We start from the raw sequence: 108,938 nt of genomic DNA, 5'->3' as shown, positions 1-108,938 counted from the left end.
AACGGACTTCCGGCGGGGGACACTAGATTCTTCCGGACGAACGAAATGGGCGACGCCCCCGGTGAGGAGCGCCGCCCATCTGCGCGGGAAGTCCGAGATCCAGGCGTGCACTACGTGTCGTGGTTGTGGCCTCGGCGTCCAGCGTCCCGGTACGCAGGCCCACGACGACATGCCTCCCGCGGCGTGCTGTGCGTGGAGCGCCCGGCCTTCCCGCACGGAGCCCTGCTCGGGGTGGACGGGTGCTTCTCTGCCGCACCGCCCCTGGCCGGTCAGGGGTCCGTAAGGCCCTTTGTAGTCGGTGACTCGGACCACAGCAAGGGGCGCCGCGAGGTGCACCGGTTCAGGCACGCACGGTGGCGATCAGTCGCCGCGCTGCCACCCTCAGGAACCCCACCGGAACCAGTAGCGGGCCGGGCGCCGCCACGCGTACCAGCCGACTGCGGCCAGAGCAGCGGCCGCTCCGATGCCTGCCGCGGTGAGCGTGGTGCGCAGGGGCGGCGGCCGGAAGCGCAACGCGACCGGGTCGGCGAACGTCAGCACCGGCCAGCCCCGCAGCTCGGCCTCCCGGCGCAGCGCGCGGTCCGGGTTGACCACCGTGGGATGCCCGACGGCCTCGAGCAGCGGCAGGTCGGTGATCGAGTCGGAGTAGGCGCGGCAGTCCTCCAGCCGGTACCCCTGCTCCTCCGCGACCTGGCGCGCAGCCTGGGCCTTCTCCTCGCCGTAGCAGTAGTAGTCGATCACTCCCGTGTACCTGCCGTCGGCCACGCCCATTCGGGTGGCGAAGCAGCGGTCGGCCCCGACGAGCACGGCGATCGGCTCGACGACCTCCAGTCCCGACGCCGACAGCACCACGACCTCGTCACCGTTCGCGCGGTGCTCGGCGATCAGGTCGGTGGCCTCGGCGTAGACCATCGGCTCCACGATGTCGTGCAGCGTCTCGGCCACGATGCTGCGGATCTGCGCCACCTCCCATCCGGTGCACAGCGCCGTGATCCGCCTGCGCAGCAGGTCCATCGTGTCGGCGTCCGCACCGGACAGCACCAGGAGCAACTGCGCGTAACCGCTCCGCAGGGCGGCCCGCCTGCTGATGAGCCCCTGCCGGCGGAACGGCCGGCTGAACGCGAGCGCGCTCGACCCGGCGATGATGGTCTTGTCGAGGTCGAAGAACGCGGCGGCACCGGAGCGAGCCGGAGCCCGGGTGGGCAACTGCTGGGGGAGCGCACCGGACACGCGGGCGAGCTTGCCAGACACGCACGGAGACCGAGGTGCCTGCCGCGTCGGTGCCGCGCGACACCACCCCACTCGCTTCGCTGAGAAACGCGCGGATGCGCTCGTCAAGGGCTACGATGGGGCTGTCCGGCTGTGTCCGGACGCGGTTCAGCTCGACCCCCCGGAGCTGAACCAACGACGGCCCCCGCCAATCCCCCCTGGCGGGGGCCGTCCCATGTGCCGGTGGTGTGAGATCAGTAACCGGCGCGCTTGTCGACGACGTTGCGCAGCGGCTCGCCCGCCACGAAGCGGGCCAGGTTGGCGACGAAGACGTCCACCCCGCGCCGCCCGGTCTGCGCCGTGGTCGCGCCGTTGTGCGGGGTGACGATGACGTTCGGCAACGACCAGAACGGGCTGTCGGGCGGCAGCGGCTCGACGGTGTGCGCGTCCAGGCCCGCCCCGGCGATCCATCCTTCCCGCAGCGCGGTGAGCAGCGCGTCGTCGTCGGCGATCCCACCGCGGGACACGCAGACGTAGTGCGCGGTGGGCTTCATGGCGCGGAACGCGGCGCGTCCGAGCAGCCCGCGGCTCTGCGCGGTCAGGGCCGCGGTGACGACCACGAAGTCCGCCTCGGCGACGAACGCCTCGACGTCCCCCGGCCCGTACATCCGTTCCACGCAGGGCGCCGGCTCGTCGGGACGGCGCCGCAGCCCCAGCACCCGCATGTCGAACGCCGCGGCCCGGCGGGCGAGCGCCGCGCCCGCGCCGCCCATCCCGACGATGCTGCAGGTGGCGCCGGCGAGCTCGCCGTGCCGGAACCGGTCCCAGCTGCGCGAAGCCTGCCCGCGCAGCCAGCGCGGCGCGTCCCGGTCGAGCATCAGCATGAGCATCAGGGCGTGCTCGGCGAGCGGGACGGCCCCGTTGCCCTTCGAGGACGTCAGGACCACCGGGCTCGCCACCATCTCGGGGTACAACGCGCCGTCCACGCCGGCGGCCCAGCTGTGCACCCACCGCAGCCGGGCCGCCGCCGCGAGGCCGTCCGCGTCGAGGTTCCCGGCCACCACGTGCGCCTCCGGGAGCCGGTCGGCGACATCGGCTACGCGGGCGGCGAACACGATCTCGGCGTCCGGCGCGGCCGCTCCGATCCGCTCCTCCTCCTGCCCCGACACGCCACAGACCAGCACGAGAAGCGGTTCGTTCATCACATCTCCCCGTCGATGACCAACACCTCGAACAGCTCGAGCGGCGGAAGGTCCACACCCCGCTCGGTCACGGTCAGATCGACGCCCGCACGCAGCGCGCGCACCCTCGCGCAGCGGTCCGCCCAGGGGATCCGCAAGTGGCTGCCGTGCACGGTGACGGGCGGCCCGAAGCGCTGCGGCCCGGCGCCGGTGAGGTTCACCAGGTGCACCACGAGCCCGGCCCGCGACCGGCCGAGCACCACCTCCACCTGGTCCGGGAGGTCGGTCTCCACGGCGACCGGCGCGGGTGCGGCGGCGAGCACGGCGTCGACGAAGAGGTCGCGGTGGGCGGACAGGCCGACCTCCCGGTACGCCCGGCCGACGGTCCACGGCAGCACCGTGACCCGCTCCGACCTCAGCAGCCCGGGCTGCGCGAGCTCCACGTGCCCGTGGCACTTCTCCGGCGGCCCGTAGGGCGCCCGGGAGAGCACCCGCATCGCGGTGAGCGCACCGTCGGCGGGCGCGACGACGTGGTACGCGCCGACAACCGGCACCGGGAACGCACCGGCACCGTCGGGGAGCAGGTGCATCGACCGGACGGCCTCGACGCCGTCGCGCACGGCGAGCCGCTCGTGCACCGGTGACCCGGCGAGCTGGGCGGCGCTGCCGTCGAAGCCGCTGGAGCCGGTGGTGACGACCGCACCGGCGAACGCGTCGAGCGCGGCCACCGCGCCCGGCGCGAGCGCGCCCAGATCGGGAAGCACGACGACCGTGTGGTCGCCGAGCCCCCCGCAGTCGGCCAGCCGTTCCTCCCCCAGCACGTCGAACGGGACGTGCCGTTCCAGCAGTGCCCGGTAGAGGCCCTGGAACTCCGGGATCGCAGGATCGGGGGCCAGCAGGTCGGGCCGCACGAGCAGCGCACGGGCCGCCGGGACGAGATCGGTGTACACGTGCTGGTGGTCGCGGTGGTGGCGCGTGATCCGACCGGCCACGTCGAGGCACTCGTACCGCGCGTCGTCCGGCGTCCCCATCACGTACGTCGACGGGTTCGCGCCCCGTGAGATCGCCTGCACGAGGTACTGCGCCACGTGCTCGGGCTCCTCGCCCGCGAGCCGGTAGGGCATGTCGACGAAGCCGACCGCGTTGGTGAACACCGGGACGTGCGGGCGGTAGGTGCGGGCGGTGCTGACGTGCTCGCTCGTGCGGTGGTGCCACAGCGGGCGGCCGACCGCGTTGTTCGCCTCGTGAAAGACGATGTCGGCGGTGTCACCCATGATCAGCGGCGCCTCCGGCCTGCGCGCCGCGATCCGCTCCCGCATCCGGGCGCAGAAGCCGTCGATCATGTCCTTGGCGAACCGGCGCCACCGCGGGTATCCGGGATCGTCGGGTCCGGCCGGCAGCGGCCCGCCGAACGCCCGAGCGCAGGACAGGCACTGGCACACGCCGCGGTAGCGGCCGCTGTAGTCGCGCTCGTTGTAGGAGGCCCAGTTGAAGAAGAAGCCGTCGACGTCGTAGCGCGAGAGCACCTCGTCGACCACGGCGAAGGTCTCCCGCTGGTAGTACGGCGCGCTCGGGCAGACGCTGGTCAGCCCGTTGTAGACCTGCCACTCCCCGTCCGGCCCGACGAAGCACCACTCCGGGTGCTCCTCGGCGCGGCGCCGGTCGACCTTCGAGAAGTCCATCCGGGCGAGCAGCCGGATCCCCCGCGCGTGCGCCGCGCTCACCGCATCCCCGACGAGGTCGCCGCTCTCCCGCTGGGCGAGCGCCGGGTTTCGGGTCTGCGCGGCCAGGTCGGTCGGGTAGTTCGACACGATCCCGCCGACGGACAGCAGCCACGCGTTCGCGCCGAACTCCTCGATCCGGTCGAGGACCCGGTCCACGTCGAGCCCGGCGTCGATCTCGCGGAGGTTCGTCTGGAACGTGCGGAACGGCTCGTGCCACCAGAGCCGCATCAGCGTTCCCGCGTGAGGTGCAGCACCTCGAGCAGCTCCACCGAGTCGACGACCACCGAGACCCGGCCGCCTGCGACCGTGACGTCCGGCGCCGAGGCCCCGATGAGCAGCCGCACGCCCGCCCCCGTCCACCCGTCCGGCAGTGCCACCGAGACGGTGAGCGGCCCCACCGGGAGCAGCTCGCGCACGGGACCGCGCATCGCGCCCGGGTTGGTCAGGTTGACCAGGCAGACCGCGAGCTCGCCGTCGCCCTCGTGCACCGCGACGTCGTGCAGGCCCGGGCCGCGGACGTCCACCCGCGGCGGGCCGCCGAGGGCCCACGTCACCGCGTTCGCGATCAGCCGACCGTGGTCCGGCTGCAGCGTCTCCCAGAACAGCGCACCGATGTCGAACGCGATGTGGACCGTGCGTCCCGCGCCCTGCCGCGCCACGACAGCCGGGTCCTCGGGCGGCCGGCGGGCGTAGAGCTCCTCCATCGGCAGGTCGGGGTAGTCCGGCACGAACCGGAAGGGCACATCGGCGTCCGGTGCGGCGGCGACGCGCAGCAGGTGCGTACCGCCGATGATCCGGCGGGCGCCGCCGTACCCGTCCGACACCGGGTGCTCCCCGGTCAGGGCGATGTAGTTGTTCTTCACCGGGCCGCGCGCGTCCTGCTCCAGGTGCACGCCGAGCACGTCGGCGAGCCCGAAGTCGGCCCGCGGCGCGCCGTCCGCGGCTCGCAGCGACGTCCGGTGGCCCGCGACGACGCCGCCGCCCGCCCGCACGAACTCGCGGACGGCGGCGCACGCCTCGTCGCTCATCCGCTCGGCGTTGGGCAGCACGAGCACCCGGAAGCGCCCGAGCTCCTCGGGGGTGCACCTGGTGGCGGACACGAGCTCGAACGGGATCCGCGCCTCCACGAGCGCGTGGTGGAAGCCGTCCTCGTGCGCGTCGCTTCCCGGCTCGGCCGCGTCGAACACCGCCACGTCGGCCGTCACCCGCATCCGGGAGAGCACCGGCTCCACCGCCGCGTGCAGGCCGAACGCGTCGACGACCGGCGCGACCCACCGGTCATCGGGAACGGTGCCGTTGAACTTGGTGAACCACGGGAAGCCGCCATGGGCGAACCCGTCCACGATCCACGTCCGGATCTCCGCCGGGCTCGCCACCGAGTCCTTCCACCGGTGCGCGTGGTGCTCGGGACCCACCGACGAGATCAGCCCCACCGGGCGGTCGCGGAACGCCGCGCGGCTGCGCTTGGCGTTGCGACCCGCGGTCCACGGCGGTTCGATGCCGGCGCGGCTCTGCCGGTCGAGCACGAAGAAGGGGTAGTGCCGCTCGATCAGGTCGCGGTCGAGCTCGTGCACGGCGAGCGCGCCGAGGTTCGGGATGAACCGCGCGTGCGGGCGGATGTCCTTCACCGCGGTGTCCCACAGCGCCACGAGCTCGCTGAGCTGCTGGCGCCGCCACGGGACGTAGGCCTTCCACGCGAGGTCGTCCGGGTCGTAGGGCTCGATCGGCAGCTCGTGACCGGTGGCGTCGAAGAACGACCGGCGCGCGTGCTCGCTGTAGGAGACGTCGTGGCCCTGCCACCGGTTCGCGAAGATCGCGTCGATGTCGTACTCCCGCACCAGCTCGCGGGCCACCTCCGTGATGAACTCCCGGTTGTACGGCCCGAACGGGCAGGTCACGTACGTGCCGGTGAAGGCCCAGTGCTCGCGCGGCTCGCCGTCGGGGGTGCGGTCCACCCACTCCGGGTGGGCGGCGAGCGCGTCCGCGTGCACGGCGTGCGGGTCGACGCGCGCCATCACGTGCATGCCCAGCCCGCGGGCGCCCGCGACGAGCGCACCGAACGGGTCGGTGTCCCCGAGGTGGCGGCTGCGGTAGTGGTACGGGATCCGCGTCGGGTAGAAGGCCATGTAGCCCCCCGCGCTGATGCACGCGGCGTTGGACCGGGTCCGGCGCATGACGTCGATCCAGAACCCGGGGTCGAACTCGGCCGGGTCGTTCTCGGTGAGGGTGAGCTGCGTCCAGCGCGTGGCCGTCCGGTGCCAATCGGGGGTACGCAGGTTCATTTCAGTCCCGTCGTCGAGATGCCGCGGATCAGGTACTTCTGGGCCGTCACGAAGAACACGAGCACCGGCAGGAGCGACAGCAGCGACATCGCGAACAGCGCGCCCACCCCGCTCGACGTCTCCGAGCTCATCATCGAGTTCAGCGCCACCGGCACCGTGAACATCTCGGTGGAGGTGAGGTAGATCAGCGGCGTGAAGAAGTCGTTCCAGGTCCAGATGAAGGTGAAGATCGCCGACGTCACCAGCGCCGGGGTCATGAGCGGCAGGATGATCGACCAGAAGATCCGGAACGACCCGGCCCCGTCGACCCAGGCCGCCGCGTCCAGCTCGCGCGGGATCGTGCGGATGAACTGGACCATGAGGAACGTGAAGAACGCGTCGGTGGCGAGGAACTTCGGCAGCAGCAGCGGGAAGTAGGTGTTCACCATCCCCAGCTGCGAGAAGAAGATGTACTGCGGCACCACCAGCACGTGCAGCGGCAGCATCACCGACACCAGCGTGATCGCGAAGTACAGCCGCCTGCCCCGGAACTCCAGCCGGGCGAGCGCGTAGGCCGCGAGCGAGCAGGAGACCAGGTTCCCGACGATCGACCCGACGCTCACGAACAGGGAGTTCGCGAAGAACAGCGAGAACGGCTCGTCGAGCGCGTCCCAGCCGTCGCGGTAGTTCTGGAACGTCACCTCGGACGGCACCAGGCCGGGCTCGGACAGCACGAGGTTGCCCGGCTTGAACGAGCTGACCACCATCCAGATCAGCGGGTAGATCATCAGCAGCACGAGCGCGCACATCACCGCGTGCCGGACGCCCGCCCTCATCGCTCGTCCCCGTAGAACACCCAGTACCTCGACAGCAGGAAGTGCCCGGCGGTCACGACCCCGATGACGAGCAGCAGCACCCACGCCATCGCGGACGCGTAGCCCATGTTGAAGCTCTGAAAGCCCTGTTGGTACAGGTAGAGCGTGTAGAACAGCGTGGAGTCCAGCGGCCCGCCCTGGCCGCCGCTGATGATGTGCGCCTGCGTGAACGCCTGGAACGCGCCGATCGTCTGCAGCACCAGGTTGAAGAACACGATCGGCGTGAGCAGCGGCACCGTGACGCTCCAGAACTGCCGCACCCGGCCCGCCCCGTCCACGCGCGCCGCCTCGTAGAGCTCCTCCGGGATCTGCCGCAGCCCCGCCAGGAAGATGATCATCGGGGAGCCGAACGTCCAGACGTTGAGCACCACGAGCGTCGACAGCGCGGTGTCCGGGTTCTGCAGCCAGCTCTCGCCCACGACGCCGAACCAGGCGAGCACGCCGTTGACCAGCCCCTCGTGGCCGAAGAGCTGCCGCCACAGGATCGCGACGGCCACGCTGGAACCGAGCAGCGACGGCAGGTAGAACGCGCTGCGGTACAGGGCGAGGCCGCGCATGCCCTTGTCGAGCACCACCGCGAGCAGCAGCGCGAACGCCAGCTGCAACGGCACCGAGACCAGCACGTACCTGAGCGTGACACCGACCGAGGCCCAGAACCGCTCGTCGGAGACCATCCGGCGGAAGTTCTCCGGCCCGATCAGCTCGGGGTCGTGGAGCAGGTCGTAGTCGGTGAACGACAGGTACAGCGACGCCAGCAGCGGCACGGCCGTGATGAGCACGAGGCCCAGCAGGAACGGCAGCAGGAACACGTGCGCCGCACGGCCCTGCCGGCGGAAGGACGGTGTCCTGCGGCGCGCCGGCCGTGGCGGCGGGGTCTCCGCGGCCGGCCGCACGAGGGTGCCCTGGGTCATGACGCCCGGCCGAGCTCGTGGTCGATGTCGGCGATCACCCGGGCGGCGGCGTCGGCGACGCCTGCCCGTTCCAGCGCGACCTCCTCCACCCCGCGCGCCATGATCGTGCGCCACGTGCCCGACCCGGGCGGCGCCTCGTAGCGCGGCTTCTGCTCCTGCGCCATCTCCTGCTCGACGACGGCGAGCATCTTCTTCTCGTCCTCGTTCGCCACCTCGTAGGCCTCCTTCAGCATCCGCGGGTTCGCGGGGGCACCCACCGAGAGCCCCACGATGCGCAGGAAGGCCGGATCGTTCAGGTTGAAGTGCACGAGCCGGCCGGCGGCGTCGAGCTTGTCGTCGTCGATGCCCTGGTAGACGGCGATTCGGCTCAGATAGCCGAATCGGTGGCCGGGGGCCGCGTCGGGGAGCACCGGCACCGCCCGCAGGCCGAACTCGTAGTCGGGGAACATCGGCGCCTCGTCGGCGATGTGGTTGGAGTTGCCGAAGGTCATCAGCACCTTGTCGCCGACCACCTCCCACTCCGGGGACGCGCCCTCCTGCTCGGACAGGCTCGTCGTCGCGCCTGCGCGGCGCAGCACCTCCCACCACTCGAACCACTCCGCGAGCGTGGCCGCGTCGAAGCCCATGCGCCCGTCGGCGGTCCACAGGTCCCGCCCGTGCTGGCGCAGCCACGCCTCGAAGCACAGGTCGGCCTGCGCGTTGTAGTGGATGGCCTTGCGACCCGCCGGCGCGTTGCGCGCGTAGTCGATCAGGAACTCCGAGAGCCCGTCCCACGTCCAGCCCTGCGGGTCGTCAGCCGGCAATTGGGCGCCGGCCTCGTCGAGGAAGGTCTGGTTGTAGCGCACGGCGGCGGTGAGGACGGAGCGCGGCAGCGTGTTCAGCTCACCGTCGATCTTGTACGAGTCGAGCTGCTGAGCGCTGAACGCCGAGAGGTCGAGCGAGGGGATGTCGTCCAGTCGCCGGTAGAGGCCCGCGTCCTGGTAGCTCAGGACCTGCGGTGACGGGATCCAGAAGACGTCCGGGACGTCGCGGCCCGCGGTCTGCACCGTGATCCGTTCCTGGAACGCGTCGTAGTCGGCGAACTCCGGGCGGACCTCGACGCCCGGGTTCTGCTCGATGAACGCGTCGAGCGCCGCCCCGTACTTCTGCTGGCGGATCGTGTCGCCCCACCACGCGTAGCGGATCTCGGTGCCGTCCGAGGCTCCGCCGCAGGCGGCGAGCGCCGTCGTCCCGGCCGCACCGAGGGCTCCCACCCCCACCAGCTGCAGGAATCGTCGTCGGTTCACGGGGTTCATCCGAAGCTCCTCAGCCCTGAGGTGGACGCGGGCGCTCCGACGCTACGAACCTGCACACTTGTCAGTCAAGTTATCCGACATACTTGTCTAACAATTTGTGCGGGCAGTAGCGTGGGCGCATGTCCGCCGGCCCGTCGAGGTTCACGCTCGCGCCCTCGTCGATGATCGATGCGCTCTACGAGTCGATGCGGCAGCGGATCATCAACGGTGAGATCACCCCCGGGGAGAAGGTCACCGAAGCGAGGGTCGTCGGCGAGTACGCGGTGGCCCGGCCCACCGCCAAGGCCTGCCTCGAGCGCCTCACCGCGGCCGGGCTGCTGCACCGCACGGCCCACCGCACCGCCGTCGTGCCCGAGCTCGACGTGGCCGAGATCCTGGACCTCTACTTCGCCCGCGACTCGATCGAACGCCGGGCCGTGCAGCGGCTCGCCGAGCTCGGCACGGTCCCAGCCGCGGCCCGCAACGCACAGGAACGCATCGAGCGCGCCGTGGCCGAGAAGGACTTCCCGCACCAGGTGGAGGCCGACATCGAGTTCCACACCGCGCTCGTCGACGCCGTGGGCAGCAAGCGGCTCTCCCGCATGCACGAGCTGATCATGGGCGAGGTGCACCTCACGATGGGCCAGTTCCAGGCCCATCGCACCACCGAGCCCCGCACCGTGGCCGCGGAGCACGGCGCCATCCTCGCCGCCATCGAGGCGGGCGACCCGGCGGCGGCGGCCAACCACCTCTCCCGGCACCTGCGCGCCGCCCAGGACCGCCTCGTCGCCCGGTCGACCGGCGACGAGCAGGCGCAGGAGCCGCGCGTCGGCGCCTGAACCCACGGCCACCTCGGGTCCGGCCGACGAGGCGGCCGTATCGCCGTCGTGATCGAGCGGCGATCACGTACCCGTGATCGGTCCGAGCAGTACGCCGGTGTCGTGGCGGCGACGGTGGGCGCACCGACCCCGGGCCCGGTGCCGAATGCCGGGCCTCGCCGCGACGTCACCGGCTGTGGATCGATCGCCCGTGACGAACCGCCCCCGATCCATCCTTCCCCATGGGCCGGACGAGAAGCGGCTGGTCAGCGACGCGGCGCGCGAGTTGTCCACATCAACCACAGGTTGTCCACAGGTTCGTCGATCGCCCACCACACGGCCCCTCGACCGGCAACGCTGGCCGTGCCCGGCTCGCCCGGCCGGGGTCCACGAGGAGGCTGCCGTGCGATCGAGAGAGATGACGGAGCGGGCAGGTCCGCCGCCGCGAGGCCTGGTCATGGTCTCCGACCCCGACCTGCTCGACACGCTCCTGCGGCTCGCGGCGGCCGCGGGATGCGAGCTGCAACGCGCGGTCGACCCCCCGCAGGCCCGCGCGTTCTGGAGCGAGGCGCCGCTGGTGTTGCTCGACGCCGCCGCGGCCGCGCAGTGCGCCCGCGCCGGGATGCCGCGGCGGGGCGACGTCGTCCTCGCGGTGCGCGGCGCGCCACCGCCTGCGGTGTGGCGCCACGCGGTGGCCGTCGGCGCCGAGCACGTCATCACGCTGCCGGAGGCCGAGCAGTGGCTCGTCGCAGCGCTCACCGACGCCGCAGAGGGCCCGCGCCCCGGCGGCACCGTGCTCGCGGTCGTCGGCGGCCGCGGTGGCGCCGGGGCGTCGGTACTCGCCGCGGCCGTCGCCGTCACCGCGGTCCGGGAGGGCGCCCGCTCCCTGCTCGTCGACTGCGATCCGCTCGGCGGCGGGCTCGACCTCGTGCTCGGCGCGGAGGACCTCGGCGGGCTGCGTTGGCCCGGCGTCGGGGTCGAGGGCGGCCGGGTCCCGGCCGCGGCGCTGCACGCGGCCCTCCCGTCACCCCGGGTCGGGCGACGCGACGGCGGGCTCGGTGTCCTCTCCTGCGACCGCAGCACCCACGGGCCCACACCCGCGGCGGTGCGGGCCGTGGTCGAGGCGGGCCGCCGGGCAGGCGACATCGTGGTGTGCGATCTCCCGCGCTACCCCACCGACGCGGCCGCGGCCGCCCTGGCCGTCGCCGACCTCGTGGCGCTCGTCGTCCCGGCCGACGTCCGCTCGTCCGCCGCAGGCGCCCGGGTCGCCGCGCTGCTCGCCCGGCACGGCCGGCCGGTGCACGCCGTCGTCCGCGGTCCGGCGCCGGGCGGTGTCGACGCCGAGGAGGTGGCCCGGGCGGTGGGAGTCCCGCTGCTCGCCGCCATGCGCCCGGAGCCGGGCCTGGCGCGGGCCCTCGAACGCGGCGAGGCGCCACCCCGCCCGCACGGCCCGCTCGCCGAGGCAGCGCGGTCCGTGCTCGCCGCGATGCAGTCCGCCGCGGGAACGCGATCATGATCCCGCAGGCAGCCACGGCGCCTCCGTTCGACGCCACCCCGCTCGTCGACCGCGTGCGCTCCCGGCTCGCCGCCAGCGGTGGTGAGCTCACCCAGGCCGCCGTGGCCGCGGCCGTACGTGCGGAGTCCGGCGGGGTGGTCTCCGACCTGGACGTCCTGTCCGCGCTGCGGATCCTGCGCCAGGAGTTCGTCGGGGCAGGCCCGCTCGACCAGCTGCTGCGCGACCCGCGCACCACCGACGTCCTCGTCTGCGGGCCGGCATCGGTGTGGGTCGACCGCGGCGCAGGACTCGAGCGCACCGGGGTGCGCTTCGCCGACGACGCCGCGGTGCGCCGGCTCGCGCAGCGCCTCGCGATCGCCGCGGGGCGGCGCCTCGACGACGCCAGCCCCTACGTCGACGGCTGGGTCGCCGACGCGGGTGTGCGGCTGCACGCCGTGTTGCCGCCGGTCGCCGCCGACGGCACCTGCCTGTCGCTGCGCGTCCTGCGCCCGGCGGCCCACGACCTCGCGGCGCTGCGCGCCTCGGGCACCCTCGACGCCACGGGCGAGGCGCTGCTGCGCGCGGTGCTCGCCGCCCGGCTCGCGTTCGTCGTGTCGGGGGGCACCGGCAGCGGCAAGACCACGATCCTCGCGGCGCTGCTCGCGGCCGTCGACCCGCGGGAGCGGGTGGTCTGCGTCGAGGACGCCGAGGAGCTCCGGCCGCGCCACCCGCACGTCGTACGCCTCGTCGCGCGCCCCGCCAACATCGAGGGAGCGGGCGGCGTCACGCTGCGCGACCTCGTGCGACAGGCCCTGCGGATGCGCCCGGACCGGCTCGTCGTCGGCGAAGTGCGCGGCGCCGAGGTGTGCGACCTGCTCGCCGCGCTCAACACGGGCCACGACGGCGGCGCAGGCACCGTCCACGCCAACTCCGCGCGCGAGGTTCCGGCGCGGATGGAGGCGCTCGCCGCCACCGGTGGGCTGCCCCGCGACGCCCTGCACAGCCAGCTCGCCGCGGCCGTGCAGGTCGTGCTCCACATGCACCGGTCGCCCTCCGGCGCGCGGGTGCTCGACACCGTCGCCGTCCTGGGCCGCGACCACACCGGGGGGCAGCACGCGGTCACCGTCCGACCGGTGTGGACCCGTGCCCACGGTTGGACCGAGGAGCGCCCCACGCTCGGCGCCCTCCTCGAGGAGCGGGAGGTGGGCCTCCCGTGGTGAACACCGCCGCCGCGTGTGCCGCCCTCGCCGCTGCGGTCGCCTGCGCACCACCGCCGCCCGCCGTGGCCCGGTTCGTCGCGCTGTGGCCGGTCCCCCGCGCCCGGCGCGCCCACCGGCCCAACCTCGTGGGGCCCGTCCTCGTCGGCGGGCTCGGCGGTGCCGTGCTCGCCGGGGTGGGCGGCGCGCTCGCCGGCGCGCTGGTCGCCCTCGTGTTCCGGCACCGACGGGCCGCGCGCCGCGCAGCGATCGACAAGGCGACGGCAGCCGAGCAGCTGGCCGCCGCCATCGCACGCATCACCGACGAGCTGCGCGCAGGCAGCCATCCGGCCGCGGCGCTCGCCGGCACCGATGCCGACGGGCCACACGCCCGAGCCGTGCTCACCCCGGCCGCGGTGGCGGCAGGCCTCGGCGACGGGATCGTGCCCGCACTGCGCCGCGGCGGCGCAGGCCACCCGGAGATCAGCGCCGACGTCGAGCGCATCGCCACGGCATGGGCGCTCGCCGAGCGGCACGGTATCCCGCTCGCCGACCTGCTCGGCCGCGCCCACGAGGACATCCGCTGGCGGGTGCGGTTCGCGGCCACCGTGCGAGCGCAGCTCGCCGGACCGCGCGCCACCGCGGCCGTGCTCACCACGCTGCCGGTTCTCGGGATCGGCCTCGGCGAGCTGATCGGGGCCGGGCCCCTCGGGGTCCTGCGGGGCAGCCCGCTCGGCCAGGGCCTGCTGGTCATCGGCGTCGCGCTGCTGGCCGCGGGCAGCGCATGGTCGGAGCGGATCCTCGGTTCGGCGGTCCCGAGATGATGCCCGGTCCGCCCGTTTCGTCCGGCCAGGTGGTGGGGCTCGCACTGCTCGCAGGCGCGCTCGTCGTCGGCCCCAACCGGCACGGCCGCCACCGGCTCCGCGCGCTGCAGGACCCGCCCGCGGCTGCCGCGTCGGAAGGCCCGCCGCTGCGTCCGGTGTGGATCGCGGTCGGTGGGGCGGCGGCGGGCGCGCTGGGCTGGGCTGTCGCGGGTGCCGCAGCCGGCTTGCTGTTCGCCACCGCCGCGGCGGCCGCAGGCCTCCTCGCAGCGCGCCGCAGCCGATCCGGCCGGCCGATCGCCGCGGAACCCGACACCGAGCTCGCGGCGGGCTGGGAGCTCCTCGCGGTGTGCCTGGAGGCAGGCCTACCCGTCGCCCTCGCCGTCACCGCGGCCGCCGAGCCGCTGCACGGCGCCGTCGGGGCGCGCCTGCGCCGCACCGCGGGCCTCCTGGAACTCGGAGCCGACGCCGCGGCCGCGTGGCTCGCGGCGGAGCGGATGCCCGCACTCGCGACGTTCGCCCGGGCGGCCGGTCGATCCGCGGGTACGGGCTCGGCCCTCGCACAGGTCGCCCGAGCCGAGGCCGAGCGGATCCGGGCCGGCCTGCTCGACACCGCCCAGGCGAAGGCCCAGCGCGCCGCCGTGCTCATCACCGCACCGCTCGGCGTCTGCTTCCTGCCGGCCTTCCTCGTCCTCGGCATCGCCCCCGTCGTCGTCGGCCTCGCCGGCGAGGTGTTCGCCAACCTGTGAGCGCCCAACCCACCAGAAGAAGGAGAAACCGATGATCCAGTCCTCCCGCACCAGGCCGTTCGCGGCGGAACTTCCCCTGCGGCTCCGCAAGCTCCGCCGGGACGACCACGGGATGTCCACGGTCGAATACGCGATAGGCACCGTGGCCGCCGCGGCCTTCGGGGCCCTGCTCTACACAGTCGTCACCGGCGAGTCGATCCTCACCGCGCTCACCGGGATCGTCGAGCGCGCCCTGACGGTCACGTTCTGATGGGCGCACGAGCCCCGGCCGGGTGTCGTCCGGCCAGAGCACCGACCAGCCCGGTGCACCACCGGGATCGGGGTGCGGTCACCGTCGAGGCGGCGCTGGCCCTGTGCAGCCTCGCGGTGTTCCTCACCGTTGCGGTCGGAGCCATCGCGGCAGCGGGCGGGTCGATCCGATGTGTCGACGCGGCCCGCGAGCTCGCCCGGCTGGCGGCTCGCGGAGAAGCCGATCGCGGGCGCACCGTCGCCACCAAGCTGGCGCCGTCCGGCGCCAGCTTGGCGCTGCGCCTCGAAGGCGAACTCGTCGTCGCCGAGGTGTCGGCCGAGGTCCTGCACCCCCTGCCGGTGCGGATCGGCAGCCGCGCGGTGGCCGCGCTCGAGCCGCGGGCCACCGGGCCGTGAGAGCGCACGCGCAGCGACCGCCCGACCGGGGCAGCGCCACCGTGTGGGCGGCGTTCGGCATCGCGGTGATCATGACCGTGTTCGTCGTCGGGTTGCACCTGGGCGCCGCGGTGATCGCCCGGCACCGGGCCGAAGCGGCCGCTGACCTGGCGGCGCTCGCGGCGGCGGGCCTGGCCGTCGAGGGGGCGCAGGCGGCGTGCCGGCGGGCCGGCGAGGTGGCCGGCGCGATGGGCGGCACCGTCACGTCGTGCCGGCTCGCCGGGTGGGACGCGCTGCTGGAGGTCCGCGTACCGATCAGCGTCGCCCTTCCCGGCATCGACACCGCAACCGGCCGGGCGCGGGCCGGCCCGGTGCCCACAGCCGGCGAATCGCCTCCCGCACCACCCGGCGTCGGGCCCCGCCGCCGAACGAACCAGCCGTGCCTCGCCCGACCGGTGCCACCTCCCCCGGCCGCGCGCCGAATCCCACGACGAGCGGTCGCCCGACGTGGACAGGCGGGACCGGCCGACCTGCCCCGGGCCGGCCCCCGGCGTTCCCGGGCCGCCTGACGACTCGGCGCACCACCGGAACGCTCGTCGTCACACCGGTACCGATCAGCGACAGGCACTGGAAACCGTTCGCTCCGGCGCGCCTACTGGATGCAGTCCCCGGTGGGGTTCTCCCTGCCAGACCCCGGAAGTCGCTCCCCAGACTGCGGTGGGGCCGGAACGTCGGAACCGACGCCCACCCCATATCCGGCCCACCGCGCGCCGACCGTCGCCGGCCGGCCCGGCCCCCGACGCGGCCGGCCGGCGGCGGTCTATCCCGGGGCAACTATCCCGGGGCAGTGGGCACGGACGGAGTGGTCGGTCGGCCCGGCCTTCCGGGCGCCGCGGGCCGTTCACCCAGCGCGTCGAGCACCACGTCGAGCACGACCAGGGCGCCCGCCTTGTCCAGTGGGGCGTTGCCGTTCCCGCATTTCGGCGACTGCACACAGGACGGGCAGCCGGTGCGGCACTCGCAGTCGGCGATGGCGGCGCGGGTGGCGGCCAGCCAACGGCCGAGCACCGCGTGCCCGCGCTCGGCGAAGCCCGCACCACCGGGGTGACCGTCGTGCACGAACACGGTGGGCCGGCCGGTGTGCGGGTGCAGCGCGGTGGACATCCCCCCGACGTCCCAGCGGTCGCAGATCGCGAAGAGCGGCAGGAGACCGATCGCGGCGTGCTCGGCGGCGTGCAGCGCGCCGGGGATCCGTCGCGGCGGCACCCCGGCCGCCACGAGTGCCTCCTCGTCCACGTCGTACCAGACACCGCGCGTGCGCAGCACCTGCTCGGGCAGGTCGAGCGGCGTGGTCGCCAGCACGGTGCCGTCCGGTGCGCGTCGCAGGTACTCCACCACCTGCGAGGTCACCGTCACCTCGCCGAACGACACCCGCACCGGCCCGAGGTCGCGGTGGGCCAGCACGTGAGCCACCTCGACGTCGGCTGTGGAACGCGCGTCCGTGCGATACCCGGGGTCGCCCGTCGCCACCACGGCGATCCCGGACTCGAGGTCCAGCTGCCGCACGAGGTAGGTCTCGCCGCGATGCAGGTACACCGCCCCGGAGTGCACCGTCGCCGGCGCGGACGCACCGTCCACCGTGCCGAGCATGCGGCCGGTGTCCGCCTCCACCACGGCCACCTGGCCGAGCCCGGATCCCCTGATGTCCACCGTGCCGGCCGGGCGTTCCCGGGTGGACGGCCAGTACCAACCGGTCGGCCTGCGGCGCAGCACCCCGTCGGCCACGAGCTCGTCGAGCACCGCGGCGGCGGGGGCACCACCGAAGACGTCGCGCACGTCGTCCTCGGTCAGCGGCAGCTCGGCGGCGGCGCAGACGAGTTGCGGGCCCAGCACGTAGGGGTTCGTCGGGTCGAGCACGCAGCCCTCCACCGGCGCACCGAGGAGGGCCTCCGGGTGGTGCACGAGATAGGTGTCCATCGGGTCGTCCCGCGCCACGAGCACCACGAACGCCTCGTCACGGGCCCGACCGGCGCGTCCGGACTGCTGCCAGAACGAGGCACGGGTGCCGGGGAAGCCCGCCACCACCACCGCGTCGAGACCGGCGATGTCCACGCCGAGCTCGAGCGCGTTCGTGGTCGCCATCCCGAGGAGCTCACCGCGGGCCAGCGCGGCCTCGAGCGCACGCCGTTCCTCGGGCAGGTAGCCGCCGCGGTAGGCGGCCACCCGGTCCGCCAGGCCGGGGTCGACGTCGGTGAGCAGCCGCTGCGCGGTGAGCGCGGCCACCTCGGCGCCGCGCCGGGAGCGCACGAACACGAGCGTGCGTGCCCCCTCCACCACCAGGTCGGCGAGCATCCGCGCCGCCTCGGTGCCGGCGGGGCGGCGCACGGGTGCCCCGTTCTCGCCGGTCAGCTCCGGGAGCAGGGGTGGCTCCCACAGCGCGACGGTGCGTCCCGCGGCGGGCGACCCGTCCTCGGTCACCGCCACCACGTCCCGGCCGGTGAGCCGCGCGGCGAACGCCGCGGGCTCGGCCACCGTGGCCGAGGCGAGCACGAGCGTGGGGCGCGAGCCGTAGCGCGCACACACCCGCAGCAACCTGCGCAGCAGGAGGGCCACGTGCGAGCCGAACACGCCGCGGTAGGTGTGGCACTCGTCCACCACCACGAACTGCAGCCTGCGCAGGAACATCGCCCACTGCCCGTGCCTCGGCAGCAGGGCGCGGTGCACCATGTCCGGGTTGCTGAACACCCAGCGGCCGTGCCGACGCGCCCAGTCACGGGCATCGGCCGGGGTGTCGCCATCGAACGGTGCGGGACGCACGTCGGGCACGGCGAGCGCGTCGAGCGCACGCAACTGATCGGCCGCGAGGGCCTTGGTCGGCGAGAGGTAGAGCGCGGTGGCCTTGGGATCCTGCGCGAACCGCGAGAGCACGGGCAGCTGGTAGGCCAGCGACTTCCCCGACGCCGTCCCGGTGGCCACCACCACGTCCCGGCCCGCCCAGGCCAGTTCGGCCGCGTCGGCCTGGTGCGTCCACGGCACCGGCACCCCCTGGCGGGCCAGGGCCTCGCGCAGCGGTGGCGGCACCCAACCCGGCCAGTCCGCGGTCCGCCCGGGGCGCGCCGGGAGCCGCACGGCGTGCCGCAGCGGACCGGTCGCGTCGCCGTCGGGGGCCTCGCACCCGGCGAGCACGCGGCGCAGCAGGACCTCGCCCCGGCCCGCCGACTCGCACCCGTCGCCCACGGTGCCCGAGGTTGGCACACCACACCGACGCCGAACCCTTCCGGCCCCGCGCCCGGTGCAGTCGATCACGTGCGTGAGGGGGCTCACTGCGCGGTGTCGAAAGCCACACACTTACACTGCACGCGCCTGTAGCACGCCCAACTGGGGCGACGGGCTTCTCAAGACGCCAGGGTTGCCGTCCGTGTTCCCTGGCCCGTTTCGTAGTGACCAGGAGGACGGATGTCCGTGTCCACCCTCGCCGCGAGCGAACTGACGCTCGCGGGGGGCGACTACGCCATCGTCGGCGTGGTCGCGGTGGTCGCGCTCGCCGCACTGGCCATCGGCTTCGTCCTGCTCCGGGAGGTTCTCGCTGCCGGCGAGGGCACCTCGAAGATGCAGGACATCGGTCGAGCGGTCCAGGAAGGCGCCGCGGCGTACCTCAACCGCCAGTTCCGCACGCTCGGCATCTTCGTCGTCGTCGTGTTCGTACTGCTGTTCGCGTTGCCGGGCGACATCGGCGAGCGCGTGGGGCGGTCGATCTTCTTCGTGATCGGCGCGGTGTTCTCCGCGACGATCGGCTACCTCGGCATGTGGCTCGCCACCCGGGCCAACATCCGGGTCGCCGCCGCCGCCCGCGAGAGCGGCGGCCGGGAGAAGGCCATGCGCATCGCGTTCCGCACCGGCGGCGTGGTCGGCATGTTCACGGTCGGCCTCGGCCTGTTCGGCGCCGCGGTCGTGGTGATGGTCTACACCGGCCAGGCCCCGAAGGTGCTCGAGGGCTTCGGCTTCGGCGCCGCGCTGCTCGCGATGTTCATGCGTGTCGGCGGCGGCATCTTCACCAAGGCCGCCGACGTCGGCGCCGACCTCGTCGGCAAGGTCGAGCAGGGCATCCCCGAGGACGACCCGCGCAACGCGGCCACCATCGCCGACAACGTCGGCGACAACGTCGGCGACTGCGCCGGCATGGCCGCCGACCTGTTCGAGTCGTACGCGGTCACGCTCGTCGCCGCCCTGATCCTGGGCACCGCGGCGTTCGGCCAGCAGGGCCTGCTGTTCCCGCTGATCGTGCCGGCCATCGGGGTGCTCACCGCGGTCGTCGGTGTCTACATCACGCGCGCCCGGGAGGGCGAGGGTGGCCTCAAGGCCATCAACCGCAGCTTCTACATCTCGGCGGTCATCTCGGCCGTGCTGTGCGTGATCGCCGCGTTCGTGTACCTGCCGTCGAGCTTCGCCGACCTCACCAACCCCGGCGACGCCGGCGTCGTGGACGACATGGGCGGGGCCAACCCGCAGCTGATCGCATCGGCCGCGGTGCTCATCGGCATCGTGCTCGCCGGCGTGATCCTCTGGCTCACCGGCTACTTCACCGGCACCGAGCACAAGCCGGTGAAGACGGTGGGCGAGTCCTCGCTCACCGGAGCGGCCACCGTCATCCTCGCGGGCATCTCGATCGGCTTCGAGTCGGCGGTCTACACCGCGCTCGTCATCGGTGCCGCGGTGTTCGGCGCGTTCGCGCTGGCCACAGGATCCATCACGGTGGCGCTGTTCGCCGTCGCGCTGGCCGGCACCGGCCTGCTCACCACGGTCGGCGTGATCGTCGCGATGGACACCTTCGGCCCGGTGTCGGACAACGCGCAGGGCATCGCCGAGATGTCCGGCGACGTCGAGGGCGACGGCGTCGGCATCCTCACCGAGCTCGACGCGGTGGGCAACACCACCAAGGCGATCACCAAGGGCATCGCGATCTCCACGGCGGTGCTGGCGGCCACGGCCCTGTTCGGCTCGTACCGCGACGCCATCTCCCAGGCACTCAGCGAGGCCGGCGTCGCGGCGCAGGACGCGGGCAGGGCGTTCGTCTACGAGGTGTTCTCCCCGAACACGCTCGTCGGCGTGATCATCGGCGCATCGGTCGTGTTCATGTTCTCCGGACTCGCGATCAACGCCGTCACGCGGGCGGCGGGCGCGATCGTGTTCGAGGTCCGCAGGCAGTTCCGGGAGGAGCCCGGGATCATGGAGGGCACCGTCCGTCCGGAGTACGGCCGCGTCGTGGACATCTGCACCCGCGACTCGCTGCGGGAGCTGGCCACCCCCGGCCTGCTCGCGATCCTCGCCCCGATCGCCGTGGGCTTCGGCCTCGGCGTCGGCCCGCTCGCCGGCTACCTGGCGGGCGCCATCGCCACCGGCACGCTGATGGCCATCTTCCTGGCCAACTCCGGCGGCGCGTGGGACAACGGCAAGAAGCTGGTCGAGGACGGCAACCACGGCGGGAAGGGCTCGCCGGCACACGAGGCCACCGTCATCGGCGACACGGTCGGCGACCCGTTCAAGGACACCGCTGGCCCGGCCATCAACCCGCTGATCAAGGTGATGAACCTGGTCTCGGTGCTGATCGCCCCGGCGATCGTGACGTTCTCGGTGGGCGACTCGGCCTCGGCGCCGCTGCGCATCGTGATCGCGATCGTCGCGGCCGCGATCATCGTCGCCGCGGTCGTGGTGTCCAAGCGGCGCAGCACCGCCATCGCCGACACCCCGGCGGAGAGCACGGTCGGCTGACCGGCGATTCCGCCATCTCCACAACACGGAGGCCGTTCACCCGTACGGGTGGACGGCCTCCGTCGTTGAAGGGGATGTCACCGGCCAGGCGCCAGCCCGGGAGGAACCCATGAGGACGCGCAGTCTCAGCTGCACCGTCGCCGCGCTCGCGGCGCTCGTCGCGGGGTGCGGCGGATCCGCCACGCCGGACGCGGACGCCGTGGCCTGGACGGACCAGGTGTGCGGGGCGCTCTCCGGCTTCACGCGAACCGCCACGACGAGCCCCGAGTTCAACCGGTCCGACCCGGTGGCCGCTGTGCAGGAACTGGACCGGTACCTCGGGGCGACCACCGAGGAGCTGCAGCGTTCGCTCACCGCGCTGGACGTCGTCGGCCCGTCCCCCGTGGACGGCGGTGACGCCTACGTCGGGCGCCTGGAGGAGGCGCTGCGCGGTATCCGGAGCGGCTTCGACTCGGCGCGCACGCAGCTCGCCGCCGTCGACGTGTCCGATCCGGCGCAGCTGGCCACCGCGGTCCCGGTGGCCCTGGCCCCCTTGCAGGAGCTGCGGAACCTGCCCGCGCCCACCGAGGGCATGCGCGACAGCCAGGAGCTCGGAGCGGCGAGCGAGGAGGCGGACAGCTGCCGCCGGCTGCGATCGACGGGCGCGCCTGCGGGCTGAGCCTGCCCTCGTCGGCGCTGGTCGGACCGGCCGGGCGAGGGCCCGGTGCGGGGCGCGTCCGACCGGCGGGCACACTGTCGGGTGACCGAGTCCCCAGCGCGTCGGGAGCAGCCGCATGCCCCGTACCACCCCGCCCGCCCTCCTCCTTCCGGCGGTCGCCGCCCTGGTGCTGAGCGGTGGGTGCACCACCTCGGTGTCGGGGGCGGCCTCGGCCAACGGTGCGGCGGTTGAGCAGGGCGCCGTCGCGTGGGTCGACCAGATCTGCGGGTCACTCCTCCCCTACGTGAAGGCGGCGGGTTCGCCGCCGAAGCCTGCCGAGGCCCCGGATGCGGCGACCCTCGTCAAGAACATCAACGACTACCTCAGCAAGTCCGAGGAGAGCGCCGGATCGGCGATCAGTGGGATGGCCGCGGCCGGCCCGGCGCCGGTCGCCGGCGGCGACGAGGTCGTCGGGCGGCTGACCAGCACGCTGGAGACCATGCGGGCGTCCCTGCGCGACGCGCGCACCCGGATCGAGCGGGTCGACATCAACGACCGGAAGGCGCTGCAGCGCGAGGTACCCGCCGCGATCGAGTCGGTCGAGCGGCTCGCGAGCACGCCGAGCCCGATGGCCGACCTGCAGGGCAACCCCGAGCTCGCGCAGGCGGGCAGCCAGGCGGCCGGTTGCCAGCAGATCGCACGTGAGGTCGGGAGGTGACCGCATGACCCGGTCTCCCGGGCCCCGCTCGGCCCTGATCGGGGTCCTCGCCACCGCAGCGCTCGTCGTCACGGCGCTGCTCACCGCGGGCTGCACCACCACGGTCGGGGGCACACCGACCCCCAACACCGGTCCCGTGCCCAGCGAAGGCCCGGGGAGCGACCCCGTCGCATGGTCCGACCGGCTCTGCGAGGCGGTGCTGAGCTTCGCCGTGCCCGCGACGTCCGCACCCGACTTCTCGACGTCGGCTGATCTGCCCGCCGTCCAGCGGACGGTCAGCTCCTACCTGAGCAGCGTCGTCACCGGGGCCCAGCAGGGCCAGGCCCAGCTCGCCGAGGTGGGCGCCGCCCCCGAACCGGGAGGGGACGACGCCACTCGCCGCGCGCAGGACGCCCTGAAAGCGCTCGAGGACGACTTCGGCGGGTTCAAGACCACCGTGGACGGAATGGACCCCGAGGATCCCGAGGCCTTCGTGGGGACGCTGGCCCAGGTCCAGTCGAAGGTCTCGGCGACCACGCCGCCGAACCCGCTCGGCGACCTCGCCGCCGCCCCCCGCCTGTACCGGGCTGCGGAGCGATCGGCGCAGTGCCAGCGCCTGTCCGCGCTGGCGTCGGTTGCGCCCCGCTAGGAGGCTTCCCTGGGCCCCATCGAGCATCACGGATCGGCGTGCCCGGTACCGCGGATCGAACGGGTGTTCTACTCTCCGCTTCGTGTCGCAGCTGTCGATGTTCTCCGCGGAGGCGCGGCCGCCACGGGTGAGCGACCTGGCGGGGCTGCTCTGCGGTCCGGGGCAGATCGCCCGGTTCGGCGCCGGGGACCAGGCCCGGCTCTCGATCGTCCTGCCCGACCCCGCCCGTGCGCCTGCGGTCGCCACGGCGTGCGCGGCCACCGGTATCCCGGTGACAACCGTCCACACCGAGTCCGGGGGGCTCGCCGTGCGCACGGCGTTCCGATGTGATCTGGTCGGGCTGGCGAAGGCGTGGATGCGCGGGTCGGTCAAATGCGTCCCGGAGGGATGGCAACTGGATGGTCCGGCGTTACGCATGTGGGCATTGGCGGCGGGCCGACCCGATGAGCGGGGCGGGTACCTGCTGGCACTCGACCCACACGCCCCCGAGACGCACCTCCCGCTCATCGCAGCGGCCACGCGGGCCGGTCTTCCGCCTGCTCGGGTCGCACGAGGTACGGCCCTGCGGATCAGCGGAACGCGGCGCGTCGCGCGCCTCGTCGAACTGGTCGGCCCGGTTCCACCGGGGGCCGCGATCACCGAGTGGCCGCGGTACTGGGGTAGAACTGCGTCTTGACGGGGTGGTTACGCTCTCGCGGCGCAGTTCGGCAGCACGTCGGGCCTTCCCGGTTCCGCAGCTGAATGTGACGAGCGTGACACAGCGGGGTGGGTGTGCGAGGGCACGGTTCCGGCGATGCCGGCTCCGCGGCAACGCATACTCGGTGTCCTGGCCTCCGTGCAGCCGGCGGTGGTACGGGGGACGGCCGGTGCGTGTGCCGACGAGAGGCGCTCGGCGGTACGTCCGTAGACGATGGAGTAGGACCAGGTGGCAACCGGAACGACGAGTGCGAAGCCCGCGACCGGCAAGGGCGCGGGCGGCGGCCGCGCGGCGGGGGGCGGCCGGCGTACCGGCACGTCCACCGGCGCGGCCAACGGGCGGCCGACCCGACGGTTGGTGATCGTCGAGTCCGGCACGAAGGCCAAGAAGATCCAGCAGTTCCTCGGGCGCGACTACATCGTGGAGGCCTCGGTCGGGCACATCCGCGACCTGCCGCGCGGAGCGGCGGACGTGCCGGCCAAGTACAAGGGTGAGTCGTGGGCCCGGCTGGGCGTCGACGTCGACAACCAGTTCGCGCCGCTCTACATCATCACGCCCGAGAAGAAGGGCAAGGTCGCCGAGCTCAAGGACGCGGTGAAGTCCGTGGACGAGATCCTGCTCGCCACCGACCCCGACCGCGAGGGCGAGGCCATCGCCTGGCACCTGCTCGACACGCTCAAGCCGAAGATCCCGGTGCGCCGGATGGTCTTCCACGAGATCAGCGAGCCGGCCATCCGCGCGGCCGTGGAGAACCTGCGCGACCTCGACCACGACCTCGTCGACGCGCAGGAGACCCGCCGCATCCTCGACCGGCTCTACGGCTACGAGGTGTCCCCCGTGCTGTGGAAGAAGGTCATGCCGAGGCTCTCGGCCGGCCGGGTGCAGTCGGTGGCCACGCGGATCATCGTGCAGCGCGAGCGCGAGCGCATGGCGTTCGTGCCGGCGTCGTACTGGGACATCGCCGCCCTGCTGGACGCGGGCGCGGAGGCGAGCCCGCGCCAGTTCCCGGCCCGGCTGGTCGGGGTGGACGGCACCCGGGTGGCCACCGGCCGCGACTTCGGCCCCGACGGGCAGCTCAAGTCGGCACGCGGCAAGGATGCGGCGCGGGCGCTGGACGAGGCGAGCGCCCGTCGCCTGGCGGAAGCCCTGGAGGGCCGCGACCTCGCCGTCGAGTCGGTCGAGTCGAAGCCGTACACCCGCAGGCCGTACCCGCCGTTCATGACGTCCACGCTGCAGCAGGAGGCGGGGCGGAAGCTGCGCTTCTCGGCCGACCGCACGATGCGCAGCGCGCAGCGGCTCTACGAGAACGGCTACATCACCTACCTGCGCACCGACTCCACCACGCTGTCGGACACGGCCATCCAGGCGGCCCGCACGCAGGCCCGCGAGCTGTACGGCGCGGAGTACGTCTCGCCGCAGCCGCGGCAGTACACGCGCAAGGTCAAGAACGCGCAGGAGGCGCACGAGGCGATCCGGCCGGCGGGCGAGACCTTCCGCACCCCGGGCGAGATCGCGGGCGAGGTCGACGGCGACGACTTCCGCCTCTACGAGCTGATCTGGCAGCGCACGGTGGCCTCCCAGATGGCCGACGCCCGCGGCACCACCGTCAGCGTCCGGATCGCGGGCACGGCGGCCACCGGCGAGGACGTCACGTTCGCCGCGTCGGGCCGCACGATCACGTTCCCCGGCTTCCTCAAGGCCTACGTCGAGACCCTCGACGAGGGCAGCGACGGCCAGGCCGACGACGCCGAGTCCCGGCTGCCCGAGCTCGTGAAGGGGCAGCCGCTCACGGCGGCCGAGCTCACCCCGGAGGGCCACACCACCAACCCGCCCGCGCGCTACACGGAGCCGAGCCTGGTGAAGGCGCTCGAGGATCTCGGCATCGGGCGGCCGTCGACCTACGCGTCGATCATCAAGACCATCCAGGACCGCGGCTACGTGTGGAAGAAGGGACAGGCACTCGTGCCGTCCTGGATCGCGTTCGCCGTGGTGGGGCTGCTGGAGCACCACTTCGGTCGGCTCATCGACTACAACTTCACCGCGGCGATGGAGGACGAGCTCGACGCGATCGCCCAGGGCACCCAGCACCGCACCGACTGGCTCTCGGGCTTCTACTTCGGCGCCGACACCGGCAGCGAGGGGTCCGTCGCGCGCTCGGGCGGGCTGAAGAAGCTCGTGGGGGTCAACCTCGAGGAGATCGACGCTCGCGAGATCAACTCGGTGCCGGTGTTCGACGACGTCGTGGTGCGCGTCGGCCGCTACGGGCCCTACCTGGAGCGCGTGCGCGACGGGGTGTCGCAGCGGGCGAACCTGCCCGACGACCTGCCCCCCGACGAACTCACCCCGGAGGTGGCCGAGCAGCTGTTCTCGGTGCCGCAGGAGGGCCGCTCGCTCGGCGTCGACCCAGTCACCGGGCACGAGATCGTCGCCAAGGAGGGCCGCTACGGGCCGTACGTCACCGAGATCCTCCCGGACACCGAGACACCGGCGGAGACCAACGGCAACGGCCGGAAGAAGGCCCCCGCGAAGCCCAAGCCCCGCACGGGCTCACTGTTCAAGTCGATGACCACCGAGTCCGTCACGCTCGAGGACGCGCTGAAGCTGCTGTCGCTGCCGCGGCTGGTGGGCGTCGACCCGGAGAGCGGCGAGGAGATCACCGCCCAGAACGGCCGCTACGGGCCTTACCTGAAGAAGGGCAGCGACTCGCGCTCCCTCGCCAACGAGGAGCAGCTGTTCACCGTCACGCTCGACGAGGCGCTGGAGATCTACAAGCAGCCCAAGCAGCGCGGGCGCCGCACGGCGGCCGCCACGCCGCCGCTGCGTGAGCTCGGCAAGGACTCGGCCACCGGCAAGCCGATGGTGATCAAGGACGGCCGGTTCGGCCCGTACGTCACCGACGGCGAGACCAACGCCTCCCTCCGCAAGGGCGACGACGTCGAGAAGATCACCGACGAGCGGGCGAGCGAGCTGCTGGCCGAGCGCCGTGCGAAGGCCGGCACCACCACCAAGAAGGCCCCCGCACGCAAGAAGGCCGCTCCGCGCAAGAAGGCGGACTCGAAGAGCTGAGAACCCGCACCGCGGGGCCGCGGCTCTGCCCCCAGCAGCACGACGGCCCCATGGTGCGCTCTCGGGTCAGGCGAGGAGCGACCGCACCGCCGTCGCCAGGCGCTTGCCGTCGGCCCGGCCGGCGGCCGCAGCGGTGGCGTGCCTCATCACCTGGCCCATCTGTCGCTGGCCGGGCCGCTCGCCGAGTTCGGCAGCGGTCTGCTCCACGGCGGCGCGGGCGATCTCGGACAGCTCGTCGTCGGACAGCTGTGCCGGCAGGTAACGGGCCAGCACCTCCCCCTCAGCGCGCTCCTGTGCGGCGAGCTCGTCGCGGCCCGCCCCGGCGAACGCCTCGGCCGACTCGGCGCGCTTCTTGGCCTCCTTGCGGATGATCGCGAGCACCTCGTCGTCACCGAGCTCCCGGGCCTCGGCACCCGCGACCTCCGCGTTGCCGATCGCCGTCAACGTCATCCGCAGAGTGGCTTTCACCAGCTCGTCCCTGGACTTCATCGCCGCGGTCAGGTCGGACCGCAGCCGCTCCTTGAGGGTGCTCACGGGAGCGCACGCTAATGCACTCCCCGTCGGACGTACCCTGCAGACGTGAACAGCTGGGCTCGGGTCGCGCTCGGCGCGACCACCACCGGTGCGGCCACCCTCGCCTACGCGGCCGGCATCGAGCGCCGCAGGTGGACCCTCCGGCAGCGCACGCTCCCGGTGCTGGCGGCGAACGCACGGGCGCTGCGCGTGCTGCACATCTCGGACCTGCACCTCACGCCCCGCCAGCACAGCAAGCAAAGGTGGGTGGCCCGGCTGGCCGAGCTGGAGCCCGACCTGGTCGTCAACACCGGCGACAACCTCGCCCACCCGCGCGCCGTCCCGGCCGCCATCGCCGCGCTCGGCCCGCTGCTCGACCTGCCCGGGCTGTTCGTGTTCGGCAGCAACGACTACTTCGGCCCGACCCCGAAGAACCCCGCCCGCTACCTGGTGAAGAGCACCCGCCGCAGCCACGGCGAGCCGCTGCCGTGGCGCGACCTGAGGGCGGCACTGCTGGAGCGCGGGTGGCACGACGCCACGCACGCCCGGGTCGACCTCACCGTGAACGGCCTCGACATCGCCGCGGCCGGGGTGGACGACCCCCACCTCGGCCTGGACCGCTACGACCGCGTCGCAGGCCACCGCGAGGCCGCCCTGCGCCTCGGCCTCACCCACTCCCCCGAACCGCGGGTGCTCGACCGGTTCGCCGCTGACGGCTACGACCTCGTCGTCGCGGGCCACACGCACGGCGGGCAGCTGCGCGTCCCCGGCGTCGGCGCGCTCGTCACGAACTGCGGGCTGGACCGCTCCCGCGCCCGCGGCGCGTCCCGCTGGGGGGTCCACACGTGGCTGCACGTCTCGGCCGGGCTCGGCACATCGCCCTTCGCCCCGGTCCGCTTCGCCTGCCCTCCGGAGGCCACGCTGCTCACCCTCGTGCCCCGGCCGTCGGTGGCCTCCGCGGCCCGGACCACCCCTGCGTCGGCGCCTGCGGACGTCGGCTAGACTCGACCGCGGCCCACGGGCCATCGGGGTGTGGCGCAGCTTGGTAGCGCGCTTCGTTCGGGACGAAGAGGTCGCAGGTTCAAATCCTGTCACCCCGACATCACGAGGACCCTGGTCGGAAACCTTGCTCAAGGCGTCTGGCCAGGGTCTTCTTCCTGCTCGGCCCAGAAGGGGGTGCCGGGCTCCTCATCGGCACCACGGTCGCCGCATGGCGGGCGCACCCGGACTGACGCGGACCCCGGTGGGGCCTCTTTCGTCGGTGCTGATCGCGGTCGGCCCAGCCAGCGGGCCGCGGCGTCGAAGGTGTCCGATGGCGTGCTGTTGAAGGCGATGGCGGCGCCGGGTGCGAGCCGGTGCACGAGGTTGATGACGCGTTCGAACAGGTCGAGCTGGTCCTCCGGCTCGCGGACGCCGCCGCCGACGACGACCACCTCCCACGGCCGGCGCTCGAGCGCCTCGGTGACGACCGCCTCGATGTCGTCGCTCCCGTCGAGTCCGAAGAAGCAGCTCTCCACCTCGACGCCTGCGTCGGCGAAACGCGCCATGCCGACCGCGACCGCGTCGGCCACCGGGGTGGGGTCCCACGGCCCGGGCACCCGGAACGGGTCGAGCCCGATCACGAGGACCCGCGGCACGGGAACGGCAGTGGTGTCCACGGGACAAAGGTAGCGGCGACCGGGTCAGCCGTGGGTACGCCGGAGCACCAGCACCGCGAGGAGCACCATCAGCACCGCGCTGACGAGCGACGTCACGTGGAACCCCGATGTGAACCCGGCACGCGCCGCACCCAGCAGCGGATCGGCGAGCGACGCGGGAAGCTGCCGGACGGCCGCGGCGGCGGTGCCGAGGTTGTCGCGCGCCGCGTGGGCCGCGGTGTCGGGTACCCCGGCCGGGACGTCGGTGGCCATCGCATCGCGGTAGACGGCCGTGATGATGCTGCCGAGCACGGCCACACCGAACGCGCCGCCGATCTGGGGGGCCGTCGACGAGATCGCCGCGGCCGCGCCGGCTCGCTCCACCGGTGCGGACCCGACGACCATGTCCGTGGCGAGCGCCATCATCGGCCCGAGGCCCGCGGACACGACGATCGCGCCGAGCACGAGGTGCGCGAGGTCGCCGGACGGCGCGACCGCGGCCAGCACCAGGTACCCGACCGCGGAGACGATCAGCCCGACCCCGATCACGACGACCGCGGGGACGCGCCGGGCGATCCGCGGGGCCAGCAGCGAGCCGGCGATCACGCCCGCGGCCGACGGGGCCGTCCACAGGCCCGCGTGCAGCGGGGACAGTCCCGCCACGAGCTGCAGGTACTGGGCGATGGCGTAGTTCGAGCCCCACAGCACGAAGATCCCGAACGTCAGGGTGGCGGCCGCAGTGCGGAACGCGCGGTCGGCGAACAGCCCGAGGTCGACGAGCGGGTCGGCCAGTCGGCGCTGGCGGCGCACGAACAGCACGGCCATCGCTGCCCCGACGACCACCGCCCCGACCGGCACCACGTCGAGCCCGTCGGCCGCGACCTGCTTGAGCCCGTAGACGACCGGGAGGACGGCGAGCAACACCAGCACGGCGCCCGCGACATCCAGCCGGCCGCGCCGGGGTGCGCGGTGCTCGGGGAGCAGCAGCGGGCCCGCCACCAGCAGCACCGCCATCACGGGCGTGGCCAGGAGGAACGCCGATCCCCACCAGAAGCGCTCGAGCAGCCAGCCACCCACCAGCGGCCCGATGGCGGTCCCGCCGGAGACGCTGGCGACGATCACACCGATCGCCACGGCGCGCTGGTGCGCGTCGCGGAACATCGCGGCGGTGAGCGACAGCGTCGACGGCATGAGCGTCGCCCCGGTGACCCCCATCAGGGCCCGGGCGGCGATCAGCAGCGCGGGGTCCGGTGCGTACGCGGCGAGCACGGAGGCAACGCCGTAGCCGAGCGAGCCGATCAGCAGGACCCGGCGCCGGCCGACGCGGTCGCCGACCGCGCCGACGGGGATCAGGACCGCGGCGAGCAGGAACGCGTAGACGTCGACGATCCAGAGCAGCTGCGTGCTGCTGGCGGCCAGATCGGCCGCGATCGCGGGCAGGGCGAGATGCGTCACGGTCAGTTCGAGGGAGGCGAGCAGGGCCGGGAGGGCGAGCACGGCCAGGCCGGTCCACTCGCGCACGCCGGCCCGCTCGCCGCGCATGGCGGCAGAATCGGTCACCGCCCGAGCGTGAAACCTCAGGCATGGTTGAGGTCAAGGAGCTATTCTCGCGCTGTGACCAGCACCCCACCCGCCGAGCTCACCGTCGGCCAGGTCGCGGCCCGCTCGGGTGTCGCGGTGAGCGCGCTGCACTTCTACGAGGAGAAGGGGCTCATCTCGAGCCGCCGCACGAGCGGCAACCAGCGCCGCTACCCGCGGGAGACGCTGCGTCGCGTCGCCGTGATCCGCGTGGCCCAGCGCGTGGGCATCCCGTTGCGGATGGTCAAGGACGCGTTCGGCACGCTGCCGGACGGGCGCACGCCGGACCGGGACGACTGGGCCCGCCTGTCCGCCGCGTGGTGCGCCGAGCTCGACACGCGCATCGACCAGCTCACGAGGCTGCGCAACAGCCTGGCCGACTGCATCGGCTGCGGCTGCCTCTCCCTGGACCGGTGCCTCCTGCGCAACCGCGACGACCGGCTCGGCGAGCAGGGTAGCGGCCCGCGCCGCCTGCTCACGCCGGCCCTCAGGAAGGAACAGCGGGCGAGCACATCACGGACACGAAGCTCCCCCGGCCCGGCCGACGGGCAGATCGACGGGTACCGTCGGGAGTGACCGGCTGGTTGCCTCGCGGAGGAATGGCAGATGGACACGCCCTACGACTGGATCCTCGACTACTGGACGGTCACGATCTTCCTCCCCTCGGTCCTGCTGCTCATCGCGATCCTGGCGATCATCACGCGCATCGCGGACCGGAAGTGACACCGGCCGCGTGGCCGAGGTCGTCCTGTTCCACCACGCACTGGGCCTGACCCCCGGCTGCGTCGCGTTCGCCGACACCCTGCGCGCTGCCGGCCACGTCGTGCACACGCCCGACCTGTTCGAGGGCCGCACCTTCACCTCGGTGGTCGCCGGCGTCAGGCACGCGGAGGAGGTCGGCTTCGACACGATCGTCGAACGCGGCCGGCGCGCGGTCGATGCGCTGCCCGCCACGGTCGTCCCCGCCGGGATGTCCCTCGGGGCGATGCCCGCACAGATGATCGTCCAGACCCGGCCGGGCGCGAAGGGCGCACTGCTCCTGCACGGGTGCGTTCCCCTCTCCTTCTACGGTGGCTCGTGGCCGGCGGGCGTGCCGCTCCAGATCCACACGATGGCCCTCGACGAGCTCGGCGACGTGCACGTGGCCCAGGAGCTCGTCGGGGCCGTCGAGGCGGCGGAGCTGTTCCTCTACCCGGGCGACGGGCACCTGTTCACCGACCCCGCATCGCCCGACTACGACGAGGCCGCCGCGGCACTGGTCACGCGACGGGCGCTCGAGTTCCTGCGGAGAACCGGCTGACGCGCGGGGTGAGCACGTTCCCTGCGCGAGGGCGGGTCGTTCGAGCAGACTGCGCGGCATGGAGCGACCCGCCCTCACGCTGTCCGCCACCGTGCTCGATACCCCGGATCCCCGCGCACTCGCGGCGTTCTACCAGCAGCTCTTCGGCTGGCCCGCGGTGCAGGACGACCCGGAATGGGTCACGCTCCGCCCGCCCGGCGGCGGGCCGGGGCTGTCGTTCCAGCTCGAGGAGCTCTACGCCCGCCCGGCCTGGCCGGCGGAACGAGAGCGGCAGCAGATGCAGCTGCACCTGGACATCGAGGTCCAGGACCTCGAAGGCGCGGTCGCCTACGCGCTCGACGCGGGCGCCACGCTCGCCGAGTTCCAGCCCCAGGAGAACGTGCGGGTGCTCCTCGACCCGGCGGGGCACCCGTTCTGCTTCTTCGTGAACGAGTGAGCGGGCGACGCGACGCTCAGCCGCTGCGGGGCGGGCGGCCGATCCCGGCGACGTAGAGCACCGCGAGCGCGACACCCGGTGGCACCGCCACCCAGATCCACCACGGGTAGAGGAAGTGGCCGGTGCTCACCGCGATCAGCCCCCACACCACGAAGTTGACGGCGGCGAGGCTGCCCCAGACGATCGTGAGGACGCGCATCGTGACCCCACCGCCGGTGTCGGAGAAGACCGTCCGGTGCCCGCGCTCGGGCGGGGGCACCGGGAGATCGGCGGTGATGCGGGCGAGCTCGCCGCGCGTGCGGGCCGCCCAGACGGACCTGACCCGCTCGTCGAACTCACCGAGGTCCAGCTGGCCCACGTCGTGGGCCCGCCGCAGCCGGTCCTGCACCTCGTTCCGCTCTGCGTCCGAGATGCGCATGTCTTCGGGTCGCACCGGCTCGCTCACGCCCCCTCCTCGCTGACGCTCGTCGGCCGCGCTCGCGACGCTGCTGTGTCTTCCGGTGAGCTCGCAAGCTCTGTCTTCTGGTGAGCTCCCAAGCTCGCTCACCTACGAATCATCGCAGAGAAGTCACCCGATCGAGTGTCACCGAACTCGGCGGGTAGCTGGGGCATGATCCGGGGGGTGACCGAGCACCCCGTCGCCCCCGTCCCGGACCGACTCTTCGATGACGAGCGCGAGGAGCGCTGGCGCGCCCGGTTCACGGCGCCGCGGATGTCGCGGCCGGCCTGGGCACGCGACGCGCCGGACCGCTGCGTCTACACCTCGAACGCCAGCGGGACCACGGAGGTGTACGTGTGGGACCGTGCCACGGACCAGCACCGACGGGTCACCGACCGGCGCAGCGGCACCCACATCGCGACGCTGCCGCCCGACGGCGGGTCGGTCTGGTGGTTCGCCGACACCGACGGCGACGAGTTCGGGCACTGGGTGCGTGAACCGTTCGCCGGCCTGCCGGTCGACACGGCGCCGGAGGTCGCCCTCCCCGCCGTGGAGGACGGCTACCCGGCGGGGCTGGAGGTGGGGCGCGCGGTGGTGGCCGCCGGAACGTCCACCGACGACGGCACGAAGATCTGGCTGCGGCGCGGCGACGGCCCCGCCGAGGTCGTCTACCAGCACGCGGAGGACGCCGGGGTCGGCGCGCTCTCGGAGGACGAGACGCTGCTCGCGATCAGCCACTCCGAGCACGGCGACTCGCGGCACCCCGCGGTGCGGGTCGTGCGCGTGTCCGACGGCGGCCTCGTCGCCGAGAAGTCGGACGGGCCGGGAAAGGGCCTGACCCCGTTGGTGTTCGCCCCGATCCGCGGGGACGGCACGCTCCTGCTGCTGCACGAGCGGCACGGCCGCGAGGAGCTGCTGCTGTGGGACGTGCTCGCCGACACCGAGCGCGAGATCTCCCTCGACCTGCCCGGCGAGGTCCACGCCGACTTCCACCCGCACGGGCGGCGGCTGCTCGTCTGGCACACGGCCGCCGCCCGCACCCGGCTGTACCGCTACGACCTGGGGTCCGGCGAGCTGACCGAGCTGCCGGTGGCGCCCGGGTGCGTGGGCTCGGCCGAGGTGCGGCCCGACGGCACTGTCGAGTACACCTGCTCGTCGGCCGCCGAACCGTCGGCGGTGCGGGCGCTGCACCCGGACGGCACCGACCGCGTGCTCGTCGCGCCGCCGGGAGAGCGCGCCCCGGGCTCGGTGCCGGTGCAGGACCTGTGGGTGGACGGCCCGGGTGGGCGGGTGCACGCCCTCGTCGCGCGGCCCACCGGCGTCGAGGGCCCGGCCCCGGCCGTGTTCGCGCTGCACGGCGGCCCGCACGCCGCCGACGAGGACCGGTTCAGCCCGGCCCGGGCGGCCTGGGTGGACGCCGGGTTCGTCGTCGTCGAGATCAACTACCGCGGCTCGACGGGCTACGGCTCCGGATGGCGGGACGCGATCGAGGGCCGGCCCGGGCTGACCGAGCTGGAGGACGTCGCCGCGGTGCACGACCGCTGTGTGGCCGACGGCCTGGTGGACCCGGGGCGCTGCGTGGTGGAGGGCTGGTCGTGGGGTGGCTACCTCACGCTGCTCGCCGTCGGCACCCAGCCGGATCGGTGGGCCGCAGCGCTCGCCGGAGTGCCGGTGGCCGACTACCTCACCGCCTACGCCGACGAGATGGAGCAGCTGCGGGCGTTCGACCGCGCGCTCTTCGGCGGATCTCCCGCCGAGCGGCCGGAGGCGTACCGGGACGCGTCGCCGCTCACCTACGTCGACCGCGTGCGCGTGCCGGTGCTCGTGCTCGCGGGCGAGAACGACCCGCGCTGCCCCATCCGGCAGGTGGACAACTACCTGGACGCCCTCGCCGCCCGCGGCGACGTCCGGTACGAGGTGAGCCGCTTCGACGCCGGCCACGGGAGCCTCGTGGTGGAGGAGACGCTCCGGCACGTGGCCACGGAGATCGACTTCGCGCGGCGGGCCCTCGCCTGATCACCCGGCCGGCGCCGAGCCGTCACGCAGCGGTAGCGGGTCGGAAACAACGCAGGGGCAAGCTGGGGGTCGTGGCACTGTGGCGGATGCACGTCGAGCTCGCGGACCAGCCCGGCCGGCTCGGCGGGCTGGCCACCGCCGTCGGCGGGGCCGGCTGCAACATCCTGTCCCTGCACGTGGTCGGGGAGCCTGCCGACGACGGCTCGGTCACCGACGAGCTGATCGTGCAGGTGCCCGACCACGTGGAACCCGCCGGGCTGGTCGACGCGGTCGAGGCCGCCGCCATCCCCTGCACGCTGCTGGTGCGGGCCGACGCCACGGAGCTGTCCGACCCGGCCACCACCGCGCTGGCGCTCGCGCGGATGGTGGCGGCCGACCCGGGCAGCGCACCGAGCGCGGTGGCCACGATGCTGCGGGCCCGCCTGGTCGACCCGGCCGCGCCGCCGTCCGGGCACGTCCACACGCTGCGCGGCGGCACCCAGCAGATCCAGGTCGGGCGGCCCTGGCCGTTCACCGCCACCGAGCTCTCCCGGGCCGCTGCACTGCTGGAGCTGGCCACGCAGCTGGCGATGCGGGCCCCGGTGCGCAGCACGGGCGTGGACCGCGGGCTGCTGCTGCGCGACGGCTCGGAGGTGCGGCTACGGGCGGCGGAACCCGCCGACGGCCCGCTGGTGGCCGCGCTGCACGCCCGCTGCTCCCCGGCGTCGCGGCGCTCCCGCTACCTCGACCCCGCGCCCCGGCTGCAGCCCGAGGAGCTGGCCGCGTTGCTCGGCCCGTCCGCCTCCCCCACCGCCCTGCACGCCGCGCTGGCCGTCACCGCCGACGGCGGCAGCGCGGTCGGCATCGCCAACCTCGACCCGGAGCCGGACGTCCCCGGAGCGGCCAGGGCCGCCGTGCTGGTGGAGGACGGGTGGCAGGGCCGCGGGCTCGGCACGGCGCTGCTGCGGCGCCTCGCGGAGGTGGCCGCGGAGCTGGGGCTCGCCGAGCTCGTCGGCTGCGCCCGCCCGGACGACGTCGGCATCACGCGGCTGCTGCGCCGGGCGGGATTGCGCCCGGCGGCCGAGATCCTCGGAACCGAGGTGCGGTTGCGGGCCCCGCTGCCCACTCCCGTCGGCTGAGACACCGCAGCCCCGGGATCCTCTCCCGGGGCTGCGGCCGTCGTACTACGAGCGATCAGGCCTCGATGCGCTCACCGGTGTCGCCCGCGAACAGGTGCAGGTGACCCTGGCGCGGCGCGAAGTGCAGCACCGAGCCCTTGTCGGGCGGGGTGCGGCCGTCAACGCGCGCGATGACCGAGTGCCGCTCGCCGCCGACCTCGGTGGAGCCGTAGACGTAGGCGTCGGCGCCGAGCTCCTCGACGACGTCCACCTCGGTGGCCAGCCCGGCCCCGGCGCTGACGAGCTCCATGTCCTCCGGGCGCACGCCGACGGTGATGGTGCGGGTGGAGCCGACCTCCTCGACCGCCGAGCGCGGGATGTTCACGTCGGCTCCGCCGAAGTGCAGGGTGTCCCCGTCGAGGTCGACCTGGAGCAGGTTCATCGCCGGCGAGCCGATGAACCCGGCGACGAAGACGTTGGCCGGCTTGTCGTACATGGCCCGCGGGGTGTCGACCTGCTGCAGGAGCCCGTCCTTCAGCACGGCGACGCGGTCGCCCATCGTCATCGCCTCGGTCTGGTCGTGCGTGACGTAGACCGTGGTGATGCCGAGCCGGCGCTGCAGCGAGGCGATCTGGGTGCGGGTGGAGACGCGCAGCTTGGCGTCCAGGTTGGACAGCGGCTCGTCCATGCAGAACACCTGCGGCTGGCGGACGATCGCCCGGCCCATCGCGACGCGCTGGCGCTGACCACCGGACAGCGCCTTCGGACGACGCTCGAGGTAGTCCTCGAGGTCGAGGATCTTCGCCGCCTCCTGGACCCGCTGCTGGATCTCCGACTTCGGCTTCCCGGCGATCTTGAGCGCGAAGCCCATGTTCTCCGCGACGGTCATGTGCGGGTAGAGCGCGTAGTTCTGGAAGACCATCGCGATGTCGCGGTCCTTCGGGGGGACCCGGGTGACGTCACGGCCGCCGATGTGGATGGATCCCTGGTCGATGTCCTCGAGCCCCGCGAGCATCCGCAGCGAGGTGGACTTGCCGCATCCGGACGGTCCGACCAGGACGAGGAACTCCCCGTCGGCGACCTCCAGGTCGAGCGAGTCGACCGCGGGCTTGGTGGACCCGGGGTAGATGCGGGTCGCCTTGTCATAGGTCACAGCAGCCATGCTGTGCTCCTTCCACCGGCAGGAACGTGCCGGACGATCCGAGTGAGAGGGAGTAAAGCGCTTGCAGCCTGCCATGGCAGTGCACTCCAGGAGAAGCCCCAACACGGACCGTGAGTGATCGGCTACGAACCGTTGGAGTTACGGCATCGTTACCGCGCCCTGTTGCCCGGCTCTGTGCGTAAACGCTTCCATTGCGCGGTTCTCACGCGGAGCGGGCGGCCTGCCCGCTCCGTCCCCATCGACGCGGAGGGTGCGATGCCAGCCCCCAAGTCCGGATCGATCCTGCGGAGACCATCGCGCGGCACGGCCGTCGTCGGCGCCGCGCTGGGCCTCAGCCTCGTGCTCGCCGGATGCAGCGGCAGCAACGTCGCGGGTGGCGGAGGGAACGGCGCCTCCTCGAGAGAGGACTGCGCCGCGTTCTCTCAGTACGGCGACCTGTCCGGCACCAGGGTCACGATCTACACCTCGATCGTCGCACCCGAGGACCAGCCGCACATCGACTCGTACAAGCAGTTCGAGGAGTGCACGGGCACGCAGATCGTCTACGAGGGCTCGAAGGAGTTCGAGGCGCAGCTGCCGGTGCGCGTCCAGGCGGGTTCTCCGCCCGACATCGCGTACGTCCCCCAGCCCGGCATGATCAACACGCTGGTCACGCAGAGCCCCGGCGCCGTGAAGCCCGCCCCGCAGGCCGTGGTGGCGAACGTCGACCAGTACTACTCGGAGACCTTCAAGTCCGCCGGCAGCGTCGACGGAACCCTGTACGGCGCCCCGCTCGGTTCGAACGTGAAGTCCTACGTCTGGTACTCGCCGCAGGCGTTCGCGGAGAAGGGCTACACCGTCCCCAAGACGTGGGAGGAGATGGTGGCGCTCTCGAACCGCATCGTGGCCGACGGCGGCAAGCCGTGGTGCGCCGGCATCGGCTCCGGCGACGCCACGGGGTGGCCGCTCACCGACTGGCTCGAGGACGTGATGCTGCGCGAGAACGGGCCCGAGGTCTACGACCAGTGGGTCTCGCACGCCATCCCGTTCAACGACCCGCGCGTGGCGAAGGCGCTCGACCGCGTCGGCTCCATCCTGAAGAACCCGGAGTACGTCAACGGCGGCCTCGGCGACGTGTCCTCGATCGCCACCACGACGTTCCAGGACGGCGGCCTGCCGATCCTCGACGGCACCTGCTACATGCACCGCCAGGCCAACTTCTACGCGGCCAACTTCCCCGAGGGCACCGACATCTCGGAGAACGGCCAGGCCTTCGCGTTCGAGCTGCCGCCGATCAACCCGACCGCGCCGCAGACCATCCTCGTGGGCTCGGAGTTCGTCGTCGCGTTCTCCGACCGGCCGGAGGTGCAGGCGTTCCAGGCGTACCTGTCCTCGCCGGAGTGGGCCAACGCGAAGGCGAAGGCCGGTAGCGATCTCGGTCAGAGCGGCTGGATCAGCGCCAACACGGGGCTCGACCCGAACAACCTCTCCAACCCGATCGACAAGCTCTCGGCCGAGATCCTGCAGGACCAGTCCAAGACGTTCCGGTTCGACGGTTCCGACCTGATGCCGGCAGCCGTGGGCTCCGCCTCGTTCTGGCGTGGCATGACCGACTGGATCACCGGCAAGAGCACCACGGAAACGCTGAACTTCATCGAGCATTCCTGGCCGGCCTCCTCGTAGGAGGCCCGACGTCGGTGTCCCGGCGCCGGGACGGGCGCGATCCGTCCGTCCCGGCGCCTCCCCCGGCGTGCCGAGATCATTCGGCCGCGAGCGATCCCGGAAGGTGAGCCGGCTTGACCCTGCTCGACAAACTGCTGCAACTGCTGGTCGCGGTGGTCGTCTTCGCCGCCGTGATGGGCGTGGTCCTGCTCGTCGCCGACCGCGCGAGGGGACGCCGCGCCGACCTGGTCTCCGGCATCGCGTTCACCGCCCCCGCGCTGCTGCTCCTGCTCGTCGGGCTGCTCTACCCGGCGGCTCGCACGGCGGTGCAGTCCGTCCTCGACGCCGGAAGCGCGAGCTTCGTCGGGCTGGACAACTACATCCGGATCTTCACCCAGCCCGACCTCGTGATCGTGCTGCGCAACACGCTGCTCTGGGTGGTGATCACGCCGATCCTCTCGACGGCGATCGGGCTGGTCTACGCGGTGCTGGTGGACCGCACCCGCTTCGAGGCGTTCGCGAAGGCCCTGATCTTCCTGCCGATGGCGATCTCGTTCGTCGGCGCGGCGATCATCTGGAAGTTCGTGTACGAGTACCGCCCCGACCAGCAGAACATCCAGCAGATCGGCCTGCTGAACCAGTTCCTCGTGTGGCTGGGCTTCGAGCCGGTGAACTTCATCCTCGCCGAGCCGTGGAACAACCTGCTCCTGATCATCGTGATGATCTGGATCCAGGCCGGCTTCGCGATGACCGTGCTCTCGGCCGCGATCAAGGCGATCCCGAGCGACATCGTCGAGGCGGCCCGGCTGGACGGGGTCGGTGGCCTGCGGCTGTTCTTCTACATCACGCTGCCGAGCATCCGGCCCGCCGTGGTCGTCGTGGTCACCGCGATCAGCATCGCGGTGCTGAAGGTCTTCGACATCGTCCGCACGATGACCGGCGGCCAGTTCGGCACGAGCGTCGTCGCGAACGAGTTCTACGTGCAGAGCTTCCGCCTGTCCGACCTGGGCATGGGTTCGGCGCTCGCGATGATCCTGTTCCTCCTGGTGGTCCCGATCGTCGTCTACAACGTGCGGCAGATGCGGAAGGTGGACGCGCGATGACCGTCCTGGACGCCACCGGTGACACCGGGACGGGGCTCGTCCACGCGGCGACCTCCCGCTCGGCGGCGGCGAAGAAGGGCCTCACCTCCCCGTGGGCGTCGCTCGCCGCGATCGTCATCGCCGTGCTGTGGACCATCCCGACGTTCGGGCTGTTCCTGTCCTCGTTGCGCCCCGAGCGCGACGTGCAGCGCACCGGGTGGTGGACCTTCTTCGCGAACCCGGCCATCACCTTCGACAACTACGCCGAGGTGCTGTTCGGCGGGAACCAGCCGCTCGTCGGCTTCTTCGCCAACTCGATCCTGATCACGCTCCCCTCCGTGGCGATCCCGATCACCCTGGCCACGATGGCCGCGTACGGGTTCGCCTGGACGAGGTTCCCGATGCGCGACACGCTGTTCGTGGCGATCTTCGCCCTGCAGATCGTGCCGCTGCAGGTCGCACTGCTGCCACTGCTGGAGATCTTCGTCGGCACCGGGCTGAACGGCACGTTCTGGACGGTCTGGATCGCGCACTCCACCTTCGCGCTGCCGCTCGCGACCTTCCTGCTGCACAACTCGATGCGGGAGATCCCGGCGGAGCTGGTGGAGGCGGCGCGCGTGGACGGCGCGGGCCACGTCAGGATCTTCACGACGATCATGGTGCCGCTGATGAAACCCGCGATCGCCGCGTTCGCGGTCTTCCAGTTCCTCTGGGTCTGGAACGACCTGCTCGTCGCGCTCGTCTTCGCCGGCGGCACGCTCGACGTGGCCCCGCTGACCGTCCGCCTCGCCAACCTGGTCGGCGACCGCGGGTCCAACTGGTACCTGCTCGCGCCGGGCGCCTTCGTCGCGATCATCGTCCCGCTGGTCGTCTTCGTCGCCCTGCAGCGCTACTTCGTCCGCGGCCTGCTCGCCGGCAGCGTCAAGGGCTGACCGGGGAGCAGGCCCGCCGTGAGCACGATCAGGGACGTCGCGGAGGCAGCGGGCGTCTCCATCGCCACGGTCTCGCGCGCGCTGCACGGGTTGCCCCGGGTCTCCGAGGCCACCCGGCAGCGCGTGCTCGCGGCCGCAGCCGAACTGCGGTACGTGGCGTCGCCCAGCGCGGCGAGCCTCGCGAGCGGCCAGACGAACGCGGTCGGCGTGGTCGCGCCGTTCGTCAACCGCTGGTACTTCGCGGCGATCGTGCACAGCGCCGAGGAGCGGCTCCGCAAGGCGGGCTACGACCTGCTGCTCTACAGCCTCGGCACCGACGCCCAGGAGCGGCGCCGCGCGTTCTCCGGCACGCTGCTGAGCAAGCGCGTCGACGCGGTGCTGGTGCTGGGCCTGCACCCGACCGCCGAGGAGGTCGCCGCGCTCTCCGCGCTCGGCGGGCCGGTGGCGATCGTGGGCGCGAAGGTCCCGGGCTGGGCGAGCGTGCGCATCGACGACGAGGCCGCCGCGCGGTGTGCCGTGCGCCACCTGCTCGACCTCGGCCACCGGCGGATCGGGTTCATCGGCGGCGACGACCCGCTGCAGACGGCCATGCCCGGCGCACGCCGGGTGGGGTACCGCGCCGAGCTCGCGGCCGCCGGTCTGCCCGGCCACCCCGAGCTCGAAGCCGTCGGCGGGTTCACGGTGAGCGGGGGCCACGCCGCGGCGACCCGGCTGCTGCGGATGGCGGACCCGCCGACCGCGCTCTTCGCCGCGTCCGACGAGATGGCGATGGGCGCCGTCCAGGCCGCCCGCCACGCCGGCGTCGGGGTGCCGCAGGACCTGTCGGTGATCGGGATCGACGACCACGAGATGGCCGAGCTGCTCGATCTCACGACCGTCGCCCAGCCGGTCGTCGCGCAGGGGGTGCTGGCGGCCGAGATGATCCTCGCCGCGCTGCACGACCCGGATGGCCCGCTGCCCTCCGTGACCGTGCCGACGGAGCTGGTGGTCCGGGGCACCACCGGTCCGGCGCCGCGCTAGTTCCCGGGGAGATCGGGGACGCCCGGCACCCGGGGGATCGCGGGACCGCTGTCGACCTGCGACGGGTCGGGTTCCTGCGCCGTCACCGGGATCCCGAAGTCGAAGTACTCGACGCTGATCTGCGAGGTGGTCCGCCGGTCCTGCAGCATCTTCTGGAGCTCGGGGTTGTCCCCGAGCATCCGGCTCATCTCCGGCGCCGCCGCGAGGTCCGCGCCGTTCGACTCCATGCTCACCTCCAGCCGCCGGACGCGGCCGTCGGAGTCGACGAACACCTGGCCGGGCATCGGGCCCGCCGCCTGCAGCGCGGCCTGGACCAGGCCACCGTCGACCACGACACCGCTCGCGGTGGCGAGCCGCTGGGGGTCGATGGTGATCGCGTACCGGGTCACCTCGTCGCCCCGCACCTCGGCGGTGCCGGCCTCGCGCACGTCCTCGGACACCCCGCGCAGCAGGTCCAGCTGCTCGCTGGGGTCGTGCTGGCCGACCGGCGTGTTCACCAGCTGCGAGAAGTCGATCTTCTGCCACCGGCTCGCCCCGACGTCCCGCTGGTACAGCACGTTGTTGCGGAACACCGTCTCCTGGGGCGGAACGGGGAACCGGGCGTCGTCGGTGGTGAACCTGCCGTCGCCGATCTGGTGGGCGTAGTCGTAGGTGCCGGTGCCGCTCGACGTCCACGTCTCGTCTCCGAGCGGGCCACCCGTGGTCGAGTAGGTCATCTCGGCGACGTAGCGGGACGTCCCGGCGGCGCGGGTGATGTCCGGCGCCTCGCGGGCGACATCGGCCGGCGCCCGGGAGGCGAGCGGACTGCTCCCCCCGCCGGCGTCCCCGCCACCGCACGCCGTGAGGAGCGCGATTCCCGCGATGCAGCCGGCGAGCGCGGCCCGGCCCTTCCGCACGGTCGTGGTCGTCATCCGTTCCCTCCTGGTCGAGCGGGGCGCCGGCCGGCCCTCACATCCCCCCGGACCGGCCGGCATTCGGATGGACCCGGCAGACGGACCGGGCGTTGCCCCGAAGTGACGTGGATCACTACCGGCCACGGCTACACTCCGCCCGTCATGATCGGGGGGTAGGTGACGACGACACAGCGGGACCAGGCCGTGCCGGCGCGCGTCGTCGTGCGGATCCTCGACGGGGCCGGCGAGCCGGTCGGCGCGGGATTCGTCATCGGGCCGGATCTGGTGGCCACGTGCGCCCACGTCGTCGCCGCGGGCGTTCGCGGCGACCCGTACGACGCCACACCCCCCTCAGGGCGAGTGGAGCTGGACCTCCCCCTGCTGTTCGAGGCCGGTGCGGACGAGCCTGTGCGAGTCAGCGCGGAGGTCGCGCGGTGGATCCCGATCGACCCGGTGGGCACCGGCGACATCGCCGTCCTGCGCCTGCGGGATCCGCTCCCCGAAGGCGCGCGGATGCCCCCGCTGCGCCGCGTCGACCAGCTGTGGGACCACCCGTTCCGGGTGCTGGGTTTCCCCGCCGGGATGGCCGACGGGGTGTGGGCCACGGGCCGGTTCCGCGGCCGGCAGGGCACGCGGTGGTTCCAGATGCAGGGCACCGCGGGCGAGCAGCCGATCGTGGAGGGCTTCAGTGGCTCGCCCGTGTGGGACGAGACGTCGGGCGCGGTCGTGGGCATGACGGTGGCCACCGACCTCGGCGGCACCACCACCGCCTACCTCATCCCGATCGACCTGGTGCTCGGCGTCGACCCGGAGCTCCTGCCGTGCCCGTACCGCGGCCTCGAGCCGTTCGGCGAGGAGCACGCGAGCTTCTTCTTCGGCCGCGACGACGACATCGACCGCCTCGTCGACGCCGTCGGCCACCGGCCGCTGGTGGCGGTCGCCGGACCGTCCGGCGCCGGCAAGTCGTCGCTGGTGCGCGCCGGCCTGCTGCCCCGGCTGCGCGCGGAGGGCGTGCAGGTCACCGAGCTGCGACCGCTGCCGGGACTCCCGGCCGCGGAGCTGGTGGACGAGGTCGTTCCCGCCCGTCCGCATGTGCGCCATGTCCTCGTCGTCGACCAGTTCGAGGAGCTCGCCGCCACCGACCCGGACGCCGCGACGGAGCTGCTGGAACGGATCGGTGAGCTGGTGCGCGAGAGCGACGGCGTGCACGCCGTGCTCACCCTGCGGTCGGCCACGCTCGACGACATCCTCGTGCCCGAGCTCGCGGGCCTGCTCGGCTCCGGCACCGTGCTGCTGCCGCCGATGGACCGTCGCCAGCTCCGCAAGGCGATCGTGGCACCGGCCGAGCGCGCGCCGGGGCTGTCGTTCGAGGCGGGGCTCGTCGACCGCATCCTCGACGACGCCGCGGCGGAGCCCGGCCGGCTGCCGCTGGTGGAGTCGCTGCTCACCGAGCTGTGGGCGCGGCGCGAGGGCGGGTACCTCACGCTCCGCGCGTACGAGGAGGCGGGCGGGGTCGCCGGGGTGGTCGCCACGCACGCCGAGGCCGTGGTCGCCGGCTTCGACGCGGCCGACGCGGACCGCCTGCGCCGGCTGTTCACCGCGCTGGCCGGGCCGGACCGCGACGGCAATTTCGTCCGCAGGCCGGTGCGCTGGGACGAGGTGCCCGCCGACCTGCGCCCGCTCGTGCTGCGCCTCGCCGCGGGCCGGCTCGTGGTCGTCGAACGGGCCCCGGACGGGCAGGAGCGCATCCAGCTCGCCCACCAGGCCCTGATCGCGCACTGGCCCCGGCTGCGCGACTGGCTCACCGACGACCGGGACTTCCTCGCCTGGCGGGACCAGGTCGGCCTGCAGCGTGAGCGCTGGGAGGAGGCCGGGCGCGACGACGGCGCCCTGCTGCGCGGCGCCGCGCTCGCCACCGCGCTCGACCGGCTGCCGGCCCGGGCGGCGGACGTACCCGCCGCCGACGTCGAGTTCGTGCAGCAGAGCCGGACACGGCAGCGCCGCGAGGTGCGGCGGTGGCGGGTCGTCACGGCGGTGCTGGCGGTGATCACGCTCGCCGCCGGCTTCCTGGCGGTCGTGGCCATCGACCGTGGGAACGCACTCGGAGATCAGCTCGATCTCGCGAACGCCGAGCTGATCGCCCAGACGTCGCTGCGGATCGCGCCCAACGACCCGGTCGCCGCCACCCAACTCGCGCTCGCCGGATGGCGGCTCGACCCGGAGAACGCCTCGGTGCGCACGTCCCTGCTGCACGAGTACGTGGCGATGCGGTCCGTCGAGGGCGTGCTCGCCGGAGTGGCGACCGAGCCGATACTCCCGTTCAACGTGTCCCGGGACGGCCGCACGGCGTTGCTCATCGAGAACAGCGCCCCCGTCGTGCTCAGCGGCCTGCCACTCGGCCCGGTCCACCGCCAGCTGCTGCCCGGGGCGCCCCCGGACCTCCGTCCGGTCAATCTCAGCGGGAACGCCCGGCGGGTCGTTGCCGTCGCAGGGCAGAACCGGGTGCTGCTGTGGGACCTCACGACCGGCGGCGGACCACAGGTTCTCTCGAGCCCTGCGGGCGATGCCCCTATCGAGCAGGCCGTCGCGCTCACCGCCGACCTCGTCGGCTGGCTGGAGGCCGACGGCAGCGGCGGCAACCGCCTGCGAATCTGGGACGCGGCCGCGGGCCGCGCCGCGCCGCACGACGGCACGCCCGTGCCCGAACGTGGCGTCACGGGCCTCGGGCTCACACCCGACGGCGGATCCGTCGTCCTGCGAACCGGCGATCCGGACCGGCCCGAGTCGCGTCTCGTCGTGCGACGGCTCGGTGATGGCGCTGAGCTCGGCTCGTTCCCGGGAGCGTCCCTGCCCCTCGACCCTGGCCGGGTGGCGACCTGCGAGATCGACGCGAACGGTCGTTCCCACGCAGTGGTCCGCGATCTCATCGGCGGCGAGGAGTTGCGAAGGGTGCCGCTCGTCGCCGCGGACTGCGGCCGCTTCAGCCAGAGCGGGACGCTGGGTGAGGGCACCTACGTCGCCGAGCGCATGGGCCCGCCCGGTGACTACGACGTCGCCCGCATCAGCGACCTCGACGACGGCACCGTCTTCGAGGTGACCGTCCCGCCGGATCCCACCGCGTCATCCGAGATCGGCAGCCGGATGGTCGTCCTCCCGGGTCCGGACGGCACCCGCACGGTCCTCATCCCCCGTAGCACGTCGATCCTGCGGATGCGCGCCGAGCCCAACCCGTACGCGTCACTGGGCGCGACCCCACCTCGCCTGACGCTGAGCGACGACGGACGCACGCTGGTCGCCACCGATGCGCAGCAGGGCGCCGCCACCTTCGACCCGGCGACGACATCGCCGGTCGGTCGACTGGATCCGATCGCCCCACCTGCGAGTGCCACCAGCACCGTGGCGGACCGCTTGAGCATCCTCGCCGGCACCCCTCAGGACGGGTTGGTGCTGTCGGAGTACGAGCTGCCCTCGCTGGCAGCCACGCTCCGCACGCCGGTGCCCCGGCGACCGGGCGAGCCCGTGCGAACGGTCGCGGTCGCCGCCGCGGGCGGACGCGTCTTCACCCTCGGCGACGGCGTGCTGGCCGCCTGGGATCGAGCGACCGGCGCGCCGATCGGAACCCCGATCGATCTCGCCACGACGCCGGCTGCGCGCGACTGGTTCGCGGGGCGGCAGTCCGTCGTCTTCTCGGCACGGGGCGGCGACCATCCGACCGAGGTCATCCTCCTCGGGCAGGACAGCACCATCGAGCTGTGGGACGTGGCGCTCGGAGAACGGATCGCGGCGTTGCCGCACCTCGCCGGCAGGCTCCCGGTCTGGTTCGCCCCCGATGCCGACGGCAGGCGGCTGCTCGTCTCAACCCAGGTCGGCGTCCAGGAGGTGTGGGATCTCGACCGTCTGGAGCTCGTCGGCAAGCCGTTGCCGGCACCCGGTTTCCAGCTGCCGATCGGGTTCACCGCCGACGGGCGGGCCGTGACGGGCAACAGCCAGGGCGACGACCTGGTGCACACGTTCTGGAACGTGGAAACCGGAGAGAACAACGGGACGGTCCACCTCAACTACGGCCACGACGAGGCGAGCGCGATCGACGGGATGTGGATGAAGATCCCCGGGTCCGGTGGTCAGTACCGCGCGCCACTCCCGTTCCGGATGGCGCTCACGGCCCAGCAGTGGGTCGACCACCTCTGCACGTTCTCCAACCGCCCGTTCACGGAAGTGGAACGTGCCGCCCTCCCCTCCGGGAGCGTGATCGAGCCGCCCTGCTGACCGGGAATCCCGTCGAGTTCCGCCGGTCGCCCGGAGCACCATGGGCACGTGACGTGGACGCCGGCCCGGGCCTGAACGCCTACCGCGCCATCCTCGCCCTTCCCGGCGTCGGCGCCGTCACCGCGGTCGCGTTCCTCGCGCGCCTGCCGGCGTCCGCCGGGGCCATCACGCTCACGCTGCACGTGGTGCTCACCCTCGACGAGGGTTACGCGGCCGCCGGGGTGGTCGGCGCTGCGGCCACCGTCGGCATGGCGATCGGCGCTCCGCTGCTCGGCAGGCTGGTCGACCGGCGCGGGTTGCGCACGATGCTGGCGCTCACGCTGTCGGTCCAGGCGGTGTTCTGGGGCGTCGCGCCCCTGCTGCCATACCCGGCGCTGCTGGCGTCCGCCCTGCTCGGCGGGCTGCTCGGCGTGCCGGTCTACTCCGTCACCCGGCAGTCGCTGGCCGTGCTCGTGCCGGAGGAGCGCAGGCGTCCCGCGTTCGCGCTCGACTCGATGTCGGTCGAACTGTCCTACATGGTCGGGCCCGCGGTCGGCGCGCTCCTGGCGTTGCAGGCATCCTCCACCGCTGCGATGTGGGTGCTCGGGGCGGGCTGGCTCGTGGCGGGCGGGGCACTCGTGCTGCTGAACCCGCCCACCCGCGCGGCGGACAGCGCAGGCAGCGGGCCACCGCCGCCCGTGCGGCAGTGGTTCGACCTGCGCCTGCTCGGGGCGCTGCTGGCCACCACGGCGGGGGTCACCGTCATCTTCGGCACCGAGCTGTCGATGATCGCTGGCCTGCAGCTCGGCGGGAACGCCGCCTGGATCCCGCTCGTCAACGCGGTGTGGTGCGTGGCATCGCTCGTGGGCGGGTTCGTGTACGGCGCCGCCCGGAGCTCCCGTCCGCTCCCCCTGCTCGTCGGCTGCCTCGGGGCGGCCGCCCTGCCGGTCGCGCTGGCCGGGTCGTGGTGGTCCTACGCCGTGCTGCTCGTCCCCGTCGGGCTGCTGATCGCGCCGTCGATGGCGGCAAGTGCCGAGACGGTCAGCGCGCTGGCACCGGAGCACGTGCGCGGGCTGGTCACGGGCCTGCACGGCTCCGCCATCACCCTCGGCGCCACGGTCGCCACACCGCTCGCCGGGCTCCTCGTCGACGTCGCATCGCCCGCCGTCGCCGTTCTCACCGTCGGGTGCACCGGGCTCGGAGCCGCCGTCCTGGTCTGGCTGCTCGGCCGCACGCGGGGGGAGGCGTGCGCCACCCCCTCAGCGGGTTCTCAACCGATCTAGGGAAGACTTCACCCCAATGACCGCACCCCCGGACCGGTTCACCCCCGCCTTCCCGCCGGCCCCGCCGCCGCGCGAGGCCCGGCGCCGCAGCGGCACCTTCCGGTACGTGGCCGCGGGCGTGTTCACGATGGTCGTGGCGTTGCCGGCAGTGCCGGACCTGCTGTTCGGGCTCGACCGGCACAGCCCGTTCGTGCAGCTCGTGTCGATCCGGCCGTGGATCCTCTGCGGCGTCGCCGTGCTGCTGGTGATGCTGCTCGTGGTACTGATCTTCGAGCGCCGGGCGTGGCCGTTCCTCGCCGGCGGGCTGGCGGTTCTGCTCATCGGCGGCAGCATGGTGCTCCCCCGGGCGCTGGCGGACAGCGAGCCGGTGCACGGATCCCCCTTCGGGGTGCTGGCGTTCAACACCTTCGAGGGCGAAGCCGACGCCGACGCGCTCGCCGCGCTGATCGAGGCGGAGCAGCCGGATGCGGTGGCGCTCAGCGAGTCCGGCCCCGGATTCGCCCGCAAGCTCGCCCCGCTGGTGGAGCCGCTGGGCTACCGGCTGTACGTCTCCGCCGACGACGACGAAGACGACGACGTCGAGGAGGTCACCGCCGTCCTCTCGGAACAGCTGGGGGACGTCGAGGTGCGGATCGGCGACGAGACGTCCGCGTTCCCCTACATCGAGGTGCGAGGCGGCGAGCTCGACACGCTGCGCTTCGTGGTGTTCCACTCCGTGGCGCCGGTCCCCGGTTCCGTGCCCCGGTGGAACGACGACCTGGCGTTGCTCTCCCAGTGGTGTGCCGGTGCCGCGCCGGTGGTGGTGGCGGGCGACTTCAACGCCACCCTCGACCACTCCGCGCTGCGCGCCGGCACCGCGGGCTGCGAGGACGCGGCGGCCCAGCGCGGCGCCGGCCTGATCCCCACGTGGGGGCCGAACCCGCGCCTGCGGAACTTCGGCCCGCAGATCGACCACGTCTTCGCCACCGAGGGCATCAACGCCGAGACGTTCGACGTGCACGACATCGCCGGCAGCGACCACCGCGCCATCCTGACCACGCTCCGACTACCCGGCTGACGGGAACGGCGCGCTCCCCGGCCGGGGAGCGCGCCGTCGTCGCGCCGTCGTCGGATGCCGTCAGAGGCTGATCGCCACCGTCTCCGCGATCTCGTAGGTGTTCAGCGCGGCGCCCTTGCGCAGGTTGTCGCCGCACACGAACAGCTCGAGCGTGTTGGGGAAGTCCAGCGCCTGCCGGATCCGCCCGACCCAGGTGGGGTCGCTGCCCACGGCCTCGGCCGGCGTGGGGAACTCGCCCGCGGCGGCGTCGTCGCGCAGGACGATCGAGGGCTGCTCGGCGAGCACCTTGCGGGCTGCCTCCACCGGCACCTCGCGGGAGAACATGGCGTGCACCGCGAGCGAGTGCGTGGTGACCACCGGGACGCGCACGCACGTGGCGGAGACCTTGAGATCCGGGATGCCGAGGATCTTGCGGGCCTCGTTGCGGACCTTGAGCTCCTCGGAAGACCAGCCGTCGTCCTTGAGCGACCCCGCCCACGGGACGACGTTGAGCGCGAGGGGTGCCGGGAACGGCGAGGCCGCCGCGTCGAGGCCGGCCGCGGCCAGCGCCGCCGCGACGTCGCCGCCCTGCACCCCGACCTGCCGGCCGGCCACGGCGGACAGCTCCGCGTACAGCCGGTCGATGCCGCCCTGGCCTGCGCCCGATGCCGCCTGGTAGGAGGCCACGACCAGGGCCTCCAGGCCGAACTCGCGGTGCAGCGCGCCCATCGCGGCCATCATCGACAGCGTGGTGCAGTTGGGGTTGGCGATGATCCCCTTCGGCCGCTCGGCGGCCTTCTCGGCGTTCACCTCCGGCACCACGAGCGGTACGTCCGGGTCCATCCGGAAGGCGCCCGAGTTGTCCACGGCCACCGCGCCGCGCTCGGCGGCGATCGGGGCCCACTGCGCGCTGACCTCGTCGGGGACGTCGAAGAGCGCGACGTCCACACCGTCGAACACCTCGGGTGCGAGCGCCTGCACGGTGGTGTCCACGCCGCGCACCCGCAGCACCTTGCCCGCCGAGCGGGGGGACGCGACGAGCCGGATGTCCGACCACGGCACGTCCGGGCGAGCATCGATGATCTCGATCATGGTGGTGCCCACGGCGCCGGTAGCACCGACGAGCGCGAGCACCGGGCCCCGCTCGTGGCGCCCGTGCTCGTGGCGGCCGTGCTGCTCATGGGCGAATTCGTCGGTCATCGGTGTCACCGTCCCGTTCCGGCGTGCACAACGGCCTGCTCGGCACCGCCGAGCTCGAACGCGGCGTGCAGGGCGCTCACCGCGGTGTCGACCTGGTCGGGCCGGCAGAGCACGGAGATCCGGATCTCCGAAGTGTTCATGGTCTCGATGTTGATCCCGGCGTTGGAGAGCGCCTCGCAGAACGTGGCGGTCACCCCCGGGTGCGAACGCATACCGGCCCCGACCAGCGAGACCTTCCCGACCTCGGCGTCGTGCAGCACCTCACCGAACCCGATCTCCGGCTGCGCGGCCGAGAGGGCGGCGACGGCCCGCGGACCGTCGCTCCGCGGGAGCGTGAACGTGATGTCGGTGCGGTTGGCCGAGGTGCGGCCGACGTTCTGCAGCACCATGTCGATGTTGATCTCGGCATCCGCGACGGTGCGGAAGATCCGGGCGGCCATGCCAGGGGTGTCCGGCACGTCCGTCACGGTGATCTTGGCCTCGGACCGGTCGTGCGCGACCCCGGTGAGAATCGCCTTTTCCACGGGAATCTCCTCGATCGAGCCGGTGACGAGCGATCCCGGCTTGTCGTTGTACGAGCTGCGCACCCGCAGCGGGACGTTGTAGCGCCGGGCGTACTCCACGGCGCGCAGATGCAGGATCTTGGCGCCGCAGGCGGCCATCTCGAGCATCTCCTCGTAGGTGATCGTCTCGCGGCGCTGAGCGTCGGGCACGATCCGCGGATCCGCCGTGTAGATCCCGTCCACATCGGAGTAGATCTCGCAGACGTCGGCCTCGAGCGCGGCGGCGAGCGCCACCGCGGTGGTGTCCGAGCCACCCCGGCCGAGCGTGGTGACGTCCTTCGAGTCCTGGCTCACGCCCTGGAACCCGGCGACGAGCACGATCGCGCCCTCGTCGAGTGCGTCGCGCAACCGCTGCGGGTTGACCTGCACGATCCGGGCGTCCCCGTGCTTGGACGTGGTGACCATGCCGGCCTGCGAGCCGGTGAACGAGCGGGCCTGCACCCCGAGGGAGTGGATGGCCATCGCCACGAGCGCGTTGGACATGCGCTCGCCCGCCGTGAGCAACATGTCCAGCTCGCGCGGCGGCGGAGCAGGTGACACCTGGTCGGCGAGGTCGAGCAGCTCGTCGGTGGTGTCGCCCATGGCGGAGCACACCACCACGACGTCGTTGCCCTCTTTGTGCGTGCGGACGATCCGTTCGGCGACCTTCTTGATGCGGTCCGCGTCCTGTACGGACGATCCGCCGTACTTCTGCACGACGAGGGCCACCGCCGACCTCCTGTCCTGGCCGTGCAGGCTCCTGCCCACGGCCTTCGGGCTCATCACCGCGGGTGTCCGCACGCCTGTGACGTGCACTCCCGGTGCTGGTCGGGACCCCACCCTACCGGCCGAGCCGCATCGCGCTTATCGGAATGGGCTACGCCACAACTCCCCGGCGCCCCCGTGCCGCTCGTACGACCGCAGGCACTCGCCCGTCGATCGACCAGCGGATGTAGTCGGTGAATCCGCTTACCCTGCTGCTCATGAGGCGGTCCGCCGGGCTGGATGCGTGGCTCGCCACGCTGAGCACAGTGGAGCTGGAGGCGCTCCTGCGCGCCCGCTCCGACGTGCTGCGCCATCCCGCCCCCACGGACCTCGCCATGCTGGCCGACCGGCTGTCGGCACAGGCGTCGGTCCACCGGGCGCTGCTGGAGCTCTCCAAGCCCGCGCTGCAGGTCGCCGAGGCGCTGCTCGCACTCGGCGGAACCGCGGCGCGGCACGAGCTGCACGCACTGCTCGGCGCCACCGACACCGCACGTGTGGCCGCGGTGGACGCCGCGATCGACGAGCTCATCGCGATGGCGCTCGCGTGGCCGCTGCACGGAAGGGTCCGGCAGGTCGGCGGCTGGGGGGCGATCAGCCCCGACCCGCTCGGCCTTGGCCGCTCGGCGCGCACGCTCTACGCCCGGCTCACCCCCGAGCAGCTCGACCGCGTCGGAGCCCACCACGGCGTCCACGGGCTGGGCCGGAAGGGGATCGACGCCGTCGTGGCCGTCCTCACCGACCAGGAGGCCCTGCGGGCGCGGCTGTCCGAGGCCGATACCGGGGTCGCCGCGGCGGTGCGGCAGCTCGCCTGGCACGGGCCGCGGCGCTCGGGCGTCCGGTTCCCCGAGCCCGGCGAGCCGCACGGCGTGGGCCACGAGCTCGCCGTGCAGGGCTGGGTGGTGCCCACGGAGTGGGGCATCGCCGAGATGCCGCGCGAGGTCGCGCTGGCCGTGCGGGGGCCGGAGTACCAGGCGCCGTTCGACGCCCACCCGCCCCACCTCGCCACCGCGCCCGTCGAACCCGCTCAGCTGCGCGCGGCGGGCGAGCACGCGGCCCTCGTGGCGCTCCACTCGGTCCGGGCACTGGTCACGCTGCTCGGCCACAGCCCGCTCGCCACGGTGCAGGGTGGCGGCGTCGGGGTCCGGGAGCTGCGCCGAGCGGCCAAGGAACTCGGCTCCGACGTCACGGCCGTCCGGCTCGGGCTGGAGTGCGCCGCCGCCGCCGGGCTCGTCACGCTCGCTCGCGAGGGCGATGGGCGGACCACGTCCCGGCGGGGCTACCAGCCGCCCGTCGGAGTCGCGATGCCCACCGACGCGGTCGACGAGTGGCTGGCCGCCGAACCGGCCGACGCCTACGCCCGGCTCCTGCTCGCGTGGTGGGGGCTGCCGATGGTGCCCAGCCTGCGCGTCGACGAGTCGGGCCGGCCCGCGCCCGCCCTCGTGCGGGCCTACGGCCACCCGGAGCACGTCCGGATGCGCTCGGGTGCCCTCGCCGCACTGGCATCGCTCGGCGAGGCCAGGGGCCTCGTCGAGCTCGGCACCCTGCGCGAGCTGCTGGCCCACCGCGCGCCGTTCGACCGCGAGCTGCCGGGCGACGCCGACCGGCTGGGCGCCACCCTTGCCGAGGCCGAGCTGCTCGGCCTCGTCGCCACCGGGGCGCTCACCCCGCTCGGGCACGACCTGCTCGCGGCCGTTCGCACCGACCGGCCCGAGCGGGCCCTGCGCGACGCCCTCGCCGGCCTGCTGCCGGCGCCCACCGACACCGCCACGTTCCTGCCCGACCTCACCGCGCTCGTCACGGGCGTCGCGGCGGCCCCGCTCACCCGGCTGCTCGACTCCTCCGCCGATCCCGAACGCCGGGGCATCGCGTCCGTCTGGAGGTTCACGGCCGCGAGCGTGCGGCGGGCGCTGGACGCGGGCCACACCGCCGACGGGCTCCTCGCCGCGCTCGCCGGCGCGGCCGACCGCCCGCTCCCGCAGCCGCTCGAATACCTCGTCCGCGACGTCGCCCGCCAGCACGGGCAGGTCCAGGTCTGCGCCGTCGCCACGTGCGTCCGGGTGGCCGACGCCCCCCTCGGCGCCGAGCTCGCTGCACAGCGCGGGCTCGCCCCGCTGGGGCTGCGGCTGCTCACCGACACCGTCCTGGTCAGCGACCGCCCGGTGGCCGATGTCCTCGACGCGTTGCGGTCGGCCGGCTACTCGCCGGTGGAGCAGGACAGCAGCGGTGCCACCGTCATCGCCCGCGCGCCGGCCCGCCGGGCGCCAGTACCGGCCGCAGCGCCGTGGCCGGGCCCCTTGCCCGACGTGGCCGCGATCGCGGCCCGGCTCACGGCGTGAGCCGGACGTCCCGCTGGTGCACTCGCAGGAGGGTCCTGAACAACTCCGGCCGTAGCGAGCGGCGTCCAGGTGGTGTCATCGCAAGGCGGACGTTCGCGCCGATACCGCTGTTGTACCGGTGCGGACGTCCAACGCGGCGAGGGCGCCGCCTGGGCGTCGCGCAGTAGGCCCGAGTTGTTCAGGGCGCTCCTAGGGGATGCGCCGCACGATGCGCACCACGATCGTCGTGATCACGAACCAGATCAGGGCCGCCGTGCCGTAGTTCAGCACCACGGCCAGGCGCGGATCCTGGGGCAGGAACAGATCGCTCAGGCCGAGGTTGAAGGTGTCGGCCGCGTCCCGGATCAGCTGTGTCAGCCCGTTCTCCGGGTTGGCGCCGAGCAGCGTGAGCACGATGTGCACCACGAGCACGGTGACGATGAGCATGCCGACGATCCGCAGCACGTTGCCGAGGGCGTCGATGCCCCGCCGTGCCGTGCTCCCCACTGCCACTGGAGACCTCCCCGGGCTCGTTGTACGCCATGCTCCCACGGCCGTCGGGGGCATGCGCTACTGACTGGTATTCCCCGATCGGGTGACGCTGGTTCGGGTGCCGGCAGGGCACGCCAGATCGGGGTGGGTTGCGGAAGGCCCCCACCCCGGGGCTAGTCTCGTGGACGTGGCACGCCTGCTCCTTCGCCGCCGCGGCGGGGTCTGACCGACCGGCCCCTCGTCGCGGGTCGTGGCGTGCGCCGGTCCTGGAAGATCGGCCCACACCCACAGGAGCACCCCCGATGACCACGTCCCCCGACGCTTACACGTCGTCGTCCGCCAGCCGGCTGCGCACGCCCGATCGCCCGGTTCCGGATGATCAGCCCGCCTGGAATCCGCAGCGCGGCTCGCAGATGCCGGTCCACCGCTACCGGCCCTTCCACGAACTGGTGGAGCCGGTATCGCTGCCCGACCGCACGTGGCCGGAGAAGCGGATCACCAGGGCGCCGCTGTGGTGCGCCGTCGACCTGCGCGACGGCAACCAGGCGCTGATCGACCCGATGAGCCCGGCCCGGAAGCGCCGCATGTTCGACCTGCTGGTGCGGATGGGCTACAAGGAGATCGAGGTCGGCTTCCCCGCCGCGAGCCAGACCGACTTCGACTTCGTCCGGGAGATCATCGAGCAGGACCTGATCCCCGACGACGTCACGATCCAGGTGCTGACGCAGGCCCGCCCGGAGCTGATCGAGCGCACCTACGAGGCCTGCGAGGGCGCGCCGCGCGCGATCGTCCACCTCTACAACTCGACGTCGATCCTGCAACGCCGCGTCGTGTTCCGGTCCGACCGCCAGGGCATCTCGAAGATCGCCACCGACGGCGCGGAGGACGTGCTGCGGTTCTCCGAGAAGTACCCCGCCACCGACTGGCGCTTCGAGTACTCCCCGGAGTCGTACACCGGCACCGAGCTCGAGTACGCCGTGGACGTCTGCAACGCGGTGAGCGCGATCTGGCAGCCGACGCCGGAGTCGCCGATGATCGTCAACCTGCCGGCGACCGTCGAGATGGCCACCCCGAACGTCTACGCCGACTCGATCGAGTGGATGCACCGCCACCTCGCCCGCCGCGACGCCGTGGTGCTGTCGCTGCACCCGCACAACGACCGCGGCACCGGTGTGGCCGCCGCCGAGCTGGGCTTCCAGGCGGGCGCCGACCGCATCGAGGGGTGCCTGTTCGGCAACGGTGAGCGCACCGGCAACGTCGACCTGGTGACCCTGGGGATGAACCTGTTCACCCAGGGGATCGACCCGCAGATCGACTTCTCGGACATCGACGAGGTCCGCCGCACCGTCGAGTACTGCAACCAGCTGCCGGTGCACGAGCGCCACCCCTGGGGTGGCGACCTGGTCTACACCGCGTTCTCCGGCAGCCACCAGGACGCGATCAACAAGGGCTTCCAGGCCATGCAGGCCGACGCGGCCGAGGCCGGCGTCGAGATCGAGGACTTCCGCTGGGAGGTGCCCTACCTGCCGGTCGACCCGAAGGACATCGGGCGCACCTACGAAGCCGTGATCCGGGTGAACTCGCAGTCCGGCAAGGGCGGGGTCGCCTACATCATGAAGGCAGAGCACCAGCTGGACCTGCCGCGGCGCCTGCAGATGGAGTTCTCGCGGGTGATCCAGGAGGTCACCGACAGCGAGGGCGGCGAGATCTCGCCCAAGGAGATGCGGGACGCCTTCGACTCGGAGTACCTCGACCGCGTCACCCCGCTCAAGCTGATCCGCCACCGGATCACCAGCGACGGCGAGGGCAACGACGAGATCACCGCGACGGTCCGCGTCGAGAACGACCTGCACGAGATCACCGGCAGCGGCAACGGCCCGATCGCCGCGTTCGTCGACGCGCTGGCCGGCATCGGCTTCGACGTGCGGGTGCTCGACTACCACGAGCACGCCATGTCCGCGGGCGACGACGCCCGGGCCGCCGCCTACGTCGAGTGCGCGGTGGAGGACACCGTGCTCTGGGGCGTGGGCATCAACGGCTCGATCGTGAGCGCGAGCCTCAAGGCCGTGGTCTCGGCGGTCAACCGCGCGATGCGCTGATCACTCGCCTCGCCCGCGCTGCTGCCCACAGGTAGCCGCGGGAACCACTCCTTCCCGAGGGGCGATCCCCCTCGGTCGAGGACTCGCGACCCTGCGGTGGGTGCCGGACCCGCCGATCGCGGGGTTGCAGCGGCTTGGCGAGATCGATCCCCCGCGCCGGCCCAGGACCGACCCGTGAGTGGTTACGAGTGCTCCAGCACTTGGACCAGCACTCGTAACCACTCACGGGTTCTTCGATCTAGCGCCCCAGGATCTCCGTGACGGATCCGGGGTGCTCGGGCACAGCGCCGGGCCCGAGCACGTCATCGACCGCCACGGGCGGCTCCACCTGGTGTGGCTGCAGCGCGCCGCTGCGGATCTCCTCGGCCCAGTGGCAGGCCACCCGGTGGCCGGCCGGCGCACCCTGGATCACCCGGAGCTCGGGCCGCTCGGAGTCGCAGCGCGTCGGCTGCCGCCACGGGCAACGGGTGTGGAACCGGCAACCGGGCGGCGGGGCCGCCGGCGACGGCAGGTCACCGGTGAGCAGGATGCGCTCCCGCTGGTCCTCCAGCTCGGGGTCGGGCACCGGGATCGCCGACAGCAGCGCCTTCGTGTACGGGTGCTGGGGGTCGTCGTAGAGCGCCTGCGACGTCGCCTCCTCGACGATGCCGCCGAGGTACATGACGCCGACCCGGTCGCTGACGTGCCGGACCACCGCGAGGTCGTGGGCGATCACGAGGTAGGTCAGCCCGAGCTCGGCCTGCAGCCTGCCGAGCAGGTTCAGCACCTGGGCCTGCACCGAGACGTCCAGCGCCGACACCGGCTCGTCGGCCACGATCAGGTCCGGCTCGACGGACAGGGCGCGGGCGATGCCGAGGCGCTGGCGCTGCCCGCCGGAGAACTCGTGCGGGTACCGGCGCAGCGCGGCGGCCGGCAGCCCCACGGAGTCGACGAGCTCCCGCAGCCGGGCGGAGTCGGCCTCCGGACCGCGGGACAGCCCATGCGCCTTGATCCCCTCGACCAGCATCGACTCCACCGACTGGCGAGGGTCGAGGCTCGACATCGGGTCCTGGAACACCATCTGGAACCGCCGGCGCATGGTGCGCAGTCGCTCGCCGCTGAGCTGTGCGACGTCGACCCCGTCGAACTCGACCGTGCCGGCCGTCAGGTCCACGAGGCGCAGGATCGCCCGGCCGAGCGTCGACTTGCCGCAGCCGGACTCACCGACGAGCCCGTACGTCTCCCCGCGGCGGATCTGCAGGGAGACCCCGTCCACCGCGTACACGTGGCCGACGGTGCGGTCGAGCACCAGGCCCCGCTTGATCGGGAAGTGCACGGCGAGGTCGCGTACGTCCAGCAGGAGGCCGTTCGAAGATTCCGCCATGTCGCTCACTCCGCGCTCGCCGGCACCGGGTTGTGGCAGCGCAGCAGCCGCCCGCCGGACGTCTCGCCGACCGGTGTGACCTCGACGCAGCGCTCCAGCGACCGGGGGCAACGTGGCGCGAACGCGCACGCGTGGTCCCAGGGCACGTTGTCCACCACCGAGCCGCGGATCGCCGGCAGCTCCTCCCCCTGCGGGCTGTCCAGCCGCGGGATCGATCGCAGCAGGCCGTGGGTGTACGGGTGACGCGGCGTGCCGAACAGGCGGTGGCGTTGGGCCCGCTCCACGATCCGGCCCGCGTACAGCACGTTCACGGTCTCGCACAGCCCCGCGACCACGCCCAGGTCGTGGGTGATCATGATCAGGGCCGCCCCGGTCTCGCGCACCAGCTCGCGCAGCAGCTCGAGGATCTGCGCCTGGATCGTGACGTCGAGCGCGGTGGTCGGCTCGTCCGCGATGAGCAGCCGGGGGCTGCACGCCAGCGCGATCGCGATGAGCGCCCGCTGGCGCATGCCCCCGGAGAGCTGGTGGGGGTAGGAGTCGAGCCGCCGCCGCGGATCCGGGATGCCCACCCGGTCGAGGAGCTCCACCGCCGCCCTCCGCGCCGCCTCCTTGTTCATCCCGCGGTGGCGCCGCAGCACCTCGGTGATCTGCAGCCCCACCGGGATCACCGGGTTCAGCGACGTGAGCGGGTCCTGGAAGACCATCGACAGGTCCCGGCCACGCCGCTCGCGCATCTGTGCGTCGGACAGCGCCAACAGGTCCGTGCCGTCCATCAGCACGCTGCCGCTCACGCGCACCCCGCGGTCCGGGAGCAGCCGCATGATCGCCATCGACGTCACCGACTTGCCGCAGCCGGACTCCCCGACCAGGCCCACGACCTGCCCGGGGGCGACGTCGAAGCTGACCCCGTCGACGGCGACGGTCTCGGGCTCACCCTTGCGCTGGAACGCGACGCGCAGGTCGCGGACCGAGAGCAGCGGCTCGGCGCCGGAGCGCACGCCACCGCCGTCGGCTGCGGCCATCTCGCTGCTGTGCGCGGCCGTCATCGGCGCCCCTTCGGGTCGATCGCCTCGCGCAGCGACTCACCGAGCAGCGTGAACCCCAGCGCGACCATGATGATCGCGAGCGCCGGGTAGATCGCGAGCGCGGGCCGCACGTCGAGGTAGGTCTGGGCCTGGGCGAGCATGAGCCCCCACTCGGCGCGTCCGGGGTCGGCGTCGCCGAGGCCGAGGAACGACAGCGCCGCCGCGTCCAGGATCGCGGTGGCGAGCGTGAGCGTGGCCTGCACGATCACCGGGCCGATCGCGTTCGGCAGCATGTGCCGCAGCACAACGGCGGGCCGTCTGACGCCCAGTGCGGTGGCCGCCACGACGTGGTCGCTGTGGCGCTGGGCGAGCATCGACCCGCGCAACAGGCGCGCGAAGATCGGCACGCTCACGATCGAGACCGCGATGATCACGGTGCTCTGCGACGGGCTCGCCGCCAGCGCCGCCACCGAGATCGCGAGCAGCAGGCTCGGGATCGCCAGCAGCACGTCCGTGACCCGCATGAGCAGGGTGTCCGCCCAGCCGCCGAACGCACCGGCCACCGTGCCGATCACGATGCCGAAGACGAGCCCGATGAGCGTGGCCAGCACGCCGACGAGCAGCGTCTGCTGCGAGGCGAGGATCATCCGGGAGTAGAAGTCGCGCCCGAGCTGGTCGCTGCCGAGCGGAAAGCCCTCCTGCGGTCCTGGGATCGAGCCCGGCCTGAGGTTCTCCTGCAGCTGCGGGAACGCCTCGGTAGCGCTGTGCGGCGCGATCAGGGGCGCGAAGGCGGCCACCACGACGAAGACGCCGATGATGATCGCCCCGATGATCGCGGCCGGCTCGCGGCGGAGCCGCCGGAATGCCTCGGCACCGAGGCTGCGGCCGCCCGCGATGTCGTCGATACGGCTGCGGCGGCGTTCGAGCCACGTGGTCGTCATAGCCCGTCCTCGCTCATAGCCCGCTCTCGATCACGACAGCCGAACCCGGGGATCGATGACCGCGTAGGACAGGTCGACGAGCAGGTTCACCAGCACGTAGATCAGCGCGCCGAGCAGCAGCACGGCCTGCAGTCGCGGGTAGTCCCGCAGCGTGATCGCATCGGCGAGCAGCGTGCCGACGCCGCCCCAGACGAACACGCGCTCGGTGAGCACCGCCCCGGCGAGCAAGAGCCCAACCTGCAGCCCGATCGTGGTGGAGACCGGCAGCAGCGCGTTGCGCAGCACGTGCCGGCCGCGGACGGTGCCCGGCGCGAGCCCCTTCGAGTTCGCCGTCCGGACGAAGTCGGAGCCGAGCACGTCGAGCACGGACGCCCGGGTGATCCGCACGATCACCGCGAGCGGGATGGTGGCCAGCGCGAGCGACGGCAGCACGAGGTGGCGCAGTGCGTCGAGGCTGGCGTCGAACTCGCGCGTGAGGATCCCGTCGAGCACGGCGAAGCCGGTGACCTTGGTGGCGTCGACGGCCACCGACTGCCGGCCCGACGGCGGGAACCAGCCGAGGTCGACGGCGAACACGTCCTTCAGCACGTAGCCGAGGAAGAACACCGGCACGGCCACGCCGACGAGCGTGCCGATCACCGTGAACACGTCGAGCGGCCGCCCGCGGTAGCGGGCGGCGATGTAGCCCAGCGGGATCCCGAGTCCGACGGCGATCACCAGTGCGGCGACCGAGAGCTCGATCGTGGCCGGCAGGGCGCGGCCGATCTCGTCGATGACCGGCTGACCGGTGATCGACGACGTTCCGAAGTCGCCCGTCACGACCCGGCCGAGGAACCGGCCGTACTGCACCCAGATCGGCTGGTCGAGGCCCATCAGACGACTCAGCTCGGCGATGTTCTCGGGGGTCGCGCGGTCGCCGAGGAACGCCGTCGCGGGTCCCCCGGGGAGCGATCGCAACCACGCGAAGACCACGATCGACAGCAGCAGGAGCGTCGGGATCACCTGCAGCAGCCGGCGCACCACGAAGCGCAGCATCATCCCCCCTCGATCCAGCCAGGGCGCCGAGCGTGGCACCGCCCGGCCGGGCGGTGCCACTCGGAGCCCCTCTCAGTCGACGCTGACCGTGAGGAACCGCTCATCGGTGAGGGGCGACGGGATGAGACCGTTCACGCCCTTCCTCACCACGATCGCCGGCGGCGAGCTGGAGAGCGGCACGGCGGGCAGCTGCTCCATGACGAGGCGGTTGGTCTCCCGCCACGCGGCGGCGTGCGCCTCGTCGCCGACCGTCTCGTCGGCCTTCCGGATGCTGTTGATGATCGCGCCGTCCTCGGCATCGGTGAGCCCGAACTCCGGGCCCGGCGAGCCGAAGAAGCCCTCGACGAAGTTGCCGGGGTCGTTGTAGTCGCCCGTCCATCCGAGCAGGTGCAGGTCCTGCACACCGTTGACCTGCACGTCGTCGAGGTACCCACCGTTCCACGGCTTCGCGACCGGGTTGACGGTGATCCCGACCTGCCGCAGGTTCTCCGCGAGTGCCGTGAAGATGTTGGTGGGGTTGGGCATGTACGGCCGGCTGACCTCGGTCGGGTAGTAGAAGTTGAGCGTCAGGTTCGGCACGCCCGCCTCCGCGAGCAACGCCTTCGCCCGCTCGGGGTCGTGCGGGATCGGCTGGATGTCCGGGTTGTAGCCGTTCACGGTGTCCGGGACGAACTGGGTGGCCACGACCGCGCCCTCGGGCATCTGGTTGCGCACCAGCGACTCGCGGTCGAGCGCGTACGCGATCGCCTGGCGCACCCGGATGTCGCGCAACGCCGGGTTGTTCTTCTTGTTGATGCCGAGGTACAGGATGTTGAACACCGGCCGGACGAGCACCTGGAAGCCCGCGTTCTTCAGGGCGGGCCAGTCGGCGGCCGACGGGTAGTCGAAGCCGTCGATCGTGCCGGCCTGCAGCTCCTGCTTGCGGGCGTTCTCGTCCGGGATCACGCGGAAGATCAACTTGTCGAGCTTGGCCTTCTCGCCCCAGTACTGGTCGTTGCGCACCAGCGTGATGGTCTGGTTGGTCCGGTCGTAGCTCTCGAACTTGAACGGGCCGGTGCCGGTGGGGTGCTCCATGGCGTACGCGCTGTAGGAGAACGACTCACCGCTCTGCGTGACCTCGTCCCCGTTGTACTGCTGGAGCGCGGCCGGGCTGGAGATCGACAGCGAGGTGAGCCCGAACGCCGCGGGGAACGCGCCCTTGGCCCGGTTCAGCTTGACGACGGCGGTGGTCGGGTTCGGTGCCTGGCAGGAGTTGTAGACGGGGTCGGTGGTGTCCTTGGTGAGGTTGTTCGAGTACCCGCCGAACAGCTCGTAGTAGTAGATCGCCTGGCTCTGGGCCGCTGCGGTGGACAGGTTGAACCACCGGTTGAAGTTGAAACACACCGCCTCGGCGTTGAAGTCCGTGCCGTCGTGGAACTTCACGCCCTCGCGGAGGGTGAAGGTCCACTCCTTGCCGTCCGGGCTGGGCTCCCACTTGGTGGCCAGGCCTGGCGTGAGCTCCGAGGTGCCCTGCTTGTACGTGATCAGCGTGTCGTAGATCTGCCGCGACACCCGGAACGTCTCCCCGTCCTGGGCGAACAGCGGGTCGAAGCTGCGCGGCGCACCGGCCGCTCCGAACACCATCGTGCCGCCGGTGCCGCCGGATCCACCCTGCTCGGTGCCGGTGTCGCGCTGGGACTCGGCGCACGCGGCGAGGGTGACGGCGAGCGCGCCGGCCGCGCACGCGGCCGCGAATCGTCTGGCAGCTGATCTCATGCGGGCAACACCTCTTCGTAGGAGACCCGCTGGAAACTAGTGCGATCGAATACCGATCGGTAGGTCATCGAGTCACGGTTCCGCTACGGCCTCTAACGATCGGATGACGCCGGGCGTGGTCCGAGCGGGTTCGAGCACGCGGTAGTGCCGGTCACCCGGCGTCCTTCCGCCGGTGGCGCTGCCCTACGAGGAGGACCGGGCGACTGGTGCAGTCGAGTGAATGTCCACAGAGGGCAAGCCTTGCAATTGCAGGACGACCTTGCGTACGGCAATCTAAGTATCCGGCCGACCTTCCCCGACGCCGAGGGAGCAAGCCGGGTCATCCCGAGAGGAGGCCGCGACCGTGGTGAACACTCCGGTACCCGCCTCCGCCGTTCTGCACTCATCGCGGAGCTCCTGCGAACCAGGAACCGCCCCCGTCCCGGAGCCATCGGGACCCATCGCCGTCCGGCACACCGCCGGCGAGAGCAGCACACGGGAAGGAGCCCACTGATGTCACTGGGGAAGCACACCGGCGCCGGCATCGCCGACCTGAACGGGTCGTCGCCATGATCACTCTGATCGTCGCAGGCCTCGGACTTCTCGCCCTGGTCGCGATCGTGGTCGGCATCGTGGAGGCCGCTCAGGCACCCACGTGGCGACAGATCGCGGCGGAGCGGCGTGCGCAATGGGAGGCCAAGCAGCCACAGCTGCACGGCCTCGACCAGTACGCCGGTCCTCATACCGACGACAACGAGTCGTGGGACGACGACTAGGCGGCGCGATCCCGGGGAGTGATCGCGCGGCCGGCCGCCGGGGCCGCCCCGTCGACGGGCGGCGGCCCCGGCCGATCAGGGTCGTTCGCCGGTTCCCGGCTAGCGCCCGCCGAACGCCCCCCGCTTGATCTCGGCCACGAACGCCGCCCATTCCCGCGCGCTGAACGTGAGCTGACGGCTGCGGTCCTTGGTGTCGCGCACCGCCACGACACCTTCCTGCAGCATCCCGACCTCAATGCAGTCTGCTCCGGAGCAGAAGCTGCTGATCCTGTACTCGGCCGCCACGTGCTGGGTCATCTCGGTCTTCCTCCGGGGGGAGCGTGCTGGACCTCGTATCGATGGACGATCTCCCGCGAGGCGCCCGGGTCAAGCGCCCGATCCGCCACATCCGCGAGGACGTCTTTATACAGGTCCACATCGGACTGGTGTTCGTAGGTGTCCCCCGCCGGCCCTTCGATGAACACGACGTCAGCGCCTGCCTGGTCGGGGAACTCCAGGATCTGAAACGGACCAGCGTGTGCGCGGTGTAACCCGACCGCGAACGGAAGCACCCGAACGGTGACATTGGGCAACTCTGAGCGCTCCCGCAGGTAACGCATCTGCGTCGCCATCACCTCAGGTGAGCCGACCACCCGACTCAGCACGGACTCGTCCAGCACAACCTCGAGGTGAAGGGGTGGGTTCCGCTCCGTGAGTGCCTCTTGGCGGCGCAGGCGCAGTTCGACGAGGCGGTCAACCTCCGTCCCCGTGCGCTCTGTGAGCAGCACCTCGAGCACTGCTCGGGCGTACTCAGGGGCTTGCAGCAGCCCGTGCACCCAAGCAACCTCGAATGACCGCACCCGAACCGCTTCAGTTTCCAGTGCCGTGTAACGGGCGGGGGCGTTCATTGCGAAGAAGCGCTCAGCGTGCACGCCATCGGTGTAGCGTTCCCACCAGCCCTGCTCGCGACTCTCCTGCACCAGTTGCGTCAGCCGCACCCGCTGCTCCTCATCGGTGACGCCGTACAGGCGCATCAGGGCGACGACATCAGGCATACGAGGGATGCCCTTGCCGTTCTCCAGACGGCTGATCTTCGACGCGGAGCAGTCCAGCTCGCGGGCAACCTCGATCAGCTGGAGGTCGACTCGTCGGCGCAGCTGGCGCAGCTCAGCCCCTAGGCGCCGTCGCGGCCCCGCAGGACCTTGGGCAGTGGGCATGTGACCGCCAGTCGTTAAACTGCCTGGTGCAATTGCACGAGCTCGGCTGAGCATATCGGAACGCGCGGGCCGGCCCGAGTCGGCTCGCCATGGCGGCTCGATCCTGTGCCGCGGTTCGGGACGAAGAGCTGGCGTCCACCCGCGAGCGGCACGGCAGGTGAGCGCACCGACTGGGCCGGCGAGACGCTCAAGACCACCTCGGCATGCTGCGGCGCGACCCACTGCCTCGCATAGCTTCGGGTCGACGGTTCAGACATCTAGAGGTTAGTCAAAGCGGCTTCAATAGGGACCGCATCGGTCCGAGCATGCACAGTTCGGCACCGCGACCACTCGAGTCGAAACTTGTGGCAGATGCACCGCCGGACTAGTAAATTCACGTGCATCACCGTCGCGGCGAACGCTACTGCGGAGCCCCACTTGCGGCCTGTACAAGGCTGCGCGAACGTGCAATACTCGCGGCGACCGCATATCTACATTTTGCGGTAGCTTCATAGGCCAGCAGCCGAATGGATGACGACGTGACGCGCCGATTTGATGGAAGAATTGGATGGACGGCAATCACAACTGTCTGCGGCCTGGCGCTGATTCCCGCATCTACACTACTGCTCGTACTGGCAGATCTCTACAGTCCGGTTGACTGGGCTCGCCTGAGCAACGTCGGACAGGCCCTCAGCATAGCATCAGCGCTACTGTCCGGTGGAGCCCTGATCGCATTGGTCATATCGATTCGACTCCAGTCCCATCAAACGAAGGTGATGCAATTCCAGAGCATGCGAACGATGCGGCAAGAGCTATTGAATTCAGCAAACGGAAAAGAGAGGTATCTCGCCATCTGGGGATTTACACCATGGGCGTCGGTTGACGAGATTGAGATGCGAGCGTACTTCGCCAGCGTGTTCTCCTACTACCAGACATCTTTCGGATTGGGCGTCTTTCCGGAAGATGAGCTTCGCCTTGTCCTACGTCGAGCCTTCGCGAGCGAGGATGTCAGAAATGCGTGGCGCGACGTCCGCCAAGCTTACGCGGTCAAGGGCTGGCGGGCCGAATTCCGGCGGTTCGCGCAGATCGCAGACGAGTGCTGGGAACAAGTCCTCGCCGCCCTGGAGGAGACCCCTGAAGCCCCGTCGGCCCCGGAATCCGCCGGGGAGGGCCACGAGCAACATCCATCCTGATGCTGCCTCTTGGCCGCGCCAGCACGGCTCTCCCCCAGTACGTACGGGTTTGATCCCAGTCAGAGCACCGGGCCGCCGAAGGCCGCCTGAGACGCTCCGAAGCCAAGGGGCCGTCAGACGCGGTCGAAGCCCCCGTCCTTCACCGTCCGGAGGAACTGGGCCCATTCACCCGCCGTGACCAGCCAGTGCGGCGCTTCGGGGGTGAGGGTGCTACGCAGCGCGACGCGGCCGTCGGGGAGACGCGCGGCCTCGAGGCAATCACCGACGGCACAGAATTCCCGCCCCACGAACTCGAGCTCGCGCCCCGCACCACTCAACGGTCCACCCCTCCGCTGCACGATCGGGTGATCGTACAGCGGTAGCACGTGATCCACCGGCTCACCGACATCGGGGCCGGCGGGCGAGGAGTGGCGAGCGGATGCCTACTCGTCGTAGGTGTCGGCGACCTCCCGCAGGAACCTCAACAGCTCGTGGCCCTCGAGGGCCTGCTTCCAGGCCGTTTCGAGGCGGTCGGAATGGGTCTGCACGATGTCGGCCTTCTCCTGGAGGCCGCCCCCGTCCTGACCTTCGAAGAAGATGACGTCGCTCTCGCCGTGGTCGAACGACAGGATCTGGAACCCGCCGCCGAGCAGCCCGTGCAGCCCGATGGAGAACGGAAGCACCCGCAGCTCGATCGAGGACGAGCCCTCCTCGACGATGTCGGCCAGGTACTGGACCTGCTCACGCATCACGCCCGGCCCGTGAGCGGGGCGGCGCAGCACGGACTCGTCGACGAGCGCCGCGACCCGCAGGGGATCCGGCTCCCGCTGCAGGACGCTCTTGCGCTCCAGGCGCATCCGGATCATCGTCTCCAGCGCCCGGCCGGGGACCGTGGGCTGGGACGCCGTGACGATGGCCCGGGCGTAGCGCTCGGTCTGCAGGAGACCCGGAACAGCCCCCGAGGAGAACTGGCGGAGCCTGGACGCGCCGGCCTCGAGGCCGATGAACCGGTGCAGGGTCGACCCGGGCGCGAGCAGATCGCCGTACGAGTCGTACCACGCGGCCTGCTTGCCCTCCCCCGCCAGCTGCACCAGCTCCTCGCGCGCACTCGGGGCCTCGTACAGGCGCAGGAGGGTGTCGATCTCCGGACGCCGAGGGGTGGAGAGCCCCGTCTCGATGCGACTGATCTTGGAGACCGAACAGTCGAGCTCCTCCGCGGCTCGGCTGACCGCCACCCCGGCCGCCTCCCGCAGGCGCCGGAGCTCGGTGCCGAGGGTTCGACGGGACAGGACAGGGCTGGTGGCCATGCCGGTACCCCTTCGGGTCAGACCTGATCCGGTGCAGGACGCCCAGAGCGTGGACGCCGGCGCGCCCGCCGTTGACCAGCGGGTGTGCGTGACGAATGAGAGTACTCCTGGTGTCTCGCGATGGCCATCACTGTCATGCAGAACACGAGACGCTTTGTGCACATTCTGTGAGCAATCGCGCTGTGCACTTGCATGACGACTGAGAGCGCCGCACACTCGCAGTAGGTCACCGCCCGAGGAGGCACCGATGACCGGGATCGCGTTCATCGCCGTCGGAGGAGTCCTCGCCCTGGTCCTGCTGGCCGTGCTGATCGGCAACGCGGACGCGCGAGCGCAGCGGGAAGCGTGGAACCGGATCGCCCGCCATCGCCGAGAGCTCGGCGAGTGGGAGCGGGAGCTGATCAGGGCCGCCGAGTCGGAGGGGTGCCCGGCCTGCCGGATGCTCCGGGAGCGGGGCAAGCTGCACGACCCGCTCTAGTGTCCCGAGTCGAAAGTCCACCACGTAGCTCGACGGCCCAGCTCCACGCTGAGCGCACCGGCGAACCGGCCGAGTACGCCCGGTACGAGGCCGGCGCGCCGGCGCACTCAGCGAGTACCTGGATCCGCCGATATACGCACCGAACTTCCGACTCGGGACACTAGGTGCGGCCCTCAGCTCAGGGCACGTCGCCCGGACAGCGCGCGGCCGAGGGTCAGCTCGTCGGCGAACTCGAGGTCGCCGCCCATCGGGAGGCCGGACGCGAGCCGCGTGACCGTGAGACCGGGAAAGTCGCGCAGGAGCCGCACGAGGTAGGTGGCGGTCGCCTCACCCTCGGTGTTCGGGTCCGTCGCGATGATCACCTCGGCGATCTCGGTCTCGTCCGCCGCGGGCCCGGTGCCGCCGAGCCGGGCGAGTAGCTCCCGGATCCTCAGCGCGTCGGGGCCCACCCCGGCCAACGGGTCCAGCGCGCCGCCGAGCACGTGGTAACGCCCCTTGAACTCGCGGGTGCGCTCCACGGCCAGCACGTCCTTGGGCTCCTCGACGACGCACACCACTGTGGGGTCGCGCCGTGCGTCGGCGCAGTAGCGGCACCGCTCCCGCTCGGAGACGTTGCCGCACACCTCGCAGAACCGGACCCCTTCCTTCACCTTCTGCAGGACGTCCTGGAGCCGCCCGACGTCGGCGGGATCGGCGGCGAGCAAGTGGAACGCCATCCGCTGGGCGCTCTTCGGCCCCACGCCCGGCAGCCGGCCGAGCTCGTCGATCAGGTCCTGGACCGGCCCCTCGAACACGGCAGGGCAGCGCTACGCGTCGAGGCCGGGCAGGCCGAGGCCACCCGCGGCACCACCGAGGCCACCTGCGAGGGGGCCCATCTTCTCGGCCTGCAGCTCCTGGGCGGCTCGAGCGGCGTCCTGCAGGGCGCCGACGACGAGGTCCTGCAGCGTCTCGACGTCCTCGGGGTCCACCACCTGCGGGTCGATCCGCACGGAACGCACCTCACCCGCGCCCGTGGTGGTGACCTGCACCAACCCGTTGCCCGCCTGGCCGACCACCTCCGCGGACGCCAACTCGGCCTGCGCGGCCATCAGCTGCTGCTGCATCTTCTGCGCCTGCTGCAGGATCATCTGCATATCGGGCTGACCCGGTTGCACCAGCGATCTCCTCGCACATCGTGCCCTGCGCCGGCACCGCCGGCTCCACAGCCAGGCTAGGCCATCAGCGATCCGGGAGGCTGGCAGGCTGACCCCCGTGAGCAGCTCGCGCTGGATCGCGCCCGTCACCGCGGCGCTCCTGGCCATCAGCGGGTGCTCCGACGCGGTCGCCGGGGCCGCGCACGGGGCCGCGGTGGTAGCGCCGCCGGCTCCGCCCCCGCCCGTCGTGGTGCTCGACCCCGGCCACAACGGCCGCAACGGCGCCGAGCCGGCCGCGGCCCGCAGGCTGGTGCCCGACGGCCGCAGCGGCGAGAAGGCGTGCAACACCGCCGGCACCTCCACCGACGCCGGGTACCCGGAGCACGCCTTCGCGTTCGACGTCGCCGAGCGGGTGACGACGAGGCTGGAAGCCGCGGGCGTCCAGGTCGTGCTGACGCGCGCGGACGACCACGGGGTCGGCCCGTGCGTGGACGAGCGCGGCCGCGCCGGTGAGGCGGCCGGCGCCGCGGCGGTGGTCTCCATCCACGCCGACGGCGCCGCTCGCGGCGCGGCGGGATTCCACGTGGCCTACTCCGACCCGCCGCTGAACCCCGTGCAGGCCGGGCCTGCGCGAGAGCTCGCCACCGCCCTGCGTGACGCGATGCGGTCGGGCGGCTTCGCGGACTCCGACTACATCGGCCGCGACGGGCTCTCGGCGCGCGCCGATCTCGCCGGGCTGAACCACGCCACCCGGCCGACGGCGCTCGTGGAGTGCGCGAACATGCGCAACCCGGCCGAGGCCGCCGTGGTGTCCTCCCCCGAGGGCCGCGACCGCTACGCGGGCGCGATCGCGAGTGGCGTGCTGGCCTTCCTCGGCCTGAAGGGGTGAGGCACCGGCTCGGCCGATCGCCCCGGGACCGCGCTCTATGGCCGTTCGATCGCCCGGGCCCCCAGCTGCGTGGTGAGCAGCTCGATCGCGGCTTCCTCGGGGTCGCGGCGCTCGGAGTCGCTCACCGGGACGGCCGCCTCGGCGAGCATGGCCTCCTCGTCGTCGTCCGGAGGGACGTCGTCGTCCGGTGGCTCCGGGGGCAGCGGCACACCGTCATCGGGAGCGGATGACCGGCGCGCCGGTGGCGGCCGGTGGGTGCGCGTCTGCTGGGGTGCCTGCTGTGGTCGCGACGGCGGCTCGGAGCGCCGTGGAGCGCCGCCACGACCGCCCGCCGGCGGGGCGGCGGCCGGGGCGTCGCCGGACTCGCAGCGCACCTGCCAGCGCACCCCGAGCACCGAGTGCAACGCGGCGCAGACGATGTCGGCGTTGCGCGGTTCGGAGAGCCGGCGGGCCAGCGAGGGAGCGCCGATGCCGAGCACGAGTGTGTCGCCCTGTACGGCCCGAACGGTGGCGTTGACCAACATCGCCTCGATGCTGCGGCTCTGCGACCGGGCCGCGGCGAGCACCTCCGACCACACGCGGCGGACGGCTGCGGCGTCCAGCGCGGCTCCGCGATCCGCCGCAGCGGCCTCGGTGGGCTGCGGTGGCTGCGGGGGCGAAGCGGGCCGCTGGGGCTCGAGCGGCTTGGGCTCGGGCGGTTGGACCTGGGGAGATGCGGCGGCGGGGGGCGGGCCGGCCGGCGGCTCGGGGCGCGACTGGGCAGCCGGGGGCTGGGCGACCGGGGGCTGGGCGACCGGGGGCTGGACAACCGAGGGCCGGGCGGCTGGCGGCTGGGCGGCTGGCGGCTGGGCGGCTGGGGGCTGGGCGGCGTCCGTCCGGGATGCCGTCACGGGGGCGGAGGGCTGCGCGTCCGGTCCGGCGCCGGCGTCGGGACGCTCCACCGTGGCCTCGCTCGGCCTGCGGAAGGTGCGGCGCCCGTCGACGGCGCCCTCCTCGCCAGGGCCGGGCGGCGCCGATGCGATGGCGCTGCGCCGCTCCAGCCGTTCGAGCCGTTCCAGGAGCCCCGACTCGGCGACGGTGGCCGCCGGCAGCAGCATCCGTGCGCAGAGGAGCTCCAGCAGCAGGCGCGGCGCGGTGGCGCCGCGCATCTCGGTGAGCCCGGTGTGGACGATCTCGCCGTACCGCGTGAGCGTGGCCGCGCCGATCTTGCCGGCCTGCTCGGCCATGCGGGCGATCTCGTCGTCCGCCGCCTCGACCAGCCCGCGCTCCGCGGCCTCCGGCACCGACTGCAGCAGCACGAGGTCGCGCAGCCGCTGCAGCAGGTCGGCGGCGAACCGGCGGGGGTCGTGGCCCGCCTCGACGAGCCGGTCGACGGCCTCGAACACCGCGGCGCGGTCGCCCGCGGCGAGCGCGTCGACCATGTCGTCGATCAGGGCGACGTCGGTGACGCCGAGCAGCGCGACGGCACGCTCGTACGTGACGCCCTCGGGCCCCGCCCCGGCGAGCAGCTGGTCGAGCACCGAGAGGGTGTCGCGCGCCGACCCGCCGCCCGCGCGCAGCACGAGCGGGTAGACCGGCGGCGCCACGACCGCCCCCTCCTCCGCGCAGATCCGCTCCAGCAGCTTCCGCAGCGTGCCCGGCGGGATGAGCCGGAACGGGTAGTGGTGGGTGCGGGAGCGGATGGTGGGCAGCACCTTGTCCGGTTCGGTGGTGGCGAACACGAACACGAGGTGCTCCGGCGGCTCCTCGACGATCTTGAGCAGGGCGTTGAAACCCTGCGTGGTGATCATGTGGGCCTCGTCGACGATGAACACCCGGTACCGCGACTCTGCCGGCGCGAAGAACGCGCGGTCACGCAGCTCGCGGGTGTCGTCGACCCCGCCGTGCGACGCCGCGTCCAGCTCCGTGACGTCGATGTTGCCCGGACCGCCCGGCGCGAGGGACACGCAGGAGGCGCAGACGCCGCACGGGTCGGGAGTGGGGCCCTGCTCGCAGTTGAGGGAGCGGGCCAGGATGCGGGCCGAGGACGTCTTGCCACATCCCCGCGGCCCGGAGAACAGGTACGCGTGGTTGATGCGGCCCGAGGCCAGCGCTGTGCTCAGCGGCTCGGTGACGTGCTCCTGCCCGACCACCTCGGCGAACTTCGCCGGGCGGTACTTGCGGTACAGAGCCAGCGCCACGGCCGCGAGGCTACCCACCACCACCGACGCCCGGGCGCCGGGGAACGCCATCTGCTCCCCCGCCGGCCGTTGATCGCAGGTTTCACCGGGCCATCCCCACTCACACACCAACATCGGCGCCGACACACGAACTGCAGTTGGTGTGCGAGCACCCCAGTTGGTGTGTCAGCGTGCGGGGCGAGCCGACGGACACCCGGGTGGCGCGCGCCAGCCCGGTCACACACCAACGTCGGCGCCGACACACGAACTGCAGTTGGTGTGCGAGCACCACAGTTGGTGTGCGAGCGCCCGGAAGGCGAGTCGACGTACCAACGGAACCACGGTGGGGGGTCCGGGGGGCGGAGCCCCTCCGGCAGGGGGTCTGGGGGCTTGGCCCCCTAGAGAACACGATGAGCGAGGTAGGCGAAGCGCGCGACGCGAGCACACCTCACCCATGAGCGAAGGGGACCCCGCGCACCCGCCAGAGCCCGTTGACCCTTGCTGCCTTCCGGCCCTGGGGGAGTTCACAGGATGGACGCCGCGCGGGGTCCGGGGTCGAGTGTAGTGGAGTGGGGTCGCGGGGGCGGCGGGCGGCCCGGCTATGCTTCGACGCGGAGGATTCGCCTAGAGGCCTATGGCGCACGCTTGGAAAGCGTGTTGGGTTCACGCCCTCGCGGGTTCGAATCCCGCATCCTCCGCTCACCGAGCAGCGAGAACGCCCGACGGTCGCGTCGCACCGGCCGTCGGGCGTTCTTGCTCGGTCCCGAACCTCGTCCCGGTCGAGCGCCGTCAGCTCCTCCAACAGGCGCGGTGGCTGACGTGGCCCCGGACGCTGTGGACAGCCTGTGCGGGAGCGCTCACGTGCGGTACCGGAACAGGATCCGGCCGCGCGTGAGGTCGTACGGGCTGATCTCCACGAGCACCCGGTCGAGCAGGACGATCTTGATGTAGTTCTTCCGGATCTTCCCGCTGATGTGGGCGAGCACCCTGTGCCCGTTCTCCAGCTCCACCCTGAAGGTCGCGTTGGGCAGGGACTCGACCACGGTGCCCTCGACCTCGATACCTCCCGAAGCTCCGCTCATCGCACGGCCTCGCTGCGCTCGGCCGGCTTTGCCGGGCACTGTTCCGATGGCCCGCTCGCAAGCTCGCGTGCTGGGCGCAGGCGCTGTGCCGATGATTCGCTCGCAAGCTCGCTCATCGGATGACCAGCTCCAGCCCGCTGCCCACGCGCCGGCCACCGACGCCCTCGAACAGCGCCATCGCCGCCACGTCGGACTCGTCGATGTCCACGGATGCGGTGTCGATCCCGCCGCGGCGCAGCGCAGCGAGCACGTCGACCAGCAGCGCGCGACCGATCCCACGGCGGCGTCGGTCGGCCCGGACCGCGACCAGCCCGATCCGGGCGTGCCGGCGCCGCGCCACCACGCGGACCAGCCCCTCGTACCGGTCCGGTCCGGCCGCCACCGCGTACCGCGACGGATCCATCGGCGCCCCGGCCGGTCGGACCGGCACCTCGACCGGCATCGCGGCCCAGCCGACGGTGGCCTCGATCTCGGCCCGGATTGCGGAGTACACCTCCCGCAGCGGGCCCTCCTCGGCCGCGCCGACCGGCAGCAGGGTCACCCCCGCCGGGGGCGGCAGCACATCGGGGCGGGAACCGGTGGGCACCTCGTACAGCCACTCGCGCCGCCGGACCGCCATCCCGGCCCGTTCCCACCGCGCGGTCGTGTCATGGTCGATCCCGTCGACCAGCGTGTGGAGCGGCCTCGGCAGCTCCGCCAGCATGGCCTCGGCGAGCCGGTCGAAGACTGTGCCGTGCCAGGCGTCGACGCTGAGGAAGATCCGCCCGTCGGGCCGGCGCGACGCGTCGCCGCGACCGACCTCCCGGTCGTCCGCCACAGCGCGCCAGTGCCCCTCGTCGACCCGGGTGATCACCGCGCGCTGGGCATCGGAATGCACAGATTCCATGTTTGTCGCCTCTCAGGAGTGCCTGTCATGAGGGGCACTCCTGGCGACAGCTACATCAGCCGCCCGACCGGGACGAGGGGAGCACCCACGTGCGTACTGCGTTCATGGGTCTCACCTCCTCGGGCAGGGTCGCGGTCGGCCCCACAGTAGCCGCACCCGCGCCGGTCCCCCACCTGTTTTCCACCGACCCCGGCGGGCCACCCGCAACGTCTTGATCAGCGAGAACCGGGTTGGGGCCGGGTGGCCGCCAGCTCGCGGAGCAGGGCGGCGCTGTCCTCGTCGGCGGGCAGGAAGGTCTCCAGTGCCAGGTCGGCCGGGCCGACGTCCAGCGGGGCACCGAGCGTGGCGATCACGGTCTGCAGGCCGACCACGCCGAGGCGGGTCTTGAGCTCGAAGCCGGCCATGACGCCGTCGCCGGTCCACCGGGGCGGCGGCTGGCCGGCTGCCGCGGCGAGGTGCCCTTCGGCCTCGAGCACGAGGTCGAGGAGCGCATCGTCGGCGTCCTCCTCGGCCTTCCGGTGCAAGCGGGTGATCAATGGCCGGCTGCAGACCGGGGTGGCGGTGGAGATCCGCGGTAGGCCCTCGGGGTGCGTGGACAGCCGCAGCATGTTGACCGGCGGCGCCAACAGCGCGGGATCGACGCCGTTCCACAGCAGGTCGGCGGCGGTGTTGGCGGCCACGAGGTCCCAGCGGGCGTCGACGACGATCGCCGGGTGCGGGTCGTGGGCGGCGAGCAGCGTGTCGAGCGCCTGCCGCAGCGGGCGCATCGCCCGGTCCCGGGGGCCGGGCCCGCCCTGCGGGGGTGCATAGCCGCCCGCGAGCAGCAGGCGGTCCCGCTCGCGCAGGGGCATTTCCAGTGCGTCGGCGAGGTGGACGAGAAGCTGCCGGCTGGGACGGGCGCGTCCGTTCTCCACGAAGCTGAGGTGCTTCGTGGAGACGCCGGTCGCGGTGGCGAGCTCCAGCTGGCTGATGCCGCGACGCTGCCGCCAGAACCGCAGCACCTCACCCGCGCCGCCCATCACACCACGATAGGGCCATGGCGGGGCTGCACCCAGGAGGTAATGGGCGCCAGCACCTGCCGCGGGCGAAGCTCGCCGCATGCGCAGCTACCGGCTCGACGCGGGAACCGGCCTCGACGGCCTCCGCCTCGACGTCTCCGAACTCCCCGTTCCCGGGCCCGGCGAGGTCCTCGTCGAGGTACGGGCGGCGGCGCTCGGCTACCGGGAGGCGATGATCCTGGAAGGCCGGTACGTGCTCCCGGTCCGGGACGGCGGGATCCCCCTCGCGGAGGGCGTCGGCGTCGTCTCCGCGACCGGACCGGACGTCGCCGGTCCCCCGGTGGGGGCGCGGGTCGTCGTCGCGCCGTTCCCGCGCTGGCAGGACGGACAGTTCTCTCTGGACGTCATCGACCAGATCGGTGGCTCGCTCGACGGGATGCTCGCCGAGCACATCGTGCTGCCGGCCACCGCACTCGTCGAGCTCCCGGACGACCTCGACCTCACCGATGCCGAGGCGGCCACCCTGCCGGTCGCCGGTCTCACCGCCTGGAGCGCTCTCACCGGCGGCCGGGGGATACGGCGCGGGGACACCGTGCTGACCCTCGGGACGGGCGGCGTGTCGCTGTTCGCGGTCCAGCTGGCCGCGGCGACGGGCGCGCGGGTGATCGCCACGACCGGGAACGACGCACGGGCGGGCCTGCTCCGGGAGCTCGGCGCGGACGTGGTGCTGAACTACCGCGACACGCCGGACTGGCCGGCCGCGGTCCGCGCGGCGACGGATGGGCGCGGGGCAGATCTCGTCGTCGACGTGGCGGGCAGCCTGCAGTCGTCGCTGGCCGCCGCCGCGCTGGGCGGCGAGATCGCCGTGGTCGGCTTCGTCGGCGGGCGCCCGGCTGCGTCCCTCGACCCGTATGCGATCTTCACGACGGGCGCGACGCTCCGACCGGTCGCCGTCGGCAGCCGGGCCCAGCTCGTCGCGCTCGTCCAGGCCCTGGCCACCCACCGCATCCGGCCGGTCCTCGACCGGGTCTTCCCCTTCGACGCCGCGCCCGAGGCGTTCCGCCACTACCTCGGCGGGACCGCCCTCGGGAAGGTCGTCATCACAGTCGCACCGAACCACGAGAGGAACTGAGCCATGGCCGCACGCACCGGAAGCGCGACCTGGACCGGCGACCTGCAGGACGGGAGCGGTCGCCTGGTCGTCGGTCCGCAGCGCTGGGAGGCGGACTACAGCTTCCGCTCCCGCTTCACCGACGACGCCGTGGGGAGCACGAACCCGGAGGAGCTGCTCGCCGCCGCGCACGCCGGCTGCTTCTCGATGTCGCTGACGTACGTGCTCACGCAGGCCGGCAGCGTTCCCCGCAGCGTCGCCACCAGCGCCCGGGTGCGCCTGCGCCCCGTCGACGGGGTGCCGACCATCGACCTCGTCGAGCTCGACACCACCGTTGACGTGGACGGCGTCGACGCGGACGCCCTCCAGGAGCACGCCGAGGCGGCCGAGGCGGGCTGCGCGATCTCCCGCGCCCTGACCGGGGTGGCGGAGATCAGGGTCACGGCCCGGCGTCACCCCTGAGCGAGCTGCGTTCCTGGGTCGGAGAGCAGCCGCGAACGCCGATCCGGAGAAGCAACCTCATGATCACCGCTGGCGGTCGCGGGTTGTGGTTGCGGCGGCGACGGAGTAGCTCTTCTCCGTGACTGTGATCGGCATAACCTTCGGGATCATCTTCCTCGCCGAGGTGGCTGACACGAGCGGGCTGGTGACGCTCGTCCTGGCGAGCCGCTACTCGGCGTCCCTGGTGCTCGTGGGGGTTTGTGCCGCTTTCCTCGTGCAGGTGGGCATCGCGATCGCTGCAGGCAGCGTCGTTTCCCTGCTGCCGGAGCGACCGCTCGAGATCGCGCTCGCGGTCGTCTTCCTCGTCGGCGCGGTGCTGCTGCTCCGCGGAGAGGACGATGACGACGACGCCGCGATCGCGAAGGACCCGCTGACGCCATGGCGGGTCGTGGTCACCAGTTTCGGGGTCACCATGCTGTCCGAGCTGGGCGATCCCACACAGATCATCACGGCCACCCTCGCCGCACGGTACGACGACCCGCTCGCCGTCGGGATCGGCGCCGTCCTCGCGTTGTGGGCCGTGTCCGCGCTCGCGGTGTTCGGGGGCAACCGCCTGCAACGGGTGGTGCCGGTGCGCTGGGTGACCCGGGCGACAGCGGCGATCCTGGTGGTCCTAGCCGTGGTGACCGCGGTCGAGGCGTTCCGCGACTGAGCGCCCGCTCGGTTGTCCACGGCTGTCGCCACAGCCGTAGCGAACCGATACGGCTGATCGTGGGCGCGATACCCGGGCGCCGTCATCACCAAGTCCGGCTGGAGCACTAGTCGTCGTCGGCCGGGGCTCCTGGGACCGCCGGGGCCTCGATGCCCGGCCGCTGCCCGTCGTCGTCGGAGCCGGGGGCGTCGTCGACTGGGACCAGCCCGAAGACCGAGAAACTGATCGCCCAGTAGGCGATGTAGCCCACCAGCAGCGCCGCACCGTGCCAGCGCCGCAGGTGCCCGGTGAGCAGCGCGTACGCGGCGAACCCGTTGATCACCACGAGGGCGGGCAGGTGCCAGGTGAAGATCTCCGGGGTGATCAGGAGCGCGCCGCCGGCCAGCGCGATGATGCCGACCTTGGCCGTCACCGAGAACACGACGCTGCCGATGACGTTGCCGACCCCGATCGCGGGTGCGCCCCGCCGGGCGGGCTCCGCGGTCAGGAAGATGTCCTCCACCGAGAGCACCAGCGTCGCGATCGTCGCCCCGAAGACGGTGCCGCTGATCGCGAAGTTCTCGAGGATGCCCGAAGTGCCCTCGGTCATGGCCCAGGCACCGACGACGAGGCCGACCAGCGCGAGGAGCGCCAGCAGGAGCATCACCCACCCGGGCCGGTTCTTGGGCGTGGCCTCGCCCACCTCGCCGGTCTCGTAGAGGTCCCCGGCGCCACCACCTGCGCCGCCCCCGGCCTTCGTGACGCCGGCGGCGGCGAGCTCGCGGCTGTCGAGGCGCTCCAGCACTTCCGTACTCCGGAACGTCGGCATCGCCCGCCGCGACTCGCGGTAGCCCACGTAGCCGACGAACAGGATGAACAGGGCGATGAAGGCGACCGCTGTGGTGGCCGCCAGCTGGCCGAGCAATGCCGGCACGATCAACACGAGCGGGGCGATCGCGAACAGGGCGATGTAGTCCTTGGGGATCTCCACCCGGGAGGGCGCCACGAGGGCGGCGACCGCGAGGACCAGGCCGGTCATGGAAATGACCGTTCCGAAGATGACGCCGAGCGCGACGTCCTCGAGGCCCTCCAGGTTGAGTGCCACCCCGAAGACGAGGTCGTCGAACTCGATCCCGGTGAACAGGATGGCCAGCAGGAAGAGCGAGACCGCCAGTCCACGCGCTGCGCCGACCAGGTAGGTGATCAGCTTCTCGGCGCTGTAGACCAAGAGCGCCGCCCCGACGGCGAAGATGAGTATGGACGTCATTCGAATGCTCCCCCTTGAGCAATCGGACGGGCGAGGCCCCGCCCCACTGTGGCAGTCGGTCGTGACGCATCTCGCCGCCGGAAGGAAAGGGCCTCCGGCGCCGCAACGCCCAGCGTGGCAAATCCACGACCTGCTGTGCGACCACCGTTCGAGGATCTGTGGCCGTCGCCCGGCCCGACGTCCATCCCGCGCCCCGGGGAAGGGGCCGGGCCGCAGTGTGCGCGTGGGCGGCCGCCACCCCAGCCGATCAGCCTCGACGCCGCGCGGGGTGGCCCGCGCGGGGGACGCGGAAGAACGCGTTCACCCCCGGGTGTGCCGTCGACGGGCGGTGCCCTCCGAAAGGGCAGGTCAGTGGGCTGGTGAGGCGGTCAGACCGATCACCACCGCCGGCCCGTGGCGCGGCGGCGTCGTAACCTGCGGGTGGGCCCGCACCGGCGGCACCCCCGGACGAGGACGTCGTACCCGGCACGACAAGACGACGTACCGGAGGTGTGCCGTGGCGTGGGTCGTGCTCGTGGTGTCGGGCGTCCTGGAGACGGTGTGGGCGGCGGCCCTGAGCCGCTCGGAGGGCTTCAGCAGGCTCGCTCCGTCGATCGTCTTCGGAGTGGCGCTGCTGCTGAGCATGCTCGGGCTGGCCTTCGCCCTCCGCGAGATCCCGGTGGGCACCGGTTACGCCGTCTGGGTGGGGATCGGTGCCGTCGGTACCGCCCTGTACGGGATGGCGGTGCTCGGTGAGCCGGTGACTTCGGTGCGGCTGCTGTGCCTCGTGGCGATCGTCGGCGGCGTCGTCGGCCTGAAGTTCCTGCATTAGATCGAGCGCGATCGGGAACAGGGCCTGCAGCGGGTCGTCAAGAGCGGCCCCACGCGGGAGTCAGGAGGAACGGTGACCGTCACGGGCATCATCACCGCGATCATCATCGGCGCCATCATCGGATTCCTCGGCCGCCTCGTGGCACCGGGGAAGCAGGACATCCCGATCTGGGTGACCATCCTCGTCGGCATCGTGGCCGCGTTCATCGGCACCTGGATCGCCGGGTTGTTCGGCGTGGCCGAGACCAGGGGGATCGACTGGATCGAACTGATCATGCAGATCGTCGTGGCCGCCATCGGCGTCACCATCGTCGCCGGCATATACGGCCGCCGAGCGGTAAGGCGGTAGCGCGCATCCCGCCTCGGGTCCTCGACGCGTCGGGCCGGCGCGTCGAGGACTCCGCCGTTCCGGCCCCCGGAGTTCCGTGATCCGGCTGGTTCGGCGTCCCGACGACCGCTCTGATCCCGAGCAGTACCGTCCCGGTCGCTCAGGGCCTACTCGGCGACCGCGCCGCCCGTGCGGCCGGTGCCGTCGCTACCCGTCGGCGCTGCCGCACCACCTGCGGAACCGGCCGGCCTTCCGCGCAGCGGGAACTCTCCGCGGAGCCCGGGCGGCAGCAGCCCCTCCCACACCTGCCCGACGAGCTCGGTCGCCTCGGCGGACATGCCCGCCATCAGGTCTGCCCAGATGCCGCGGCGCGCGGCGAGCGCGAGCAGCTCACCGTCGCCCATCTCCACCCGCAGGCGCGCCGCCGCGCGCTTCATCCGGGTGGCGGCCTGCGGGATCACCCCCTCGTCGACGTCGTCGTTCCAGTAGGCCCGCGTCTCCCGCAACGTCCACCGGTCCGCCCGCGTGAAACCGGGCAGCTCGCGGGCCAGCTTCCGCAGCTCCCGCAGCGCCTCCTCCGCTTTCCTGTTCACCACCGCCTTCGGCACGACCAGCTGGGGGATCCGCGCGACCGCGGCCTCCCGGAACTGCTCCGCGTAGGCCCACGCGATCTCCCGCCACGCCGGCGCCGCGGCGAACGCCGCGTCGATGTCGACGCCCAGCACGCGCTCGTGGTCGGCGATCAACCGGTCCAGCGCCGCCGGGTTCTCCCGAGCCAGCCGGTCGAGATCCGCCAGGGTCCGGCCGGTCAGCCACGAGTCCGGACCGGCGGTCGGGTCGGCGGCCCGCTCGGCCAGCACCGCGACCGCGTGCCGCACCCCGTCGGGGAAGCCTGCGAACGCCGCCAGCATCGACTCGACCGCCTCGTGGACCGCGCCCTCGGCATCGGTCACGAACAGCTGACGCGTCGTCCCGTCCTCGCTCCAGCGGAACCCGGCGTCGACGGCCAGGGGGCGCAGCGTCGGGTCCTCGACCGGCGCCGCCAGGTCCAGCCAGGCCAGCGGGGGGATCGGCAGCCGGCGCAACCGCTCGTCGTCCCGCAGCAGCCGCCGCGTGATCAGAACCCACGTCCTGAGCACGCGCCGCGGATCGTCCTCGATGCGCGGCCCGCTCAGGCGGGCCCGCCGCTGCACCCACTTCCCGAACCGGCCCGTCCGGTCGAACAGCAACGACTCCGCGTCCAGCAGCAGCCGCCCGGCCGGTCCGTCGCCCGGCAGCCGGACCTCTCCCGACAGCGCCGCGGCCAGCTCCTCCCGGCGCTCCTCCCGCATCGGCTCACCGCGCAGCGCCGGACCCAGCGCCTCCTCCGGCATGTGCGAGCCAGGAGGTTTGCGCGCACCCACCCGGCTCGGCGCCTCGCGCACCGGGGCTTCGAGCAGCGCGCTCGGCGCCCCGCCCGCCCGCCGGGCCCGCTCCAACCGGTCGACCAGGTCGGCGGCGACGGCTCCTCGCGTCCGCCCGTCGGCCGACCGGTGGTGCCCCTGGATGCGGAAGCGGGTCTCGTACTCGATCAGGTCGGTGAACCACTCCGGGTCGAGCCGGCCGGACTCGATCAGGCCGTGCACCTCGTCCAGCAGGTGCCGGAAGAGCACCACAGCCCCGCGCGGGGCGTGCTCGGGGTGCACCCAGCCGAACGCGATCAGCACATTGGCCGGATCCGGGACGCCGGCCCGGCGCAGCTCACCGACCGTCTCCGGGTCGGCGGCCACGGCACGGAGCTCCGGGGCACCCGGCGGACCACGGGGCAACGACGGGTACTCCCACCTCGACACGGGGCCCATCCGCGGCGCGAGCCGCGGCAGCGCGCGAAGCACCTGCCGGATCACACGGCCGGCCAGACCGCCCACGGCCAGCGGACCACCCCGTTCGCCGAGCTCCCACCTGACGTCGTGCAGGTGGCGCCGGTCCAGTTCCAGCTCGGCCCGCAGCGGTGCCGGCAACAGGTCGGCGAACGCCGCCCTGACGGCGTCCCGGACCGGGTCGCCGACGTCCACCGCCCGGGTACGGGCCGATCCGGTGTCCCTGGCCGCGTACGGCGCCGTCGCGGTCGCCCAGTGGAGCAGCCTGAGCGCCAGCTCGACCGACTCGCCCTCCGGCAGCCGCACACCGGCCCGCGCGGCCCGCGCCCGCAGCGCCGCAGCGAGCGGCTCGACGTGCGCCGGGACGTGCACGTTCGCGGCCGTGAGCCCCCTGCGGCCCCAGTACCGCTCGAGGCCCCGCCCCAGGTCACGCCGCACCGACCAGCGCTCGGCAGGCGGCATCCCCATCTCGGCGACGGCGGCGCGCAGCCCGGCCCTCGCGCGGCGGAGGGCCGGGACCAGCGCGTCCTCGGCGGGCCGGTCGTGCGAACCGCCCGACCGGTCGGGCCGCCACGCCAGGGCGGCGAGCGCTCCTGCGAACGCAACGCTGTAGACCAGGTCCACCGGGTCGGGGGTGGTCTGCGGGAACAGCCGGTACCCGATCAGGTCCAGGCCCCATCGCGTCTCAGTCAGGGCGTTCACGAACGCCGCCACCGCCATCACGCCCGGGACCCAGTACCGGTGGAACGCGCGCAGCTGGCGGCGGGTGAGGTAGTCCGTGCCGGAGCGGCGGACCTCGGCGGCACGCCGCAGCAGCACGCCCATGACGGCGACCGGCCCGCCGCCCTTCAGGTTCTTGGCGTGCGAGAACAGGTCGAACGGTTCGGGGAGCAGCCCCCGCAGCCCGGGCACGACGCTGACCAGTACCTCCAGCGCCGTCCATGCGAGCGTGCCGGCGAGGATCAGCTTCCAGCTGAGCGCGAACCGGCCGGCGGCGCGGGCGGACGGGAACCCGGGGTCGCCCCGCACGCGCCGATCGGCGGTGTGGCTCGACGGGCGCCCGCCGCCCGGCTCCGGCCGGACGGCCAGTGCGCGCTCGACGCCCTCCGGGGCGGGCGGGGCGAACCCGGGCCGCACCGTGGCCAGGAACGCGGCGACGAGCTCCGGCCCGATGAACCGGACCGGGCCCGACGGATGTCCGTAGCTCTGGATACCGGCCACCGCGCCGTCGGCGTCCAGGGCCGGGCCACCGGAGGCGCCGGGCAGTGCGGGCGCGGCCACCACGAGGTGCACCCCGCCCGCGCGCACCGGGCCCCGGTTGACCAGCCACCGCCCGGCCGGGTACCCGGCGACGGCGAGCGGGGCGCCCACCGGCACCGGGGTCGTGCGCAGCGGGGCCACCGGGCGGTTCAGGCCGGGCACGGTGAGCAGCGCCAGATCGACCCGGCCGTCCGCGAGCGGTGCACCGTCCTCGGCGGCGGTCGCCACCGACCGCGCCGCCAGCTGGGCGTAGGCGCCGAACCCGGCGGCGCGCCGGGTCTCGACCGCGGTGACCGGCAGCCCGTCGACCTGCAGCGTGCCGGGGTCGACGGCGGTCCCGTGCGCGACGGTCAGCACCGTCTCCGGCGCCACGACGACACCGGCGGAGGTGGCGTCGAACCTGCCGACCCGGCCGTCCACCCGCACCACCGACTCCAGCGCCGCGGCCACCGCGTCCGGGCGGCCGGTGACCGGCAGGTGGTCGGGGTGGTGGTTGACCAGCTCGCCGCGCCAGGTCACCAGGGTCAGGCCCGCACCGGCCGCTTCCCCTCGGTGGACGCGCAGGTCCCCGATCTCCAGTACCGGCGCGCCTGCCGTCCGCCATGCGGCGGCGACCAGCCGGAACGTCGGGACGCCGCGCCACGCCGCCGGCTCGGGTGTCCCGTCTGCACAGCGCAGGTCGTCGAGGTGGTGGACGGCGTTCGCCAGCGTGTCGAGACCGAGCGGGCGGTCGGTTCCGTAGTGGCGGCCGACGACGTACAGCTCCCGGTCGGAGCCCGGACCGGGCCGGGCCAGCCGCAACGCAGGCTGTCCGTCGCGGCGGGCCCGCTCGAAGCCCGCGTCGACGGCATCACCGAGGACCGCACGCACCACCGCCCGCTCGGCCAGCTGCGGGTGGGCGGCGACGGCGGCGCGCACGGCGGCCTCGTCCAGGCCCAGCCGCGCCGCCAGCCGTACCGCGGACGCACGCCAACCGGGCACGACGGCCAGGTACTCGGTGATCAGGTCCCCGAGGTCGGACGCCTGCGGGCCGGCCACACCGGGCTCGTACGGGCGAGCCGCCAGCCGGCGCAGGTGGCGCACGCCCGGCAGCGGCATCGCCTGCACCGCGGGTTCCGGCAGCGCGGGGTCGACGATGCGGACCAGCTCGCGCTCCGCGACCAACGCGCGCGCCGACCGCGGCAGCCGCGCGGCCACGGCCAGCGTGGCGGGGTCGACGAACACCGAGCGGACCCCGCTGCGGTCCTCGGTGACGAAGTACAGCAACGCGACCTCGCGGTCGCCCGGCCGCGTCAGCTGGTCGAACCGCCGCCGCAACCCCGCGACCTCGTACACCCGCACCCCGTGCGCGGCCCACCGGCCCTCGGGGTCGGCTCGCCGGTACGTCGCGCCACCCGGGCGCACCGGGGTGTGGGGCAGCTCCCGCACCGCCCGCTCCGCCGCTTCCCGCTCCCAGTCGGTCAGCGCGATCGGTGTCGCGTCGGGCAGGGTCACCGCGATCGCACCGCTGCGTGCGCCACCCCCGCGCGGCGCCACCACGGCGACGGTCAGGTCGTCCCGGCCACCTGCGTCGTGGGCGGTCTGCGCGAGCCTGCCGGCGACGCGGGCGGGATCGGTGATCAGGACATCGCCGGCCGGGGTCGTCTCGATGACAGCCGCGGCGACGTCACCCGCTCCGGGCAGGTAGCGCCAGAGCCCGTCGGTGGCCAGCACAAGCAGGCCGGGCCGGTTCCGCGGGCCCGGGGTGATGGTCGGTTCGGGGTGGTAGTCGCTGCCCGCCCAGCGGGTCATGACGCCGCCGTCGGTGATGTCGCCACCGCGGGAGTCGTCGACGGTCAGCAGCTCGTCCGGCTTCGTCCGGTCGAAGGGGAGGTGGTAGGCCCGCGCCGTGCCGACGCCGCTGACCGTGGTGCCTCCGCCGGCGCTCTGGTAGGCGGCCAGGTAGGCCACCGCCCCGTGCCCGGTCTCGGGCCGGTAGCGCATCCCGAGGGCGCCGATGCCTGCCTGGTGGGCGTCGCGCAGGGTCTGCTCCGGCGTGCGGCCGGGGCGGTCGGCGCGCATCAGCTCGGCGCGGAACGCGGTGGCGAACTCGATCGCCGCGAGCCGGGAGTCGGGGTAGCTGAACACGCCGTCGACGACGAGGGCGACGCGGTCGCCGTTCGGGAGCGCGACGAGGGTGGCGGCATCCTGGTTGGTGAGGTTGCCGAGACCACGGCGGGTGGCCGCGGCCATCCCGGGGCCGCGGGTCTCCTCGTCGCCGTAGGGGTGCTCGACCCGGTCGCGGTGCGGGACCACCGGGGAGTGGCCCGGCGCAGGCGCCGCGGGCTTGCGGAAGATGTCGGAGTGCGCGGAGCGCAGGCGCTTCGCCGCGACCCGGGCGGTCTCCATCGCCTTCGCACCGCCGATGCTGCGGTGCAGCTGGCTGGTCCACGCGTACTCGCGGTCGATCTCGTAGCGCTTGAGCAGCAGCCGGGCCCTGTTCAGCGCGGTCTCCCGCTGCGCACCGGGGTGCAGGCCGTCGAGGAGGACGCGGACGGCGTCGAGCTCCTTCGTGATCTCCTTCAGCCAGTACTCGGCGGTCGGCGGTAGCGGGTCGGCACCGGGCACGTGCGCGCGCGCCCGGTCGGCGGCGCGGAGGGTCCGGTCGACCTGGTGCGGGTAGGCCCCGACCGCTGCCATGGCGGCGGCGGCGTCGCGGCGGGCCTCGGCGAGCCGGGCGTACGCCTCGACCTCACCGGCCCGGGCGGCGTGCAGCAGGTCGGCGGCCTCCGGGCGCAGCGACCGGCCGGGGAGCTGGCCAGCGAGGAACTCGCCCGCCCGCAGCGCTCGGGAGTAGAGCCGGTCGGCGGCGTCGGTCCCGCGCAGGTGCCGGTTCAGCTGGCGGCGCTGCCGGCCGGGTACGACGCGGTGCTGCCACCGCGAGGCGAACAGGTCACGGACACCGCGCACGAACCGGACGGGCGCCGCCGCGTGGTCGGCGGGCAGCGGCCAGTCGAGCCGGCCCGCCGAGTGCCGCAGCCCGTAGACCAGCCCACCGAGGCGGCGCCGGTTGACCAGCGCCTCGTCGAGCCATCCGTCGTGCCAGAAGCGGAAGACCAGGTCGCCGCGCCGCAGCAGGTCGTGCACCGCGGCCACCGCGTCCCGCTCGGCCTCCGTGATCCCCGCCGTGCCGAGCGCTCGGACACCCAGCGGCGCCAGCTCGGCGCTCCCGGGGAGCGACCAGACGTCCGAGCGCACCGCATGCCGCAACCGCGGCCCGGCCGCCCGCCACAGCACGCGCAGCTCGCGGGTGGCGCGGTAGCCGCCGGCGGCATCGCCCTCCAGTGCGCCCATCGCGGCCAGCGCGTCGAGTGCCTGCTCCCAGCCGCTGCCGCCGTACTGCGCCCGCAGCTGGGCGGCGGTGTGCCCGCCACGGCGGCCCGTGAGCAGCAGGAGGCGCTCCAGCAGGGTGGCGGGCACCTGGTTCGGCGCGGTGCGCACGGCATCGGCCATCGCGGCACGCCAGCGACCGCGATCCCACGTCCGCTGCGCGTGGGCGTGCTCGGCCTCGATGACCAGCAGGGCCGCTGCCCTCTGCAGCCGCATCGCCGCCTCGAGCTGCCACATCTGCGACAGGCGCTCGGCGTTCGCGGCGGGGTCGCGGGCCGCGATCGCCAGCTGCTCGGCGACGGCGGTGTCGTGGACGCTGCGGGCGCGTTGGTCGGCCAGCTGCGCGACCGCCTCCCGCGGATCGCGCCGGGGCTTGCTCATGCCGCGCAGCTCGTAGTCCAGTGCACGCAGCTCGGCCCGGGCCCGGCGCAGGTTCGGGTGGTCGCGCTGGGCGTTGTCCAGGTAGTACTGCTTGATCAGCTCCAGCAGCCGCTTGCGCGGACCCTCCAGGTACCGCGACCGCAGCGTGTTGCGGGCCTCCATCGCCTCGGCCAGCTGCGTCGCCCACGTGCGGCTCGTGAGCGCCGGCGTCACCACCCGCTCGGGGGTGCGCCCCTCCCGCCGGGCGCGCTCGTTCTCGGCCGCCTGCGCCTGCGCGGCCCACGCCGGGTCGAACAGCGCCCACAGCTCCTGCGCCAGCATCCGCTCGAAGTCGAGGACCGCCGCCTCGGCGCGCCATCCGTCCCGGCGCAGCCGGCCCGCGACCCGCTCCAGCATCCCGGGATCGGTCGCCATGACCGGAACCACCAGCCCGACCGCCTCGACGTGGTGGTCCCGCCGCCGCTTCGCCTCGGCCCGCTCGGCGGTCAGGGCGTCGGTGATCTCCTGGTCGGACGGGAGCGGCTCCCACTCCTCCAGCGGCTCGTGGATCGCGGCCGTCATCCGCGCCCACAGCTTGCCGGCCAGTTCCCCGGCGAGGCCGTGGTCCAGGGCGCGGCCGGACAGCTCGAACCGGTCGAGCACCCGGTCCAGCTCGCGGCGGTACCGGTCGGCCCGGTGCTGCAGCCTGCCGCCGGTCAGCACCGTCCACCGCGGCGCCCGGCTCGGCGAACGCACCTCCCGCTTGCTGCGGTAGCCGTAGTAGCTGTTGCGGAACTCGTCGGAATCCCGCAGCAGCTTCCCGATCAGCCACACCGTCGTCGCCATCACCGCGAACCGCACGAGCACCGTGCCGACCGAGTTGTCGCCCGCCAGCACCCACGCCCTGTCGACCCAGGCCAGGTTGATCACGATCGCGGAGAGGCCGGCGAGCACCGGGTCGGTGGCCTTGCGCCACAGCAGCCGCGTGTCGACGGGCGAGAAGTTCTTGTAGTCCAGCCAGCGCAGGTACCAGCGCCGCTGCTCGTCACCGCCACCCTTGCCCGCGGCGGCGTTCTTCTGCGCCTGCTGCGCCTTCTTCTTCGCGTACGGGGCCATGAACCGGCCGATCCACACGTTGACGTACTCCGCGATCACCGTGGGCGAGGCGTAGACGAACGTGGCGATCACGACCGCGTTGACCAGGTCGCTCAGCTCCCCCGGCGCCAGCGCGGTGCCGATCAGGCTCACCACGAACGTCACGAGCGCCGACAGGGACCCGGAGACGAACGACTTGATCACCCGCGTCCGGCCAGTGTCCTTCCACTGCGCACCGGCGTTGGCGATGCCGACGCCGACCGCGATCACGACCGGCACCAGCCACCACGGTCCCGTGATCAGCTGGAAGGCGCGGGCGAGGCCGAACCCGGCGCTGAGCGTGTACGCAGCGCCGGCCGACACCCAGGCCCACAGCCGCGGCCGGGTCTCCATGCCGGAGTCCCGGTTGGCGTACTGGCGCCGCAGCACGTAGCGGAACACCAGCCCGGCCGTGATCGCCGGCGCCAGCAGCGCCTTGATCCCGAGCAGGCCCGGCTGGTTCACGAACACCGGCCACAGGTGCGCGACGAGGGCCGCGAGGGGCCCGGCGCCGAACACGGCGCCCGCTCCGGCGAGCACCGACAGCCCGAGCCGCACCCCGTGGGCGCGCAGCCCGCGCACGAGCGCCCTCCACGGCGGAGCGCGGGCCTGCTCGGGCGTCCACACCGCGCGCACCGCCGCGAGGAGACCGGCCGCGGCGAGCACCGCCCCGGCCGGGACGGTCACGGCGCCGGCCCCGACGATCCCCGACAGCCCACCGGCCACGAGGCCTGCGCCCGCACCCGCCACGAACCCGGCGACCTGCGTCCGCCGCGCGCGCAGCCGCTCGGCCACCGGCACGTCGAGGCCCAGCCGCGCCCACAGGCGGGCCCGGGTCCCGGCGAGGCCCCGACCCCGCGTCGCCCGGTCCATCCGACGGCCGGCACGGGCCGGCCGCACCCCCGCGTCGGTCGCCAGCCGCACGGCCGCGGCCCGCCCCGCGGCCAGCGCCCGCCCCGCGGCACCATGCGCGTCGGCCGCGGTGGTGAGCGCCGGGTGCGCTTCGGCGAACCGGGCCGCCACCAGTGCGACCGCCTGGTCGAACGCCACCCCGGTGGCCGGGACGCCGGCCGGCGGGCGGACCTGCGCCGCCGACATCCGGCCCGCGCGCGCCAGCACGCTGCGCGCCCCGCTCTCCGGCAGCCGCAGCGCCGCCGCGACCCGCTCGGCCAGCTGATCCTCGCTCAGCCGGGCCCCCGCCGAGTTGACCACCGACAGCCAGCCGATCCAGCCCAGCTGCTCGGTGGTGATCGAGCGCGTGGCCGCCCGCTGCTCGCGGTGCAGCGATCGCGCGGTCGTCCCCTGCGTCGCCCGCAGCCGCGCGACGCCCCGGATCTGCGCGCGCAGCGCCCGCCCGGCCCGCAGGTGGTCGGCGAGCCGCCGCCACCCGCGGCCCAGACCGGCGACGGCCGCCAGCGTCCCGGCGGCGACCGCCGCCCTGGTCGCCCGCCAGCGCTCGACCGCCCAGCGGCCGGCGGCGCGCACCCCGTCGACCGCGCTCCGCCAGCCGGACGCGACCCGTGTCCCGACCGCCCGCGCAGCGTCCCGCACCGTCGGCGGCGTGGCCGGCAGCGCGGCGACGTCGGCCCGGGACAGCCCGGTGGCCCGGCGCACGGTGCCCGCCCTGACACCGGCGGTGCGCGCGGCGACCGCCGCCGCCACGACATCCTTCTGCGACTCGATCCGCGCGTCGACGGTCGTCCGGACCGCCGTCTCGTGCCGCTCGAGCGCCACGTCCAGATCGGCCGACTGCACCGTCACGGTGGCCCGGGCCACCGCGAGGAGCTGGTCGGCCGAGAGCACTGGCGCGGCGAGCGCTGCCGGCAGGGCGGCGGGCGCGGCCAGGTCGGCATCGGCCAGCCGGGCACGCACCCGCTCGGGGTGCACGGAGAGCGCGGCGGCGAGCCCGTCGACGATCTGGTCGTCGGTACGGCCGAGCTGCCGCAGCCGGTCCGCGAGCGCCGGCACCCAGTCGCGCCGGACCTGCAGCCCGTGCTCTCGCCGCCGGACCGCGTCCAGCGCGCGGGCCTCGGCCTGCTCGACGCGGGCGAGCGGCTCCCGCGCCCGCGCCACGCGCTCGCGCAGCTCACCGGACGCGCGGCGCTGCCCGGGCCACCAGAACACGCCGGCGGCCACCAGCGCACCCGGCTCGGCCGCCCCGTACCGGATCGCGGCCACGGCCGCCGCGAGGCCCGCGGCGAACAGCACGACGGCCCGGACCGTGCGCGGGTCGAACAGGCGCTTCCACCACGGGGGGCCGCGCGAGCGCGCCGGTGGCCCGCCCGCGTGCGGACCGCTCATCCGCATCCCGGAGGTCGACGCGGAGCCCGGCGGCGGGTTCGCCTGCCGCTCCGGCCCGGTGCCGGTCGGGTTCGGCGCGCCGCCGCCGGTCGGCGGGGTGCCGCCGGTCGCCGACGGTCCGGAGCCGCCGCCCGGGTTCCCACCGACGATCGCGCGGACCTCGTCCGGGGTCAGGCCGGTGGCCGCGGCGATCCGCGCCACCGGCACCCCACCCGCGGCCGCCGCGCGGACCGCAGCCTCCAGGTGCGCCTGCCGCTCCGCCCGGCGCTCCACCAGCTCCCTGTTCGCCTCGTCGACCCGGCGGGCCGCATCCCGGAGCCGGGTCGCGACGCGGGGCAGCTCGGTCGTCAGGCGGGCCAGCCGGTCGTCGAACGATCCGGTGGGGGCGCCCAGCCCGGCGGCGTCCGGCGCCACCGTGCGGTCGGTCGCGTACCGGCGGACCTCGGCCCGGTCGAGGCCGAGCAGGCGGGCGACGGCGGTTGCGCGCACCGCGTCGATGCCCGGGTCGGCCGACCATGCGTCCGGCCCGCCGTACAGCCAGCGCACGGTCGCCCGCTGCCAGGCGGCCAGCTCCGAGTCGGCCGTCGCCAGCCCGGTGCGGGCCGCGGCCAGTTCCGCGAGCCCGCCGCGGATCGGCCGGTCCAGCCCGGACACCGCCGACCGCAGGCCGCGGCCGGCCGCCCAGCGCCGCCGCGTGGCCGCCAGCGCGGCCCAGCGTCCGCGGGCCACGTCGCCGAAGCGGTCGCGGGCCGCACGGAGGCCGTCACCGACGTGGCCACGCAGGTCCCGCAGCCCGTCACCGGCACGGGCCCGCACGTCCCCCGCCCCGGCCGGGACGTTCCGCAGCCAGCTGCGCAGGCCGCTCGCCCGCCACCGGTCGCGCAGCCCGCTCGCCCACCCGCGGATCGCGCTCCACCTCTTCACGAGCGCGCGCACGCCGAGGGCGACTCCGGCCGCCCCGGCCGCGACCAGCACGCCGACGCCGACCGCGGTCCACGGCACGTGGGTACCGGGTGCCGGGGCCGGGTGGACGTCGGGTGTGGGTGTCGGAGTCGGGGAGGGTGTGGGTGTGGGTGTGGGTGTGGGGGTCGGGGTCTTGTGGCCGTCGTCTCCGGGCTTGCCGTGGTCCCCGGGCGAACCGGGGATGGTGAGGACCTCGCCCACGTCGATGTGGTCGCGGCTGGCGAGGGTCGGGAACCGGTCGCCCTGCGCCTCCGCCAGCACGTCCGGGTCGACGCCCAACCGCGCGGCGATCTTGTCGAAGGTGTCGCCCGGCTGCACGGCGTTGCCGGCGTCCCCGCCCGCGGGCACGGTCAGCCGCTCGTGCACATCGATGTGGTCGCGGCTGGCGACGGTCGGGAACCGGTCCCCGTTGGCGTCGGCGATCGCGTCGACGGACACGTCGAACTCGGCCGCGTAGGAACCCAGCGTGTCGCCCGGCTGGACGATCACCACGCGCGACCGGTCCGGCACCCGGACCTGCTGCGCCTGGGCGGCCGGTGTCTGCACGGCGACGACCTGCGTCCCACCCTGCCCCGGACCCGGCTGCACGACGCCAGGGCCGGACAGCGCCAGCACCCCGAGCAGCGCCGCGGCGACGGCCGCGGTGCCGAGCACGCGCGCCACCGGGAGCCTCGCCAGCCCGTCCCGCATCCGCGGGGCGAGGACCAGCGTGACCGCGGCGACCGCCGCTCCGACGGCGAGCAGGCCCGCCCCCGGAACTCCCGCCGTCGTCAGCGGCCAGCCGAGCAGGCTCGCGCCGACCAGCGTGCCGAGCACGTGGCGTCGCGTCACCGGGTTGCTCGGTGCCGGTGCGCCGATGACCAGGCGGTCCGTCCACCGCCGCGCGGACAGGCCGGTTGCGGCGGCGGGTGAAGTCGAGGAGCTCGTCGCGCCCGGTGGGCCGCGGTTGCGCACCAGGTGGATCACCGCGATGACGAGGGCGCCGAGCGCGGCGCCCGCGATGGCGAGTGCGGCGAGTCCGAGCGGGCCCGCACCGGCCAGCACCGCCGTGCCGCCGCCTGCCGCGCCCGACGCGGCCGCCACGCCGGCGAGGGCGCGCGCCGGGAACCGGCGCTGGACCGGGGCGGGCTCCCGGGCGGGCTGCTCGTTGCGGGTCGCGACGTCCGCGTCGAGCACGAGCAGCGCCGCCCGCTGATCGGGGCCTCCGTCGCCCACCGGCATGCGCAGCGCGCCCGACCCGACGGCCACCAGCTCGGCCCGCTCGGCGTCGGTGAGGTCCCCGGCGCGGGCCCGGACCAGCAGGTCGAGGGTCCCGGTGGGCCAGGCGGCGCGGTCGGCCGGGCCGTGCAGGCCGCGGCGGTCCCGCTCGAGCAGCAGGTCGGCGAGCACGGCAAGGGTGTCGATCCCGGCCAGCGTGCGCAGCTCGGCGATCCGCCCGTTGCTCGCCGGGACGCTCTGGTCGTACGGCAACCCGGCCGCGACGTGCAGTGCGGCCAGCAGGTCGTCGTAGCTCCAGTCGGTGCGCGCGGCGAGGTCGGCGGCGAGGTACCCGTCGAGGGTGTCGGTCCGGGCGGGGACCTCGGTCCCGGTCAGCGCCCGGCGCACGGCCCGCGTCGTCGACGCCGGCATGCCGAGGTCGGCCAGCTCGTCGAGGGACATCGCGGCCAGCTGCGACACCGACGTGACGCCCGCACCGACGAACGCGGCGTAGGCCGCGTCCCGGCGCCGTGCCGGCAGCCGGCCGACGAACTCCTCGATCCGGTCGCCGCGGTCCCACAGCGCCGATGCCTCGGCCGGGTGCAGCCCGTACAGCTCCACCGCGCGGAGCTCGTCGCGGACCCGCTGCCACAGCCCGTCCGCGCCGGCCGCCGCCAGGTCGTCGACGCCGAGCTCGGCGAGCAGCCGGGCCACGACCGCGTCCCGGACGCCCGCCTCGGTCCGCACCTGGCGGCCGGCAGGCACCCGCGTGCCGAGGAGCGCGTTGTTCTGCGACTGCCTGGTCATCTTGTCGATGACGACGCCGGGATTCTCCGGGTCCGTGCGCAGGTACCAGCCGAGCTCGTCGACCCTGATCCCGAGCCGCTCGGCGATCTGCGCCTCGGGGACGCCGCGCGCGAAGTCGAGCAGCGCCTGCAGCTCGCGGTCGCTGAGCGAGGTCAGCCGCAGCCGCTCCGCCGGGGCGTTCAGGTTCGTCGGGAGCGGGCGGCCCGTCCGCCTCGCCTCCTCGCGGTCGGCCAGCAGCTGCGCGGCGGCCACGATCGTCGCGGCGTACTCCTGCGGGTCCCGGATCCCGAGGCCGCCGCGCAGCTCCTGGCTGCGCTGCACCGCGTTCTGCTGCCGGGTCAGCTCCGCCAGCCGCTGCGCCACCCCGGCCAGGTCGGCCTCGGTGTACCGGTACGGCTGGAAGGACCGCTGGGGGAGCTTCGCCGCGATCTCGTCGGCGGCGAGGACCTGGTCCTGGCTCGCCGGGTAGCCCTCGACGTCGAACCGGTCGGCCAGGTCCCGCAGCCGCTCGTTCACCGCGGGCGACAGGCCCGGGATGTCCTGCCCCGCACGCAGGGCGGCCAGCTGCGGCAGGTCGATGCCCGCCGGGTTCGCCGGGATCGCCGCCGACGCCGGGGCCTCCTCCGGGGCGAGCACGACCCGGGCCGGCATGCCGCTGCGGCGCAACGGGTTCCAGCCCCGCTGCTGCTCGACGCCGCGGGCCTGCTCGTGGGCCCCGCGCTCGGTACGGGCGACGAGCTCCGCCTCCTGCCGGGCGAGCGTGAAGAGCGCGTCCACGGCGGTGGAGTCCACCGCCGGGAGCGGGTTGTCGTCGGCCGGGCGCTCCGCGGCGAACTCGCCCTTGCCGAGCGGCTGCAGGACCGGGTCCTCCAACGAGCGGTGCAGCGTGGAGCTGCCGTTCTCGCCCTGGCGACCGGCGCGGCCCCGCGCCTGGTCCTCGACCCGCAGCGACTCGGGGAACTCGGTCAGCACCACGTGCAGACCGCCGGCCTCGTTGATCGCGTCGTGCCGCAGTCCCTCGGCCTCCACCCGGGCGGCCCGCAGCAGGCTCTCGTAGCGGGGGTCGCGCCTGCTGATCCCCGGGTGGTCGCGCTGCACGATCGAGCGGGCCAGCGCCTCGCTGTCGCCGCCGAGCCGGATGTCGACGCCGCGGCCCGCGCGGTTCGTGGCCACCGTGACCCGGCCCCACTCACCGGCCTCGTCGATCATCCGGGCCGCGTCCCGCGGGCGCGTCTTGGCGGTCAGCAGGTTGTTCTCGACCCCGGCGCGCCTCAGCCGCAGGGAGAACCGAGCGGCTTCCAGGATCGAGCCGGTCACCACCAGGACCGGCCGCCCGGACCTCATCGTCGCGACGACGTCGTCGAAGATGCCGTCCCACTTCTCGCCGAGGGTCCGGTAGGTGACGGTGCCGTCCGTCCGGTTCCGCCCGAAGTGCGGCGTGATCTCGACGACGCCCTTGCCGTAGTGCGCGCGGAAGGCGGCCATCCCGGCTTCCCCACCGGCGGTGCCCGTCATCCCGGCGAACGGGGTGTCGCCGAGGAAGTCGGCGACCGTCAGCGAGTCGAGCACCCGGGTGGGAGCCCCGACCTCCAGCCGCTCCGCGTACTCGATCGCCTCGTGCAGGCCGTCGTTCCAGCGACGCCCCGGCAGCTCGTAGCCGGTGCGCTTGTCGACGATGACGACGTCACCGTTCGCGTTGACGTGGTAGTCGACGTCCTTCTTGGTGATCAGGTCGAAGGCGAGCGCGTTCTCCACGCGCCGCGCGAGCGGCCTGTTCTTCCGGGTCGTGAGGTCCCGGCCGGTCTCCTTCGCGATGAACGCGTAGCCCTCGTCGGTGAGCCGGACCCCGTTGCGCCCGATCTCGAAGTGGCCGCGCGTCGCCGCCGTACCCGGCTCGAGCATCGGCGCGACCCGCGCCGCGAACGCGAGGTCACCGAGCGGCGCCTTGCCCCGGATCGCCTCCGCCAGCACGTGCGGGGTCAGCGCCTCGTCGAGCAGCACCTGGTCGACCTCGTCGATCAGGCGGTACCCGCCGCGGTTGCCGTGCACCGGGCTGCCCTTGGCGTAGCCGGACCGCAGCACGTCGAACACGAACTCGCCGACGGTGCCGACCGCGATGTCCGCGTCATACGCCTCCCGCTTGGCCCGCCACCTCATGCCGGGCCGGATCTCGCCGACGGTCAGCCCGAGCAGCTCGGCCATCGGCCGGAGTGCCTTGATCGCGGCCGCCCGGTCCGCCGGGTTCAGCGCCAGCCACTGCGCGCCCTTGCCCGCCACCGGCCGGCCGTTCACATCCCGCGCGTCGAGGCTGCGCACGACCATCGCCAGTGACCCGGCTCGGGTCTTGCCCTCGCCGGTGAGCATCTGGATGAGGTCCCCGCGCACCAGCGCGAGGGCACCGGCTATCTGCTCGTCATACGGCTCCTGCTTCGTCGTCCGGTGGGAGACCTCACACGCGAGTGCGGTGCACTCGGTGGTGACCTCGTCGATCGTCTTCCGGTTGCTGCGGACGTCGTCGGCGAGCGCGCGGAACCGCGCCCTCAGCTGGGCGTCCGTGTACTCCCGGAACCGCTGCCAGAAGGTGTGGACCTCGGCCACCTCCGGCGCGAAGTCCTTCTCGGTGCGGGCCTGCTGCTTCGGGCCCGGCTGCTCGCCCGGCGGGGGCAGGTCCGACTCCAGCGGGTCGGGGGTCCGGGGGTGCCCCTCGTCGGTCTGCGGCGGCGCCGGCTCGTCCGCGTGCTGCCGCGGGAGGCTCCCGTTGCCGTTCTCGCCCGTCACCGGATCGGGTCCGCCGCCGGAGGTCTTCGGGCGCTTCCCGCTGCCGGTGCCCGCCCCGCTGCCCGGGCCGGACGGCGGCAGCAGGTCGACCGGGTCGGCCGGGCCGGGCTGCTGCTCGGGGGCCTGCCCCCGCCGGTCGCCCTTCGGCGCCGCGCCACCCCGTTGCTCACCCGGCTTGCCCGGCTGCGGGGCGGTGCCGTCCTGCTCCCCCGCCCGGACCCCGCCGGTGCCGCCCTCCCCGGCGGCCACCCGGCCGGAGATCGAGTCGAGGCCGTTGCCCGTCAGATCGGTGAAGTCCTGCGCGCCGAGGCGTCCCTCCGCGATCTCGGTCAGTGCCCGGGCCCGGTCCGTGGCGCGCACGCCCCGGCCGGCGAGCCGGTTGGGGTTGCTCAGCTCGCCACCGAACACCACCTGGTCGTACTGCACGACCGTGTTCGCCCGGTCGGCCCGCTGCTGGCGGAACGCGTCCAGGCCGTCAGCGAGATGACCCAGGACGGCGCCGCGGCCGGCCGGCCGGAGCATGCCGTCGGAGTCCAGCACGAACCGCGCGCGCATGTGAGCGGACGCGATCTCACCGGCGGTTGTGACGAGGCCGAAGCGCAGGCCGAGCGTCTGGTAGCCGCGCAGCGTGCCGAACAGCCCCGGGGTCCGGCCGTTGCGCGTCGTGCGCCCGAAGAGGCCGTCGGAGCCGACGATCCGCCCGGCGTACCCGAGGGTCGTCATCGCGTTGCCGATCCGGGTGAGCCGGCCGGCACCGGCCTGCAGGGCGATCGCATCGGAGTAGCGGCCGAACTCGAACGCGGCCCCCGCACGGCCCGCGGTGACCTCGGCGGCGTTCAGCACGCGGTTCGCCACCGGTGCGAGCAGCGCCCGCGACGCCAGCCCGGCGCCGAGCCGCCCGATCGCGAAGTTCAGCTTCAGCGGGGCGAGGGCGGCGTTGCCGGTGATGCCCGCCGTCCGCATCGCGGCGGTGTAGGCCGCGTCCAGGACCGGGGTCCGCGTCGCCGACCACGCCGCCCGTCCCGCGGTCAGCCCGGTGCGCAGCCCGGACATCATCGTGGTGCTCAGGCCTGCCGAGACGGCACTCGCGCCCTTCGCCCCCAGCGAGATGCCCTTGATGACGGCCCCGGCACCGACGGCGACCAGCGCGATCGTGCCCACGTCCTCCAGGAGCGTCGACACCGGCGCGTAGTAGTAGTCCTCGCCGATCCTGCTCCAGCTGCCGCCGCCCTTGAGCCAGCGGTCGTAGAAGTTCACCGCGCCCTGCGCGACGCCGCCGGTGAACGGGAACAGCCGGGCGTAGTACTCCAGGTCGGACTCGTTCTCCCCCTGCTCGGGCGAGGAGAACCCGACGTGCCCGCCGGTGACCAGGCCGACCAGGCCGTCCTTGCCCATGATGCTGATCTTGCCGATGTTCCACAGCTCGGTGCCGACCGACTCCAGCAGGCCCGGCACCGCGTAGACGACGACGTCGCCGAGGTCGCGGCCGAAGTTCTTGAACCACTGGCCGACGGACTTGTCCTCCTTCACGTCGAGCGTGAAGTACTTGCCGTCGAGCTCGAAGTCGCCGTCCTTGACCTCGTGCAGGTCGCACGCCGACGTCACGGAGCAGGATCGGTTCCCCTCCCGGCCGGGCGCCTTGGAGTGCATCGAGATCGTGGCGTTCGGGCCGCCGGGGTCGTCGAAGAACTGGCCGCCGGACAGCGCGTGGTCCCGCACCGCCAGCCCGAAGCACGTCCCGTTCGCACCACCGCTCGACCGGCAGTCCGACAGGGTGTCGCGGTTGGAGTCGACGTGGGTGCTGAACTCGCCGGAGCACGTGCCGTTCGAGTCGATGCAGAGCCCGGAGGCCAGTGCCTGGCCCTGCTTCTCCCGGTCGCCGCCGGCGGCCACCGCAGCCGCCGCGAGCGAGCAGTTCCCGCGCAGGCCCGTCCCGCAGGCCTTCTTCGACTCGGCGTTGTTCTTGTCGGCATCCTGGTACGCCTCGACGCTGCCGGAGTAGGAGCAGCTCACGCCGTCGCTGCCCTGGCACCAGACGGTCGCCTCGGCCGTGCGCTTGTTGATGTCGATCTTGGCGTCGGCGGCGACGCTGCAGTACCCCGATCCGGTCGTCCCGGAGTCCGAGCAGTCGCCGCGCGCGTCGGCCTTCAGCAGGCCGTCGTCCTCGGAGAGCTGATCGAGGCCGTGCGCGGAGAAGCTGAAGCTGCAGCCCTCCTCCGGCCCGCCCGTGCCGCAGCCGGCACCGGACTGGACGTGCGCCGGGAGCTTGACCTGCTGGCCGTCGTCGGTGGTGATCGTCCGCTCGCCGTCGGCGTAGTACTTCGCGAACGACACCGACGAGCAGAACGTGGCCGTCTGCTGGTTGCAGTCCGACCTGCCGTCACCGTTCAGCTTCTCGCCGTTCGGCGAGTCCGCCCACGCGTCGGTGTGGGTGTGCACCCGGCTGCAGGTGGCGCCGCCGTCGTCGTCGCACTGCGCGAACGCCGCGATCTGCCCCGACTCCTTGTCCAGGGCCACCGACGCCACCACCGAGCACGAGCCCCACGTGCCCGCGCAGTCCGCGTTGGCCGTGCCGTGGTGCTTGGTGTGCTCGGTCTCCGCGTTCAGCTCGGCCCAGGCGTGCGCCTCCTGCGTGCAGCCCGGCCCCTCCGGGTAGCACCCGGTGGCCACCTGCACGTGGGCCGGGACCGGGTCCGGCTTGCCGTCGCCGTCCACGTCCTTGCCCATCGCGGCGGGCACGTACGTGAACACGCCGGACACGGCGCACAGGCCCGACGTCCGGACGCAGTCGGCCTTGCCGTTGCCGTTGATCGTGCCCTCGGTGGGGCCGTTCGGCTTCGCCTGCCCCGGCCCGGAGACCTCGCCGTGCAGGTGGGCCTCGGACTTGGAGCAGCCGGTCGCCCCGCCGTTGTCGCAGTTGGCGTAGGCGGTGATCTCGCCGGTGCCGGGCTTGAACTCGCCGCCGACGACCGTGGAGCACCAGCCGGTGGTGCCCGAGCACGCCGACACGGCGCTCGCGCCGATCTTGCCGTCCGGGCCGGTGATGTTCGCGTTCGCCTGCGACCGCTGCGAGCACGTGCCGCCCTCGACCGCGCACCCGGTGCCGACCACCAGCGACGGCGGGATCGGCGTGCCGTCCTCGCTGACGCTCGCCGTGTGGTACTTGACCACGCCGACGGCCGAGCAGCCGCCCGGGCCCGGGCCCCCGCAGTGCACCGCGCCGTCGCCGGTCAGCTGCCGGCCCTGGAAGGCCGCGTCGATCGTGACGTTCGCGTACTTCGAGCAGGTGCCGCCCTCGGTGCCGCAGTACGAGGTCGCGACCAGCTCGCCGGTCTTCTCGTCGTAGGTGACCTTGGAACCGGTGGCGCAGTACCCGCCGGCCGCGCCGCCGCCCGAGCAGTCCGCCCCGGAGTCGCCCTTGAGCCCGGTTCCCGAGCCGCTCGACCGCGAGGTCGTCGCGAAGAACGAGTCGCACACCCCGGTGCCGGAGCACCCGGCCTGCGCCACCGCGTGCTCGGCGTCGACCTCGACCGTGGCGTACGAGCCGCAGGACCCGCCGGTGCCGCCGCCGGAGCAGTGCGACCACGCCTCGGCGTGCTGGCCGCCGACGGTCTTCGACGCCTCCGCCCCGCTGGAGTAGCTCGCCGAGCAGTTCGACGCGCCCGAACAGCCCGCCACGGCGTTCGCCCAGCCCTTGCCCGCCGCCGCCTGCGCGAACACCGAGAGCCCGCCGCCACCCGGGCCGGACCCGCCACCCGAGCCGGACGCGTGGGCGTTCGCCCAGCTGCGGTGCGTGCCGTCGTCGTAGGACACCGAGCTGGACGCCTCACCCGCGTAACCCCAGCGGCAGTTGGACGCGCCCGAGCAGGATGCGCTCGCGTTGGCGTAACCGGGCCCTGCCGACGCCTGCGCCGACACGGAGACCCCGCCGCCGCCCACGCCGCCACCACCGGAGCCCGACGCGTACGCGGTGGCCCAGTTGCCGCCGTAGGACGCCGACGCCGCGGCGTTCGCGCTGTAGGAGTGGCTGCACCGGACACCGCCGCTGCCACCGCAGGACGCGCCCGCCGACGCGAACCCGGGGCCCGCGGAGGCCTGTGCCGAGACCGCGACCGCGCCGCCGCCCACGCCGCCGCCACCGGAACCGGCCGCGTGCGCGCTCGCCCGGTTGCCGCCGTAGGACGCCGACGCCGCGGCGTTCGCGCTGTAGGAGTGGCTGCACCGGACACCGCCGCTCCCGGTGCAGGACGCCGCGGCCTGCGCGCCCCCGTTCCCGGCCGACGCCGCCGCCATGGTTGCGACGAGGCCGCCGCCGAAGGTCCCCGACCCCGAGCCGGACGCGTTCGCGCGGGCGCCGGCCCCGCCGCTCGCGGCCGCGGCCGAACTGCTGGCGCTGTACCGGTGCGAACAGCCGGAGCCGGCGCTCCCCTCGCAGGCCGCCATCGCGACGGCGGCCTCGCCGGTGGTCTGCGCGGCGGCGCCGGTGGCGCACCAGCCGGTCCCGGCGCCACCCGACCCCCCGCACTGCGCGTGCGCATCGGCGACGTTGCCACCGGCGCGGCTGTGCGCGTCGCTCGTCGAGGAGTAGCTGTGCCGGCACGTCGCACCCTCGCTCCCGGCGCACGTCGCGGCGGCCTGCGTGCCGTTCTCCGTGGCGCCCACCCGGCTGCTACCCGCGCACGCCCCGGACGCGCCCACGGTGCAGTCGCTCCTGGACGTGGCCGTGCCGGTGCCGCCCGGGAGCGAGACCCGGGCGTCGCCCTCGGTGTGCGTGCGGCACCCGGTGCCGGTGCACTCGGCGGTCGTCTCCACGACGCCCTCCGCCGCGAACCCGCCGGTGGCGGCGGAGCAGGCACCGGACGCCGCGCAGGTCGCGCCGGAGCTGCCGGACACGCCCTTCGCACCCACTGCGGTGGTGCGGCTCGACGTCGAGGTGGCGCAGCCGGTGGCGGTGCCGTTGTCGCAGGCCGCGCCGACCGAGGCGGAGGTGAGCGCGAACCGCTCGCCGTCCTCGGCGTCCCGTGCGCTGACCGCGCGCGATGCGCTCGCGGTGATCTGCGCCGCGCACGGGGTGCTGCCGTCGCAGCGGGCGAACCCGGTGGCGGTGCTGGTGCTGCGCTCGCCTGCCGGCCCCGCGACCGCCGACGAGTCGCCGGTGACCGCTCCGGTGCAGCCTGCCTCGGGGCACAGCACCTGGGAGCTCGCCTCCGCGACACCGGACGAGCCGGGGAGCGGCTTCTCGCCCTTGCCACCGGACATCCCGGAGTCGCGCTCGGCGGTGGCCGTGGCGTCACTGGTGACCACGCATCCACCCGCGGCGGCGACGCAGCGACCCGACGTGGTGGCCGGTCCCGCGGTGCCATCGCCTGAGCCGGTGGTCGCGGCGAGGCAGTCCGGTCCGTCGCACTGCGCGGCCGCGCTCGACCGCGAGAGCGTCGCGGGAGCGTCGGTGACCGGCGCTGCGGCCTGCCGTGCTGCCTCGGTGTAGTTCTTCCGCGCGTCGGCCGCGGTCTTCGCGGCATCGGTGGCGGCCTTGCTCTGTGCTGCGGTCGCACCCGGTCGGGCGGCGGCCTCCGCTGCGGCCCGTGCGACGGCCTCGGCCTCGGTGGCCTGCTCGCGCGCCTGCTCGGCAGCGGCCTTGCGGTCCTCCGCGACGATGTCGGCCACGACCTGGCCGGAGCCCGCGGAAGAGTCGGTCTGGACCCGGCAGCCGCTCTGCACGCTCGCGCAGCTGCCGCTGGAGCTGGTGGTCCCGGTCGTGGCCGGTGGACCGCGGGCCTCACCGGCGCCGGTCAGGGCCTGCGGGCCGTCGGTGCCCGTCGCCGAGGTCCGCGCGGTGCCCGAGCACCCCTCGCTGCCCGCGCAGTCGAGGACCGCCGACGCCATGGTCCAGCTGGAGGCACCGGGAACGGTCGGTCCGCCGGAGTTGGCGCTCGAACCGGGTGCGGTCGATCCGGCCGGCGTGGCCGGCTGCTGCCGGCCGGACTTCTGCTCGTCGTCACCGCCGGTCGGCTCCTGCGAGACCGTGGCGTTCGCCGTCGAGGCGGCCTGCACCACCGGCAGGATGACGTTGGCGTTCGGCTCGGAGGAGGCACCGGAGTTCGTCACCGCCTGGCACACCCCGCCGGTGACGCCCTCGCACGTTCCCGTGCTGCGCGATCCGCGCGGCGCATCCGAGACGGCCGGGTCGGTGGCGGTGGCCGCGCTCGAGGCCCGCCCGTCGCAGACACCCTCGCCCGCACAGGCCACCACCGCGCCGGACGCCGAGGCCGCCGAGGGGCCCGCGGCCAGCCGCGCCTGGTTCACCGGCTGCCCGCCGGAGAGCGCCAGCGCCGCGCCGGAGCCGGTGGAGGCGTACGACACCGAGTCGGCCTGGCAGCCGCCCGTGCCACCGGTACAGCTCGCCTCACCCGTCGAGGTGCGCGGCGTCCCACCGGCCACCGCACCGTCCCACGCGGACACCGAGGTGCGCACCGAGCCGGAGCACGCCCCGCCCGCCGGGCACACCACCGTGCCGGACGAGGACGCCACCGACGACGGCCCGCTCGTGGGCCGGCCGGCAAGCGGCTGGCCCGTGGCCGGGTCGACCGCGATGAAGTCGGGCGCGGACGATGCGGAGGAGCTGGTGTCACCGGCACAGCCACCGCCGGTCACCGTGCACTCGGCGCTCGCCGACGTGCCGCGGGCCTGTGGCGTGACCGCCGTGTCGCGCGCGCTGGTCGACGAGGTCGCCGTGCCACCGCACTCACCGGCACCGCCCGAGCACCCGACCGACGCCGATGCGGTCGACACGCTCACCGGGCCGGACACCGCCGCCACCCCGGGTGTCCCACCCGTCGTCGCCGGTTCCCGGTCAGCCACCGTGGTGCCCGTGGAGGCCCCGCAGCCACCCCCGTCGCCGTGGACGGTGCAGCTCGAGCTCGCCGTGCTGTCCCGCACGCCCGCGATGTCACCGGAGGCGGCGCCGGCCGTCCGGGCCGAACCGGCACCCGTGCACGCGACGGCCTCGCAGCTCGCCACGGCGTCGGCCGTGCTCGACGCGGCCAGCTCCCGAGCGGGCCGACCCGCCGTCGCCGGCCACGGGTCGCCGGACTCCCCTGCATCGGCGACGCGATCGCTCACCTCGGACGTCGCCTCGGCGTCGCACCCGCCCGCCGCGGTCGTGCAGCTCGTGGAGGCGCTCGTCGTGCGCACCGGGGCGGCGCCGCCCGCCGTCGCGGTGCCGGTCACCTTCCCGGTGGTGGCCCCGGACGCGGCGCCCGTGCATCCGGCCGCGTCGCCGCAGTCCACGCTCGCGCCCGCCGAGCTCGCCGCCGTGGCATCCCCGTCGGTCCGGGCCGCGAACCGGGCCGTCCCGGCCTCGACCTCGGACTCGTCGGTCGACGAATCGGTCTCGGTGCCGCTCTGCGCCCCGCACGCACCGCCGCGGACCTCGCAGGACGCGGTGGCGGTGCTGTCGCGGCCGGCCCCGGCCCGCGTCCCGCTCGCGGACCCGCTCGTCGTGGTCGTCCCGCGCCCGGAGCAGGCGGCGTCGTCGCAGTCGACGTCCACGGTGGCCATGCTGTCCGAAGCGAGGTCCTCGTCCGAGCGGTCGGCCCGCGACTCGCTCGCCGTGCGGCACTCCCCGCCCGAGACGCTGCAGTCCGCGCCGGCCTTCGTCGTCGACGCCTGCGAACCGGCCGTGACGGCGGCGCGCCCCGCGTCGGAGTCACTGCTCGCCGAGCCGGCGCAGCCGGCCCCGCAGCCGACCTCCGCCTCCGCGCGGACCTCGCCCGCGTCGTCCAGCTCCACGGAACCGGAGGTCGAGCACTCACCGCCCGCGCACCGCGCCGACCCGCCACCCGCCCCGCGGGTGGTGTCCGTGGTGGTGCTCGCCGACCGCGCCGTGCCACCGTCGCGCCCGCTCCCGGAGCTACTGCTCTCACAGGAGCCACCGGAGCTGTCGCAGTCCGCTGTCGCGCCGTCCCGATCGGCCCGGCTGCGCTCCTCGCACTCGCCCGTGCACCTCGCCGACGCCCGGACGATCTCCCCGTCCTCGCCCCTACGGGTCGCGCTGCTGCCGCAACCGGTGTCGTCGCACGACGCCTCGGCCTTCGACCCGCCCGACTCCGACGACGCACCGCACCCGGACGACACGCCGGACAGGCACACCCGTCGCTCGGAGTCGCGTTTCCCGTCGGAGGACTCGCTCACCGACCCGCACTCGACGAACGACCCGTCGGCTCCGCAACCGGCGGCGGAACCCTCGCCGTCGAGGTCGTCCTCGGAGACCCCGTCCGGGTCGCGGTCGGTGGCCTCCATCAGCTCGTCGGTGGCCTCGTACACCTCGTCGCGCTGCTTCTCGTACGCCGCGACGTTCTTGTCGTGCGCCTTCTTCGTCACCTCACCCGAGGCGACCTTCTTCTCCTCGGCGTCGAGCTCCCGCTCCCGCTCGGAGAGGCCGCGCTGCCCGTCGACGACCTCGTCGACCAGGTCGGCCCGCTCGGGCGACACCTGCGCCCGCTCGGACTCGTAGTCCCGCTCCACCTTCTCGTGCTCGGCGGCCTTCTCGTCGTAGTCCGCCTTGGTCGCCTTCCCGGAGGCGACCTCCTTCTTCGTCTCGCGGAGCTCCTTCTCGCTCTTGTCGACCGCGATGCGACCCTCGAGCACGCGCTCGGTCTGCTCGGCGGAGTCGTCGTACTCGCGATCGGAGTCGTCATCGGCGGAGTCGTCGTCCTCGTCGTCGTCGCGCGACTCCCGCACCGCCATCGTGGTCACGAGCTCGTCGGACGGAGGACCTCGCGGATCGGCCGTCGCGCGCTGCGCCGACCGCGTCCGCCCGGACGTGCCCGTACCCCTCGCCGGGTCGTCCTCCTGCGCCGAGCGCAACTGCGCGGCCTCGTCGGGGGAGAGGGCCTCCTCATCGCCCGCCGCGCGCGAGAGCGCCTTCTCCGCCTTCTGCCCCACGTCCTTGGCAGCGTTCTTCGCCGCCTTCTTCACGGCCTTCTTCGCAGAGTCGCCCGCGCCCTCGACCGCCTCGTCGACCAGGTGCTCCACCGCCCGCGAGACGCCCTCGCCCCCGTCGGCGACCTCGCGTGCGATCTTCTCGGCCCGCTGGACGAACCGCCGCGCTTCGTCCCGGTCCGACGGCTCCGCGCCGGCTCCGTCCTGCCCCCGCCGCTCGCGTTCCTTCGCGTCCCGGACCCGATCCCGCGCCGCGCCGGCCTCCCGGGTCCGTTCCCGCAGCGATCCGCTGCCCCCGGCGCGGGCCGCCTCGCGCAGCATCTCGTGACCGTCGTCGGCGTCACCGGTGGCGTCCTCGTCGGGCACCGCCGCCCGGTCGGCGCCGCGGACCCGGCTCTCCCCGGCTCGGTGCCGCTCCCGCTCCGACGGCGCAGCGCTGTCGGCGTCCGCAGTCGGGTCATCGCTGCGGCCGGCCCGGTCCTGATCGTCGCGCTCGCGCCGGTCCCGGCCGATCCGGTCGACGATCTCCGCGCGGACCTCACGGCCGATCTTCGCCCAGCGCTCGCCGCTGTCCTCGGCCGCGTCGGAGTCGCCGTCGCGCCCGGCCTTCGCCGCGCCCGTGTCCGCCGGGTCCTTCTCCGCCGCGTCCTTCTTCACCCGGTCCTCCTTCTCCGGGTCCCGCTTCTCCGCGTCCTTCTTCTCCGCGTCCTTCTTCTCGGCGCCCTTCTCCCCCGCGCCCTTCGCCCCCGCGCCCTTCTCCTCGGCGCCCGTGCTGACGTCCGTCGCCGCGTCCCGATCGGAGTCCCGCGCCTGCTCACGATCACGCGGGCGGCTGCGCTCCTGCCCGGCCGGCCCGCCGTCCTCGTCGCCGTCCTCCTCGGTGCGCGACGCGTGGTCGTGGCGCGCGCTCGTGTCGGCGGAATCGCGGGTCTCCGACGGTCGCCGCTCGCGGTCCGAGTCCGACCGCTCCGCGTCCCCGTCCTCGGAGCGGCTGCGCGGCCTCGTCTCGTCCCGCTCGGCGTCGTCGCCGGACGTCTTCCGCTCCGACTTCATCTCGCCGGCCTTCTTCTCGCCGGCCTTCTTCTCATCGGATCCCTTGTCCGACTTCCTCCGCTCGGCCTTCTTCTCGGACTTGTCGGCCGACTTCTCGTCCGACTTCTTTCCGTCGGACTTCTTCTCGGAGTCCTTCTTCTCGGACTTCTTCTCCGACTTCTTGTCGTCCGACTTCTTGTCGGACTTCTTGTCGTCCGACTTCTTGTCCGACTTCTTGTCGCCCGAACCCGAGTCGCCTGAACCCGAGTCGCGGTCGCCTCCGCCCGCCGGGCGCAGGCCACCCATCTGCTTGACGGCCGCCACCTGCATCACGGGAACGGCAACGGCAGCGGCCGCCGGAGCGGCCGCGAGGAACGCCGCCCCGAACCACAGCACGACGACCGCACCAGCGAGCGTGACCGCCCACCGCACCAGCTGCCACATCCGGTCCACCGCCGACAGCCGCAACCGCACGGCGACGACGTCAGCATGCGGGGTGAGGCCGACGGCCCCACCCTCGCGCACTGACACCTGACCCATGACGGAAGCTCCTGGACGTTCGCCGCTGCACGCGGACACGGAATGACGTAGAGAGGAAGATCTGCGGCACCGCCGCGAAGTGCGAGAACGCGTGGCCCGACCGCAGGTCGCGCCTGAGGCAGCAACCTGCGGGGCATCCGCTCCGCTCGCGCCACCCCCGGGGGGCTCGCCCGTTGCGACAGGGTCAGCAACCAGCCGTGCCCGGGGTGGACGTTGATCAGGTTGCCGCCGCGCGGCGTACGGAAGGCAACCGGACGGATGCCTACGAGGTGAGCGGTAGGTGAACATCTCGGTGCCCGCACGCCCTCGCGGGGAGGCATGATCGGACCGAAGGACCGCGACAGGAGGACGATGCCGACGCCACCCACCTTCGCCGACGTGCAGGCGGCCGCGGAGCGGATCCGCGGCCACGCGCACCGCACGCCGGTGCTGACCTCACGCCGGATCGACCGCGAAACCGACGCTCACCTGTTCTTCAAGTGCGAGAACTTCCAGCGCATGGGTGCGTTCAAGTTCCGGGGCGCGTTCAACGCGTTGTCCCGGTTCGACGAGGATCAGCGCCGGGCCGGCGTCGTGACCTATTCGTCGGGCAACCACGCCCAGGGGATCGCGCTCGCCGCGAACATCCTCGGCATACCGGCCACCATTCTCATGCCGGACGACGCGCCCGAGAGCAAGGTCGCCGCCACCCTGGGATACGGCGCCTCAGTGGTGCGCTTCGACCGATACGGCGAGGACCGCGAGGAGATCGGGCGCGCACTCGCCGCCGAGAAGGGGCTCACCCTGGTGCCGCCCTACGACCACCCGGACATCATCGCCGGGCAGGGCACGGCCACGATGGAGCTGATCGAACAGGCCGGGGAGCTCGACGCGCTCTTCGTCTGCCTCGGCGGCGGAGGCCTCCTGGCGGGAGCCGCGCTCGCCGCGCGGGCACTGGCGCCCTCGTGCCGCGTCGTCGGCGTCGAACCGGAGGCGGGCGACGACGGGCTCCGGTCGCTGCGCACCGGTTCCATCGTGCACATCGACACCCCGGTGACGATCGCCGACGGTGCCCAGACCCAGCACCTCGGCGTGCTCCCGTTCGAGATCATCCGCCGGGACGTGGACGACATCGTGACGGCGAGCGACGCGGAGCTGGTGGCGGCCATGCGCGTGTTCGCGTCGACGATGAAGATCCTCGTGGAGCCCACCGGCTGCCTCGCGTTCGCGGCCGTGCGCCGGCTCGCCGCCGAGCTGTCCGGTCAACGGATCGGAGTGCTGGTGAGTGGCGGGAACGTGGACCTGGACCGCTTCGCGGCGCTGGTGACCAGCTGACGCGCCGGCGCCGGAGCGTCACGGTGCCGGGCGCGCCGTCACACCGAGTTCGACGGGCAGCGTGTCCACCCCGAACACGAACGACAGCTTCCGGAACGACAGCTCCGACCGCTCCACGCCGAGCCGGATGTCCGGGAAGCGCCGGATGAGCGCGGGGTAGGCGGCACGCAGCTCCATGCGGGCGAGCTCGGCGCCGATGCACCGGTGCAGGCCGTGCCCGAAGGCGAGGTGCGGGCGGGCGGCGCGGCTCGGGTCGAAGTCGTCGAGGTTCCCGTCCCGGTTGGCCGCGCTGAGCGAGCACAGGACGATGTCACCCTTCTCGATCGTGGCACCGCCGATCTTCACCCGCTCCCGGGCGAAGCGCGGGAACGCGACCTGCACGACCGTGAGGTAGCGCAGCAGCTCGTCGACGAACGGGTCGACGGCGTCGTCGCGCTCCCGGATCGCCTCGCGGCTCTCCGGGTGCTGCATGAGCACGATCGTGCCGAGCGCCAGCATGCTGGCCGTGGTCTCGAGCCCGCCGGTGAGCAGGCCGTCGGCGATACCGGCGAGCTCGTGGTCGGACAAGTTGTCGCCGTGCTCGCGCACGAGGCGGCCGAGCAGCCCGTCGCCGGGCTCCCCCCGTTGCTTCTGCACGATCTTGAGCAGGTACTCCATGGACTCGGAGATCGCGCCGAGCGAGCCGGTGACCCCGCCGAGCAGGTCGAAGCGGGTCGTGGACAGGCGCTGGAACTCGGCGCGGTCGGAGTACGGCACACCCAGCAGCTCGCAGATCGTGAGCGACGGGATCGGCAGCGCGAAGCTCTGGACGAGGTTCACCCGCTGGCCCGCCTCGGCGGTGTCCTGCATCTCGTCCAGCTGGCCTTCGACGATGGCCTCGATCCGCGGCGCGAGCCGGCGCAGCCGGTGCCCGGTGAACTCCGGCGTGAGCAGCTTGCGCAGCCGCGTGTGATCGGGTGGGTCGGTGAACCCGAGGCCGCCCGGGTTCTGCTCGGCGGTGATCCCGACCGTGCCGACGAGGTTGGTGAAGTCGTTGCTGAACGCGGGCGAGTTCGCGAGCACCGACCTGGCCTCCTCGTACCCCGTGACCAGCCACGCCCGCAGCCCGAACGGGAGCTTCATCCGGCTGACCGGCTCGACCGCGCGCAGCTCTCCGAGCTCGGCGACCGGGTCCAGCCCCTCGCGTTGCAGCGGCACCAGGGCCGATTCGGGAAGAACGGACAGCAGCGCGTCCGTGCTGCCGGTTCGCCTACGCCCCATCCGCAGGCGGGCGAGAGTGGCGATGATGCGTGTGCGGGCCCCCCACATGCGGCAGAACTCTATGCAGGTCGGCCACCCCCGTGGTGAGAGTGTGCTGAGATCGGTCGTCCTCCGTCGGCGAAGAACACCTGCAGTGCTCCGGCCAGCTCGTCCGGCGCCTCCTCGGCCATGTGGTGGCCCGACTCGATCGGTCCCCCGCCGCGCAGGTCGGTGGCCCAGCTCCGCCACACCTCCCGCGGGTCGCCGTAGAGGTCCTCCAGGTCGTCGTGCCGCGACCACAGCACCAGCAGCGGGCAGGTGACACGCCGTCCCGCAGCCCGGTCGGCCTCCTCGTGGGCGCGGTCGATCCCGAGGCCGGCCCGGTAGTCCTCGAGCATCGCCCGCACCGTCGCCGGGTTCCGGGTGGCGGATCGGAACTCGGCGAACGCCTCATCGCCCATGTGCCGCGGGCTGCCGCCGTACCAGGCGTCCGGATCGGCGAGGATCGCGCGCTCCGGCAGCTCCTGCTGGGCGAAGAAGAACCAGTGCCACCAGGACCTGGCGAAGCGGTCGTCGCACCTGGCCAGGTGCTCGGAGATCGGGATGCAGTCCAGCAGCGCGAGGCGCTCGACCGCATCCGGGTGGTCGAGGGCGAGGCGGAGCGC

At 73.5% G+C, this 108,938-nt stretch carries 75 protein-coding genes, 2 tRNA genes, 1 other RNA gene and 1 riboswitch (1 of these 79 only partly in view); of the genes, 41 read left to right on the top strand and 37 right to left on the bottom strand.

The features are described from left to right. Positions 1–381: 381 nt before the first annotated feature. The 7 genes from ABEA81_RS23000 to ABEA81_RS22970 all read right to left on the bottom strand — a co-directional run bounded on the left by ABEA81_RS23000 (position 382) and on the right by ABEA81_RS22970 (position 9,456). Entirely contained in the window at positions 382–1,206 is an 825-nt protein-coding gene (locus tag ABEA81_RS23000; protein WP_345607365.1) for an HAD family hydrolase, read from the bottom strand. A 257-nt stretch (positions 1,207–1,463) separates the two neighbouring features. Then, a complete protein-coding gene (locus tag ABEA81_RS22995; protein WP_345607355.1) occupies positions 1,464–2,411 on the bottom strand; it encodes a D-2-hydroxyacid dehydrogenase in 948 nt (315 codons plus the stop codon). Beyond that, complete coding sequence (locus ABEA81_RS22990) at positions 2,411–4,342, bottom strand: alpha-amylase family protein (protein ID WP_345607354.1); 1,932 nt, start codon at positions 4,340–4,342, stop codon at positions 2,411–2,413. Before ABEA81_RS22990 ends, ABEA81_RS22995 begins: the two co-directional genes overlap by 1 nt. Beyond that, positions 4,342–6,396 (bottom strand): alpha-amylase family protein, encoded by a 2,055-nt coding sequence (locus ABEA81_RS22985; protein ID WP_345607353.1) that lies wholly within the window; start codon positions 6,394–6,396, stop codon positions 4,342–4,344. The genes ABEA81_RS22990 and ABEA81_RS22985 overlap by 1 nt, the downstream gene beginning before the upstream one ends. Next, a complete protein-coding gene (locus ABEA81_RS22980) occupies positions 6,393–7,211 on the bottom strand; it encodes a carbohydrate ABC transporter permease (RefSeq protein ID WP_345607352.1) in 819 nt (272 codons plus the stop codon). Before ABEA81_RS22980 ends, ABEA81_RS22985 begins: the two co-directional genes overlap by 4 nt. Then, complete coding sequence (locus tag ABEA81_RS22975) at positions 7,208–8,161, bottom strand: carbohydrate ABC transporter permease (RefSeq protein ID WP_345607351.1); 954 nt, start codon at positions 8,159–8,161, stop codon at positions 7,208–7,210. The genes ABEA81_RS22980 and ABEA81_RS22975 overlap by 4 nt, the downstream gene beginning before the upstream one ends. After that, entirely contained in the window at positions 8,158–9,456 is a 1,299-nt protein-coding gene (locus ABEA81_RS22970; protein WP_345607350.1) for an ABC transporter substrate-binding protein, read from the bottom strand. The genes ABEA81_RS22975 and ABEA81_RS22970 overlap by 4 nt, the downstream gene beginning before the upstream one ends. Positions 9,457–9,575: 119 nt before the next feature. On the opposite strand from ABEA81_RS22970, the gene ABEA81_RS22965 reads away from it, so the two are divergent. The 8 genes from ABEA81_RS22965 to ABEA81_RS22930 all read left to right on the top strand — a co-directional run bounded on the left by ABEA81_RS22965 (position 9,576) and on the right by ABEA81_RS22930 (position 15,707). Beyond that, a complete protein-coding gene (locus ABEA81_RS22965) occupies positions 9,576–10,274 on the top strand; it encodes a GntR family transcriptional regulator (RefSeq protein WP_345607348.1) in 699 nt (232 codons plus the stop codon). 397 nt (positions 10,275–10,671) lie between these two features. Continuing rightward, positions 10,672–11,769 (top strand): septum site-determining protein Ssd, encoded by a 1,098-nt coding sequence (ssd, locus tag ABEA81_RS22960; RefSeq protein WP_345607347.1) that lies wholly within the window; start codon positions 10,672–10,674, stop codon positions 11,767–11,769. Continuing rightward, entirely contained in the window at positions 11,766–12,968 is a 1,203-nt protein-coding gene (locus ABEA81_RS22955) for a TadA family conjugal transfer-associated ATPase (RefSeq protein ID WP_345607346.1), read from the top strand. The genes ssd and ABEA81_RS22955 overlap by 4 nt, the downstream gene beginning before the upstream one ends. Next, a complete protein-coding gene (locus tag ABEA81_RS22950) occupies positions 12,962–13,768 on the top strand; it encodes a type II secretion system F family protein (protein WP_345607345.1) in 807 nt (268 codons plus the stop codon). Before ABEA81_RS22955 ends, ABEA81_RS22950 begins: the two co-directional genes overlap by 7 nt. A gap of 29 nt (positions 13,769–13,797) precedes the next feature. Beyond that, positions 13,798–14,514 (top strand): type II secretion system F family protein, encoded by a 717-nt coding sequence (locus ABEA81_RS22945; protein WP_345607344.1) that lies wholly within the window; start codon positions 13,798–13,800, stop codon positions 14,512–14,514. A 31-nt stretch (positions 14,515–14,545) separates the two neighbouring features. Continuing rightward, positions 14,546–14,764: a DUF4244 domain-containing protein gene (locus tag ABEA81_RS22940; protein ID WP_345607343.1), complete on the top strand. Its 219-nt coding sequence runs from the start codon at positions 14,546–14,548 to the stop codon at positions 14,762–14,764. A gap of 53 nt (positions 14,765–14,817) precedes the next feature. Continuing rightward, positions 14,818–15,159 carry a TadE family type IV pilus minor pilin gene (locus ABEA81_RS22935; protein WP_345607342.1) on the top strand — a complete coding sequence of 114 codons (342 nt, stop codon included), beginning with the start codon at positions 14,818–14,820 and terminating at the stop codon, positions 15,157–15,159. Beyond that, entirely contained in the window at positions 15,156–15,707 is a 552-nt protein-coding gene (locus ABEA81_RS22930; protein ID WP_345607341.1) for an Rv3654c family TadE-like protein, read from the top strand. The genes ABEA81_RS22935 and ABEA81_RS22930 overlap by 4 nt, the downstream gene beginning before the upstream one ends. Before the next feature lie 265 nt (positions 15,708–15,972). Here ABEA81_RS22930 and ABEA81_RS22925 read toward each other — a convergent pair whose 3' ends face one another. After that, positions 15,973–18,375, bottom strand: coding sequence for a DEAD/DEAH box helicase (locus ABEA81_RS22925; protein WP_345607340.1), 2,403 nt, complete (start codon positions 18,373–18,375; stop codon positions 15,973–15,975). A gap of 219 nt (positions 18,376–18,594) precedes the next feature. Between ABEA81_RS22925 and ABEA81_RS22920 the strand changes: the two genes are divergently transcribed. The 6 genes from ABEA81_RS22920 to topA all read left to right on the top strand — a co-directional run bounded on the left by ABEA81_RS22920 (position 18,595) and on the right by topA (position 26,653). Further along, positions 18,595–20,907 carry a sodium-translocating pyrophosphatase gene (locus tag ABEA81_RS22920; protein WP_345607339.1) on the top strand — a complete coding sequence of 771 codons (2,313 nt, stop codon included), beginning with the start codon at positions 18,595–18,597 and terminating at the stop codon, positions 20,905–20,907. Between the two features lie 109 nt (positions 20,908–21,016). Further along, complete coding sequence (locus ABEA81_RS22915) at positions 21,017–21,565, top strand: hypothetical protein (RefSeq protein WP_345607338.1); 549 nt, start codon at positions 21,017–21,019, stop codon at positions 21,563–21,565. 115 nt (positions 21,566–21,680) lie between these two features. Next, entirely contained in the window at positions 21,681–22,262 is a 582-nt protein-coding gene (locus tag ABEA81_RS22910) for a hypothetical protein (protein ID WP_345607337.1), read from the top strand. Positions 22,263–22,266: 4 nt separating this feature from the next. Next, complete coding sequence (locus ABEA81_RS22905) at positions 22,267–22,890, top strand: hypothetical protein (RefSeq protein WP_345607336.1); 624 nt, start codon at positions 22,267–22,269, stop codon at positions 22,888–22,890. Between the two features lie 82 nt (positions 22,891–22,972). Next, positions 22,973–23,566: a hypothetical protein gene (locus ABEA81_RS22900; RefSeq protein ID WP_345607335.1), complete on the top strand. Its 594-nt coding sequence runs from the start codon at positions 22,973–22,975 to the stop codon at positions 23,564–23,566. Positions 23,567–23,944: 378 nt separating this feature from the next. Further along, a complete protein-coding gene (gene topA, locus ABEA81_RS22895; RefSeq protein WP_345607363.1) occupies positions 23,945–26,653 on the top strand; it encodes a type I DNA topoisomerase in 2,709 nt (902 codons plus the stop codon). A 66-nt stretch (positions 26,654–26,719) separates the two neighbouring features. On the opposite strand, the gene ABEA81_RS22890 is transcribed toward topA, so the two are convergent. Then, a complete protein-coding gene (locus ABEA81_RS22890; RefSeq protein ID WP_345607334.1) occupies positions 26,720–27,187 on the bottom strand; it encodes a GatB/YqeY domain-containing protein in 468 nt (155 codons plus the stop codon). A 45-nt stretch (positions 27,188–27,232) separates the two neighbouring features. Here ABEA81_RS22890 and ABEA81_RS22885 point away from each other — a divergent pair, with 45 nt between their 5' ends. After that, the gene (locus tag ABEA81_RS22885; protein WP_345607333.1) at positions 27,233–28,168 is read left to right on the top strand and encodes a metallophosphoesterase; all 936 of its coding nucleotides are present in this window, start codon (positions 27,233–27,235) and stop codon (positions 28,166–28,168) included. A gap of 24 nt (positions 28,169–28,192) precedes the next feature. After that, a tRNA-Pro gene (locus ABEA81_RS22880) sits at positions 28,193–28,266 on the top strand. Between the two features lie 30 nt (positions 28,267–28,296). On the opposite strand, the gene ABEA81_RS22875 is transcribed toward ABEA81_RS22880, so the two are convergent. Both ABEA81_RS22875 and ABEA81_RS22870 read right to left on the bottom strand, forming a co-directional pair. Next, positions 28,297–28,824: a hypothetical protein gene (locus tag ABEA81_RS22875; RefSeq protein WP_345607332.1), complete on the bottom strand. Its 528-nt coding sequence runs from the start codon at positions 28,822–28,824 to the stop codon at positions 28,297–28,299. 24 nt (positions 28,825–28,848) lie between these two features. Beyond that, positions 28,849–30,363: an MFS transporter gene (locus ABEA81_RS22870; RefSeq protein WP_345607331.1), complete on the bottom strand. Its 1,515-nt coding sequence runs from the start codon at positions 30,361–30,363 to the stop codon at positions 28,849–28,851. 54 nt (positions 30,364–30,417) lie between these two features. Here ABEA81_RS22870 and soxR point away from each other — a divergent pair, with 54 nt between their 5' ends. From soxR to ABEA81_RS22855, 3 genes are all read left to right on the top strand, one after another. Then, entirely contained in the window at positions 30,418–30,957 is a 540-nt protein-coding gene (soxR, locus tag ABEA81_RS22865; protein ID WP_345607330.1) for a redox-sensitive transcriptional activator SoxR, read from the top strand. A gap of 157 nt (positions 30,958–31,114) precedes the next feature. Next, entirely contained in the window at positions 31,115–31,681 is a 567-nt protein-coding gene (locus ABEA81_RS22860) for a dienelactone hydrolase family protein (RefSeq protein ID WP_345607329.1), read from the top strand. Positions 31,682–31,739: 58 nt separating this feature from the next. Next, positions 31,740–32,117 (top strand): VOC family protein, encoded by a 378-nt coding sequence (locus ABEA81_RS22855; protein WP_345607328.1) that lies wholly within the window; start codon positions 31,740–31,742, stop codon positions 32,115–32,117. A 16-nt stretch (positions 32,118–32,133) separates the two neighbouring features. Here ABEA81_RS22855 and ABEA81_RS22850 read toward each other — a convergent pair whose 3' ends face one another. Beyond that, entirely contained in the window at positions 32,134–32,562 is a 429-nt protein-coding gene (locus ABEA81_RS22850) for a DUF1707 SHOCT-like domain-containing protein (RefSeq protein WP_345607327.1), read from the bottom strand. A 165-nt stretch (positions 32,563–32,727) separates the two neighbouring features. On the opposite strand from ABEA81_RS22850, the gene ABEA81_RS22845 reads away from it, so the two are divergent. After that, positions 32,728–34,572, top strand: a complete 1,845-nt coding sequence (locus ABEA81_RS22845; RefSeq protein ID WP_345607326.1) for a prolyl oligopeptidase family serine peptidase — start codon at positions 32,728–32,730, stop codon at positions 34,570–34,572. Positions 34,573–34,643: 71 nt separating this feature from the next. Next, positions 34,644–35,690, top strand: coding sequence for a GNAT family N-acetyltransferase (locus tag ABEA81_RS22840; protein WP_345607325.1), 1,047 nt, complete (start codon positions 34,644–34,646; stop codon positions 35,688–35,690). A gap of 55 nt (positions 35,691–35,745) precedes the next feature. Here ABEA81_RS22840 and ABEA81_RS22835 read toward each other — a convergent pair whose 3' ends face one another. Then, the gene (locus ABEA81_RS22835) at positions 35,746–36,831 is read right to left on the bottom strand and encodes an ABC transporter ATP-binding protein (protein WP_345607324.1); all 1,086 of its coding nucleotides are present in this window, start codon (positions 36,829–36,831) and stop codon (positions 35,746–35,748) included. 255 nt (positions 36,832–37,086) lie between these two features. Between ABEA81_RS22835 and ABEA81_RS22830 the strand changes: the two genes are divergently transcribed. The 4 genes from ABEA81_RS22830 (at position 37,087) to ABEA81_RS22815 (ending at position 41,506) form a co-directional block, all read left to right on the top strand. Continuing rightward, positions 37,087–38,493, top strand: coding sequence for an ABC transporter substrate-binding protein (locus tag ABEA81_RS22830; RefSeq protein ID WP_345607323.1), 1,407 nt, complete (start codon positions 37,087–37,089; stop codon positions 38,491–38,493). A gap of 113 nt (positions 38,494–38,606) precedes the next feature. Beyond that, positions 38,607–39,575, top strand: coding sequence for a carbohydrate ABC transporter permease (locus ABEA81_RS22825; protein ID WP_345607322.1), 969 nt, complete (start codon positions 38,607–38,609; stop codon positions 39,573–39,575). Then, positions 39,572–40,486: a carbohydrate ABC transporter permease gene (locus ABEA81_RS22820; RefSeq protein ID WP_345607321.1), complete on the top strand. Its 915-nt coding sequence runs from the start codon at positions 39,572–39,574 to the stop codon at positions 40,484–40,486. The genes ABEA81_RS22825 and ABEA81_RS22820 overlap by 4 nt, the downstream gene beginning before the upstream one ends. Positions 40,487–40,504: 18 nt before the next feature. Continuing rightward, positions 40,505–41,506, top strand: a complete 1,002-nt coding sequence (locus ABEA81_RS22815) for a LacI family DNA-binding transcriptional regulator (RefSeq protein ID WP_345607320.1) — start codon at positions 40,505–40,507, stop codon at positions 41,504–41,506. On the opposite strand, the gene ABEA81_RS22810 is transcribed toward ABEA81_RS22815, so the two are convergent. Then, entirely contained in the window at positions 41,503–42,417 is a 915-nt protein-coding gene (locus ABEA81_RS22810) for a hypothetical protein (RefSeq protein WP_345607319.1), read from the bottom strand. The two genes, ABEA81_RS22815 and ABEA81_RS22810, sit on opposite strands and share 4 nt — an antisense overlap. Positions 42,418–42,576: 159 nt before the next feature. Between ABEA81_RS22810 and ABEA81_RS22805 the strand changes: the two genes are divergently transcribed. Genes ABEA81_RS22805 through ABEA81_RS22795 form a run of 3 tightly spaced genes read left to right on the top strand, consistent with a single transcriptional unit; the run spans position 42,577 to position 48,984 of the window. Beyond that, the gene (locus tag ABEA81_RS22805; RefSeq protein ID WP_345607318.1) at positions 42,577–46,665 is read left to right on the top strand and encodes an nSTAND1 domain-containing NTPase; all 4,089 of its coding nucleotides are present in this window, start codon (positions 42,577–42,579) and stop codon (positions 46,663–46,665) included. A 53-nt stretch (positions 46,666–46,718) separates the two neighbouring features. Further along, positions 46,719–47,927, top strand: coding sequence for an MFS transporter (locus tag ABEA81_RS22800; RefSeq protein ID WP_345607317.1), 1,209 nt, complete (start codon positions 46,719–46,721; stop codon positions 47,925–47,927). 16 nt (positions 47,928–47,943) lie between these two features. Then, positions 47,944–48,984, top strand: coding sequence for an endonuclease/exonuclease/phosphatase family protein (locus tag ABEA81_RS22795; protein ID WP_345607316.1), 1,041 nt, complete (start codon positions 47,944–47,946; stop codon positions 48,982–48,984). Between the two features lie 60 nt (positions 48,985–49,044). Here ABEA81_RS22795 and ABEA81_RS22790 read toward each other — a convergent pair whose 3' ends face one another. After that, the gene (locus ABEA81_RS22790) at positions 49,045–50,163 is read right to left on the bottom strand and encodes an aspartate-semialdehyde dehydrogenase (RefSeq protein WP_345607315.1); all 1,119 of its coding nucleotides are present in this window, start codon (positions 50,161–50,163) and stop codon (positions 49,045–49,047) included. A gap of 5 nt (positions 50,164–50,168) precedes the next feature. Next, positions 50,169–51,434, bottom strand: a complete 1,266-nt coding sequence (locus tag ABEA81_RS22785) for an aspartate kinase (protein ID WP_345607362.1) — start codon at positions 51,432–51,434, stop codon at positions 50,169–50,171. A 254-nt stretch (positions 51,435–51,688) separates the two neighbouring features. Here ABEA81_RS22785 and ABEA81_RS22780 point away from each other — a divergent pair, with 254 nt between their 5' ends. Beyond that, entirely contained in the window at positions 51,689–53,806 is a 2,118-nt protein-coding gene (locus ABEA81_RS22780) for a helicase-associated domain-containing protein (RefSeq protein ID WP_345607314.1), read from the top strand. Positions 53,807–53,995: 189 nt separating this feature from the next. On the opposite strand, the gene ABEA81_RS22775 is transcribed toward ABEA81_RS22780, so the two are convergent. Continuing rightward, positions 53,996–54,298: a hypothetical protein gene (locus tag ABEA81_RS22775; RefSeq protein WP_345607313.1), complete on the bottom strand. Its 303-nt coding sequence runs from the start codon at positions 54,296–54,298 to the stop codon at positions 53,996–53,998. A 281-nt stretch (positions 54,299–54,579) separates the two neighbouring features. On the opposite strand from ABEA81_RS22775, the gene leuA reads away from it, so the two are divergent. Then, on the top strand, positions 54,580–56,376 hold the full coding sequence (gene leuA / locus ABEA81_RS22770; protein WP_345607312.1) for a 2-isopropylmalate synthase: 1,797 nt from the start codon (positions 54,580–54,582) through the stop codon (positions 56,374–56,376). A gap of 238 nt (positions 56,377–56,614) precedes the next feature. Here leuA and ABEA81_RS22765 read toward each other — a convergent pair whose 3' ends face one another. From ABEA81_RS22765 to ABEA81_RS22745, 5 genes are all read right to left on the bottom strand, one after another. Next, the gene (locus ABEA81_RS22765; RefSeq protein WP_345607311.1) at positions 56,615–57,739 is read right to left on the bottom strand and encodes an ABC transporter ATP-binding protein; all 1,125 of its coding nucleotides are present in this window, start codon (positions 57,737–57,739) and stop codon (positions 56,615–56,617) included. Positions 57,740–57,744: 5 nt separating this feature from the next. Next, positions 57,745–58,761 (bottom strand): ABC transporter ATP-binding protein, encoded by a 1,017-nt coding sequence (locus ABEA81_RS22760; protein ID WP_345607361.1) that lies wholly within the window; start codon positions 58,759–58,761, stop codon positions 57,745–57,747. 20 nt (positions 58,762–58,781) lie between these two features. Beyond that, positions 58,782–59,705, bottom strand: a complete 924-nt coding sequence (locus ABEA81_RS22755) for an ABC transporter permease (RefSeq protein WP_345607310.1) — start codon at positions 59,703–59,705, stop codon at positions 58,782–58,784. A 30-nt stretch (positions 59,706–59,735) separates the two neighbouring features. Then, complete coding sequence (locus tag ABEA81_RS22750) at positions 59,736–60,740, bottom strand: ABC transporter permease (RefSeq protein WP_345607360.1); 1,005 nt, start codon at positions 60,738–60,740, stop codon at positions 59,736–59,738. 72 nt (positions 60,741–60,812) lie between these two features. Next, the gene (locus tag ABEA81_RS22745; protein ID WP_345607309.1) at positions 60,813–62,495 is read right to left on the bottom strand and encodes an ABC transporter substrate-binding protein; all 1,683 of its coding nucleotides are present in this window, start codon (positions 62,493–62,495) and stop codon (positions 60,813–60,815) included. Between the two features lie 548 nt (positions 62,496–63,043). Here ABEA81_RS22745 and ABEA81_RS22740 point away from each other — a divergent pair. Continuing rightward, the gene (locus ABEA81_RS22740; RefSeq protein ID WP_345607308.1) at positions 63,044–63,250 is read left to right on the top strand and encodes a hypothetical protein; all 207 of its coding nucleotides are present in this window, start codon (positions 63,044–63,046) and stop codon (positions 63,248–63,250) included. Positions 63,251–63,349: 99 nt separating this feature from the next. Here the strand turns inward: ABEA81_RS22740 and ABEA81_RS22735 are convergent, their stop codons facing one another. After that, complete coding sequence (locus tag ABEA81_RS22735) at positions 63,350–63,547, bottom strand: DUF397 domain-containing protein (RefSeq protein ID WP_345607307.1); 198 nt, start codon at positions 63,545–63,547, stop codon at positions 63,350–63,352. Then, positions 63,544–64,446: a helix-turn-helix domain-containing protein gene (locus tag ABEA81_RS22730; RefSeq protein WP_345607306.1), complete on the bottom strand. Its 903-nt coding sequence runs from the start codon at positions 64,444–64,446 to the stop codon at positions 63,544–63,546. The genes ABEA81_RS22735 and ABEA81_RS22730 overlap by 4 nt, the downstream gene beginning before the upstream one ends. A 506-nt stretch (positions 64,447–64,952) precedes the next feature. Between ABEA81_RS22730 and ABEA81_RS22725 the strand changes: the two genes are divergently transcribed. Continuing rightward, a complete protein-coding gene (locus ABEA81_RS22725; RefSeq protein ID WP_345607305.1) occupies positions 64,953–65,618 on the top strand; it encodes a DUF6082 family protein in 666 nt (221 codons plus the stop codon). Between the two features lie 113 nt (positions 65,619–65,731). Here ABEA81_RS22725 and ABEA81_RS22720 read toward each other — a convergent pair whose 3' ends face one another. Together ABEA81_RS22720 and ABEA81_RS22715 are read right to left on the bottom strand one after the other, a co-directional pair. Further along, entirely contained in the window at positions 65,732–65,935 is a 204-nt protein-coding gene (locus ABEA81_RS22720) for a DUF397 domain-containing protein (RefSeq protein WP_345607304.1), read from the bottom strand. 105 nt (positions 65,936–66,040) lie between these two features. After that, positions 66,041–66,904, bottom strand: a complete 864-nt coding sequence (locus ABEA81_RS22715; protein ID WP_345607303.1) for a helix-turn-helix domain-containing protein — start codon at positions 66,902–66,904, stop codon at positions 66,041–66,043. A gap of 247 nt (positions 66,905–67,151) precedes the next feature. On the opposite strand from ABEA81_RS22715, the gene ABEA81_RS22710 reads away from it, so the two are divergent. After that, on the top strand, positions 67,152–67,382 hold the full coding sequence (locus ABEA81_RS22710) for a hypothetical protein (protein ID WP_345607302.1): 231 nt from the start codon (positions 67,152–67,154) through the stop codon (positions 67,380–67,382). Between the two features lie 173 nt (positions 67,383–67,555). Here ABEA81_RS22710 and recR read toward each other — a convergent pair whose 3' ends face one another. Further along, on the bottom strand, positions 67,556–68,176 hold the full coding sequence (gene recR, locus ABEA81_RS22705) for a recombination mediator RecR (RefSeq protein ID WP_345607300.1): 621 nt from the start codon (positions 68,174–68,176) through the stop codon (positions 67,556–67,558). 12 nt (positions 68,177–68,188) lie between these two features. After that, positions 68,189–68,536 (bottom strand): YbaB/EbfC family nucleoid-associated protein, encoded by a 348-nt coding sequence (locus tag ABEA81_RS22700; RefSeq protein ID WP_345607299.1) that lies wholly within the window; start codon positions 68,534–68,536, stop codon positions 68,189–68,191. Positions 68,537–68,633: 97 nt separating this feature from the next. Between ABEA81_RS22700 and ABEA81_RS22695 the strand changes: the two genes are divergently transcribed. Continuing rightward, complete coding sequence (locus ABEA81_RS22695) at positions 68,634–69,404, top strand: N-acetylmuramoyl-L-alanine amidase (protein WP_345607298.1); 771 nt, start codon at positions 68,634–68,636, stop codon at positions 69,402–69,404. 35 nt (positions 69,405–69,439) lie between these two features. Here the strand turns inward: ABEA81_RS22695 and ABEA81_RS22690 are convergent, their stop codons facing one another. Both ABEA81_RS22690 and ffs read right to left on the bottom strand, forming a co-directional pair. Continuing rightward, a complete protein-coding gene (locus ABEA81_RS22690) occupies positions 69,440–71,584 on the bottom strand; it encodes a DNA polymerase III subunit gamma and tau (protein WP_345607297.1) in 2,145 nt (714 codons plus the stop codon). A 438-nt stretch (positions 71,585–72,022) separates the two neighbouring features. After that, an RNA gene (gene ffs / locus ABEA81_RS22685) (signal recognition particle sRNA small type) lies at positions 72,023–72,117 on the bottom strand. A 59-nt stretch (positions 72,118–72,176) separates the two neighbouring features. Between ffs and ABEA81_RS22680 the strand changes: the two genes are divergently transcribed. After that, positions 72,177–72,261, top strand: a tRNA-Ser gene (locus ABEA81_RS22680). A 159-nt stretch (positions 72,262–72,420) separates the two neighbouring features. Here the strand turns inward: ABEA81_RS22680 and infA are convergent. From infA to ABEA81_RS22665, 3 genes are all read right to left on the bottom strand, one after another. After that, positions 72,421–72,645: a translation initiation factor IF-1 gene (gene infA, locus ABEA81_RS22675; RefSeq protein WP_345607296.1), complete on the bottom strand. Its 225-nt coding sequence runs from the start codon at positions 72,643–72,645 to the stop codon at positions 72,421–72,423. A gap of 112 nt (positions 72,646–72,757) precedes the next feature. Beyond that, positions 72,758–73,531 (bottom strand): GNAT family N-acetyltransferase, encoded by a 774-nt coding sequence (locus ABEA81_RS22670; RefSeq protein WP_345607295.1) that lies wholly within the window; start codon positions 73,529–73,531, stop codon positions 72,758–72,760. 215 nt (positions 73,532–73,746) lie between these two features. Next, positions 73,747–74,550 carry a helix-turn-helix domain-containing protein gene (locus tag ABEA81_RS22665; protein ID WP_345607294.1) on the bottom strand — a complete coding sequence of 268 codons (804 nt, stop codon included), beginning with the start codon at positions 74,548–74,550 and terminating at the stop codon, positions 73,747–73,749. A 79-nt stretch (positions 74,551–74,629) separates the two neighbouring features. On the opposite strand from ABEA81_RS22665, the gene ABEA81_RS22660 reads away from it, so the two are divergent. From ABEA81_RS22660 to ABEA81_RS22650, 3 genes are all read left to right on the top strand, one after another. Next, positions 74,630–75,661 carry a zinc-dependent alcohol dehydrogenase family protein gene (locus ABEA81_RS22660; RefSeq protein ID WP_345607293.1) on the top strand — a complete coding sequence of 344 codons (1,032 nt, stop codon included), beginning with the start codon at positions 74,630–74,632 and terminating at the stop codon, positions 75,659–75,661. Positions 75,662–75,664: 3 nt separating this feature from the next. Then, a complete protein-coding gene (locus ABEA81_RS22655) occupies positions 75,665–76,102 on the top strand; it encodes an OsmC family peroxiredoxin (RefSeq protein ID WP_345607292.1) in 438 nt (145 codons plus the stop codon). A gap of 118 nt (positions 76,103–76,220) precedes the next feature. Further along, a complete protein-coding gene (locus tag ABEA81_RS22650) occupies positions 76,221–76,793 on the top strand; it encodes a TMEM165/GDT1 family protein (RefSeq protein ID WP_345607290.1) in 573 nt (190 codons plus the stop codon). 106 nt (positions 76,794–76,899) lie between these two features. Here the strand turns inward: ABEA81_RS22650 and ABEA81_RS22645 are convergent, their stop codons facing one another. Next, complete coding sequence (locus ABEA81_RS22645; protein WP_345607289.1) at positions 76,900–78,039, bottom strand: sodium:calcium antiporter; 1,140 nt, start codon at positions 78,037–78,039, stop codon at positions 76,900–76,902. 419 nt (positions 78,040–78,458) lie between these two features. Further along, a riboswitch (guanidine-III (ykkC-III) riboswitch) is annotated at positions 78,459–78,524 on the top strand. A gap of 11 nt (positions 78,525–78,535) precedes the next feature. On the opposite strand from ABEA81_RS22645, the gene ABEA81_RS22640 reads away from it, so the two are divergent. Both ABEA81_RS22640 and ABEA81_RS22635 read left to right on the top strand, forming a co-directional pair. Then, positions 78,536–78,850, top strand: a complete 315-nt coding sequence (locus ABEA81_RS22640) for a DMT family transporter (protein WP_345607288.1) — start codon at positions 78,536–78,538, stop codon at positions 78,848–78,850. A 72-nt stretch (positions 78,851–78,922) separates the two neighbouring features. After that, positions 78,923–79,198, top strand: coding sequence for a GlsB/YeaQ/YmgE family stress response membrane protein (locus ABEA81_RS22635; RefSeq protein WP_345607287.1), 276 nt, complete (start codon positions 78,923–78,925; stop codon positions 79,196–79,198). 146 nt (positions 79,199–79,344) lie between these two features. Here the strand turns inward: ABEA81_RS22635 and ABEA81_RS22630 are convergent, their stop codons facing one another. Continuing rightward, entirely contained in the window at positions 79,345–105,720 is a 26,376-nt protein-coding gene (locus ABEA81_RS22630) for a preprotein translocase subunit SecA (protein WP_345607286.1), read from the bottom strand. Positions 105,721–106,071: 351 nt separating this feature from the next. Here ABEA81_RS22630 and ABEA81_RS22625 point away from each other — a divergent pair, with 351 nt between their 5' ends. Beyond that, positions 106,072–107,034, top strand: coding sequence for a threo-3-hydroxy-L-aspartate ammonia-lyase (locus tag ABEA81_RS22625; RefSeq protein WP_345607285.1), 963 nt, complete (start codon positions 106,072–106,074; stop codon positions 107,032–107,034). Positions 107,035–107,052: 18 nt separating this feature from the next. Here the strand turns inward: ABEA81_RS22625 and ABEA81_RS22620 are convergent, their stop codons facing one another. After that, positions 107,053–108,342, bottom strand: coding sequence for a cytochrome P450 (locus ABEA81_RS22620; protein ID WP_425570637.1), 1,290 nt, complete (start codon positions 108,340–108,342; stop codon positions 107,053–107,055). 11 nt (positions 108,343–108,353) lie between these two features. Further along, positions 108,354–108,938: the 3' portion of an alpha/beta fold hydrolase gene (locus ABEA81_RS22615; protein WP_345607284.1), read on the bottom strand. The gene runs 336 nt beyond the window's last position; the window shows 585 of its 921 coding nt (coding positions 337–921); the start codon falls outside the window, past its right edge; the stop codon is at positions 108,354–108,356.

Origin of the sequence: Pseudonocardia adelaidensis (assembly GCF_039543345.1) — a bacterium.
Classification (GTDB): domain Bacteria; phylum Actinomycetota; class Actinomycetes; order Mycobacteriales; family Pseudonocardiaceae; genus Pseudonocardia; species Pseudonocardia adelaidensis.
This window is presented reverse-complemented; position numbering and strand designations above follow the sequence as displayed.

Bases quoted from the DNA above. Each gene is read 5' to 3' on its own strand.
- ABEA81_RS22990 (WP_345607354.1), bottom strand. From the start codon at position 4,342: ATGCGGCTCTGGTGGCACGAGCCGTTCCGCACGTTCCAGACGAACCTC.
- ABEA81_RS22830 (WP_345607323.1), top strand. From the start codon at position 37,087: ATGCCAGCCCCCAAGTCCGGATCGATCCTGCGGAGACCATCGCGCGGC.
- ABEA81_RS22985 (WP_345607353.1), bottom strand. From the start codon at position 6,396: ATGAACCTGCGTACCCCCGATTGGCACCGGACGGCCACGCGCTGGACG.
- ABEA81_RS22670 (WP_345607295.1), bottom strand. From the start codon at position 73,531: ATGGAATCTGTGCATTCCGATGCCCAGCGCGCGGTGATCACCCGGGTC.
- ABEA81_RS22765 (WP_345607311.1), bottom strand. From the start codon at position 57,739: ATGGCGGAATCTTCGAACGGCCTCCTGCTGGACGTACGCGACCTCGCC.
- ABEA81_RS22660 (WP_345607293.1), top strand. From the start codon at position 74,630: ATGCGCAGCTACCGGCTCGACGCGGGAACCGGCCTCGACGGCCTCCGC.
- ABEA81_RS22735 (WP_345607307.1), bottom strand. From the start codon at position 63,547: ATGACCCAGCACGTGGCGGCCGAGTACAGGATCAGCAGCTTCTGCTCC.
- ABEA81_RS22755 (WP_345607310.1), bottom strand. From the start codon at position 59,705: ATGACGACCACGTGGCTCGAACGCCGCCGCAGCCGTATCGACGACATC.
- ABEA81_RS22995 (WP_345607355.1), bottom strand. From the start codon at position 2,411: ATGAACGAACCGCTTCTCGTGCTGGTCTGTGGCGTGTCGGGGCAGGAG.
- leuA (WP_345607312.1), top strand. From the start codon at position 54,580: ATGACCACGTCCCCCGACGCTTACACGTCGTCGTCCGCCAGCCGGCTG.
- ABEA81_RS22970 (WP_345607350.1), bottom strand. From the start codon at position 9,456: ATGAACCCCGTGAACCGACGACGATTCCTGCAGCTGGTGGGGGTGGGA.
- ABEA81_RS22980 (WP_345607352.1), bottom strand. From the start codon at position 7,211: ATGAGGGCGGGCGTCCGGCACGCGGTGATGTGCGCGCTCGTGCTGCTG.
- ABEA81_RS22835 (WP_345607324.1), bottom strand. From the start codon at position 36,831: ATGGCTGCTGTGACCTATGACAAGGCGACCCGCATCTACCCCGGGTCC.
- ABEA81_RS22750 (WP_345607360.1), bottom strand. From the start codon at position 60,740: ATGCTGCGCTTCGTGGTGCGCCGGCTGCTGCAGGTGATCCCGACGCTC.
- ABEA81_RS22845 (WP_345607326.1), top strand. From the start codon at position 32,728: ATGATCCGGGGGGTGACCGAGCACCCCGTCGCCCCCGTCCCGGACCGA.
- ABEA81_RS22965 (WP_345607348.1), top strand. From the start codon at position 9,576: ATGTCCGCCGGCCCGTCGAGGTTCACGCTCGCGCCCTCGTCGATGATC.
- ABEA81_RS22625 (WP_345607285.1), top strand. From the start codon at position 106,072: ATGCCGACGCCACCCACCTTCGCCGACGTGCAGGCGGCCGCGGAGCGG.
- ABEA81_RS22665 (WP_345607294.1), bottom strand. From the start codon at position 74,550: ATGGGCGGCGCGGGTGAGGTGCTGCGGTTCTGGCGGCAGCGTCGCGGC.
- ABEA81_RS22655 (WP_345607292.1), top strand. From the start codon at position 75,665: ATGGCCGCACGCACCGGAAGCGCGACCTGGACCGGCGACCTGCAGGAC.
- ABEA81_RS22955 (WP_345607346.1), top strand. From the start codon at position 11,766: ATGATCCCGCAGGCAGCCACGGCGCCTCCGTTCGACGCCACCCCGCTC.
- ABEA81_RS22740 (WP_345607308.1), top strand. From the start codon at position 63,044: ATGATCACTCTGATCGTCGCAGGCCTCGGACTTCTCGCCCTGGTCGCG.
- ABEA81_RS22620 (WP_425570637.1), bottom strand. From the start codon at position 108,342: ATGTGGGGGGCCCGCACACGCATCATCGCCACTCTCGCCCGCCTGCGG.
- ABEA81_RS22820 (WP_345607321.1), top strand. From the start codon at position 39,572: ATGACCGTCCTGGACGCCACCGGTGACACCGGGACGGGGCTCGTCCAC.
- ABEA81_RS22810 (WP_345607319.1), bottom strand. From the start codon at position 42,417: ATGACGACCACGACCGTGCGGAAGGGCCGGGCCGCGCTCGCCGGCTGC.
- ABEA81_RS22725 (WP_345607305.1), top strand. From the start codon at position 64,953: ATGGATGACGACGTGACGCGCCGATTTGATGGAAGAATTGGATGGACG.
- ABEA81_RS22730 (WP_345607306.1), bottom strand. From the start codon at position 64,446: ATGCCCACTGCCCAAGGTCCTGCGGGGCCGCGACGGCGCCTAGGGGCT.
- infA (WP_345607296.1), bottom strand. From the start codon at position 72,645: ATGAGCGGAGCTTCGGGAGGTATCGAGGTCGAGGGCACCGTGGTCGAG.
- ABEA81_RS22905 (WP_345607336.1), top strand. From the start codon at position 22,267: ATGACCCGGTCTCCCGGGCCCCGCTCGGCCCTGATCGGGGTCCTCGCC.
- ssd (WP_345607347.1), top strand. From the start codon at position 10,672: ATGACGGAGCGGGCAGGTCCGCCGCCGCGAGGCCTGGTCATGGTCTCC.
- ABEA81_RS22710 (WP_345607302.1), top strand. From the start codon at position 67,152: ATGACCGGGATCGCGTTCATCGCCGTCGGAGGAGTCCTCGCCCTGGTC.
- ABEA81_RS22760 (WP_345607361.1), bottom strand. From the start codon at position 58,761: ATGGCCGCAGCCGACGGCGGTGGCGTGCGCTCCGGCGCCGAGCCGCTG.
- ABEA81_RS22975 (WP_345607351.1), bottom strand. From the start codon at position 8,161: ATGACCCAGGGCACCCTCGTGCGGCCGGCCGCGGAGACCCCGCCGCCA.
- ABEA81_RS22780 (WP_345607314.1), top strand. From the start codon at position 51,689: ATGAGGCGGTCCGCCGGGCTGGATGCGTGGCTCGCCACGCTGAGCACA.
- ABEA81_RS22910 (WP_345607337.1), top strand. From the start codon at position 21,681: ATGCCCCGTACCACCCCGCCCGCCCTCCTCCTTCCGGCGGTCGCCGCC.
- ABEA81_RS22630 (WP_345607286.1), bottom strand. From the start codon at position 105,720: ATGGGTCAGGTGTCAGTGCGCGAGGGTGGGGCCGTCGGCCTCACCCCG.
- ABEA81_RS22715 (WP_345607303.1), bottom strand. From the start codon at position 66,904: ATGGCCACCAGCCCTGTCCTGTCCCGTCGAACCCTCGGCACCGAGCTC.
- ABEA81_RS22790 (WP_345607315.1), bottom strand. From the start codon at position 50,163: ATGACCGACGAATTCGCCCATGAGCAGCACGGCCGCCACGAGCACGGG.
- ABEA81_RS22915 (WP_345607338.1), top strand. From the start codon at position 21,017: ATGAGGACGCGCAGTCTCAGCTGCACCGTCGCCGCGCTCGCGGCGCTC.
- ABEA81_RS22645 (WP_345607289.1), bottom strand. From the start codon at position 78,039: ATGACGTCCATACTCATCTTCGCCGTCGGGGCGGCGCTCTTGGTCTAC.
- ABEA81_RS22920 (WP_345607339.1), top strand. From the start codon at position 18,595: ATGTCCGTGTCCACCCTCGCCGCGAGCGAACTGACGCTCGCGGGGGGC.
- ABEA81_RS22855 (WP_345607328.1), top strand. From the start codon at position 31,740: ATGGAGCGACCCGCCCTCACGCTGTCCGCCACCGTGCTCGATACCCCG.
- ABEA81_RS22795 (WP_345607316.1), top strand. From the start codon at position 47,944: ATGACCGCACCCCCGGACCGGTTCACCCCCGCCTTCCCGCCGGCCCCG.
- ABEA81_RS22940 (WP_345607343.1), top strand. From the start codon at position 14,546: ATGATCCAGTCCTCCCGCACCAGGCCGTTCGCGGCGGAACTTCCCCTG.
- ABEA81_RS22745 (WP_345607309.1), bottom strand. From the start codon at position 62,495: ATGAGATCAGCTGCCAGACGATTCGCGGCCGCGTGCGCGGCCGGCGCG.